Origin of the sequence: Staphylococcus taiwanensis (genome assembly GCA_020544305.1) — a bacterium.
GTDB lineage: Bacteria > Bacillota > Bacilli > Staphylococcales > Staphylococcaceae > Staphylococcus > Staphylococcus taiwanensis.
In genome coordinates this window covers 865,069-980,411 of the sequence record CP058667.1, presented here as the reverse complement: position 1 = coordinate 980,411, position 115,343 = coordinate 865,069, and the positions used below count along the sequence as shown (strand labels likewise).

Annotated in this window: 105 protein-coding genes, 8 tRNA genes, 6 rRNA genes, 3 pseudogenes and 1 riboswitch (2 of these 123 only partly in view); of the genes and pseudogenes, 21 read left to right on the top strand and 101 right to left on the bottom strand. The window is 33.6% G+C overall.

What is annotated here, in order from left to right:
* The 6 genes in view from ilvC to ilvA are tightly spaced (at most 20 nt apart) and all read left to right on the top strand, a layout consistent with a single transcriptional unit that may run on beyond the window.
* Nucleotides 1–807: the 3' portion of a ketol-acid reductoisomerase gene (gene ilvC / locus HYI43_04660; protein UDI77868.1), read on the top strand. 198 nt of this gene lie to the left of the window's left edge; only the last 807 of its 1,005 coding nucleotides appear in the window; the start codon falls outside the window, past its left edge; its stop codon occupies nt 805–807.
* A 20-nt stretch (nt 808–827) separates the two neighbouring features.
* Entirely contained in the window at nt 828–2,363 is a 1,536-nt protein-coding gene (locus HYI43_04655; protein UDI77867.1) for a 2-isopropylmalate synthase, read from the top strand.
* Nucleotides 2,360–3,403: a 3-isopropylmalate dehydrogenase gene (leuB, locus tag HYI43_04650; GenBank protein ID UDI77866.1), complete on the top strand. Its 1,044-nt coding sequence runs from the start codon at nt 2,360–2,362 to the stop codon at nt 3,401–3,403. Before HYI43_04655 ends, leuB begins: the two co-directional genes overlap by 4 nt.
* 15 nt (nt 3,404–3,418) lie before the next feature.
* Complete coding sequence (gene leuC / locus HYI43_04645; protein ID UDI77865.1) at nt 3,419–4,789, top strand: 3-isopropylmalate dehydratase large subunit; 1,371 nt, start codon at nt 3,419–3,421, stop codon at nt 4,787–4,789.
* A 2-nt stretch (nt 4,790–4,791) separates the two neighbouring features.
* On the top strand, nt 4,792–5,367 hold the full coding sequence (leuD, locus tag HYI43_04640) for a 3-isopropylmalate dehydratase small subunit (GenBank protein ID UDI77864.1): 576 nt from the start codon (nt 4,792–4,794) through the stop codon (nt 5,365–5,367).
* Between the two features lie 6 nt (nt 5,368–5,373).
* The gene (ilvA, locus tag HYI43_04635) at nt 5,374–6,642 is read left to right on the top strand and encodes a threonine ammonia-lyase IlvA (protein ID UDI77863.1); all 1,269 of its coding nucleotides are present in this window, start codon (nt 5,374–5,376) and stop codon (nt 6,640–6,642) included.
* 1,010 nt (nt 6,643–7,652) lie between these two features.
* Here ilvA and rrf (HYI43_04630) read toward each other — a convergent pair.
* The 21 genes from rrf (HYI43_04630) to HYI43_04530 all read right to left on the bottom strand — a co-directional run bounded on the left by rrf (HYI43_04630) (nt 7,653) and on the right by HYI43_04530 (nt 28,489).
* Nucleotides 7,653–7,767, bottom strand: a 5S ribosomal RNA gene (gene rrf / locus HYI43_04630).
* A gap of 68 nt (nt 7,768–7,835) precedes the next feature.
* A 23S ribosomal RNA gene (locus tag HYI43_04625) occupies nt 7,836–10,761 on the bottom strand.
* 335 nt (nt 10,762–11,096) lie between these two features.
* Nucleotides 11,097–12,649, bottom strand: a 16S ribosomal RNA gene (locus HYI43_04620).
* Together the 16S, 23S and 5S rRNA genes with 2 tRNA genes alongside form the textbook arrangement of a ribosomal RNA operon.
* A gap of 112 nt (nt 12,650–12,761) precedes the next feature.
* A tRNA-Gly gene (locus HYI43_04615) sits at nt 12,762–12,835 on the bottom strand.
* 21 nt (nt 12,836–12,856) lie between these two features.
* Nucleotides 12,857–12,942 (bottom strand) — tRNA-Leu (locus HYI43_04610).
* Nucleotides 12,943–13,250: 308 nt separating this feature from the next.
* Nucleotides 13,251–13,706, bottom strand: coding sequence for a SprT family protein (locus HYI43_04605; GenBank protein UDI77862.1), 456 nt, complete (start codon nt 13,704–13,706; stop codon nt 13,251–13,253).
* Nucleotides 13,699–15,846 (bottom strand): RNA-binding transcriptional accessory protein, encoded by a 2,148-nt coding sequence (locus HYI43_04600; protein UDI77861.1) that lies wholly within the window; start codon nt 15,844–15,846, stop codon nt 13,699–13,701. The genes HYI43_04605 and HYI43_04600 overlap by 8 nt, the downstream gene beginning before the upstream one ends.
* Before the next feature lie 209 nt (nt 15,847–16,055).
* Nucleotides 16,056–16,826 carry an RNA polymerase sigma factor SigB gene (gene sigB / locus HYI43_04595; GenBank protein UDI77860.1) on the bottom strand — a complete coding sequence of 257 codons (771 nt, stop codon included), beginning with the start codon at nt 16,824–16,826 and terminating at the stop codon, nt 16,056–16,058.
* Nucleotides 16,801–17,274, bottom strand: coding sequence for an anti-sigma B factor RsbW (rsbW, locus tag HYI43_04590; GenBank protein UDI79268.1), 474 nt, complete (start codon nt 17,272–17,274; stop codon nt 16,801–16,803). The genes sigB and rsbW overlap by 26 nt, the downstream gene beginning before the upstream one ends.
* Before the next feature lie 7 nt (nt 17,275–17,281).
* Nucleotides 17,282–17,608, bottom strand: coding sequence for an anti-sigma factor antagonist (locus HYI43_04585; GenBank protein UDI77859.1), 327 nt, complete (start codon nt 17,606–17,608; stop codon nt 17,282–17,284).
* Between the two features lie 93 nt (nt 17,609–17,701).
* On the bottom strand, nt 17,702–18,703 hold the full coding sequence (locus HYI43_04580) for a PP2C family protein-serine/threonine phosphatase (protein ID UDI77858.1): 1,002 nt from the start codon (nt 18,701–18,703) through the stop codon (nt 17,702–17,704).
* 313 nt (nt 18,704–19,016) lie between these two features.
* Nucleotides 19,017–19,382: a type II toxin-antitoxin system PemK/MazF family toxin gene (locus HYI43_04575; protein UDI77857.1), complete on the bottom strand. Its 366-nt coding sequence runs from the start codon at nt 19,380–19,382 to the stop codon at nt 19,017–19,019.
* On the bottom strand, nt 19,379–19,549 hold the full coding sequence (gene mazE / locus HYI43_04570) for a type II toxin-antitoxin system antitoxin MazE (protein UDI77856.1): 171 nt from the start codon (nt 19,547–19,549) through the stop codon (nt 19,379–19,381). The genes HYI43_04575 and mazE overlap by 4 nt, the downstream gene beginning before the upstream one ends.
* 86 nt (nt 19,550–19,635) lie before the next feature.
* Nucleotides 19,636–20,784 carry an alanine racemase gene (gene alr / locus HYI43_04565; GenBank protein ID UDI77855.1) on the bottom strand — a complete coding sequence of 383 codons (1,149 nt, stop codon included), beginning with the start codon at nt 20,782–20,784 and terminating at the stop codon, nt 19,636–19,638.
* A gap of 103 nt (nt 20,785–20,887) precedes the next feature.
* Nucleotides 20,888–21,247 carry a holo-ACP synthase gene (locus HYI43_04560; GenBank protein ID UDI77854.1) on the bottom strand — a complete coding sequence of 120 codons (360 nt, stop codon included), beginning with the start codon at nt 21,245–21,247 and terminating at the stop codon, nt 20,888–20,890.
* Between the two features lie 13 nt (nt 21,248–21,260).
* Nucleotides 21,261–21,788 (bottom strand): PH domain-containing protein, encoded by a 528-nt coding sequence (locus HYI43_04555; GenBank protein ID UDI77853.1) that lies wholly within the window; start codon nt 21,786–21,788, stop codon nt 21,261–21,263.
* Nucleotides 21,781–23,322: a PH domain-containing protein gene (locus HYI43_04550; GenBank protein ID UDI77852.1), complete on the bottom strand. Its 1,542-nt coding sequence runs from the start codon at nt 23,320–23,322 to the stop codon at nt 21,781–21,783. Before HYI43_04550 ends, HYI43_04555 begins: the two co-directional genes overlap by 8 nt.
* A complete protein-coding gene (locus tag HYI43_04545) occupies nt 23,315–23,794 on the bottom strand; it encodes a PH domain-containing protein (protein ID UDI77851.1) in 480 nt (159 codons plus the stop codon). Before HYI43_04545 ends, HYI43_04550 begins: the two co-directional genes overlap by 8 nt.
* A 459-nt stretch (nt 23,795–24,253) precedes the next feature.
* Complete coding sequence (locus HYI43_04540; GenBank protein UDI77850.1) at nt 24,254–25,771, bottom strand: DEAD/DEAH box helicase; 1,518 nt, start codon at nt 25,769–25,771, stop codon at nt 24,254–24,256.
* A 276-nt stretch (nt 25,772–26,047) separates the two neighbouring features.
* On the bottom strand, nt 26,048–27,403 hold the full coding sequence (locus tag HYI43_04535) for a UDP-N-acetylmuramoyl-tripeptide--D-alanyl-D-alanine ligase (GenBank protein ID UDI77849.1): 1,356 nt from the start codon (nt 27,401–27,403) through the stop codon (nt 26,048–26,050).
* Nucleotides 27,404–27,418: 15 nt separating this feature from the next.
* A complete protein-coding gene (locus tag HYI43_04530) occupies nt 27,419–28,489 on the bottom strand; it encodes a D-alanine--D-alanine ligase (GenBank protein UDI77848.1) in 1,071 nt (356 codons plus the stop codon).
* Between the two features lie 354 nt (nt 28,490–28,843).
* Between HYI43_04530 and HYI43_04525 the strand changes: the two genes are divergently transcribed.
* Complete coding sequence (locus HYI43_04525; protein UDI77847.1) at nt 28,844–30,028, top strand: rod shape-determining protein RodA; 1,185 nt, start codon at nt 28,844–28,846, stop codon at nt 30,026–30,028.
* 161 nt (nt 30,029–30,189) lie between these two features.
* Here the strand turns inward: HYI43_04525 and HYI43_04520 are convergent, their stop codons facing one another.
* The 3 genes from HYI43_04520 to csoR all read right to left on the bottom strand — a co-directional run bounded on the left by HYI43_04520 (nt 30,190) and on the right by csoR (nt 30,945).
* Nucleotides 30,190–30,327, bottom strand: a complete 138-nt coding sequence (locus HYI43_04520) for a hypothetical protein (GenBank protein ID UDI77846.1) — start codon at nt 30,325–30,327, stop codon at nt 30,190–30,192.
* A 107-nt stretch (nt 30,328–30,434) separates the two neighbouring features.
* Entirely contained in the window at nt 30,435–30,638 is a 204-nt protein-coding gene (locus HYI43_04515) for a heavy-metal-associated domain-containing protein (protein ID UDI77845.1), read from the bottom strand.
* Nucleotides 30,639–30,651: 13 nt separating this feature from the next.
* Nucleotides 30,652–30,945 (bottom strand): copper-sensing transcriptional repressor CsoR, encoded by a 294-nt coding sequence (csoR, locus tag HYI43_04510; protein ID UDI77844.1) that lies wholly within the window; start codon nt 30,943–30,945, stop codon nt 30,652–30,654.
* 184 nt (nt 30,946–31,129) lie between these two features.
* Between csoR and cls the strand changes: the two genes are divergently transcribed.
* Both cls and HYI43_04500 read left to right on the top strand, forming a co-directional pair.
* A complete protein-coding gene (gene cls / locus HYI43_04505; GenBank protein UDI77843.1) occupies nt 31,130–32,614 on the top strand; it encodes a cardiolipin synthase in 1,485 nt (494 codons plus the stop codon).
* 71 nt (nt 32,615–32,685) lie between these two features.
* Complete coding sequence (locus HYI43_04500) at nt 32,686–33,327, top strand: HD domain-containing protein (GenBank protein UDI77842.1); 642 nt, start codon at nt 32,686–32,688, stop codon at nt 33,325–33,327.
* 65 nt (nt 33,328–33,392) lie between these two features.
* Here HYI43_04500 and yidC read toward each other — a convergent pair whose 3' ends face one another.
* The 7 genes from yidC to HYI43_04465 all read right to left on the bottom strand — a co-directional run bounded on the left by yidC (nt 33,393) and on the right by HYI43_04465 (nt 39,155).
* Nucleotides 33,393–34,268 carry a membrane protein insertase YidC gene (gene yidC / locus HYI43_04495; protein UDI77841.1) on the bottom strand — a complete coding sequence of 292 codons (876 nt, stop codon included), beginning with the start codon at nt 34,266–34,268 and terminating at the stop codon, nt 33,393–33,395.
* An 88-nt stretch (nt 34,269–34,356) separates the two neighbouring features.
* Complete coding sequence (locus HYI43_04490) at nt 34,357–34,995, bottom strand: thiamine phosphate synthase (protein UDI77840.1); 639 nt, start codon at nt 34,993–34,995, stop codon at nt 34,357–34,359.
* A 1-nt stretch (nt 34,996) separates the two neighbouring features.
* Entirely contained in the window at nt 34,997–35,788 is a 792-nt protein-coding gene (gene thiM / locus HYI43_04485) for a hydroxyethylthiazole kinase (GenBank protein UDI77839.1), read from the bottom strand.
* Nucleotides 35,781–36,602: a bifunctional hydroxymethylpyrimidine kinase/phosphomethylpyrimidine kinase gene (gene thiD, locus HYI43_04480; GenBank protein UDI77838.1), complete on the bottom strand. Its 822-nt coding sequence runs from the start codon at nt 36,600–36,602 to the stop codon at nt 35,781–35,783. The genes thiM and thiD overlap by 8 nt, the downstream gene beginning before the upstream one ends.
* Nucleotides 36,602–37,285, bottom strand: coding sequence for a thiaminase II (tenA, locus tag HYI43_04475; protein UDI77837.1), 684 nt, complete (start codon nt 37,283–37,285; stop codon nt 36,602–36,604). Before tenA ends, thiD begins: the two co-directional genes overlap by 1 nt.
* Before the next feature lie 77 nt (nt 37,286–37,362).
* Nucleotides 37,363–37,465: riboswitch (TPP riboswitch) on the bottom strand.
* A gap of 189 nt (nt 37,466–37,654) precedes the next feature.
* The gene (locus tag HYI43_04470) at nt 37,655–38,401 is read right to left on the bottom strand and encodes a transglycosylase family protein (protein UDI77836.1); all 747 of its coding nucleotides are present in this window, start codon (nt 38,399–38,401) and stop codon (nt 37,655–37,657) included.
* 355 nt (nt 38,402–38,756) lie between these two features.
* Nucleotides 38,757–39,155, bottom strand: coding sequence for a single-stranded DNA-binding protein (locus tag HYI43_04465; protein ID UDI77835.1), 399 nt, complete (start codon nt 39,153–39,155; stop codon nt 38,757–38,759).
* Nucleotides 39,156–39,344: 189 nt separating this feature from the next.
* Between HYI43_04465 and HYI43_04460 the strand changes: the two genes are divergently transcribed.
* Nucleotides 39,345–39,788, top strand: coding sequence for a YwpF-like family protein (locus HYI43_04460; GenBank protein UDI77834.1), 444 nt, complete (start codon nt 39,345–39,347; stop codon nt 39,786–39,788).
* Nucleotides 39,789–39,923: 135 nt separating this feature from the next.
* On the opposite strand, the gene fabZ is transcribed toward HYI43_04460, so the two are convergent.
* The 27 genes and pseudogenes from fabZ to HYI43_04325 form a co-directional block, all read right to left on the bottom strand.
* Entirely contained in the window at nt 39,924–40,361 is a 438-nt protein-coding gene (fabZ, locus tag HYI43_04455; protein ID UDI77833.1) for a 3-hydroxyacyl-ACP dehydratase FabZ, read from the bottom strand.
* A 43-nt stretch (nt 40,362–40,404) separates the two neighbouring features.
* Entirely contained in the window at nt 40,405–41,670 is a 1,266-nt protein-coding gene (gene murA, locus HYI43_04450; protein ID UDI77832.1) for a UDP-N-acetylglucosamine 1-carboxyvinyltransferase, read from the bottom strand.
* Between the two features lie 108 nt (nt 41,671–41,778).
* Nucleotides 41,779–42,009 (bottom strand): DUF1146 domain-containing protein, encoded by a 231-nt coding sequence (locus HYI43_04445; protein ID UDI77831.1) that lies wholly within the window; start codon nt 42,007–42,009, stop codon nt 41,779–41,781.
* 127 nt (nt 42,010–42,136) lie between these two features.
* Nucleotides 42,137–42,538: a F0F1 ATP synthase subunit epsilon gene (locus HYI43_04440; GenBank protein ID UDI77830.1), complete on the bottom strand. Its 402-nt coding sequence runs from the start codon at nt 42,536–42,538 to the stop codon at nt 42,137–42,139.
* Nucleotides 42,539–42,559: 21 nt separating this feature from the next.
* The gene (gene atpD, locus HYI43_04435; GenBank protein UDI77829.1) at nt 42,560–43,972 is read right to left on the bottom strand and encodes a F0F1 ATP synthase subunit beta; all 1,413 of its coding nucleotides are present in this window, start codon (nt 43,970–43,972) and stop codon (nt 42,560–42,562) included.
* Between the two features lie 20 nt (nt 43,973–43,992).
* Nucleotides 43,993–44,859, bottom strand: a complete 867-nt coding sequence (locus HYI43_04430; GenBank protein UDI77828.1) for a F0F1 ATP synthase subunit gamma — start codon at nt 44,857–44,859, stop codon at nt 43,993–43,995.
* 31 nt (nt 44,860–44,890) lie between these two features.
* Entirely contained in the window at nt 44,891–46,399 is a 1,509-nt protein-coding gene (locus HYI43_04425) for a F0F1 ATP synthase subunit alpha (protein UDI77827.1), read from the bottom strand.
* A 20-nt stretch (nt 46,400–46,419) separates the two neighbouring features.
* Entirely contained in the window at nt 46,420–46,959 is a 540-nt protein-coding gene (locus HYI43_04420) for a F0F1 ATP synthase subunit delta (protein ID UDI77826.1), read from the bottom strand.
* Complete coding sequence (locus HYI43_04415; GenBank protein ID UDI79267.1) at nt 46,959–47,489, bottom strand: F0F1 ATP synthase subunit B; 531 nt, start codon at nt 47,487–47,489, stop codon at nt 46,959–46,961. The genes HYI43_04420 and HYI43_04415 overlap by 1 nt, the downstream gene beginning before the upstream one ends.
* A gap of 85 nt (nt 47,490–47,574) precedes the next feature.
* Nucleotides 47,575–47,787, bottom strand: a complete 213-nt coding sequence (gene atpE / locus HYI43_04410; protein ID UDI77825.1) for a F0F1 ATP synthase subunit C — start codon at nt 47,785–47,787, stop codon at nt 47,575–47,577.
* 33 nt (nt 47,788–47,820) lie between these two features.
* Nucleotides 47,821–48,324 (bottom strand): annotated as a pseudogene (atpB, locus tag HYI43_04405) (F0F1 ATP synthase subunit A).
* A gap of 55 nt (nt 48,325–48,379) precedes the next feature.
* Entirely contained in the window at nt 48,380–48,730 is a 351-nt protein-coding gene (locus tag HYI43_04400; GenBank protein UDI77824.1) for an ATP synthase subunit I, read from the bottom strand.
* A 156-nt stretch (nt 48,731–48,886) separates the two neighbouring features.
* Nucleotides 48,887–50,020, bottom strand: a complete 1,134-nt coding sequence (wecB, locus tag HYI43_04395) for a UDP-N-acetylglucosamine 2-epimerase (non-hydrolyzing) (GenBank protein UDI77823.1) — start codon at nt 50,018–50,020, stop codon at nt 48,887–48,889.
* A 22-nt stretch (nt 50,021–50,042) separates the two neighbouring features.
* Nucleotides 50,043–50,672 (bottom strand): uracil phosphoribosyltransferase, encoded by a 630-nt coding sequence (gene upp / locus HYI43_04390; protein ID UDI77822.1) that lies wholly within the window; start codon nt 50,670–50,672, stop codon nt 50,043–50,045.
* A 30-nt stretch (nt 50,673–50,702) separates the two neighbouring features.
* Nucleotides 50,703–51,941: a serine hydroxymethyltransferase gene (locus HYI43_04385; GenBank protein UDI77821.1), complete on the bottom strand. Its 1,239-nt coding sequence runs from the start codon at nt 51,939–51,941 to the stop codon at nt 50,703–50,705.
* 26 nt (nt 51,942–51,967) lie between these two features.
* Nucleotides 51,968–52,492 carry a TIGR01440 family protein gene (locus HYI43_04380; protein UDI77820.1) on the bottom strand — a complete coding sequence of 175 codons (525 nt, stop codon included), beginning with the start codon at nt 52,490–52,492 and terminating at the stop codon, nt 51,968–51,970.
* Nucleotides 52,493–52,612: 120 nt separating this feature from the next.
* Complete coding sequence (locus tag HYI43_04375) at nt 52,613–53,020, bottom strand: low molecular weight protein arginine phosphatase (protein ID UDI77819.1); 408 nt, start codon at nt 53,018–53,020, stop codon at nt 52,613–52,615.
* Entirely contained in the window at nt 53,017–54,060 is a 1,044-nt protein-coding gene (locus HYI43_04370; protein UDI77818.1) for a threonylcarbamoyl-AMP synthase, read from the bottom strand. Before HYI43_04370 ends, HYI43_04375 begins: the two co-directional genes overlap by 4 nt.
* Before the next feature lie 81 nt (nt 54,061–54,141).
* Nucleotides 54,142–54,978: a peptide chain release factor N(5)-glutamine methyltransferase gene (gene prmC, locus HYI43_04365; GenBank protein UDI77817.1), complete on the bottom strand. Its 837-nt coding sequence runs from the start codon at nt 54,976–54,978 to the stop codon at nt 54,142–54,144.
* Complete coding sequence (prfA, locus tag HYI43_04360; protein ID UDI77816.1) at nt 54,965–56,041, bottom strand: peptide chain release factor 1; 1,077 nt, start codon at nt 56,039–56,041, stop codon at nt 54,965–54,967. Before prfA ends, prmC begins: the two co-directional genes overlap by 14 nt.
* The gene (locus HYI43_04355; GenBank protein UDI77815.1) at nt 56,041–56,640 is read right to left on the bottom strand and encodes a thymidine kinase; all 600 of its coding nucleotides are present in this window, start codon (nt 56,638–56,640) and stop codon (nt 56,041–56,043) included. The genes prfA and HYI43_04355 overlap by 1 nt, the downstream gene beginning before the upstream one ends.
* 298 nt (nt 56,641–56,938) lie before the next feature.
* Nucleotides 56,939–57,199, bottom strand: a complete 261-nt coding sequence (locus HYI43_04350; GenBank protein UDI77814.1) for a type B 50S ribosomal protein L31 — start codon at nt 57,197–57,199, stop codon at nt 56,939–56,941.
* A gap of 117 nt (nt 57,200–57,316) precedes the next feature.
* Nucleotides 57,317–58,633: a transcription termination factor Rho gene (gene rho / locus HYI43_04345; GenBank protein UDI77813.1), complete on the bottom strand. Its 1,317-nt coding sequence runs from the start codon at nt 58,631–58,633 to the stop codon at nt 57,317–57,319.
* Between the two features lie 270 nt (nt 58,634–58,903).
* Nucleotides 58,904–60,331, bottom strand: coding sequence for an aldehyde dehydrogenase family protein (locus tag HYI43_04340; protein UDI77812.1), 1,428 nt, complete (start codon nt 60,329–60,331; stop codon nt 58,904–58,906).
* A gap of 173 nt (nt 60,332–60,504) precedes the next feature.
* Nucleotides 60,505–60,837 (bottom strand): helix-turn-helix transcriptional regulator, encoded by a 333-nt coding sequence (locus HYI43_04335; GenBank protein ID UDI77811.1) that lies wholly within the window; start codon nt 60,835–60,837, stop codon nt 60,505–60,507.
* 262 nt (nt 60,838–61,099) lie between these two features.
* The gene (locus HYI43_04330; GenBank protein ID UDI77810.1) at nt 61,100–62,371 is read right to left on the bottom strand and encodes a UDP-N-acetylglucosamine 1-carboxyvinyltransferase; all 1,272 of its coding nucleotides are present in this window, start codon (nt 62,369–62,371) and stop codon (nt 61,100–61,102) included.
* A 306-nt stretch (nt 62,372–62,677) separates the two neighbouring features.
* Nucleotides 62,678–63,535, bottom strand: coding sequence for a fructose-bisphosphate aldolase (locus HYI43_04325; protein UDI77809.1), 858 nt, complete (start codon nt 63,533–63,535; stop codon nt 62,678–62,680).
* A gap of 205 nt (nt 63,536–63,740) precedes the next feature.
* On the opposite strand from HYI43_04325, the gene HYI43_04320 reads away from it, so the two are divergent.
* Entirely contained in the window at nt 63,741–64,262 is a 522-nt protein-coding gene (locus HYI43_04320; GenBank protein UDI77808.1) for a DUF2529 domain-containing protein, read from the top strand.
* Nucleotides 64,263–64,347: 85 nt separating this feature from the next.
* Here the strand turns inward: HYI43_04320 and HYI43_04315 are convergent, their stop codons facing one another.
* The 3 genes from HYI43_04315 to HYI43_04305 all read right to left on the bottom strand — a co-directional run bounded on the left by HYI43_04315 (nt 64,348) and on the right by HYI43_04305 (nt 67,665).
* The gene (locus HYI43_04315; protein ID UDI77807.1) at nt 64,348–65,955 is read right to left on the bottom strand and encodes a CTP synthase; all 1,608 of its coding nucleotides are present in this window, start codon (nt 65,953–65,955) and stop codon (nt 64,348–64,350) included.
* A gap of 198 nt (nt 65,956–66,153) precedes the next feature.
* Entirely contained in the window at nt 66,154–66,690 is a 537-nt protein-coding gene (locus tag HYI43_04310; GenBank protein UDI77806.1) for a DNA-directed RNA polymerase subunit delta, read from the bottom strand.
* A gap of 114 nt (nt 66,691–66,804) precedes the next feature.
* Nucleotides 66,805–67,665: a GNAT family N-acetyltransferase gene (locus HYI43_04305; GenBank protein ID UDI77805.1), complete on the bottom strand. Its 861-nt coding sequence runs from the start codon at nt 67,663–67,665 to the stop codon at nt 66,805–66,807.
* 194 nt (nt 67,666–67,859) lie between these two features.
* On the opposite strand from HYI43_04305, the gene coaW reads away from it, so the two are divergent.
* Entirely contained in the window at nt 67,860–68,660 is an 801-nt protein-coding gene (coaW, locus tag HYI43_04300) for a type II pantothenate kinase (protein ID UDI77804.1), read from the top strand.
* Nucleotides 68,661–68,833: 173 nt separating this feature from the next.
* On the opposite strand, the gene HYI43_04295 is transcribed toward coaW, so the two are convergent.
* From HYI43_04295 to HYI43_04285, 3 genes are all read right to left on the bottom strand, one after another.
* Nucleotides 68,834–69,499: a DUF2750 domain-containing protein gene (locus HYI43_04295; protein UDI77803.1), complete on the bottom strand. Its 666-nt coding sequence runs from the start codon at nt 69,497–69,499 to the stop codon at nt 68,834–68,836.
* Between the two features lie 137 nt (nt 69,500–69,636).
* The gene (locus tag HYI43_04290) at nt 69,637–70,827 is read right to left on the bottom strand and encodes an ATP-grasp domain-containing protein (protein UDI77802.1); all 1,191 of its coding nucleotides are present in this window, start codon (nt 70,825–70,827) and stop codon (nt 69,637–69,639) included.
* 5 nt (nt 70,828–70,832) lie between these two features.
* Nucleotides 70,833–72,008 carry a M20 family metallopeptidase gene (locus HYI43_04285; protein ID UDI77801.1) on the bottom strand — a complete coding sequence of 392 codons (1,176 nt, stop codon included), beginning with the start codon at nt 72,006–72,008 and terminating at the stop codon, nt 70,833–70,835.
* A gap of 280 nt (nt 72,009–72,288) precedes the next feature.
* On the opposite strand from HYI43_04285, the gene HYI43_04280 reads away from it, so the two are divergent.
* Nucleotides 72,289–72,759 carry an S-ribosylhomocysteine lyase gene (locus tag HYI43_04280; protein UDI77800.1) on the top strand — a complete coding sequence of 157 codons (471 nt, stop codon included), beginning with the start codon at nt 72,289–72,291 and terminating at the stop codon, nt 72,757–72,759.
* Between the two features lie 82 nt (nt 72,760–72,841).
* Here HYI43_04280 and HYI43_04275 read toward each other — a convergent pair whose 3' ends face one another.
* Genes HYI43_04275 through deoC form a run of 4 tightly spaced genes read right to left on the bottom strand, consistent with a single transcriptional unit; the run spans nt 72,842 to nt 76,415 of the window.
* Nucleotides 72,842–73,192, bottom strand: a complete 351-nt coding sequence (locus HYI43_04275) for a hypothetical protein (GenBank protein ID UDI77799.1) — start codon at nt 73,190–73,192, stop codon at nt 72,842–72,844.
* Nucleotides 73,192–74,379, bottom strand: coding sequence for a phosphopentomutase (deoB, locus tag HYI43_04270; GenBank protein UDI77798.1), 1,188 nt, complete (start codon nt 74,377–74,379; stop codon nt 73,192–73,194). The genes HYI43_04275 and deoB overlap by 1 nt, the downstream gene beginning before the upstream one ends.
* A 12-nt stretch (nt 74,380–74,391) precedes the next feature.
* Entirely contained in the window at nt 74,392–75,693 is a 1,302-nt protein-coding gene (locus HYI43_04265; protein ID UDI77797.1) for a pyrimidine-nucleoside phosphorylase, read from the bottom strand.
* A gap of 59 nt (nt 75,694–75,752) precedes the next feature.
* The gene (gene deoC, locus HYI43_04260; GenBank protein ID UDI77796.1) at nt 75,753–76,415 is read right to left on the bottom strand and encodes a deoxyribose-phosphate aldolase; all 663 of its coding nucleotides are present in this window, start codon (nt 76,413–76,415) and stop codon (nt 75,753–75,755) included.
* A gap of 162 nt (nt 76,416–76,577) precedes the next feature.
* On the opposite strand from deoC, the gene deoD reads away from it, so the two are divergent.
* Nucleotides 76,578–77,288: a purine-nucleoside phosphorylase gene (gene deoD / locus HYI43_04255; protein ID UDI77795.1), complete on the top strand. Its 711-nt coding sequence runs from the start codon at nt 76,578–76,580 to the stop codon at nt 77,286–77,288.
* 238 nt (nt 77,289–77,526) lie between these two features.
* Here deoD and HYI43_04250 read toward each other — a convergent pair whose 3' ends face one another.
* The 6 genes from HYI43_04250 to HYI43_04225 form a co-directional block, all read right to left on the bottom strand.
* Complete coding sequence (locus HYI43_04250) at nt 77,527–77,970, bottom strand: DNA starvation/stationary phase protection protein (GenBank protein ID UDI79266.1); 444 nt, start codon at nt 77,968–77,970, stop codon at nt 77,527–77,529.
* 253 nt (nt 77,971–78,223) lie between these two features.
* Nucleotides 78,224–78,619, bottom strand: coding sequence for a DUF393 domain-containing protein (locus tag HYI43_04245; GenBank protein ID UDI77794.1), 396 nt, complete (start codon nt 78,617–78,619; stop codon nt 78,224–78,226).
* Nucleotides 78,620–78,750: 131 nt separating this feature from the next.
* On the bottom strand, nt 78,751–80,124 hold the full coding sequence (locus HYI43_04240; protein ID UDI77793.1) for an EVE domain-containing protein: 1,374 nt from the start codon (nt 80,122–80,124) through the stop codon (nt 78,751–78,753).
* 261 nt (nt 80,125–80,385) lie between these two features.
* Nucleotides 80,386–80,616 (bottom strand): hypothetical protein, encoded by a 231-nt coding sequence (locus HYI43_04235; protein ID UDI77792.1) that lies wholly within the window; start codon nt 80,614–80,616, stop codon nt 80,386–80,388.
* A gap of 24 nt (nt 80,617–80,640) precedes the next feature.
* Nucleotides 80,641–81,573, bottom strand: a complete 933-nt coding sequence (locus HYI43_04230) for a class I mannose-6-phosphate isomerase (GenBank protein ID UDI77791.1) — start codon at nt 81,571–81,573, stop codon at nt 80,641–80,643.
* Between the two features lie 494 nt (nt 81,574–82,067).
* On the bottom strand, nt 82,068–82,724 hold the full coding sequence (locus HYI43_04225) for an SDR family oxidoreductase (GenBank protein ID UDI77790.1): 657 nt from the start codon (nt 82,722–82,724) through the stop codon (nt 82,068–82,070).
* A 148-nt stretch (nt 82,725–82,872) separates the two neighbouring features.
* Between HYI43_04225 and HYI43_04220 the strand changes: the two genes are divergently transcribed.
* The 3 genes from HYI43_04220 (at nt 82,873) to HYI43_04210 (ending at nt 84,577) form a co-directional block, all read left to right on the top strand.
* Nucleotides 82,873–83,193 (top strand): helix-turn-helix transcriptional regulator, encoded by a 321-nt coding sequence (locus HYI43_04220; protein ID UDI77789.1) that lies wholly within the window; start codon nt 82,873–82,875, stop codon nt 83,191–83,193.
* A gap of 1 nt (nt 83,194) precedes the next feature.
* Nucleotides 83,195–84,142, top strand: a complete 948-nt coding sequence (gene czrB / locus HYI43_04215) for a CDF family zinc efflux transporter CzrB (protein ID UDI77788.1) — start codon at nt 83,195–83,197, stop codon at nt 84,140–84,142.
* A gap of 336 nt (nt 84,143–84,478) precedes the next feature.
* Entirely contained in the window at nt 84,479–84,577 is a 99-nt protein-coding gene (locus tag HYI43_04210) for a hypothetical protein (GenBank protein ID UDI77787.1), read from the top strand.
* Here the strand turns inward: HYI43_04210 and HYI43_04205 are convergent.
* A complete protein-coding gene (locus HYI43_04205; GenBank protein ID UDI77786.1) occupies nt 84,574–85,305 on the bottom strand; it encodes a metallophosphoesterase family protein in 732 nt (243 codons plus the stop codon). The two genes, HYI43_04210 and HYI43_04205, sit on opposite strands and share 4 nt — an antisense overlap.
* A 131-nt stretch (nt 85,306–85,436) precedes the next feature.
* Between HYI43_04205 and HYI43_04200 the strand changes: the two genes are divergently transcribed.
* Nucleotides 85,437–86,561, top strand: coding sequence for a YtxH domain-containing protein (locus HYI43_04200; GenBank protein ID UDI77785.1), 1,125 nt, complete (start codon nt 85,437–85,439; stop codon nt 86,559–86,561).
* A gap of 79 nt (nt 86,562–86,640) precedes the next feature.
* Here the strand turns inward: HYI43_04200 and HYI43_04195 are convergent, their stop codons facing one another.
* The 15 genes from HYI43_04195 to HYI43_04125 form a co-directional block, all read right to left on the bottom strand.
* On the bottom strand, nt 86,641–87,501 hold the full coding sequence (locus tag HYI43_04195; GenBank protein ID UDI77784.1) for an HAD family phosphatase: 861 nt from the start codon (nt 87,499–87,501) through the stop codon (nt 86,641–86,643).
* 66 nt (nt 87,502–87,567) lie between these two features.
* Entirely contained in the window at nt 87,568–88,350 is a 783-nt protein-coding gene (locus HYI43_04190; GenBank protein UDI77783.1) for an ABC transporter ATP-binding protein, read from the bottom strand.
* A 333-nt stretch (nt 88,351–88,683) separates the two neighbouring features.
* Nucleotides 88,684–90,489: a glutamine--fructose-6-phosphate transaminase (isomerizing) gene (gene glmS / locus HYI43_04185; protein UDI77782.1), complete on the bottom strand. Its 1,806-nt coding sequence runs from the start codon at nt 90,487–90,489 to the stop codon at nt 88,684–88,686.
* A gap of 713 nt (nt 90,490–91,202) precedes the next feature.
* Nucleotides 91,203–92,555, bottom strand: coding sequence for a phosphoglucosamine mutase (locus tag HYI43_04180; GenBank protein UDI77781.1), 1,353 nt, complete (start codon nt 92,553–92,555; stop codon nt 91,203–91,205).
* Between the two features lie 28 nt (nt 92,556–92,583).
* Entirely contained in the window at nt 92,584–93,516 is a 933-nt protein-coding gene (locus HYI43_04175; protein ID UDI77780.1) for a YbbR-like domain-containing protein, read from the bottom strand.
* A 1-nt stretch (nt 93,517) separates the two neighbouring features.
* Nucleotides 93,518–94,324 carry a TIGR00159 family protein gene (locus tag HYI43_04170; GenBank protein ID UDI77779.1) on the bottom strand — a complete coding sequence of 269 codons (807 nt, stop codon included), beginning with the start codon at nt 94,322–94,324 and terminating at the stop codon, nt 93,518–93,520.
* A gap of 156 nt (nt 94,325–94,480) precedes the next feature.
* Nucleotides 94,481–94,553: transfer RNA gene (locus HYI43_04165), tRNA-Lys, on the bottom strand.
* 3 nt (nt 94,554–94,556) lie between these two features.
* Nucleotides 94,557–94,631, bottom strand: a tRNA-Gln gene (locus HYI43_04160).
* 6 nt (nt 94,632–94,637) lie between these two features.
* Nucleotides 94,638–94,721, bottom strand: a tRNA-Tyr gene (locus tag HYI43_04155).
* A gap of 10 nt (nt 94,722–94,731) precedes the next feature.
* Nucleotides 94,732–94,807, bottom strand: a tRNA-Val gene (locus tag HYI43_04150).
* Between the two features lie 5 nt (nt 94,808–94,812).
* Nucleotides 94,813–94,887 (bottom strand) — tRNA-Glu (locus HYI43_04145).
* 1 nt (nt 94,888) lies between these two features.
* A tRNA-Asn gene (locus HYI43_04140) sits at nt 94,889–94,963 on the bottom strand.
* A 12-nt stretch (nt 94,964–94,975) separates the two neighbouring features.
* Nucleotides 94,976–95,090, bottom strand: a 5S ribosomal RNA gene (rrf, locus tag HYI43_04135).
* Nucleotides 95,091–95,158: 68 nt separating this feature from the next.
* Nucleotides 95,159–98,084, bottom strand: a 23S ribosomal RNA gene (locus HYI43_04130).
* A gap of 335 nt (nt 98,085–98,419) precedes the next feature.
* Nucleotides 98,420–99,972: ribosomal RNA gene (locus HYI43_04125) — 16S ribosomal RNA — on the bottom strand.
* Between the two features lie 667 nt (nt 99,973–100,639).
* Here HYI43_04125 and HYI43_04120 point away from each other — a divergent pair.
* Entirely contained in the window at nt 100,640–102,388 is a 1,749-nt protein-coding gene (locus HYI43_04120) for an IS1182 family transposase (GenBank protein ID UDI77778.1), read from the top strand.
* Here HYI43_04120 and HYI43_04115 read toward each other — a convergent pair.
* The 7 genes and pseudogenes from HYI43_04115 to HYI43_04085 all read right to left on the bottom strand — a co-directional run bounded on the left by HYI43_04115 (nt 102,329) and on the right by HYI43_04085 (nt 109,784).
* Nucleotides 102,329–103,396: a P-loop NTPase gene (locus HYI43_04115; protein ID UDI77777.1), complete on the bottom strand. Its 1,068-nt coding sequence runs from the start codon at nt 103,394–103,396 to the stop codon at nt 102,329–102,331. The two genes, HYI43_04120 and HYI43_04115, sit on opposite strands and share 60 nt — an antisense overlap.
* Before the next feature lie 146 nt (nt 103,397–103,542).
* Entirely contained in the window at nt 103,543–104,994 is a 1,452-nt protein-coding gene (locus HYI43_04110) for a multidrug efflux MFS transporter (GenBank protein UDI77776.1), read from the bottom strand.
* 74 nt (nt 104,995–105,068) lie between these two features.
* Nucleotides 105,069–105,536: a SepA family multidrug efflux transporter gene (locus tag HYI43_04105; GenBank protein UDI77775.1), complete on the bottom strand. Its 468-nt coding sequence runs from the start codon at nt 105,534–105,536 to the stop codon at nt 105,069–105,071.
* A gap of 304 nt (nt 105,537–105,840) precedes the next feature.
* Nucleotides 105,841–107,178: an MFS transporter gene (locus HYI43_04100; GenBank protein ID UDI77774.1), complete on the bottom strand. Its 1,338-nt coding sequence runs from the start codon at nt 107,176–107,178 to the stop codon at nt 105,841–105,843.
* A gap of 140 nt (nt 107,179–107,318) precedes the next feature.
* Nucleotides 107,319–108,000 (bottom strand): annotated as a pseudogene (locus HYI43_04095) (hemolysin III family protein).
* Between the two features lie 15 nt (nt 108,001–108,015).
* A complete protein-coding gene (locus HYI43_04090) occupies nt 108,016–109,203 on the bottom strand; it encodes a UDPGP type 1 family protein (GenBank protein ID UDI77773.1) in 1,188 nt (395 codons plus the stop codon).
* Nucleotides 109,204–109,265: 62 nt separating this feature from the next.
* A complete protein-coding gene (locus tag HYI43_04085) occupies nt 109,266–109,784 on the bottom strand; it encodes a metal-dependent hydrolase (protein UDI77772.1) in 519 nt (172 codons plus the stop codon).
* Nucleotides 109,785–109,959: 175 nt separating this feature from the next.
* Between HYI43_04085 and HYI43_04080 the strand changes: the two genes are divergently transcribed.
* Together HYI43_04080 and HYI43_04075 are read left to right on the top strand one after the other, a co-directional pair.
* Complete coding sequence (locus tag HYI43_04080) at nt 109,960–110,220, top strand: hypothetical protein (protein ID UDI77771.1); 261 nt, start codon at nt 109,960–109,962, stop codon at nt 110,218–110,220.
* Nucleotides 110,221–110,372: 152 nt separating this feature from the next.
* Nucleotides 110,373–110,687: a heme oxygenase gene (locus HYI43_04075; GenBank protein UDI77770.1), complete on the top strand. Its 315-nt coding sequence runs from the start codon at nt 110,373–110,375 to the stop codon at nt 110,685–110,687.
* 134 nt (nt 110,688–110,821) lie between these two features.
* On the opposite strand, the gene HYI43_04070 is transcribed toward HYI43_04075, so the two are convergent.
* The 4 genes and pseudogenes from HYI43_04070 to HYI43_04055 form a co-directional block, all read right to left on the bottom strand.
* Nucleotides 110,822–112,192 (bottom strand): YjiH family protein, encoded by a 1,371-nt coding sequence (locus HYI43_04070; GenBank protein ID UDI79265.1) that lies wholly within the window; start codon nt 112,190–112,192, stop codon nt 110,822–110,824.
* A 220-nt stretch (nt 112,193–112,412) separates the two neighbouring features.
* Entirely contained in the window at nt 112,413–113,378 is a 966-nt protein-coding gene (locus HYI43_04065) for an iron chelate uptake ABC transporter family permease subunit (protein UDI77769.1), read from the bottom strand.
* Nucleotides 113,375–114,406, bottom strand: coding sequence for an iron ABC transporter permease (locus HYI43_04060; protein ID UDI77768.1), 1,032 nt, complete (start codon nt 114,404–114,406; stop codon nt 113,375–113,377). Before HYI43_04060 ends, HYI43_04065 begins: the two co-directional genes overlap by 4 nt.
* 12 nt (nt 114,407–114,418) lie before the next feature.
* Nucleotides 114,419–115,343: pseudogene (locus HYI43_04055) on the bottom strand (ABC transporter substrate-binding protein); it runs 75 nt beyond the window's last position.

The following is a 115,343-nucleotide window of genomic DNA, read 5'->3' as shown; positions in this document are numbered from 1 at the left end:
GCAGAAGCAGTAAAACAAGCTGATGTTGTAATGGTGTTATTACCTGATGAAATTCAAGGTAACGTTTATAAAAATGAGATTGAACCTAATTTAGAAGCTGGTAATGCACTAGCTTTTGCACATGGTTTTAATATTCACTTTGGAGTCATCCAACCCCCTGCTAATGTTGATGTCTTCCTTGTTGCACCTAAAGGTCCAGGTCACTTAGTTAGACGTACTTTTGTGGAAGGTACAGCTGTTCCAGCATTATTTGGTGTTCAACAAGACGCTACTGGAAATGCGCGCGATATTGCACTTAGCTATGCAAAAGGTATTGGCGCAACTCGTGCAGGTGTTATTGAAACAACATTCAAAGAAGAAACTGAAACAGATTTATTTGGTGAACAAGCAGTGCTTTGTGGTGGTATCCATAAATTAATTCAAAGTGGTTTTGAGACATTAGTTGAAGCTGGTTATCAAAAAGAACTTGCTTACTTTGAAGTGTTACATGAAATGAAATTAATCGTTGACCTTATGTATGAAGGCGGTATGGAAAACGTTCGATATTCAATTTCAAACACTGCAGAATACGGCGATTATGTATCAGGACCAAGAGTAATCACTCCTGATGTTAAGGACAATATGAAAGCAGTTTTAGAAGATATCCAAAATGGCAACTTTGCGAATAGTTTCGTTAAAGATAATGAGAATGGTTTCAAAGAATTTTATAAATTACGTGAACAACAACACGGACATGAAATTGAAGCAGTTGGCCGTGAATTAAGAAAAATGATGCCATTTATTAAATCTAAAAGTATTCAAAAATAAGTCATAAGGAGTTGTTAACAATGCAGAGCCATATTCAAATATTTGATACAACGTTAAGAGATGGCGAACAAACACCTGGTGTTAATTTTTCATTTGATGAACGTTTGAAAATAGCTAAACAACTTGAAAAATGGGGAGTCGATGTACTTGAAGCTGGCTTCCCTGCCTCAAGTATTGGTAGCTTTAAGTCCGTAGAAGCTATTTCTAAAGCTCTATCTAACACAGCTGTATGTGGTTTAGCTCGATGTAAAAAATCAGATATAGATGCAGTCTATGAAGCTACTAAAGAAGCCGCTAAACCAATTATACATGTTTTCATAGCAACATCCCCTATTCATTTGAAACATAAGTTAAAAATGACCCAAGCTCAAGTTTTAGAAGCTATAAAAGAACATGTGAGTTATGCAAAACAGTTTTTTGAGGTTGTTCAATTTTCCCCTGAAGATGCATCAAGAACAGATATAGATTACTTAGTTCAATGTGTTCAAACTGCTGTTGACGCAGGGGCAAGGATTATTAACATTCCTGATACTGTCGGCTATAGCTATCCGAATGAATATGGCCAAATTTTCAAATCCTTATTAGAGAATGTCAAATCCGATGATGAAATCATTTATAGTGCACATTGTCATGATGATTTAGGTATGGCCGTTGCAAACAGTCTTGCAGCTATTGAAAATGGTGCTAAACGAATTGAAGGAACAGTTAATGGCATTGGCGAACGTGCTGGTAACACAGCTTTAGAAGAAATTGCATTAGCGTTATATGTAAGACGTGATCATTATGGTATTGAGACACGCTTAAATCTTACAGAAACCAAAAATACTTCTGATATTATTGCGCGTTTTGCCGGTATCAGAGTCCCTAGAAACAAAGCAATTGTAGGACAAAATGCCTTTAGTCATGAGTCAGGTATACATCAAGATGGTGTTCTTAAAAATCCTGAAACCTATGAAATTATGACACCTCAACTAGTAGGTATCGGTAAAAATGAATTACCTTTAGGAAAACTTTCTGGCAAACATGCCTTTGCAGAGAAATTAAAAGTATTAGGTTATGACATAAAATCAGAAGAACAAGTTGAATTATTCAAGCAATTTAAAGCTATTGCAGATAAGAAAAAGTCAGTAACTGATCGCGATATACATGCACTTATTCAAGGTTCAGAACATGAGCAAAATGCAATTTATCAAGTCGATAAATTACAACTTCAATATGTGTCTAATGGTTTACAGAGTGCTGTTGTTGTTATTAAAGATAATGAAGGACATTATTATCAAGATTCAAGTATTGGCACTGGTTCTATTGTAGCAATCTATAATGCTGTTGATCGCATTTTCAAAAAAGAAAGCGACCTTATCGATTATCGTATTGATTCTGTAACTGAAGGTATTGATGCTCAAGCTGAAGTACATGTAGAACTGATAATTGAAGGACAAACCGTAAATGGTATTGGTATTGATCACGATATACTACAAGCTTCATGCAAAGCTTATGTTGAAGCGCATGCTAAATACGTGAGTAATTCGCATATGAAAGAAGGTATGAAAGCATGACATACAACATTGTAGCATTACCAGGTGATGGCATCGGACCTGAAATACTTAGTGGCAGTCTTGAACTATTGGAGCTTATTAGTAAAAAATTTAACTTCACTTATACTTTATCTACATTTGATTTTGGCGGTGCTGCAATTGATTCAAGAGGTTGTCCGCTTCCAGAAGAAACATTAAATGCTTGTAAGCAATCCGATGCTATCTTATTAGGTGCAGTTGGAGGCCCTAAATGGACTGATCCCAATAATCGTCCTGAACAAGGTTTATTAGCACTACGTAAACATTTAGGATTATTTGCTAATATACGCCCTACTAAAGTGACTGAAGGTACTAGTCATTTCTCTCCTTTAAAAGAAGAACGTGTAGCAGGTACCGATTTAATCATTGTTAGAGAATTAACGAGTGGTATCTATTTTGGTGAACCTAGAAATATCAATGAAAACGCAGCATTGGATTCATTAACTTACACAAAAGATGAAATTAAACGTATAGCCCAAGTCGCTTTTAAATTAGCTTCTGAAAGAAAGAATAAATTAACTTCAGTTGATAAAGAAAATGTACTTGCCTCAAGTAAACTATGGAGACAAACGATTAATGAAGTAAGTAAAGACTATCCAGACGTAGAAGTTGAACATTTACTCGTAGACGCTTGTAGCATGCATTTGATAACGCGTCCATCCGATTTTGATGTCATTGTAACTGAAAATTTATTTGGAGATATTTTAAGTGATGAAGCATCAGTCATTCCAGGATCACTAGGTCTTTCTCCTTCAGCAAGTTTTAGTTTAAGTGGCCCTAGATTATACGAACCAATTCACGGTTCGGCTCCTGACATAGCTAATCAAAATGTTGCTAATCCATTTGGTATGGTTCTATCTGTCGTAATGTGTTTACGCGAAAGTTTACATCAAGACAAAGCAGCTACTGAACTTGAACATGATGTCTATCAATTAATTAAAGAAGGTAAAACCACAATTGATTTAGGTGGTAAGTATAAAACAACTGATATATTCAATTTATTGAAAGCAAAATATCAATAAGGGAGGCGTTAGTATATGGGACAAACATTGTTTGACAAAGTTTGGAATAAGCATGTTTTAGCAGGTAAAGAAGGTGAACCCCAATTATTATATATAGTTTTACACTTGATTCACGAAGTTACTTCACCTCAAGCATTTGAAGGTCTTAGACTTCAAAATCGTAAATTGAGACGCCCTGATTTAACATTCGCCACATTAGACCATAACGTTCCAACCATTGATATTTTTAATATTAAAGATGAAATTGCTAATAAACAAATTACTACACTTCAAAGAAATGCTAAAGATTTTAATGTTCACATTTTTGATATGGGGTCTGATGAACAAGGCATTGTTCACATGGTTGGACCAGAAACAGGGCTTACGCAACCGGGAAAAACAATCGTCTGTGGTGATTCTCATACAGCTACTCATGGTGCCTTCGGTGCAATCGCGTTTGGTATTGGAACTAGTGAGGTAGAACATGTATTTGCTACACAAACATTATGGCAAACTAAACCCAAAAATTTAAAAATTGATATTAATGGTCAATTGCCTACAGGTGTATACGCAAAGGATATTATCTTGTACCTCATTAGTAAATATGGTGTCGACTTTGGAACAGGATATGCTTTGGAATTTACTGGTGAAACCATAAAATCTTTATCCATGGAAGCAAGAATGACGATTTGCAATATGGCTATTGAAGGTGGCGCTAAATATGGATTAATTCAACCTGATGATATTACATTTAACTATGTTAAAGGTAGACCTTATGCTCAAAACTTTAATCGTTCAATTGAAGAATGGCATGAACTTTATTCTGATGATGATGCCTATTTTGATAAAGTAATTGAATTAGATGTTTCTCATTTAGAGCCTCAAGTCACTTGGGGTACAAATCCCGAAATGGGCGTAGGCTTTGATACACCTTTTCCTGAAATAAAAAATATTAATGATGAACGTGCATATAAATATATGGGGCTATCACCCGGTCAAAAAGCAGAAGATATTGATTTAGGTTATGTCTTTTTAGGTTCATGTACTAATGCACGATTATCAGACTTAATTGAAGCAAGTAAAATCGTAAAAGGAAATCACGTTCACCCTAAAATAACAGCAATTGTTGTTCCTGGATCACGAACTGTCAAAAAAGAAGCTGAAGCGATTGGCTTAGATACGATATTCAAAGAAGCGGGATTTGAATGGAGAGAACCAGGTTGCTCAATGTGTTTAGGTATGAATCCTGATCAAGTTCCTGAAGGCGTACATTGTGCTTCTACAAGTAATCGTAACTTTGAAGGTAGACAAGGCAAAGGTGCAAGAACACATCTCGTTTCCCCTGCTATGGCTGCTGCAGCTGCTATTAATGGAAAATTTGTAGACGTCAGAAAGGTGGTTGTATAACAATGGATATTAAACCAATTACGACATACACCGGTAAAATTGTCCCTTTATTCAATGACAATATTGATACTGATCAAATTATTCCTAAGGCACATTTGAAACGTATAACTAAAAGTGGTTTCGGTCCTTTTGCTTTTGATGAATGGCGATATCTACCAGATGGTTCAGATAACCCAGAATTTAATCCAAACAAACCTGAATATGCAGGTGCTTCCATATTAATAACAGGCGATAATTTCGGATGTGGGTCTAGTCGTGAACATGCAGCATGGGCATTAAAAGATTACGGTTTTAATATTATTATTGCTGGCGGATTTAGTGATATCTTCTATATGAATTGTACAAAAAATGGTATGTTACCCATCGTTCTTGATGAAAAAACACGACAATATTTAGCTACACAAGAAGAAATTACAATTGATTTACCGAATCAAAAAGTGATTACTAAAGAACATTCATTTAATTTCAAAATTGATGATACATGGAAAAATAAACTCGTAAATGGATTAGATGATATTGCAATTACACTGCAATATGAAGACTTAATAGAACAATATGAAAAACAATATAAGGGTTGATATTTTATGACAGTTAAGACGACTATAAACGCTAAAGATATAGACGAAGCTTATTTACGGATTAAAGATATTGTTAAAAAAACACCATTACAATATGACCACTATCTTTCTCAAAAATATGACTGTAAAGTTTATTTGAAAAGAGAAGATTTACAATGGGTTCGATCTTTTAAATTACGTGGTGCTTATAATGCCATTTCAATTTTAGATGAGGTAACTAAAGAAAAAGGTATTACATGTGCAAGTGCTGGCAACCATGCTCAAGGAGTAGCTTATACTGCTAAAGCGCTAGATTTAAAAGCAATAATCTTTATGCCGGTAACAACGCCTCAACAAAAAGTCAATCAGGTAAAATTCTTTGGTGGTAATAATGTAGAAATTAAGTTAACTGGAGATACATTTGATGATTGCTTAAAAGAAGCATTATTATTTACTAAAGAAAAAGACATGGCATTTATTGATCCATTTAATAATACTGATACTATTGCTGGTCAAGGAACGCTTGCTAAGGAGATCATAACGCAATCTAAGGAAGATAATATTTCATTTGATTATCTATTTGCAGCTATTGGTGGCGGTGGTCTCATTTCAGGTATCAGCACTTATATGGATGAATATAGCCCGCAAACACAAATTATCGGTGTTGAACCTGCTGGTGCAAGTAGCATGTATGAATCTGTAATTGTTCAAAATAAAGTCGTCACTCTAGACCATATTGACAAGTTTGTTGATGGCGCATCAGTAGCACGTGTAGGTGATATTACTTTTGATATTGCTAAACAACATGTTGATGATTATATTCAAATTGATGAAGGCGCTGTTTGTTCAACCATTTTAGATATGTACTCCAAACAAGCTATTGTCGCTGAGCCTGCTGGCGCGTTAAGTGTTGCTGCTTTAGATTTTTATAGCAATCAAATTAAAGGAAAAACAGTGGTATGTGTCGTTAGTGGTGGCAATAATGATATTAATCGTATGAAAGAAATAGAAGAACGTTCTCTTTTATATGAGGAAATGAAACACTATTTTATCCTTAATTTTCCACAACGACCAGGAGCCTTAAAAGAATTCGTAAACGAAGTACTCGGTCCACAAGATGATATTACTAAATTTGAATACTTAAAGAAAACTTCTCAAAATACAGGTACTGTTATCATAGGTATTCAATTAAAAAATCATAATGATCTAGCTCAATTAAAAAATAATGTTCATGACTTTGACCCATCTAATATCTATATAAATGAAAATAAAATGTTATATTCACTTTTAATTTAAACGTTTCAATGATTTTAAACTCTACTTTCGTTTTTTTGATGAAAGTAGAGTTTAATTTTTAATTATTTAAACGACTATTTAGTAATTTATTATTAACGAAAGAAAACTTAAAATATTTATATTCTTTTTTAGTCTCACTAAACTCGCTTCGTTATTTTCTTAATTCATTAGCTTCAAACGCTTTCTCTTCGCAAAGCCAAATAGACATTTTCAACTATTCTCCGAAGTTTATATTGTTTTTGCTGAATTTGTTGCTTTTCTCGCCTACGGCGCTTATTTTCAGACATAAAAAAAGAGACCTTACGGTCTCAATATCGGCTCATCGCATCCATACGATTTGTTTGCCTGGCAACGTCCTACTCTAGCGGAACGTTAGTCTCCTACCCATCGGCGCTAAGGACCTTCCTTTGCTTTGAGTCAACCGTTCGCATCTTGCTTCATTTTCAAAAATACCTTGCTCATTTAGCCCCACTAAACTCGCTTCGTTATTTTCTTAATTCATTAGCTTCAAACGCTTTCTCTTCGCAAAGCTTAATAGACACTTTCAATTTCTCTTCGAAGATTATATTGTTTTTGCTGAATTTGTTGCTTTTCTCGCCTACGGCGCTTATTTTCAGACATAAAAAAAGAGACCTTACGGTCTCAATATCGGCTCATCGCATCCATACGATTTGTTTGCCTGGCAACGTCCTACTCTAGCGGAACGTTAGTCTCCTACCTTCGGCGCTAAGGACCTTCCTTTGCTTTGAGTCAACCGTTCGCATCTTGCTTCATTTTCAAAAATACCTTGCTCATTTAGCCCCACTAAACTCGCTTCGTTATTTTCTTAATTCATTAGCTTCAAACGCTTTCTCTTCGCAAAGCTTAATAGACACTTTCAATTTCTCTTCGAAGATTATATTGTTTTTGCTGAATTTGTTGCTTTTCTCGCCTACGGCGCTTATTTTCAGACATAAAAAAAGAGACCTTACGGTCTCAATATCGGCTCATCGCATCCATACGATTTGTTTGCCTGGCAACGTCCTACTCTAGCGGAACGTTAGTCCAACTACCATCGGCGCTAAGGAGCTTAACTTCTGTGTTCGGCATGGGAACAGGTGTGACCTCCTTGCCATTGTCACCAGACAAGAGAATGATTATACATTCAAAACTAGATAGTAAGTAAACGATTTTGCTTCGCAAAACGTTGAAATAAATTGATTAAGTCTTCGATCGATTAGTATTCGTCAGCTCCACGTGTCACCACGCTTCCACCTCGAACCTATTAACCTCATCATCTTTGAGGGATCTTATAACCGAAGTTGGGAAATCTCATCTTGAGGGGGGCTTCATGCTTAGATGCTTTCAGCACTTATCCCGTCCATACATAGCTACCCAGCTATGCCGTTGGCACGACAACTGGTACACCAGAGGTATGTCCATCCCGGTCCTCTCGTACTAAGGACAGCTCCTCTCAAATTTCCTACGCCCACGACGGATAGGGACCGAACTGTCTCACGACGTTCTGAACCCAGCTCGCGTACCGCTTTAATGGGCGAACAGCCCAACCCTTGGGACCGACTACAGCCCCAGGATGCGATGAGCCGACATCGAGGTGCCAAACCTCCCCGTCGATGTGAACTCTTGGGGGAGATAAGCCTGTTATCCCCGGGGTAGCTTTTATCCGTTGAGCGATGGCCCTTCCATGCGGAACCACCGGATCACTAAGTCCGTCTTTCGACCCTGCTCGACTTGTAGGTCTCGCAGTCAAGCTCCCTTATGCCTTTACACTCTATGAATGATTTCCAACCATTCTGAGGGAACCTTTGAGCGCCTCCGTTACCTTTTAGGAGGCGACCGCCCCAGTCAAACTGCCCGCCTGACACTGTCTCCCACCACGATAAGTGGTGCGGGTTAGAAAGCCAACACAGCTAGGGTAGTATCCCACCAGCGCCTCCACGTAAGCTAGCGCTCACGTTTCAAAGGCTCCTACCTATCCTGTACAAGCTGTGCCGAATTTCAATATCAGGCTACAGTAAAGCTCCACGGGGTCTTTCCGTCCTGTCGCGGGTAACCTGCATCTTCACAGGTACTATGATTTCACCGAGTCTCTCGTTGAGACAGTGCCCAAATCGTTACGCCTTTCGTGCGGGTCGGAACTTACCCGACAAGGAATTTCGCTACCTTAGGACCGTTATAGTTACGGCCGCCGTTTACTGGGGCTTCGATTCGTAGCTTCGCAGAAGCTAACCACTCCTCTTAACCTTCCAGCACCGGGCAGGCGTCAGCCCCTATACATCACCTTACGGTTTAGCAGAGACCTGTGTTTTTGATAAACAGTCGCTTGGGCCTATTCACTGCGGCTCTTCTGGGCTTGCACCCTAAAGAGCACCCCTTCTCCCGAAGTTACGGGGTCATTTTGCCGAGTTCCTTAACGAGAGTTCGCTCGCTCACCTTAGAATTCTCGTCTTGACTACCTGTGTCGGTTTGCGGTACGGGCACCTATTATCTATCTAGAGGCTTTTCTTGGCAGTGTGAAATCAACGACTCGAGGAAACAATTTCCTCTCCCTATCACAGCTCAATCTTAAGAGTGCCGGATTTGCCTAACACTCAATCTCACTGCTTAGACGTGCACTCCAACAGCACGCTTCGCCTATCCTACTGCGTCCCCCCATCGATTAAAACGATGCTAGGTGGTACAGGAATATCAACCTGTTATCCATCGCCTACGCCTGTCGGCCTCAGCTTAGGACCCGACTAACCCAGAGCGGACGAGCCTTCCTCTGGAAACCTTAGTCAATCGGTGGACGGGATTCTCACCCGTCTTTCGCTACTCACACCGGCATTCTCACTTCTAAGCGCTCCACATGTCCTTGCGATCATGCTTCAACGCCCTTAGAACGCTCTCCTACCATTGTCCTACGGACAATCCACAGCTTCGGTAATATGTTTAGCCCCGGTACATTTTCGGCGCAGTGTCACTCGACTAGTGAGCTATTACGCACTCTTTAAATGATGGCTGCTTCTAAGCCAACATCCTAGTTGTCTGGGCAACGCCACATCCTTTTCCACTTAACATATATTTTGGGACCTTAGCTGGTGGTCTGGGCTGTTTCCCTTTCGAACACGGACCTTATCACCCATGTTCTGACTCCCAAGTTAAATTAATTGGCATTCGGAGTTTGTCTGAATTCGGTAACCCGAGAAGGGCCCCTCGTCCAAACAGTGCTCTACCTCCAATAATCATCACTTGAGGCTAGCCCTAAAGCTATTTCGGAGAGAACCAGCTATCTCCAGGTTCGATTGGAATTTCTCCGCTACCCACAGTTCATCCGCTCACTTTTCAACGTAAGTCGGTTCGGTCCTCCATTCAGTGTTACCTGAACTTCAACCTGACCATGGGTAGATCACCTGGTTTCGGGTCTACGACCAAATACTCAACGCCCTATTCAGACTCGCTTTCGCTACGGCTCCACATTTACTGTTTAACCTTGCATCAGATCGTAACTCGCCGGTTCATTCTACAAAAGGCACGCCATCACCCATTAACGGGCTCTGACTACTTGTAAGCACACGGTTTCAAGTTCTCTTTCACTCCCCTTCCGGGGTACTTTTCACCTTTCCCTCACGGTACTGGTTCACTATCGGTCACTAGAGAGTATTTAGCCTTAGGAGATGGTCCTCCCAGATTCCGACGGAATTTCACGTGCTCCGTCGTACTCAGGATCCACTCAAGAGAGAATATATTTTCAACTACAGGATTATTACCTTCTTTGATTCAACTTTCCAGATGATTCGTCTAACATATTCTTTTGTAACTCCGTATAGAGTGTCCTACAACCCCAATAAGCAAGCTTATTGGTTTGGGCTCTTCCCGTTTCGCTCGCCGCTACTCAGGGAATCGATTTTTCTTTCTCTTCCTCCGGGTACTAAGATGTTTCAGTTCTCCGGGTCTGCCTTCTGACAAGCTATGAATTCACTTGTCGATAACACGACATAACTCGTGCTGGGTTCCCCCATTCGGAAATCTCTGGATCAACGCTTACTTACAGCTACCCAAAGCATATCGTCGTTAGTAACGTCCTTCGTCGGCTTCTAGTGCCAAGGCATCCACCGTGCGCCCTTAATAACTTAATCTATGTTTCCACCATATTAGAACGTAGTTCTAATGTTAAGAAACCTGTTATTAATCTTGTGAGTGTTCTTTCGAACACTAGCGATTATATTTTATGAATTCAAGCTTTTTTAAAACTCTAATTCACTCGGTTTTGCTTGGTAAAATCTATTTTACTTACTTATCTAGTTTTCAATGTACAATCAATAAAATCAAAATCACAATAAGAAATTATATCAAAATACAATGTCTTATGCAATATTCATTTATTAAGTTGAATGCTTAAAATAAACATTCAAAACTGAATACAATATGTCACGTTATTCCTCATCTCTACGAGATGTTCCGAATATATCCTTAGAAAGGAGGTGATCCAGCCGCACCTTCCGATACGGCTACCTTGTTACGACTTCACCCCAATCATTTGTCCCACCTTCGACGGCTAGCTCCAAATGGTTACTCCACCGGCTTCGGGTGTTACAAACTCTCGTGGTGTGACGGGCGGTGTGTACAAGACCCGGGAACGTATTCACCGTAGCATGCTGATCTACGATTACTAGCGATTCCAGCTTCATGTAGTCGAGTTGCAGACTACAATCCGAACTGAGAACAACTTTATGGGATTTGCTTGACCTCGCGGTTTCGCTGCCCTTTGTATTGTCCATTGTAGCACGTGTGTAGCCCAAATCATAAGGGGCATGATGATTTGACGTCATCCCCACCTTCCTCCGGTTTGTCACCGGCAGTCAACTTAGAGTGCCCAACTTAATGATGGCAACTAAGCTTAAGGGTTGCGCTCGTTGCGGGACTTAACCCAACATCTCACGACACGAGCTGACGACAACCATGCACCACCTGTCACTTTGTCCCCCGAAGGGGAAAGCTCTATCTCTAGAGTTGTCAAAGGATGTCAAGATTTGGTAAGGTTCTTCGCGTTGCTTCGAATTAAACCACATGCTCCACCGCTTGTGCGGGTCCCCGTCAATTCCTTTGAGTTTCAACCTTGCGGTCGTACTCCCCAGGCGGAGTGCTTAATGCGTTAGCTGCAGCACTAAGGGGCGGAAACCCCCTAACACTTAGCACTCATCGTTTACGGCGTGGACTACCAGGGTATCTAATCCTGTTTGATCCCCACGCTTTCGCACATCAGCGTCAGTTACAGACCAGAAAGTCGCCTTCGCCACTGGTGTTCCTCCATATCTCTGCGCATTTCACCGCTACACATGGAATTCCACTTTCCTCTTCTGCACTCAAGTTTTCCAGTTTCCAATGACCCTCCACGGTTGAGCCGTGGGCTTTCACATCAGACTTAAAAAACCGCCTACGCGCGCTTTACGCCCAATAATTCCGGATAACGCTTGCCACCTACGTATTACCGCGGCTGCTGGCACGTAGTTAGCCGTGGCTTTCTGATTAGGTACCGTCAAGACGTGCATAGTTACTTACACGTATGTTCTTCCCTAATAACAGAGTTTTACGATCCGAAGACCTTCATCACTCACGCGGCGTTGCTCCGTCAGGCTTTCGCCCATTGCGGAAGATTCCCTACTGCTGCCTCCCGTAGGAGTCTGGACCGTGTCTCAGTTCCAGTGTGGCCGATCACCCTCTCAGGTCGGCTACGTATCGTCGCCTTGGTAAGCCGTTACCTTACCAACTAGCTAATACGGCGCGGGTCCATCTATAAGTGATAGCAAAACCATCTTTCACTATCGAACCATGCGGTTCGAAATATTATCCGGTATTAGCTCCGGTTTCCCGAAGTTATCCCAGTCTTATAGGTAGGTTACCCACGTGTTACTCACCCGTCCGCCGCTAACATCAAAGGAGCAAGCTCCTTATCTGTTCGCTCGACTTGCATGTATTAGGCACGCCGCCAGCGTTCATCCTGAGCCAGGATCAAACTCTCCATAAAAATTTATGATGTTTGATTAGCTCATAATACTAAATAATGTTTGTAACATTTAAGTTACTGTTTGGAATTAACGTTGACATATTGTCATTCAGTTTTCAATGTTCATTTATAATGGAGCGGGTGATGGGAATCGAACCCACAACATCAGCTTGGAAGGCTGAGGTTTTGCCATTAAACTACACCCGCAAATTTTATTAGTAGATGATTTGGTGCGGCCGAGAGGACTTGAACCTCCACGGGATTTCTCCCACTAGGCCCTCAACCTAGCGCGTCTGCCATTCCGCCACGACCGCTGGCAAAACGCAATAATTAATAATTAACTATCGAGAACATTAATAATTGTAAATGTTTTGTAATCAAAAGTCAATAACTTTTTAACATTATTTAAATTTAATTTACTAATTTTTAATGTTTAAGTTCGTTTCTTAACGCAACGATATTTATAATACACGCTTTATTTATTAAAGTCAACAACTTTAATGAAAAAGTGACTAAACTATTCTAAGATAATCTAGTCACTCATATAAGGGTTATCTTTAAAAGATATGTTTCCCTTCATTATTGAAATTTTGTATTGTAATTAATAATCATTAAAATATGGTTATTTTAAATGCTTAATGAGTTTTAATTTCCCACCACATTTACCACATCTCATTTTCTTAGTATCTACTTTTCTAATTCTAATATAATTATGGCCACAGTAAGTGCATCTATATTTATAATTTGCTCTTTGCTCATATGTTTCAATTGCTGAACAAAATCTTGGTGCATTGACTTGTTTACTTAAAGCTTTAAATTCTCTGTCTTTATGTTTATATCCTTTTCCTAGAATATGTAAATGATAATGGCATAATTCATGTTTAATAATGTTTATCAACGCCTCATTACCGTATTGTTCATATTGCTTAGGATTTATTTCGATATTATGTGATTCAAGCATGTAGCGACCACCTGTTGTTCTTAATCTGTTATTGAAGTATGCTTCATGCTTAAAAGCTCTATTAAAATATTGAAGTGATAACTTCTCGACTAATAATTGTAAATCTGATTTATTCATTTGGATTAATCATAGTTAATGAAACTTTGTCCTTATTTTTATCGATATTAAGAATCCATACATCTACTATATCTCCTACACTAACTATTTCCATAGGATTTTTAACAAATTTCTTAGATAATTTTGAAACATGCACTAAGCCATCTTGTTTTACACCAATATCTACAAAAGCTCCAAAATCCACTACATTTCTAACTGTACCACTAAGTTTCATACCTTCACTAAGATCTTCTATCGATAAGACGTCCGATTTTAATATAGGCGTTTCATATTCATCACGAGGATCTCGATTAGGAGCCATTAACGATTTAATGATGTCTTCAAGTGTTGGTACCCCTACATCTAACTTGCTCGCTAAATTCTCAACATTTACTTCAGAAAGAACTTGTTTTAGTTTATAAGTACCTAAATCAGATATTTCAAGACCTAAATTTTCTAGTAATTTATACGTAACTTTATAACTTTCTGGATGAATAGAAGTATTATCTAATGGCTCAGAGCCATCTACTATTCTCAAGAAACCAATACTTTGTTCAAATGTTTTGGCACCTAAACGTTTAATTTTACCGATTTCTTTATTATGTTTAATTGCTCCATTTTCTTGTCGATATTCAATAATATTTTGAGCAATTGTAGATGATAGTCCCGATACATATTGTAATAATGATTTTGAAGCTGTATTAACATCTACACCAACTTGGTTAACCGCTGTTTCAACAACAAACGTTAATGCACTTTCTAATTCCTTTTGATTAACATCATGCTGATATTGACCAACACCAATAGATTTTGGGTCTATTTTTACGAGTTCACTTAAAGGATCTTGAACGCGTCTTCCTATTGAAACAGCGCTGCGCTCTTCAACTTGAAAATCTGGAAATTCTGTTCTAGCTATTTCTGACGCAGAATATACTGATGCACCTGCTTCATTTACTATAATAAATTGTACAGTTAAATTATATTTTTTAATCACATTCGCAATAAATTGTTCAGTTTCACGACTAGCTGTTCCATTGCCTATAGCTATAAGTTCAACGTCATTTTCTTTAATCATTCTAACAATTTCTTTTTCAGAAGCTTCGACTTTAGCTTTAGGTGGATGTGGGTAAATGACGCTTTTAGCTACAAAAGTCCCGAAAGGATTAATCACTGCTAATTTACAGCCTGTTCTAAAGGCTGGGTCTACACCCAAAATTTGTTTACCTTTTAGCGGAGGTTGTAATAATAAATTTTTTAAGTTTTCACTAAAAACTTCAATAGCATGTTGTTCTGCTTTTTCTGTTAAATCATTACGGATTTCACGTTCAATCGATGGTAAAATTAATCGTTTCAAGCTATCTTCTATCACTATTTTTATATAATTACCTAGTGCGTTAGAGTTTTTTATCTCTTGCTTAGCAATGACATTTTCTATCTGTGTTATATCAAATTCAATTTTTACTGAAAGTACTTTTTCTTTTTCTCCACGATTCATCGCTAATACTCTGTGATTTGCTACTCTTTTTATAGGTTCTGAATAATCATAATACATGGCATAAATTTCTTTTTCATCTTCTGCTTTTTTCTTTTTTGATGTGACAATTTGTCCTTGTTGATACACATCATGTAATAATCGACTTCTATATTTAGGATTATCTGAGATTTGTTCAGCTATGATATCTTGTGCACCCTGAAGTGCTTCATCAACAGTTGACACTTCATCAGAAAGATATTTTTTGGCTTCTTGTTGAATATTAGTTGAACTTCCATTCATTATTAATTTAGCCAAGGGTTCTAACCCTTTTCGTTTTGCTTCAGTTGCTCTTGTTTTCTTTTTCTGTTTATAAGGTCTATATAAATCTTCAACACGTTGTAATTTTGTTTGTTTAAGTATACTTTGTCGCAATTCTTCAGTTAATAAACCTTGTTGTTCAATATTATGTATGACTTCTTCTTTTCTTTTTTGTAAGTTAGCAACATATTGATATTCATCTGAGATTTGTTTAATTTGAACCTCATCTAAACCGCCCGTTGCTTCTTTACGATAACGTGCAATGAAAGGAACTGTATTTTTTTCTTCTAATAGATTTAATACTGCTCTCACTTGTTTTTCTGAAAATTGATATTTTGTTGTTATTTCATCAATTAAATTTTTATCCATTTTATGACCACACTTTTTCATATTTTCTTTTTAATTTTAACATAAAAATTTATACTCATTTATTAAGCAAATATTTTAAAATTTTACCTCTTAATAAATCGTTTTATTAGATTCGATTTTGTATTATGTATTAATTTTGCCTATCATAAATTAATATTACAAATAAAAGACTGAGGCATCTCTATACCTCAGTCTTTTAATATTTACATTTATTGCTTAGCAGCTTGTTGTAATTTCTTAATTGCTGTTCTTTGTAACCTAGAAACATGCATCTGACTTAAACCTATGCGTTCTCCTGTTTCCTTCTGACTTAAACCTTCAATAAAAGTACATTGAATAATTTCTCTTTCTCTGTCTGAAAGAATAGGTAGAATACGTTCAAGAATCATGCGTTTTTCAGTTAAATCATAGTTATCATCTTGTTGACCCATTATGTCTAATAAAGTAACTGTTGAACCATCTTTATCTGCTTCAATCGAATGGTCAACGCTAAGAGCATTATAGCTTTGTCCCATTTCCATTGCTTCGAGCACTTCTTCTTCTGTCACTTCTAATCGATCAGCAATTTCTGCAATTGATGGTGAACGTTCTAATTCATTTGTGAGTTCATCACTGACTTTCTTTATTCTTGGACCAATTTCTTTTATTCTTCTAGGAACATGAACACTCCATGTCTTATCTCTTAAATACCTTTTAATTTCACCGATAACGGTTGGTACTAGGAATGCTTCAAATTTGCGATCAAATGACAAATCAAATCTGTTAATAGCACCTATTAAACCAACCATACCAACTTGAACTAAATCTTCATGATGTGATTGTCCTTTTGAATACTTATATGCTAAAGATTCAATTAGTTTACGATAATGCGTAACTAGTCTATCTTGAGCGTCAGTATTAGCATTTTCTTGGTGTTCTTTAATCCATTGGTTAATTTGTTCAGGTGAGACATCATTAACTGATTTCGACTCTTTCGTCATTATTTGGCACCTGCTCTTTTTTTATATACTTAATCATACTGATTGTTACACCAGATTCTTTGAACACTTTCACTTCATCCATTAATGACTCAATTAAGAATAATCCTAATCCGCCTTCACGTAAGAAGTCTATATTTTCATTTTCATCGTACGGTCCTAATTGAGATTTTGTTTTTTCATAATCAAAACTTTCGCCTTGATCAGATATTATAATTTTAATTTTATCATCAAATAACTCAAAACATAAATTAATCATACCATTAGTTTCTTCATGTTTATAAGCATGTTTAACCGCATTAGTTACCGCTTCACTTACTGCTATCTTAGAATCTTCAATATCATCATAAGAAGCACCTGCTCTTGAAAAGACACCAGATAATGTAAGTCGAATCAAACTAACATATTCGGCAGAGGCAGGTAGTTTCATTTCAATATAATCATTTTTGATAGGCAAGTTACTCTACCTCCGTTCCTTCATTTACATGCATTAAATCTTTAAGACCCGTAATATCAAATAATCTACCAATTCTATCTGATACACCTAAAATATATAATTCTTTATTATTTTGATTCAATGCTTTCAATGTTCCAACAAACAATCCTAATCCTGTTGAATCCATATAACTAACATTAGTTACATTAACATGAATATCATGCGTACCTTCTTGGCGCATTGGCATAAGTACCTCTTCTAATTCAGGTACGGTATAAACGTCTAACTCCCCGGCTACGATGACTTCATAATAATCATCATGAGTGATTGTTTCAATATTAAGGTTCATAGTTCTACACTCCTAGTTTAGTCTTTTTCCAAAATATGTATACTTTACTAAGTATACCCATAGTTATATTTCTATAATCAATAAATTTAATATTTAATTTACACGTTTTATGATTAATATAGTCATATCGTCACGTTTATTAGGATTTTGTATTTTTAAAATAGCTTCATATAAAATCTGAACAATGTCTTGAGGATGCATATGCTTATATTTACGAATCAGATTAAGTAACGTATTTTTAGCGATAAATTCACCATCCGTATATCTAGCTTCAGTAACGCCATCAGTAAAGATAATCACTAAATCATCTAAACAAATTTGTATTTCTTGTTGATTATATCTAGTATTTTGACTTACGCCTAATACCCTACCTCTTACATTTATTTCTTCGAATGTTTCAGTTTCAGCTCGATAGATATATCCAGGTTCATGACCTGCTGAACTACAATATAATAAGTGATTCATTTCTTCATATAATCCGTAGAACATCGTTACAAACATATTTTGATTAACGTTCTTCTCCACAACTCGATTAAGTCGTTTTAACCCATCACTAGGTAATTGTGAATGTCCATATGAGTCCATTCCAAACTTAATCATACTCATGGCTAATGCTGCTGGAATTCCTTTCCCAATGACATCAGCCACTGCAAAACTCATCGTACCATCTCGATGATCAATTAAGTTGAAATAGTCACCACTTACTTTTTGTGCAGCAACAGAAATAACACCAATTTGAATACTATCAAACTGAGGAATATCAGTTTTAAGCATTGTTTGTTGAAGCCTAGAAGCTAAATCTATTTCTTTATCGTGGAATTGCATTTTATCTACTAATTTTTGATAATCTCGATAACTATATCCAAATCCTTTAACAACCTCTTGTAAAACATCTAAAGTATCAAATATTTGTTCTTTTTCTAAATTTAAAGAAGTAACATACGATTTATGGATATTCACTATATCTTCTGGCAGAATATCTTTTTTTATTACTTCATCAGTAAAATCATTACACTTTTTTAGAAATTGTTTTTTATTTTTAGTAACTAAGCTTTCATCAATAAGCTTTTTATAATGCTGTTTAAATTCTTCCACGAATCTGCCTCCTCACTTCAATAGTGCATCATGAACTTTAATTTGTATGCAATTTATATTTATTAACAAATTTTATTTGTACTTAAAATATAATATTCGAAAATAAAGTTACTATTTAAAAAAGACTTTAGGTACTCCCTAAAGTCAACAACTAAAGACTAATGCTACATTTCTGTACTTTTCTAAATTTATAAAACATATACATATGTATTAGTACATTTTGTTTTCAATTGTTAGTGTGAACAACTGAAACTATTACAATTTTGTCTTTAATAGTTAGTATAAATTATATTTGGTTAATGCATAAAATAAGTTAAGTGCCTTGTGGCTTTACTTCATCATGTAACCCTAAACTAATATCTAGTGCTTCATCTACTTCAGTCATTTTTTCTTCTGATAGATAAGTTAGTTTTTCTTTTAATCTTTTTTTATCAAGTGTACGAATTTGTTCGAGTAGTATAACTGAATCTTTATCTAGTCTATATTTCTTCTTCTCTATTTCAACATGAGTTGGTATTTTGGCTTTATTAATCCTACCTGTAATCGCTGCTACGATCACGGTAGGACTATATTTATTACCAGTATCATTTTGAATGATAACTACAGGTCTTACTCCCCCTTGTTCTGAGCCCTGTACTGGTGACAAATCAGCTAAATATACATCGCCTCTTCTAATCATTCACTCTTATAATTAGAAAGAATATATGTTTCGTTACAATCACAAGCTTCACATTCTAATGGAAAAGCTTCTGTTGCGAGGGAGAGGTTTAAATCGGCCATTTGTGCATAGCCTTCTTTTAAAGATTGTTCAAGACTGTGGCTTCTATTCTGGTTAAAAGTTAACATACTATGAACCTCCATTTGATAACAAATAAGACATTATAAACTTTAATTTAAATTTATAATAACAAATTTTGCACGAAGTGACTATACTATTTTAATAATTCATTCGTTACCTCATATTCATTATTTATTTCATATATACGCGGAACTCTTCTTCCAATGTTACATAGTACTTCGTAACTAATAGTACCTTGTTTTTTAGCTAATGCCTCTGCTGATTGAGGTGAATCAATATGATTGTCTAACACAATCACTTCATCACCTTCTTGAACATCTTCGGGAACTTTAATAATCATTTGATCCATGCAAACGCGACCTATAACTTCGCATTGATAGCCTTTAACATTTACATTTGCACCCTGCATAGAACGTAAATATCCATCTGCATATCCTAGAGGTAAAATGGCTATTTTAATAGGTTCAGTAGCTGTGTAGGTGCTACCATAACTCACTGAATCTCCAATGTTTAAATTTTTAGTTTGTACTACATGAGTTATTAATTGTGCACTTGGTATTAACTGAGTTGTTACAAGATCTTTGACATATTCTGACGGATAATAACCATATAATGAGATACCTAATCTAATTGCATTGCATAAATCATAATCTCTTAATAAAGAACCTGCAGAGTTTTGACAATGAATATATTTAGGGTGTTCAACTTGATTAACTAACTTTTCGAATAAATGATATTGTTCATCCATTGAGTCTCCAGGTTCATCTGCATTTGCAAAATGGGTATAAACACCTTCGAATACTAATTTATCATGGTTCTGAATTAAACTAACCACTTTTTTATATTCCTCTATCGTTTTAATACCAAGTCTTCCCATACCTGTATCTAATTTCACATGTAACCATAGGTTCTTCTCATTATCATCACTAATTAATGTGATTGCTTGTTGTAACCAAGATTCAGACGGTACAGTAAGTGCAACTCTGTGTTGAATGGCTTTATTAATATCTTGTAAAGGTATAACGCCTAAAATTAATATTTGTGCATTAATACCGTGCATTCTAAGCTCTATGGCTTCATCAAGTGTTGCTACTGCAAAGAAGTTCGCCCCTAATTCCATTAATTGTCGAGCCACTTTCACACTGCCTAATCCATAACTATTTGCTTTAACCACTGGCATAACCGTTTTATTTTCATGTAGTTGTGTAAACGTAATATAGTTATTTGAAATAGCCTTTAAATCAACATTCATAAATGTTGCTCTGTAATATTTGTCTGACATAAGAAGTCCTCCTCAAAACTTGAAAATAGTTCAAGTTTGTTTGAACTATTCATTGTCTCTATTTTTTTAATCAATTACATTAATAGTTATAATTATAGTATTGTTAATCTTTCTTTTCTAATAAAACATGACTCATAGCATAATTATCTGTATGTGTAATGGTTACGTGAACTACAAAGCCTGGGTATTCGATACAAGGTTTACCATTATTATCGTTATAGCAATTTATATCATTGAATGAAACAGTCTTACCCAATCCTGTACCAAGGGCTTTACTAAAAGCTTCTTTAGTTGCGAATCGTCCAGCAAGAAATTCTAATTTTCTTTTTTCACTCTTAAATGAATTAAATTTTTCTTGTTCTTGATTCGTTAATATTCGTTCAACCAATTTAACTTTTTGTTTAGCATAAACTTTTTGTATACGTTCAATTTCTATTAAGTCACTGCCTATACCGAATATCATAATATTTATTACCTCATTTACTATATGTTTCATCACTTTTTTCAATTGTTTCTTGTTGAGTAACAAAATGCGGTTGATCCATTTTCTTAGATTGAATATTTTGTTTTAATTCAAGTGCTTCTACTTTAGATATTAAATGAATTTCAGCATCTCCACCGGCTGTAGATAAATGTAAAGTAGCTAAATTATATTTTCTCATGACAAATCCTTCAACAATATCTAAATTTTGAATTCTGTAGAACGGGATTATCATTGTCTTTATAAATATAATTCCTGTACGAATATATATTTCATTATCTTTAAACGTATATCTAAAATTTTTATATCTTAAGATTGGTATAACAATTGTAAATATTAGAATATATAGGACGAGCATCCCCAATGCAATAAAAATTGTCCATACTGGTTTTAAGACCTTTAAAAAATAAATATCTACAATCGTTGCAGTAGCAAGTATTATAACGATCACTATAAATGTTATTAAAGAAGCGATTTTCATTACTTTTAATCCATTATGATCCATGTATTTGTAATTATTCATTGTAATCACCTCTTAAATAAGCATTAACATAGTAATCCACTTTCTTTTCAGACATATAATATAGATTAATCATTTCAGATACAGAGCCTTTAGCAATTATGAATTGTAAGTTGGCTAATGCACTTCTTTCAAGAAAAGGATTCTGAGTAGTTTCAACGCCAATAATCTTATTAGTTTTAAAAAAGTAAGTATTAAAACCAAACATCCCAACAGAGTGAACCGTAATCTCCTCGTTATTCATAGCTATACCTGAATTTTTAATATATATTAATGCATGTACTGCCATAATAATAATTAGCATTCCGACAATTAGAAAACTCCAAGCACTCCAGAAATATGTTGCAACGCCTGCAATAATAACAAATATTAAACTAGGAATAAGAAAATGACGATGATAACCACGCCAAGGCATCCCTTTATTAACTTCTCCGAAATTCATTTCTGGAACTAGTTTCCCTATAATTTTATAAGCTTCTTTACGTTTGATAAATGGAAGAATCATTATTTTGCCATTATCACTTGCATCTTCTTTTGATTCTACATTCAAATCACTAGTAATAACAAAATGAATAGACGTATAGCCAAATAGTTTTCTTAGAAAAGATTGCTTTTCCAATACAGCTTGTAATCTATTCGTAGGAACAGTAATATTTTTCACATTAAATAAACCATAAGTAATCTTTAATTGGTTATCCTGTTGAATGACCGTGTAATTATAGTATCTAATTAGTGTAATGATTGTACCAATGATATAACTAATTAAGAGCACCGCTATTACTAATATTAAAATAATCATGATGATTGAGTTAACCCAATGCCATAAATTGGAAGTCCATTTATTCCAAGGTATAACCTCTTGAAAAGCACCAATAATAGGTGAAATTGTCGCAATAGCAACACCAATTGCTCCACTTGTCATTGCCATTAATAATAATGTTTTAAAAGACATTTTAAAAATGAGGCGTTGATTATTTTCAGCATTAAACGCATTTAAGTCTTTTGCCTTTTCAACGGGTGTATTAGTCTTTTCTTGTTCGATTTCTGACTTGAATGCATTACTTTCACGAATTGAATCATTATTATTTAACTCTATTTGCTTTAACTTAATCGCCTGTTCTAATAAATCACTTTGCTTTTTAGATATTGTTGCTAGCTCAATACCATCACTCGGAGTCTTTATTTGTAAGCTCACGCCGCCAACAATCTGATTAATTAGACTTTGTGTCGTATCTAATGACTGAATCCTACTAATATTAAGTTCTTTCCTTTTTTTATTAATCCAACCGGATGTGACAATAAATTGATCCGCTTCTAACCAATATCGCGTTACTCTCACTTCTAAAAACTGATTTATAAAAGATATTAGAAATATTATAAAAAAAATCGTTGGCCCAATATAATGTTTAATGTCCGTAAAATCATAATTCCAAATATTGAAACCAATAAATACTATAAATGTAAAAATGTTTTGTTTAATGACTTTAATTAAACCAGTAATATATGAAATAGGATGTAATTTTTGAGGATTATACATCAGAGTCAGCACCTCGCAATTCAATAAATATTTCGTTAGCTAACTTGTCTGCCTCATTTACAGATAATAAAGGTAATCGAACTTCATGACCTGCTGTTACGAATACAACTATATTTAAATGAAGTCTTTTTAATATAGGATTCGTCTTTAATTGAAGATATTGAAGTCTTTCAATTTTTGTGATTTGGTGCTTTTTGAAAATAAAAGTCGACTTCACTTCTATGTTATTTTTTCCTACTCTATAATATTTGTGATTAAAATTAATATAGGGTTGTATGATACATCTTAAAAAAGAAAGCACAAATAAAAATATTAAAATGTAAATTATAAAATGGTACCAATTAAAGTAGTTATATAAGATATAGATAGAAATTAAAATTAGAATTTCTAGAATAAAAAAGAGACCACTTTTTATCCAGTGGTATGAATATGCATTTTTAGGACTTTTATGAAATGAACTTTCTAACTTCATAACAAACTCCTTCACAATTTTTCTTTAGTATATCATAATCACTGTACTTCTAAATATGTCATACATTTCTATTAATGAATATAGCTCTACTTATTTAATTATGACTTACAAAAACTTTTCCCTCCATATTTGCATAGAACCAAAAGAGAGAGTGGGACAGAATTTTTTTAAATTCGTCGTCCACTCCAGCTTGCTTTGCTTGTAGAATTTCTTGATGAAATTCTCTTTGTTGGGGCCCCGCCCGCAATGATGACTAGAACTGAGAAAAGTTTGATTTAAGCGCCTTCTCAGTTCAGTCAGCTACTGCGAATTTGCAAAATAGCATTATTATGTTATTTATGTCCCAGGCTCTACAACTATAAAAAATAGCTGTGAAGAAATCTATCGTCATAGATCTCTTCACAGCTAATCTTAGTATGTTTATATATTTGAAGATGATAAACTTATTTGTATATCATATTATTTTTGTAAGTCGGCAAAAGTACGACCTTTCATTGAAGAACGGCCTCTTTCTTGTCTATCACGACGTTCAGGTTTTTTACCTTTTTTCTTGTTAAAATTGCCACCTTTTGAACGTTTACTTTTATTATCAAATTTATTATTACGTTTACCGCCACCACGACGTGAACCATTACCTTTACCTTGACGATTTTTACGTGCTAAAGGTTTTTCGAATGTTAATTGAACATCAACTTCATCATTCGCTTCTACTAATTCTTGTAATAATGATGCGACTAATTCAGTACTATCATACTCTTTTAATAATTCGCTTGAAATTCGTTGTAAACGATCTTCACTTTCACGTAACATCCAATTTTTCACTTTATCTTTAATGTCATCTTCTCTTGCTTGAAGAACTTCTTTGCGATGAGGCGGTCTTAATGCATTCATTCTTCTTCCATTTGCATCTTCGATTTGACGGATATAATCCATTTCAATAGGGTTAACAAATGTAACTGCGATACCTTCTTTACCAGCACGACCGGTACGACCAATTCTATGTGTATAGCTTTCAGTATCTTGTGGAATATCAAAATTATAAACATGACTTACACCTGAAATATCTAATCCACGTGCCGCAACATCTGTCGCTACTAAGATATCAATTTGGTCGTTTTTGAATTTTTTCAATACTTCTAAACGTTTCGCTTGTGTAATATCACCATGTAAACCTTCTGCTTTATATCCTTTTGATAATAATGCACTTGTTAATTCATCAACACGACGTTTCGTTCTACCAAATACAATAGCTAATTCAGGCTGATGTACATCTAAGAAGTTAGTGAACGTATCGAATTTTTCAAGTTCTTTCACAATTGTATAATATTCGTCGATTTGAGGATCTGACAATTCGTTATTCATTGTTTTAACAATTTGTGGAGATTTCATGAATTGTTGTACTAAAGTTTGTATGGCTTTAGGCATTGTTGCTGAGAATAACATTGTTTGTCTTTGTTCAGCAGGGATTTTATCCATAATAAATCTCATATCATCGATGAATCCCATGTTCATCATTTCATCCGCTTCATCTAAGATTAACGTATGGATGTCGTTAGTTTTTAATGTACGACGATTCAAGTGATCGATTACACGTCCAGGTGTTCCAACCACGATTTGAGGTCCACGTTTTAATGCTTTAATTTGTCGATCGATTGGCATACCGCCAAAAACTGTTACCACTTGAACATTTTGTCCATGGCTAAATTCGCGTAACTGTTCAGCCACTTGCATAGCTAATTCTCTAGTCGGTGCTAGAATTAAAGCTTGAACGCCTTTTTGGCCAACAACTTTTTCAATTAAAGGAATTCCGAAAGCTCCTGTTTTACCTGTACCAGTTTGAGCTTGTCCAAGGATGTCTCTTCCTTCTAATGTATAAGGGATACTTTCTTTTTGGATAGGTGTGGGTTCCTTAAAGCCCATTGCTTCAAGGGTTTCAACTGTTTTATCCGAAATCCCTAGTTCTTTAAAATTTTGCAATATAATTCTCCTTTAAACTTTCTTAATTTATCAATATACGTTTGTGTATATAAGGTCTTCTTATTACGTCAACTTCTATATAGTACCACCTAAAAATATATATCGCAATAAAGCAATTCCTGACTTCAACTATATATTTAGCAGTTTTATAAATAATAGCGTTTTCATTTTATGTACTTTTTCTTTAGAAAATAAGTAAAAAAACAAGCTATTCACGGGTTTAACTTCCCTTTGAATAACTTGTATAATTTAAAAAGTTTAAATTTTAAAAATTATTTAAATAAGTTCATTTACAACTTCTTCTAGTTTATTTCCTCGTGAGCCTTTAACTAAAACTTTATCATGTGGTTCTAAATAAGTTTTTAAATATTTCGTTAGCTCATTTTTATCTGAAAAGTAAGCTGCTTCATCAACAAATTGCTCACCTACATCACTGATGAATTTAGCATCAGATCCATAAGTTAATAAGGTATGAATACCTTTCCCTTCAAGATGTGCACCAACGTCTTCGTGCATTTGACGGCTATTATCTCCAAGTTCTAATGAATCTGCAAGTACAATAATTCTGCGTCCTTTCATATTACTTAAAGTGTCAATAGCTGCTTTCATACTTGTAGGGCTTGCATTATAAGCATCATTAATAATAGTAATATCGTCATTAGTTACGTGACGTTCCATACGCATACCTGTTAATTGTACATGATTAATATTATGTTGAATTGTTTCATAATTCAGTCCTAATTCATGTCCAATTGCAATAGCAATTGCTGCATTTTTCATATTATGAATTCCTAAAATTGGCAATTCGTAATGCTCTGTATTATTTACTGTAAAAGCAATTCCGTCATTTTTACTATCTTCAACTTTACAAACTAACTTGTTATTTGAATCTAATCCTACACTTACGAGTTTAGCATTTTGTACTTTTTCAACATGTGGTTTAAGTAAAGGTTCATCACCATCGTAAATGAAAGTTCCACCTGGTTTAAGTCCGATAGTAATTTCAGATTTTGCTTTAGCAATACCTTCGCGAGATCCTAAATCTTGCATATGTGATTCACCAATATTTGTAATAACAGCGATATCTGGTTCTGCAATAGTCGATAGTAGTTCTATTTCATGAAAGCCTGACATTCCCATTTCTAATATTGAAATCTCAGTATCCGCATCAAGTTCTAGTATGGTTAAAGGCAAACCAATTTCATTATTATAATTTCCTTGTGTTTTTTTTACTTTAAAATGCGTGTGTAAGACACTTTCAATCATATCTTTAGTTGTCGTTTTGCCGTTCGAACCAGTTACACCAATAACTTTAGGATTCACATATTTTAGATATGCTTTAGCAAGTTGTTGTAACGCTACAAGTGTATCTTCAACCCAAATAATAGGTCCGTTTATATTTTCATCAATATCGTGCCCTTTTTCATAAAAAGAAGCACCTGCACCTGTATTTAATGCTTGAGAAACAAAACGGTGTCCGTCAACGTTCTCACCTTTAAAAGGAATAAATAGCATATCCTCATTAACGGAACGTGAATCAATAGTTACACCTTTTATTGTTCTTCCTAAATATTGCGATTCAATTTCACAAGGTATCCAATCTTGAATTTGTTTTAATGATACTTCAATCATAGTTGAATTCCTCTCTTAATCGATTGTATATTTATTTTTCTTTTTATCTTCGTGACGCTCTTTAGCCAACTCAATTAATTTAGTAATTAGTTCAGAGTATGAAAGTCCCATGTTTTCCCAAAGGCTAGGATACATACTAAATGCAGTAAAACCAGGCATGGCATTTGTTTCATTAATATAAATTTGATTGTCTTCAGTTACAAAGAAGTCAGCTCTTACTAAACCAGAACAGTCAGTCGCTTTAAAAGCTTCTAATGCCATATTACGTAAAGTCATTTGAATTTCTTCATCTAATTCAGCTGGAATTTGAAGACTAATCTTACCGTCTTTATATTTAGATTTATAATCATAAAAATCTACATCTTTGATAACTTCACCTGGCCATGTTGTTTCTGGATAATCATTTCCTAAAACAGCTACCTCGACTTCGCGAGCATTAACACCTTGTTCAATCACAAGTTTACGGTCGAATTGGAAAGCTTCTTCAATACCTGCTTTAAGTTCTTCTTCATTACTACATTTACTAATACCAACGCTTGAACCTAAATTAGCTGGTTTTACAAAAACAGGATATGTAAGTTTATCTTTAACAAGTTTAATAATATTATTTTCATATTTCTCATATTCACTTCTTAAGAAACTAATGTATGGAAGTTGCGGTAATCCTCTATGTTCAAATAACTGCTTCATTACTAATTTATCCATTGAACTTGACGCAGCTAGCACACCATTCCCTACGTATGGAATATCTAGAACTTCAAATAAACCTTGAATTGTACCATCTTCACCATTAGGGCCATGAAGTAATGGGAATACAGCTTCATATGGTCTTCCCGCACTACTTTCTTTTAGTAGTATCGTAATTTCTCCTGCTTCAACGTTATCTAAACTAAGTTCATCAACTGATTCAATATTTTTTGTGATGTTGTCTTGTTTTTTCCATTGTCCATCATTTGTAATATATATAATGTCTACAAGATATTTATCTTTATCAATCGCGTTTAATACATTTTGTGCAGTTAATTTTGATACATCATGTTCAGCACTTTTCCCACCGTATACGATACATATATTTTCTTTTGCCATATTTAGTTTCCTCCATTGAGAAAGATTGTGCTATTGCACGTTAGTTTCATTGAACTTTTTATTAAGTAAATACAATAGTCTCTTTCAACTTAATTTTAATTATAAATCAATTTACTCAGCAAGTTTTAGCTAAGTTTTATAAAATTTAAAGTATACTTTCTAAAAATCAATATTATCACAGTATCTGGATACTTTGCATTTATCTCGGTAATTCAAATCGAATTTTTGATAATTTATAATTAATTTTTAACATTGCACTGTGCTTTTAGTTATTTTCTAGCAAATTCAAATAAAGTCATGTAAAATCTATATATAATATTTATCGATTCATTATTGAATTTAAGGAGTTTTCTCATGAAATATTCATCCCGTCAACAACCTACCAAACATTGGTTACGTAAAATCGACTGGATACTCATTGCATTACTAATAGTATTAGCAATTATTAGTGTAACGACAATTAGTTCAGCTATGGGCGGTGGCCAATATAGCGCCAATTTTAGTATTCGTCAAATCATCTATTATATTTTAGGAGCTATCATTGCACTTATTATTATGTTCATTTCTCCTAAGAAAATCAGAAATAATACATACATATTATATATATTCTTTTGTGTTTTACTGATTGGCTTACTTATTATTCCAGAAACGCCAATTACACCAATTATAAACGGTGCAAAAAGTTGGTATACGTTTGGCCCTATAAGTATTCAACCCTCTGAATTTATGAAAGTAATCCTAATACTAGCTCTAGCGAAGACCGTCGCTAACCATAATCGATTTACTTTTCATAAATCTTTTCAAACGGATTTAACACTATTCTTTAAAATTATTGGTGTTTCAATTATACCGATGGCATTAATATTACTTCAGAATGACTTGGGTACAACACTTGTAATTTGTGCAATTATAGTAGGCATTATGTTAGTGAGTGGCATTACTTGGCGTATACTTGCACCTATTTTTATTGCAGCTGTCGTTATAGGTGGCAGTATTATTTTAGCAATCATTTATAAACCATCACTGATAGAAAGTATTCTTGGTGTTAAAATGTATCAAATGGGCCGAATCAGCTCTTGGTTAGATCCATACTCTTATAGTGCTGGTGATGGTTATCATTTAACTGAATCTTTAAAAGCTATCGGCTCGGGACAATTATTCGGCAAAGGGTTTAATCATGGTGAAGTTTATATACCTGAAAATCATACAGATTTTATATTCTCAGTCGTAGGTGAAGAAATGGGATTTTTAGGAGCGGTTATTTTATTATTAATCTTTTTAGCACTCATTTTCCATTTAATTCGATTAGCTACTAGAGTCGAATCACCTTTCAGTAAAATTTTTATTATTGGATATATTTCATTGCTTGTATTCCATATCTTGCAAAACATTGGCATGACGATTCAACTATTACCTATAACAGGTATACCGTTGCCATTTATTAGTTATGGTGGTAGTTCTTTATGGAGTTTAATGGTGGGCATCGGCGTTGTTCTATCTATCCACTACCATCAACGTAAATCTACGTTTAAAGAATAATTTTTTAAAAATAGAATTCTTGGCTCTACGTCAAATCGGACCGATGCGTCCTAATATAGAGATTAAGCAACCTTAGGTTGTTTAATCTCTTTTTTGGTTTATATCAAAAAACGACTGATACACACAAATGGTATCAGTCGTTTTTATTGTTAGTTTGCAAATTATTTGAGTTCTTGTCTTGCCGGCGTTGTTGCAGGTAAAGTATTAATTATGTCTAAACGAGATTTTGTTTTTTTAATATTTACACCAAGTGACGATAATAATTTGACTACATTTTGTAATTTATCTGTTTTACTCATGGATTTCACCTCGTTTTTTGACTTCAAGGATATACTACCCCAATTAAAACAGTTTTACTACACAATTTGAAAATAATTCTAAATTTTTTATTTAAAAACGTTCTATATTAATTTAAAACTTTATAACCATCATCATAAATTTCTTTTTCAATACTATTTAAATTTGTTGGGGTATCAAAAGTCACACTCACTTTTTGCATATTAATATCAACATCAACTTTTTCAACACCAATCATTTGTAAAATGCGTTTTTGCAATGCTTGCGCTTGCTCAGAAGTTTGTAATCCACTAATTTCAATGACACTATTCATTTACAAATTCCCTCTAATCCTTCATTAATTTTTGAAATGTAACTAGTAATTCTTCCATTGCTTCTTCTTGTGCACCACTATTTACTTTATCCATAATACAACTTTTCATATGATGATCTAATAATTTAGTAGCAACACTGTTAAGCGCTGATCTCGTCGCTCTAATTTGAGTTAAGACGTCGTCACAATATACATCTTCCTCAATCATTCTGTTGATGGCTCTGACTTGTCCTTCAATACGATTTAATCTCGATTTTAAATTTAATTTAATTTGTTCGGAATGATGTGCATTATCTTGATTTTCCAAGGTAGTCACCCTTTCTTTTAGTACTATAATATCGTATAATTTACCTTAATTTTCGTCAAACACGATAACTTATTCTTCTCAAAAGCAGTCATGCTATTTCCGTTTTACCATGATACAATTATAAACAAGAGATACTAAATCATTGTTATATTGCAAGAATTTATTAATTAACAGGAGGTTCGATATGATAGAAATTTTTCCAATGACATTTGTTCATTCTTCTTTGATTATTAATATCATATTAATTACAGCCTTTCTATTAAACTTGATTTTTGCATTTGTCATCATCTTCCTAGAACGACGTAGTGCAGGTTCTATTTGGGCTTGGCTACTTGTCTTAGTATTCTTACCAATTATAGGTTTCATATTATATTTATTATTAGGACGACAAATTCAACGTAATCAAATATTTAAATTGAAAAAGGAAGACCGTAAAGGGCTTGCTATGATTGTAGATGAACAGATTGAAGCGTTAGAAAGTGATGATTTTTCTAAAGGCAATCATCAAATAGTTAAGTTTAAAGAAATGGTTCGTATGTTGCTCTTTAATAACGCAGCATTTTTGACTACAGATAATAGCATCAAAATATATACCGATGGTCATGAAAAATTTGATGCATTAATTAATGACATTAAAAATGCTCAAGATTACATACATATTCAGTACTACATTTTCAAAAGTGATCATTTAGGACTTAGCGTACTAAGTGCTTTAGAAGAAAAACTTGATCAAGGTATTGAAGTAAAGATGTTATATGATGATATGGGTTCTAGATTATTACGTAAAAGAGACTTAAAACAGTTCCGCGCTAAAGGTGGACATGTTGAGTCTTTCTTCCCTTCAAAACTCCCCTTAATTAACTTACGTATGAACAATCGTAATCATAGAAAGATTGTTATTATTGATGGCAAAATTGGCTATGTAGGTGGATTTAATGTAGGAGATGAATATTTAGGCAAGGACAAAAAATTTGGGTACTGGAGAGATACACATCTTCGACTTGAAGGAGACTCTGTCAATGCACTCGAACTAAGATTTATTTTAGATTGGAATTCACAATCTACACGTGATTACATTGAATATCAAGAACGTTACTTTCCTGATGTGAACTCTGGAGGTACAATCGGTGTCCAAATTGCTTCAAGTGGACCTGATGAAGATTGGGAACAAATAAAATATGGATATTTAAAAATGATTTCTTCTGCTAAACATTCAATTTATATCCAATCCCCTTACTTTATACCGGACCAAGCATTTTTAGATGCCATTAAAATCGCTGCTTTAGGTGGTGTAGAGGTTAACATCATGATTCCATGTATGCCCGACCATCCATTTGTATATTGGGCAACATTAAAGAACGCTGCTTCACTTTTAGATGCCGGTGTAAAAATTTATCAATATGATAATGGTTTTTTACATTCAAAAATGTTAATTATTGATGATGAAATTGCTACTGTTGGTACTGCTAATATGGATAATCGTAGTTTCACACTCAATTTTGAAATAAATGCCTTTATATACGATGAAGAAATCGCTAGCAATCTTAAAGAAGCATTTATACAAGATATGAAAGTATCGTATCGCTTAACAAAAGAATTATATAACAAACGCAGTTTATGGATTAAATTTAAAGAAGGCATTTCTCAATTGCTTTCACCTATTTTATAAAGAAGATGAGACAACAAAGGTTATCGCTTTTGTTGACCCATCTTTATTTTATTTTGGAAAAGGAGAAAATAATGGAATTAAACCAACAAATTAACCTTGCCAACGACTACATGCGTCACTTCCACGACAATGATTATTCTGGTCATGATATCGCACATATAGAACGTGTAACTTCACTTGCACAAAGAATTGCACATTCAGAACAACAAGGCGATATCACAATCATCACTTTATCAGCATTACTACACGATGTCATAGATGATAAATTAACGGATAAATCTTTAGCTATCAAAGAACTCAAAACATTTTTCACTGAAATTGAATTGAACGAAGCTTCACAACAACATATTTTGCATATTATTCAAAATTTAAGTTATCGAAATGGCCAAAATAATAACGTTCGTTTATCGATTGAAGGTCAAATAGTGCGCGATGCTGATCGTCTCGATGCAATAGGTGCGATTGGTATCGCTCGAACGTTTCAATTTGCAGGTCATTTTGATGAACCAATGTGGACTGAAGCCACTCATAAAGAACAGCCCAAACCAAATACAATTTCTTCTTTACCGCCTTCTGCTATACGCCATTTTTATGATAAATTGCTTAAATTAACTGAATTAATGCATACTGAAACCGGTCGGAAATTGGCTAGAGAACGACATGAATTTATGGAACAGTTTTTAGATCAATTTTATAAAGAATGGCATATATAATAAAAGGTCGATACCCTACGCAAGGATATCGACCTTTTATACTCTATAGTTTCAATTTAACTAATTTATTTTTTCTTTTTATTATTCTTAGAAACAACTTGAGTGTTTTTACCTTTTTTATTTGAGTTACCATTGTTTTCATCAAATTTTTCTATCATTGGTGCAACTTCTCTTTTAGCTACTTTCTCATAATACATATTAGCGAAATAAGTTTGAACAATTAGGAATGCCGCACTGACAGACCAATATAAACCTAATGCTGAAGCTGAACTTAATGAAATCCATATGATCATAATTGGAGATACTATCATCATCATATATGTCATTTGACGTTGTTCTTGAGGCATTTGTTTACTAGATACCCAAGCCTGGATAAAGTAAAGCACACCAGCAATAATTGTAATCCAAATATCTGGATGTACTAAGTTAAACCATAAGAAGTGAGGATGTTCGGCAATTCCGCCACCAATACGATATCGTAAAGTAAAGTATAATCCCATAACGATAGGCATTTGGATTAATACTGGTAAACAACCTAATGCACTTTTCATTGGGTTAATATCATATTTTTTATAAACTTCCATCATTTCTTGGTTTGCAGCCATTTTTTCCTCTTGAGTACGTGCGCGTTTAACTTTCTCTTGCACACCATCAACTTCTGGTTTAGCTACTTTCATTTTTTCACGCATCATATGACTATTTTTATAGTTTGAAAGCATGAATGGTAATAAAATAATACGAATCACTAATACTAATACGATAATTGCAATACCGTAGTCATCATTAAAAACTGTATGGCCTAACCAATGTAAGACTTTAGACATTGGTTCAACGAATGTGTTGTAGAAAAATCCATCTCTATTACTAGATTTAGAATAATCACATCCGGCTAAAAAGACCATTACCCCTAATAACAAAGGTAGTAACGCTTTCTTCTTCATTTTTCCACCTCTATTGATATATTCACATAGGGATTATTTTATCATAATCGTAGTGTACTAGAAAACAAAAAAAGAAAAAAATTATTATTTATTTGAAATAACTTTGGAATTTGGTAACAGTCTTGTCAATATTATGACTACGTGCAATAGCTGAGATTACAGAAATACCATTAGCTCCGGCTTGAACAATTGGTTCTACATTATCTACAGTTATTCCACCAATAGCCACCATAGGTAATGATGGGTTTAACGCTTTTAATGTTGTAATCATTTCTGGACCTACTGGTGCACTTGCATCGTCTTTCGAACCCGTTGCATATATAGGTCCTACACCAATATAATCGACATTCGTTAAGTCTGATTTTTGATACTCTTGTTCATTACCGACACTCAAGCCAATAATTTTATGTTGAAATCGTTGAGCAAAAGTAGCTACTTGTTCATCATCTTGACCAACATGTATGCCATCTGCATCAATCTTTTCCGCTAATTTAACATCATCATTCACTATAAAAGGTATTTGATAACTACGACACATGTCTTGTAACTCAATTGCCAATTGTTCCTTTTCAATACCAGTTAAAGCTGTTGGACCTTTTTCGCGAAATTGAAATAATGTTATCCCTGCTTCTAAAGCTTGCGCTAATACTGTTTTAATATCTTGATTATCCGGAATATCTTGGCTCCCACATATAAAGTAAACATTTAAATCACTTGGTTTAAACATATTACGCTACCTCTTGTCGTTTGACTTGTAACTTATATGTTTCATAATCAATTAAGTACATTTGATCTAGTAAGTTTGGTAAGAAAGAACCAGGTCCTTTAACTTGTTTATCTTTTTCAGCAATTTCAGCAGCAATATTATAATAACTTACAGCTTCTTCTAAAACTTGAAGCGTAGGGTGTGTTTCTCTAAACAGAAAGCTTGCAACAATTCCGCCTAGTAAACATCCTGCACCAGTAATCTTAGCCAGTAATGGTGAGCCATTTGATAATTTCACAGCTTTACCATCTTGTACAATAACGTCATCTTTACCAGTAAGTACGATTGCCGTATTAAGTTTAGCATAGGCATTTTTAGCTATAGTTATAGGATCTAAACTAGTATCTCCATCTGTACCTTTCATCGTAGTCGTTGTGTCTACCAACGTTAGTATTTCTGAAGCATTCCCTTTAATAACTGATACATCTACTTCTGATAAAAATTTCTGACAAAATTGTTTACGATAATTTGAGGCACCCACTGCGACAGGATCAAACACAATTGGCGTTCCTTGTTGATTTGCAATTTTACCAATTTCAATGATATCCGCTTCATTGGCTTTAGTTAAAGTTCCTATATTAATTAATAATGCACCTGCTACTTGATAAAATTCTTCTGCTTCTTCAGGCGCTTCACTCATTGCAGGGCTCGCACCAATACTTAATAGACCATTTGCAGTAAAGTTTTTTACTACATCATTGGTATAGCATACAACTAAAGGATTCTCGTGGCGTAATTTTTCTAGATTATTCATCATCTAAACCTACTTTCTTCATATATGCAAAATGGTTTACAGGACCTCTACCTTGACCAATTTCAGGTGTGTATTCGATACTTAACGAAATAAATTTCTTCGCTTTTTTTACTGCTTCATAAATTGATTTCCCTTTAGCAAGTTCTGCTGTTATTACTGCTGAAAATGTACAACCAGTACCATGTGTATGTGGTGTATCAAATCGTTTGTTTTCAAATGTATAAACATCGTCTTTAGTAAATAAAAAGTCTTTAGCGTTATTTAAATCTGCTGAATGGCCACCTTTAATAACTACACCTTTACTTCCAATTTCATTAATGAAGATATGACCTGCTTTACGAATGTTTTCTTCAGTATCAATGGTTAAACCTGTAATTTCCTCAGCTTCAGGAATATTAGGTGTTACGACATCAGCTAATGGTAATAATGTGCTTTGTAAATGTTTTTTTGTAGCATCGTCCATCAAAGAGTCACCACTTTTAGCTAACATAACAGGATCAATAACATATGGAATATCAGAATGTTGTTTTAAATAGTCTTGGACAAGTTCCATAGTCTCATGTGTAGCAATCATGCCTGTTTTGATGGCTTGAGGTAATTCATCATCAAACACACTATCTAACTGTTCTTTAACCCAACTTGTTTCTAAATTATGAATATGTTGAACTCCTTTAGTGTTTTGAGCCACAATGCTAGTGATAGTAGCCATGCCATATACACCACAAGCATGAAACGATTTTAAGTCTGCCATGACCCCTGCGCCGCCTGAAGGGTCAGTTCCAGCAATGGTTAATGCAATTTTAGGTTTTTTCATTATTTATTGCCTCCATAATTCCACTGTTCATCAATATATGCCATATTAAAGAATTGACGTTCATGAATTGTACTTTGTAAGAAACTTTCTTTAATGTCTTCTTTCTCTTGATTTGAGCAATTTTGAGTAAGTTCATCTAACAATCTATCAAATACTTCAATTAAAGCACGCATTTCCGTACTATAAAAATCAAACCATTTTGCAGTAATAGCATCTCTATTAAGTTTTGGATCTTCAAGTGCTTTTTTAGCAATAACTTCATATACGTATGGACAAGGCGCCATAGCAGCTATTGTATATGCAGCATTTTCATGTGCATATGCATGATAGTACATGTGTTTAATATAATGGTCACCACTTGGCGGCCACACTTTTTCTTTAACGATTTCTTCATAAGGCTCATTAATATAATTAGCTAGAATTTCATGTGCTTCTACTTCCCCATCTAACATAAATTCAATTTGTTCAACTATGAATTTAACATCTTTCATAGTTGGCATTTTAGGAATAATTAATGCATATAAATTAGTAAATTCTTTTAAATAAGACGCATCCGCTCTTAAATATTGACGTACTGCTTGTGCTGATAATTCCCCTTTAAGCAAATCTTGAATAAATCCATCGTTATAGATATCTTCAATAATGGATTGTGAAGCTACTTTTAATTCTGATGAAAAAGTCATTTCATTTCCTCCTTAAAAAATAAAAAAGCTACATTTCAACGTAGAAATGCAGGTTTCATTCATAAAAGTTGAATGAAATAATCACATAACTACTTTCCTACGTTGGTCCTAACCAAATCAGGTTGTAAGGGTCTGAATCATTCATCTCAGCCAAATAATTTGGCTCCCCTAGTAGCCTTTATCTTATTAATTTAACATTATCAAATCCATTTATATTTATCAAACTATACGTTATACGACTTTAACGCTTAGATAATATTAAAGCGTTATTAAAATTAGTGTTCACTTATTCAAGCCAACTTTTTTACAATAAAAAAGATTGAGACATTAATTACATGTCCCAATCTAATATATAAAATGAATTTAGTTTTATGCAGTTACCCATTGAGATGCGCCAGCAGTGTTATATAATTTTACAGCTGCAGCGTCTTGCACATCTTCAGGTGCTTGTGCTGGAGATTTACCTTTATATTCATCAGGAGCTACTGAATCCCAAGTTGATTGTAAGAATTGATATTTACCAGCTGCGCCTGAGCTTGAATTGATAGCATGAATATCGCCACCTGATTCACGTTGTGCAATTTGTTGTAAATGACTGTTCACATTTACTGATGAACCACTTGAAGCATTGTTATCTGAAGAATTTGATGAACTATTAGAAGTTGTTGCTTCAGTTTGTGGTTGTTGTGTTTGCTCAGTTTGTGGTGCTTGTTGTATTTGTGTTGGTTGTTCTTGGCTAGATTGTTGTTGTGAAGCTACTTCGCCTGCTGAAGTTTGATTATTTGAAGCTGAAGCTTGTTCACTAACATCTTGTTGTTGAGTTTGAGTTGGTTGAGTTGCTTGATCAGTTTGTCCTGATTGACCTGATTGAGTGTAATCCCAACTCCAGTTATTACCATCTGATTCAAAGTGGTAAGTGTAACCTTCATAATCAAATGTTACGTTATATGCACCTTGTTGAATAGGGCTATCATTTAATGATTGATCATTTGATTGAGCTAATTGAGCTAATTCAGCTTTATTTACTTGAGGTTCACTCGCATCAGCGTGTCCTGCATTGCCAGCTACTACTCCTAAACCTACTGCTAACGATGAAGCAATAATTGTCTTTTTCATAATTTATATGTCCTCCTAAGTTTTGTTCTTTATTAATTTACAAGTAATACTGTAACATCCATAAAATCATAGCAGGTTACAGTGAAATAAAAAAAGAAGCTCTTTTTTTACATAGAAATTACAGGCCTTGATATGTTTTTTTACTTCTTTTATGTTCTCAAAAACTTCCATGACAGTTTTGAGACTTCATACAATTAATTAACGTTTGTAATATTTTCGAAATCTTTCAGAAAATTATCCCTATAAAATAAAAAAACCTCTCCATATAAACACGTTATATTAGAGAGGTTCTGAGTATAATTGAAAGATGTTATATATTAAATTGGGATTGGAGTTTAAAAGGGTTATTAGAAAGTTAATTGATATTAATGATTTCGAGATTTTCTAAGGAATAAGTGTCTTCATCAATTGAGGAATTAGAAAGTATTTCATTGTTCTTGGATTTGGGGGACATAAATTTGATTGTTTCTACATACAATTCAGTAACGAAGTGTGTTTGATTATCTTTTTCATATTTACGAGAACGCATTTGACCAGTAATACCTACAAGTGAACCTTGACTGGTATAACGTTGAATGTTTAAAGCTGTTTTACCAAATGCTTTACAAAAAATATAGTCACAAGCTATCTCATTATTTTCATCTTTATAATTGCGTTCAGTAGCAACACTGAATGTAGCTATTTTCACCTCCTCATTATTATAGATTTGTGCGTCTTTAGTCATACGACCAACTATTACTATTTTATTGAGCATGTGTCACCTCCTTGTATAATCTATATTATTCACTACTGGAATAAACGTCAAAAAACTATTTATGATAAATATTCTCCTATTAATACTCAAAATTTGATATATTTAAAGAAAATAGTTAACAATTTAATAACTTACTTTACATTATTTGATTTATTGCACATTTTAAAATTTTTTTGGGGACGTGATGGTTTGAAGACATTTAAAGCAGTAAGGTTTCAAATAGTAAATGAGCACGGTGGCATTACAGAATATGAACTAGAAGATGGGGTCATAATTAATAAAGAGAATAGCGGTACTGGCTGGTTATTAGAAGTAGTCATTTCAAATGACCATTTTGAAACTATGAAAACGTATTATGACAATCAAACATTATTAGATATTCGTGTTGTCATAACTAGACCGTCAAACGATCCAGCTTTATTTGATGCTACTGTTAAAAATATTACAAATTTTGATACAACTATGTCAGTGGTTTTAGAATGCCATATTTATACACTTCGCCAAGTTTATGCAGAAAGCTTATTGGAACAATTAATAGATGAGGGGCTTTCTGGAGAAGAATTAAAAGTGACATTTAATCGTATGATGCAGTCTAAACCAAAACTAAAGGAAGAAAAATTTGAAAGAGAATGATACGAATGAATTTAGACTCATAATATTCATTTGTAATAGTTACAACTATATTTATCAAAAAAGCACAAGGATGATTTAAAATTAAAAAATCATTCTTGTGCTTTTATATAAGAATTTATTTCACAATTTTTTTAATTAAGCATCTTGAATTGCAAATGTAAGTTCACAACTACATGCTAATTGACCATCAACAGTGGCTTTAGCAGTCCCTTTACCAATTGGTCCTTTAATTTTAGTGATTTCAACTTCTAACATCAGTGTATCACCAGGTGTAACTTGTTTTTTAAATCTACATTTATCAATACCAGCAAATAATGCAATTTTTCCTTTGTTTTCTTCACTATTTAGCATAGCTACAGCACCAGTTTGTGCTAATGCTTCTGTAATAAGTACGCCAGGCATTACTGCATAATCAGGAAAATGACCTTGGAAGAAAGGTTCGTTACCAGATACTTGTTTCAATCCTACACAACGTTTACCTTCTTCATATTCAACAACGCGATCTATTAATAAAAAAGGTTGTCTATGCGGTATAATTTGTTTAATTTGATTGTAATCAAAAATTGTTTCCATAGTTAAAATACCTCCAGAAGTGTTTTATGATTAAACTTAATGATTAATCATTTACTCTTTGGATGTCAGCACCAAGAGATTTTAATTTTTCATGGAAATTCACATAACCACGATCTAAGTGTTTTAATTCAGTAACTTGAGTAGTTCCTTCTGCAACTAATCCTGCTAAAATTAAAGCTGCTGCTGCTCTTAAGTCTGTAGCTTTAACTTGAGCGCCTTGCAATTGACTTTTACCTTGAATTTTTGCACTTCTACCTTCTACTGTAATATTAGCATTCATACGTCTGAATTCTGCAACATGCATAAATCTATTTTCAAATACAGTTTCAGTAATGACTTTATGACCTTCAGCAGTTAGTAACAATGCCATCATTTGTGACTGCATATCTGTTGGGAACCCAGGGTGTGGTAAAGTTTTAACATCAACTGGTTTTAATTCATCTTCAACAGTTACATGCACACCATCTTCAGTAAAATCTAAATTAACGCCCATTTCTTCTAATTTATAAATTAAACTCGTCATATGCTCTTTAACTGCATCACGTACAAATACATCACCACGTGTAATAGCTGCAGCAATAATTAATGTACCAGCTTCAATTCTATCTGGAATAATAGAATGTTCCACGCCAGTTAACTTTTCAACACCATGAATTGTAATGGTATCAGTACCGGCACCAGTAACTTTACCGCCCATTTCATTAATATAATTAGCTAAGTCTACTATTTCAGGTTCTTTTGCAACATTTTCAATTACAGTTTTACCTTTAGCTAAAGAAGCAGCCATTATAATATTTTGAGTAGCACCTACACTTGGAAAATCCAAATGGATGTCTGTACCTTTTAAGCCATCCTTAGTACTAGCATAAATATTACCATTTTCTAAATGAATTTCAGCACCAAGGGCTTCAAAACCTTTAATATGTTGTTCTATAGGGCGTGCGCCGATAGCACATCCTCCAGGTAAAGCAACAATCGCATGTCCTAATCTTGCTAGTAAAGGACCCATAACTAATATACTTGCTCTCATCTTACTAACATATTCATAAGGTGCTTCTTCTTTAAGCGTAGTTGAAGCATCGACCGTGACAGCACCCTCTTCTTTATTGTACTCCACTTTAGCATTTAAAGTTGATAATACATTATTTATAGTTACAACGTCACTTAAATCCGGAACATTTACAAGCTTACTTTGTCCTTCAGATGCTAATAACGATGCTGTAAGAACAGGTAATACTGCATTCTTAGCTCCTTCAACTTTTACTTCTCCTGTAAGGCGATTGCCTCCATTTATCACTATTTTATCCATTTCAATCCTCCACTTTAAACTCCTATTACTTTCATCATTTCCCTTTTTTTAAACAGTTATTTATTAATTATATCTATTTTTCAAAAGAAATTACAGTTATGTTTATTACTAAAATAAATATTTAACTTGAGTAGAAAACTGTAATAAATCAACTAAAAAATTGCTTACTGCTGTTCCTAATAAGATTGCTAAAAAAATCAAGCAAACTTGAACTTGCATTGCATAACCTTTCCTAAAAAGATTATCTAATTTAAGAGAGTTTAATGCCCAATAAGCAATACAAATACATATAACATGTAATATTAAATGTATTACGGCAAATTGACCCATATAGTCCATGTCAATCTCTCCTTAAAGATTACTGTATTATATTGTACATTAAAAATATATAGAATGATACTATTGATGACTATTATGTAAACAAAAAAGGTTCAGAAACTAAGTTAAGTTTCTGAACCTTTTTTAATTATTTTAATTCAGCTACGCGCAAGCGATTTTCAGCTCTTGCTAACGCTCGTTTAGCTCTATTAATATCACTATTATCCTGATCATCTAAATGAGATTGTGCACGTTGACGAGCCAATTTAGCTCGTTGAACATCAATTTCACTAGCTGTTTCTGCTGTTTGAACAATAACTGATACTTTATGTTGTCTAATTTCAACAAAGCCACCACTAACAGCTATATATTCAGTACCATTTCTAAAATTTACTTTTACATGGCCTGTTTTTAATGCGGCAACTGTAGGAATATGTCCACTCATGACACCCATATCACCAGCTGTAGTTTGAAAGACAACTAGTTCAACGTCATCTTTTTCGTAGACTGAACCATTAGGAGTGACAATATCAAGATTAACTGTACTCATTATCTATACCTCCTAATTTATTTAGACTTCAACACCCATATCTTTTGCTTTAGCAATTACGTCTTCCATGCTACCAACTAAACGGAAAGCATCTTCAGGGATATGGTCATATTTACCATCTAAGATATCTTTAAAATCAGCTACAGTTGTTTTAACTGGAACATATGAACCTTTTTGACCAGTAAATTGTTCTGCAACGTGGAAGTTTTGTGATAAGAAGAATTGGATTCTACGTGCACGTTCAACTGTAAGTTTATCTTCTTCTGATAATTCATCCATACCTAAAATAGCGATAATATCTTGTAATTCTCTATATTTTTGAAGCGTTGATTGAACATCACGTGCCACTTCATAATGCTCTTGACCCACGATTGATGGTTCTAAAGCTCTTGAAGTAGATGCTAATGGATCAACCGCAGGATAGATACCCATTTCAGTTAATTTACGTTCCAAGTTTGTAGTTGCATCTAAATGCGCGAATGCTGTTGCTGGCGCAGGGTCAGTATAGTCATCGGCTGGAACGAACACAGCTTGGATAGATGTTACTGAACCTTTGTTTGTAGATGTGATACGTTCTTGTAATTGACCCATTTCAGTAGCTAAAGTTGGTTGATAACCTACTGCTGATGGCATACGTCCTAATAATGCTGATACTTCTGAACCAGCTTGAGTAAATCTGAAAATATTATCAATGAATAATAATACGTCTTGACCTTGTTCATCACGGAAATATTCTGCCATAGTTAAAGCAGATAAAGCGACACGCATACGCGCACCAGGTGGCTCATTCATTTGACCAAATACCATTGCTGTCTTTTTAATTACGCCACTATCTCTCATTTCATAATATAAGTCATTTCCTTCACGTGTACGTTCACCAACACCAGCAAATACTGAAATACCACCATGTTCTTGAGCAATATTATTAATAAGCTCTTGAATTAAAACGGTTTTACCTACTCCTGCTCCACCGAATAGACCGATCTTACCACCTTTGATATAAGGTGCTAATAAGTCTACAACTTTAATTCCTGTTTCAAGAATTTCAACTTCAGTTGATAATTCATCAAAATTTGGAGATTGACGATGAATTGGATCTCTTCTAACACTATCATCTAATTTATCTTCCAAATCAATTGTATCGCCTAGTACATTAAATACACGTCCTAATGTTTCTTCACCAACTGGAACGCTAATGTCTTTTCCAGTATTTTTAACTTCCATACCACGTTGAACACCATCACTTGAATCCATCGCGATTGTACGTACGACATCATCACCTAATTGTAATGCAACTTCAAGTGTTAATTCAAAAGTGCCATCTTCTCTAGGGACTTCAATGATTAAGGCGTTATTAATTTCAGGTACTTCATTATGTTCAAAACGAACGTCAATGACAGGACCCATAACCTGAGTTACACGGCCATTACCCATGTTGTTTCCTCCTTTAAAATTTATTCAAGTGCTGCAGACCCACCAACAATTTCAGTAATTTGTTGTGTGATTTCAGCCTGTCTAGCTCTGTTATATTGTAATGATAAATCATCAATAAGTTCTGTTGCATTATCAGAAGCATTTTTCATAGCAGTCATACGTGCTGCATGTTCACTAGCTTTGGCATCTAAAATCGTTCCGTAGATTAAACTTTCAACATATTGAGGAAGAATAACACTTAGGATAGATTCTTTATCAGGTTCAAATTCATATGAAGACATTTGACCTTGACCTTGGCTAGAATCTTCTTGAGATAATGGTAAAACTTGTTTGGTTGCTGGTTTATTTTCAAGAACACTAACATAATGACTATAATAAATCTTCAACTCGTCTATATGTTCTTCACTGAATAAGTCAATAGCATGTTTAGCGATAGCTTGGATTGATTTAAATGAAGGTTGATCCGGTACATCAACAAGTGAATCTTCAATTTCATAACCTCTATTTTTAAGGAAATCAACACCAGATTGGCCTAGAACCATAATGCTATACTCATCACTGCTTGAGTGTTTTTCTTTAATATCATTAATCAGTCGTTTGAGCACATTTGAACTATATGCACCTGCTAAGCCTTTATCACTAGTAATGACAAGGTAACCACTACGTTGTACGTGTCTAGGTCTTAACATTGGATGGCTTGAATGTTTACTTGCCCCTGCAATTGCTGTAATTGCATCTTGCATTTTTTCCATATACGGCTCAAATTGTTTTGTATTCTTTTCTGCTCGACGTAATTTAGAACTTGATACCATGTTCATTGCTTTGGTAATTTGTTTCATTTTTTTCGTCGATTTTATACGAACATCTATTTCTTTTAGAGAAGCCATTATCTCACCACCTTTTTGAATTAAAGTTTAATTATTCAGATTTGCTAAAGCTTTTCTTGAATTCATTAATAGTTGCTTCAAATTTATCATCAGATGGTAATCCACCTGTTTCTCTAATTTCTTTTAATAAATCTGAACCATTTGATTTAGCCCAACTATTTAACTCTTCTTCAAATCGAGTGATGTCTTCTACAGGAATATCATCTAAATAACCTTTAGTTAATGCGTAGATGATTAATACTTGGTTTTCAACTGGTAACGGTTTGTTTTGATCTTGTTTTAAAACTTCAACTGTACGTTTACCACGTTCTAATTTTCTAGCAGTAAATTCATCTAAATCTGAACCAAATTGTGCAAATGATTCTAGTTCTCTATATGAAGCTAAATCTAAACGTAGCGTACCCGCTACTTTCTTCATTGCTTTAATTTGTGCAGAACCACCAACACGTGATACAGATTGACCAGCGTTAATAGCAGGTCTTACACCTGAGAAGAATAAGTCAGATTGTAGGAAAATTTGTCCATCAGTAATAGAGATTACATTGGTAGGGACGTAAGCAGAAATGTCGCCTGCTTGTGTTTCAATGATAGGTAATGCAGTAATTGAACCGCCACCTAAATCATCATTTAATTTAGCCGCTCTTTCTAATAATCTACTATGTAAGTAGAATACGTCACCAGGGTAAGCTTCACGGCCTGGAGGTCTACGTAATAATAATGAAAGTTCACGATAAGCAGCTGCTTGTTTAGTAAGGTCATCATATACGATAAGTACATGTTTACCATTAAACATGAACTCTTCACCCATAGTTACACCAGAGTATGGTGCGATATATAATACTGGTGCTGGTTCAGATGCTGATGCAGATACAACGATTGTATAATCAAGCGCACCAGCTTGACGTAATTTTTCAACATTAGCACGCACTGTTGAATCTTTTTGCCCAATAGCAACATAGATACAAATTGTGTCTAAACCTTTTTGGTTTAAAATCGTATCAATACCGATTGTTGTCTTACCAGTTTGTCTATCTCCAATAATTAACTCACGTTGCCCGCGTCCAATAGGAACTAAAGCGTCAATCGCTTTAATACCAGTTTGTAATGGTTCATCAACGGATTTACGCGCCATTACACCTGTTGCTTTTTGTTCAACAGGACGTGTTTTAGTAGTGTTGATTGGACCTTGTCCATCAATAGGTTGACCAAGTGGGTTAACTACGCGTCCGATAAGTTCTTCACCAACTGGAACTTCCATGATACGTCCAGTACGTCTAACTTCGTCGCCTTCAGTAATTTCACTGTATGGTCCTAAAATAACTACACCCACATTTGATTCTTCAAGGTTCTGTGCTAAACCGAGAACACCATTTGAGAACTCTACAAGCTCACCAGCCATACAATCATTTAATCCGTGAATTAATGCGATACCATCACCAATTTGAAGTACAGTACCAACATCATCTACAGACATTTCTGACTCATAGTTTTCAATTTGTGAGCGAAGTAATGCACTGATTTCTTCAGCTTTTATGGCCATCTATGTCACTCCTCTTTATATTAGTTAACTCTTTTAAATTTACGTTCAATTTGTTCTAAATCTTTTTTAACACTGCCATCTAGCACAGTTGTCCCGACTTTCACTCTGAATCCACCAATTAAATTAGGATTAATTCTAGTCGTGATATGTACATGTGATAACTTAGTTTGTTTAATAATTAAATGTCTTACTTTTTCAAGTTCATCATCACTTAGTTGATAGACAGACTCAACAATTGCTGAATCTTGATTGTAATGTTCATTATATAAGATTTTAAACTCTTTAAAAATTGAATTAATAAGTACTAAATGTCGATTATTAGCTAATATCATTAACATATTTTTTAAATAATAATTAGCATTACCGAATACAATTCCTACAAACTTGCGACGTTCAGAAGCAGGTTGGTTTGGATTAGTATCAATAGCTCTTAAATCATCATTATACTCAGTCGTAGCATTACTTACTACTTCTAATTCTTCATACATTAAATCAAGTCTATCTTGATCAAGTGCTACGTCAAATAATGCTTTAGCGTACTTTTTTGCTACATCTGCCATTATTTATCGCCTGCCTCTTTAAGATACTTATCAACTAATGCTTTTTGATCTTGTTCAGAAATTTCTTTTTGAAGAACTTTAGAAGCAATCAATACTGACAGTTCTGAAACTTGATTATTAATATCAGCTAAAGCACGTTCTTTTTCACTATTAATTTCACTTTGTGCAGTTTCAATCATGCCATTTGCACGAATATTAGCTTCATGAATAATTTCTTCATGCTGTTTACGTGCTTGAACTCTGGCATCTTCTAATATACGTTGAACTTCATCTTGAGTTTCTTTAAGTGTCTTTTTATTTTCTTCTTCAAGCTTTTGTGCATTCAATTTAGCTTCTTCAGCTTCATCGATATCTCTATTAATATCGCGTTCACGTTTGTCCATTACTTCTTTCAATGGACCCCAAGCAAATTTTTTCAATAGTGCTAGAAGAACTAAGAAAGTAATTAAAGTTACGAGAACTGTTCCCCACTCAACACCATGATTTGCTGCACCTAAAGCGAATGAATTAGTTAATGCATTCACGGTAATATGACACTCCTTTCATAATTAATCATCACTTGTCATTAAATAAAACGAACGGCGAAGGTCAAAGAGACTTCGCCATGAAATTTTCTTATTGGAAAAGAGTCATGAATGCGATTACTACACCGATGATTGGTAAAGCCTCAACTAAACCAATACCAATGAACATGATACTCATTAATTGACCACGTGCTTCTGGTTGACGTGCGACACCTTCAACTGTTCTAGATACGATAAGACCGTTACCAATACCTGCGCCTAGTGCTGATAATCCGATTGCAATTGCTGCTGCGATTAAACCCATATTAATAATTCCTCCTAATTTTGTTTGTTTATATTAATGTGTGTCCGCTACTTTGTGGGACATGTAAACCATTGAAAGCATAATAAAGATATATGCTTGGATAGAACCAACAAAGATTGAGAATCCTTGCCATACGATTAGACCTGGAATACTAATTATCCAGCCCCATCCGCTGTTGAAAAACAAGCCGGCTAATAGTGATAAAAGTAATTCACCGGCAAAGATATTACCATAAAGACGTAGACCAAGTGTTAATGTAGAAGAGAATTCTTCAAATACATTAATAATTGCCAAAGGCCAGAAAGGTTTAAAGTAATTACCTACATAAGCCTTAGTACCACGCATTTTCAAACCGTAATAATGAGTTAGTATAATCATCATTGTTGATAACGTAAGTGTTACTGTGGCATCAGCAGTTGGTGATTTCCACCATAAATAGTGGTCTTTTGTCACGATTGCGAAAGGCAAGCCTAACATATTGGCAACAAAGATAAACAGAATCAATGTTACTGCTAAAAAGTGAAATTGACCACCTTCCAACTTACGAGTGGGGATTTGTGATCCATGTGCTCACCTCTTTCTTTATAAAATTTTACTCCCTTTGCAGTAGAGGGCGTATGATGATTAGTACATAAGAAATCATGAGACCTATCATTATTCCAATAATATTCACATATTCTTTAAAGAAAAACCAAATTAGACACGCTATAATAGCGACTAAATACCTCCAAATATTGCCCGTAGAAATATGTATGTTATCTGGTTGTTTAGCCCGAGATAAATATAATTCAAAGATATATGTATTTATTAAAGAACCAAATGTTCCTATTATTAATCCTAAAATAAAGGAATTGGAAATAATAATATACAAAACACTCAAAAATATTAAAAAATAAATATAATATTGAATGTATTGTTTAAATAAGATGTTGAAACGTCTCATTTTTTCCTCCAAATTAACTTATGACAACCATGTAAACCGTTCCACTCATACAAATTTAATAATAATATAGGGCAAATAGTGTGTCAATTCTATTCAAATTGTTGTAATAATTTACTCCTAATTTGTCACAAAATATTCACAAATACAGATAATGATTTAACTACCAAATTGATTAGGTGGTTCTTTAGTGATATTCAAATAATATTTAATACTATCGCAAATTCTTATAGCAGCTTTACCATCACCATAAGGATTTTGCGTCATTGCCATATGATCGTATATCATTTCATCATCTAGTAATGCTTTTGTTTCATTGTAAACATCTTCCAATTCAGTGCCTATTACTTTCAAAGTACCTGCTGCTACACCTTCTGGTCTTTCTGTCACATCTCTAAGCACTAATACTGGTTTATTCAATGAAGGCGCTTCTTCTTGAATACCACCTGAGTCAGTTAAAATAAGATACGATTTACTAGCAAAGTTATGAAAATCAATGACATCTAAAGGTTCAATTAATTCAATTCGCGGATGCTCTCCAAGATACCTTTTAGCTAATTCTCTAACTTTAGGATTTAGATGCAATGGCGAAATCACTACAACATCTTCATATTCCTCGACGATTCTTCTAATCGCTTCAAAAATGTTTTTCATGGGTTGACCCATGTTTTCTCTTCGATGTGTAGTTAACAAGATTAAACGTTTATTATTATGCCTTTTCATAATTTCAGAAGTATAATCCTCAGTTACTGTAATATTTAAGGTATCAATAGCAGTATTACCTGTAATAATAATACTGTCTTTATTTTTTTGTTCGTCTAATAAATTTTGTGCAGCATTAGCAGTTGGAGCAAAATGTAAGTCTGCAATATCACCGACCATTTGGCGATTAATTTCTTCAGGGAAAGGTGCATATTTTTGTCTTGTTCTAAGACCCGCTTCCACATGTCCAACTGGTACTTGATTATAAAATGCTGCTAATGCACCTGAAAATGTAGTCGTTGTATCGCCATGTACTAAAACCATGTCAGGTTTTTCACTTTTTATAATCTGTTCAAGTTCTATCATTGCTCTTGATGTAATTTCCGACAATGTTTGACCTGATTTCATGATATTCAAATCATAATGCGGTTTTATATTAAAGGTATGCAATACAGAATCTAACATTTCTCGATGCTGAGCAGTTACAACAATCAATGGTTCTAACTCAGCCTCATTTTCAAGTGCTTTGACTAATGGTGCCATTTTTATTGCTTCTGGTCTTGTACCAAAGACTGTCATAATCTTTCTCATATCTTAATAACTCCTAAAAATACTATTTTGTACCAAACAATCTATCTCCAGCGTCTCCTAATCCTGGTGTGATATATGCTTTTTCATTAAGTTTTTCGTCTAAAGCTGCGATATAGATATCGACGTCACTATGTGCTTCTTTCATTTTTTCTACACCCTCTGGAGCTGCAATTAGACACATAAATCTAATGTTTTTAGCACCACGTTTTTTAAGAGAATTAATCGCTTCAATAGCAGATGCACCCGTCGCTAACATAGGGTCAACCACAATAATTTGTCTTTCGTCAATATCTTGTGGAAGTTTAACAAAATACTCAACTGCTTTTAATGTCTCAGGATCGCGGTATAAACCTATATGACCTACACGTGCTGCTGGTACTAAGCTTAATACACCATCTGTCATCCCTAACCCTGCTCTAAGAATAGGTACTACTGCTAATTTTTTACCAGCTAATCGTTTAGCTGTCATTGTAGTAACTGGTGTATTAATTTCAACGTCTTGAAGTTCTAGATCTCTTGTTACTTCGTATGCCATTAACATACCTACTTCATCAACAAGTTCTCTAAATTCTTTAGTTCCTGTGTTTAAATCACGGATATAGCTTAATTTATGTTGAATTAATGGATGATCAAATACATGTACTTTACTCATTTCTATTTCCTCCAGTTTATATATAACAAATTATTCATATAGCGGATATTTTGCTGTTAATTTACTTACTCTCTCGCTTGCTTCTTTTAATTTCGAATCGTCTTTAGGATTTTTCAATGCTAAACTTATAATTTGACCCACTTCTTTAAATGCGTCTTCATCAAAGCCGCGCGTCGTCGCTGCAGGTGTCCCTAATCTAATGCCACTCGTTACGAATGGTTTTTCTTGATCAAAAGGAATTGTGTTCTTATTACAAGTAATGCCAATTTCATCTAATGTCGCTTCTGCTTCTTTACCAGTTACATTCACAGAGTTTTTGACATCTACTGATAATAAATGGTTGTCTGTACCCCCTGAAACGATTCTAAACCCTTCTGCTTGTAATGTTTCAGCTAATACTTTGGCGTTTTTAACCACTTGTTCTTGATAAGCTTTAAAATCTTGTTCCAATGCTTCACCAAATGCAACTGCTTTCGCTGCAATTACATGTTCTAAAGGTCCACCTTGAATACCAGGGAAAATTGTTTTGTCTATATCCTTTTTATACTTTTCTTTGCAAAGAATTAAGCCGCCACGTGGCCCTCTAAGTGTTTTATGTGTCGTTGTTGTGACGAAATCAGCATATTCTACAGGGTTTGGATGTAAACCTGTAGCTACTAAGCCGGCGATATGTGCCATATCTACCATTAACTTTGCACCAACTTCATCAGCAATTTCTCTGAACTTTTTAAAATCAAGTTGTCTAGAATAAGCCGATGTTCCAGCAACGATTAGTTTAGGCTTGTGTTTAAGCGCCAATTCACGAACTTCATCATAATTAATCTTCTCAGTGTCTTTATCAACACCATAATCAACGAAATTATAAAACTTACCACTGAAATTAACAGGAGAACCATGTGTTAAATGGCCGCCATGGCTTAAATTCATACCTAAAACTGTATCGCCCATCTCAAGTGCAACTAAATACACGGCCATATTAGCTTGAGATCCTGAATGTGGTTGTACATTAACATGCTCTGCACCAAATAATGCCTTAGCACGTTCTATAGCAATCGTTTCAGTAACATCTACATATTCGCATCCACCATAATAACGACGGCCAGGATACCCTTCGGCATATTTATTCGTCATTACAGAACCTTGTGCTTCCATTACAGCCTCAGAAACAAAATTCTCAGATGCAATTAATTCAATGTTATTATTCTGTCTATTGTATTCGTTTTGAATCGCTTCATAGACAACTTTATCTTGCTTTTGGATATATGACATAAAAATCCCCCTCTTCACTTTACAACTTATTCGTATTTAGCTCGTTCGCCACCGATTTTTTTAGGTCTAGAAGTGGCTATCGTAACGACCGCTTCTCCGACTTTTTTAACACTAGTTCTAACCGGTACGCAAACATGCTTAATATGCATTCCAATAAGTGTTTGACCTATATCAATACCTTTAGGAACAGATATATGTTCAACCACTACGGGATCATTCATATGTTGATAGGCATAAGTAGCAAGACTACCACCCGCATGAACGTCAGGTACAACTGTCACTTCTTCCATCGTTAGCGGATTAAAATCTTCACGTTCAATCGTAATTGCTCTGTTGATATGTTCACAACCTTGAAATGCAAATGAAACGCCAGTTTCTTGTTGAACCTTCATCAAGGAAGTGAAAATAGCTTCTGCAACCTCCATTGAACCAACAGATCCTATTTTTTGACCAATGACTTCAGAAGTAGAACATCCAATAATACAGATCTCGCCTTTATTGAAAAATGATTGTTCCTTCAATTCTTCAAGTAAAATTGTAAGTTCTTGCATTGAAATCTCCACCTTAAATACATATTTAAAAAGAAGCATAGCAAACTAGCTATACTTCTTCATTATAACTTATTTAGCGCGTAACACATACTAATTGTATAACATTTCGCTTTATGAAACCTATTTCATTTTTTCAATTAAATAGTAAAGTTGGTTAAAGGTTTGACGGTAAGTATCTATACTACCTCCAAAAGGATCATCGATATCCCCCTCGATACCAACATATTCTCCTAATTGATAGATGTGTGCATGATTTCCATATTGTTGTTGTATTTGTAGTTTATGATTGTCTGTCATAGTTAAAATTAAATCGCTATGTAAATCTTCTTCGTTAAATTGTTGAGCTGAAGTTGGTTCAGGCAAATTATTTTCTAAAATGACTTCTAATGACTCTGGCGTTATTGCTTGACCATTAGTTGCAAATAGTCCTCTAGAGTTAATGTCATCATTAGGTAATAATTGTCTTGCAATACTCTCTGCTATAGGACTACGGCATGTGTTTCCAGTACATACAAAAGTTATTTTCACAAGTCTTCACCTCTAACGATTTGATTGCCAGTTGCTTTTGATATACGATTCATGATTGCTTCTGAGGATTCTATATTCTCGAAAGCATAAATATACGCTTGTTGTATAGACTGATTCTCATCAATATCATGTAAAATGCGATATAGATTATGGTTAGCTTCTTTAATTGCGTACTCATCATTACATAATGAAATAAACTGTGCGCTACTAGGCACAAATTTTTTAAAACTTTCTGGTAAAATAAATGCTACTTTTTCCCAATTTTTATCCTCGGTAATAGGTTTTTTAATACCATTAATCATTGATATCGGTGTATCTGGAGAATAATGTTTGTATTTCATTCCTGGTGCTATAGGTCTATCTGTTGAATTATAATTATATTGAATCACACTATTAGGAACTATATCATTTAACATCGCTTGTGTAATAGCACCTGGTCGAGCAATTTTAAATGGATATTGTGTACAATCAAGGACTGTACTTTCAAGGCCCTCTTCACTTTGATCGCCATTAATAATACCGTCAACTTTGCCATTTAAATCATTATATACGTGATGAAACGTAGTTGGAGATGGACGACCACTAACGTTTGCACTAGGTGCCGCAATAGGTATATCAACATATTGTAGAATCGCACGACCAATTGGATGACTTGGCATTCTTGCGGCTATTGAATTTAATCCGCCAGTCACTTTTTTACAAAGGTACCCCTCTTTTAAAGGAAGTATAAATGAGATTGGTCCCGGCCAAAATGCATCCATCAATTTTTGTGCTTCCGCAGGTACATCCGACACAAAGTTCGATAATTGTGCATAACTATGAATATGTACAATTAATGGATTATCTGAAGGTCGTCCTTTAGCTTGATAGATTTTTGTTACTGCTTGTTCATTACGTGCATCAGCACCAAGTCCGTATACAGTCTCCGTGGGAAGTGCAATTAGACCACCATTTTGGTATATAGCTTTTATTTCTTTTAAATCAGGAAATGTTAATGGTGAATGTATATAATCACGCATATCCCATAAATGTGTTTCCATCAAACTCGCTCCTTTCGTTTTTCTTTTTAATATAGGAAGAAGTTACTCATCTAAATTTTATCAGATCAGTAACTTCTCAGTTCACCATTTAAACGAAACAATTCTATCGTTTCCGTTAATATCTTGAACCACTTTTACGTCAAGATTAGGATATTTATTTAAAATGATTTCTTTTAATCTATCGCCTTGGTTATAACCAATTTCAAATGTGACATACGCATTATCATTTAAAACTTGAGGTAAATCATCGAGTATCATTTCATATATAGCATAACCTTTATCTTTAGCAAATAGTGCAACATGCGGCTCATATTTAACTACTGTATCATCCATATTACTTACTTCGTCATAATCAATATACGGTGGATTAGAAATTAAACCATCTACTTTAACGTTATTGTTGATTAAAGGTTTTAAGCCACTACCCAATAAAAATTCTACATTAGCATTAAGTTGATGTGCATTATCATTCGCTAAATCTAAGGTTTCTTGAACAATGTCAGTTGCATATACACGGAAAGAGGAATTTAACTTTTTTAATGTTACTGCTAATACCCCACTGCCAGTACCTATGTCTACTATTGTTCCATCTTTTTTAGCATATTCAAGAAAATGAAGCATTACTTCCTCAGTTTCTGGTCGTGGAATTAAGCAATGTTCGTTGACTTGAAATTGATAACCATAAAACGATTGAAACCCTACAATATATTGAATGGGTTCACCTAATAACATACGTTCCATCGCAAGTGAAAATTTAGCTTCCTCTGCTTGTGACATTTCATCATACATATGGATAAGGTAATCAGTTCTAGACCAATTGAACAAGTCTAACATTAACCACTCAGCACGTGATTGTTCGTACCCTTTTTCAGTTGTTAAAGTTATCGCCTGACTTAACTTGTCTTTAAAGTTCACCATTATTAAGTTCTTTCAGTTTCTCAGTTTGTTCAGATAAAGTTAATGCATCAATAATTTCATCTAATTTACCTTCCATAATTTGATCTAACTTCTGTAAAGTTAAACCAATACGATGATCTGTTACACGACTTTGTGGATAATTATATGTTCTTACACGTTCTGAACGATCACCTGTACCTACAGCTGATTTACGTTGTGCAGCATATTTCTGTTGTTCTTCTTGTAATTTCATATCATATAAACGTGTTTTTAATAATTTTAATGCTTTTTCACGGTTCTGAATTTGAGATTTTTCTGAAGATGTAGCAATAATACCTGTTGGCAAGTGTGTAATACGTACAGCTGAATCCGTTGTATTGACGTGCTGACCACCTGCACCACTAGAACGATACGTATCAATTTTCAAATCTTCGTTACGAACTTCTATCTCGACATCTTCTACTTCTGGTAATACCGCAACAGTAGCTGTAGAGGTATGAATACGTCCACCTGATTCTGTTTCAGGTACACGTTGAACACGATGTGCACCATTTTCAAATTTCAATTTACTATACGCACCATTTCCAGATACTGAAAAACTAATTTCTTTGTATCCACCATGATCACTTTCAGCCGCTTCTACTATTTCTGTTTTAAATTTTTGTGATTCTGCATACTTTGTATACATTCTTAATAAGTCACCTGCGAAAATTGCTGCTTCATCGCCACCTGCTGCCGCTCTAATTTCGACGATAACGTCTTTATCATCATTAGGGTCTTTAGGGATTAATAAGAATTTAAGTTGTTCTTCTAATTCAGGAATAGCATTTTTCAATGAATTGCCTTCCTCTTTTAACATTTCAACTTCTTCTTTATCATCCGTTTCACTTAACATTTCTTCAATTTCTTCTAGTTCTTCTTTTTTACTTTTATAATCTCTATAAACATCTACAGTTTTTTGTAAATCAGCTTGTTCTTTTGAATATTTACGTAATTTATCTGAATCGTTAACGACCTCTGGGTCACTTAACATCTCATTTAATTGTTCATATCTTTCTTCAACGATATCTAATTGATCAAACACTACATTTCCTCCTTGTCGTTCGTACTTGGCGCTACGATGTGATGCGCTCGACATCTTGGCTCATAACTTTCATTTGCTCCAACTAAAATAATAGGATCATCTATTTTCGCAGGTTGTCCATTAATTAAACGTTGCGTTCTGCTTGAAGATGAGCCACAAACTGCACAAACAGCCTGTAGTTTAGTTACATGTTCACTTACCGCCATAAGTTGTGGCATGGGTTCGAATGGTTCACCTCTAAAGTCCATATCAAGACCTGCTACAACAACTCGATGACCATTTTCCGCAAGTTTCTCTACTATATTTACAATTTCTTTATCGAAAAATTGAATCTCATCGATTCCTATGACATCAACTTTAGATAAATCATTAATTAATATATCTTTAGCAGTTGATATATTAATTGCTTCTAGTTCATTGCCATTATGAGATACTACCTTCTCCTTATGATAACGATCATCGATAGCCGGTTTAAACACTACTACTTTCTGTTTAGCATAAATACCTCTACGTAATCGACGTATAAGTTCTTCAGATTTACCGCTAAACATACTCCCAGTAATGCATTCAATCCAACCTGAATGGTAAGTTTCATACATTTTAAGTTCCACCTTTTTCAAAACATAATCGCTTAATTATATCATATTTCTAATGATTATAAATTACTATATATATGATAAAGGAACTGAAATTGCGAAAAACAAAGATGATAATCATCGTTTTAATTCTCACTAATTAAGCATCATAGAGCGATAGAAACCGACCTATCAATGACAATTCCTTAAGTTACACTTAGCAAGCTTAAAATTCATTTCTTATTAAACTAACATAAAAATCAAAAAAACTGTCTACTTAACTCTATATAAAATAGATTAGGCAGACAGTTTAAACTTACAATTAGTTGTTGTTGTTTGATTTGAGACCAAACTTTTTGTTGAAACGTTCCACACGACCATCCGCCGCAGCGAATTTTTGACGTCCAGTGTAGAATGGATGTGAATCAGAAGAAATATCTAAACGAATAACTGGGTATTCGTTACCATCTTCCCATTCCATAGTTTCTGAAGATGTTTTTGTTGAACCACTTAAGAATTTAAAGTCAGTTGTTGTATCTAAAAAGATAACTTTGTGGTAATCAGGATGGATTCCTTGTCTCATTATTTTCAGCTCCTTTGCCCTGAACCATCTGGAACAGAGTTATTTGTGAGTTTTTACCCAATACTTGATAATTATAATAGCTATTACTTCAAAACGCAACCCTCAAAGTAACATTCGTTAAATTATAGGTTTACCAGTTTTTGTGCTTTCTTCAGCTGCTTTTTGTAACTGTTGGAAAAATTCTTTATTATTCTGTGAGCGTTTTAATTTTCTAATAAATCTTTCAGTAAAATCAGTTGAGTCTGTAAACATATTTCTAAGTTGCCATAAAGATTCGAGTTCTGATTTACTAATTAGCAATTCTTCTTTACGTGTTGAACTTCTACCGATATCAATCGCAGGGAAAATACGACGTTCAGATAACTTACGATCTAGATGAAGTTCCATATTGCCAGTACCTTTAAATTCTTCGTAAATCATATCATCCATTCTAGAGCCAGTTTCAACTAAAGCAGTCGCTAATATTGTTAAACTTCCTCCTGCCTCAATATTACGTGCAGCACCAAAGAATGCTTTAGGTTTATGTAATGATGCTGGATCTAAACCACCTGATAATGTTCTACCGCTTGGAGGAATAACAAGGTTATATGCACGTGCTAAACGCGTAATAGAGTCCATTAGAATAATAACATCTTGTCCAATTTCAACTAGACGCTTAGCTCTTTCAAGTAATAATTCAGCTACTTTAACATGGTGTTGAGGGGGCTCATCAAATGTTGAATGTACTACTTCAGCAGATTCAACTGATCGCTCAATATCAGTTACCTCTTCCGGACGTTCACCTACTAATAATATAAACAATTTAGCATCAGGTTTATTAGTACTAATCGCATTCGCAATTTCTTTAAGTAGTGAAGTTTTACCGGCTTTTGGAGGAGCAACAATTAATCCACGTTGGCCTAAACCAATAGGAGTAACTAAATCCATAATACGTGTTGAATAATTTTGGGGATCCGTTTCTAAAATAATTCTTTCCTCAGGATAAAGAGGTGTTAAAGCTTGGAAGTGAGGTCGTTTTTTAACTACTTCAGCATTCTCATCATTTACAAAATCTACTTGTAGTAAACCATAATATTTTTCATTATCTTTAGGTTTACGGACTTTACCAGTAACTTTGTCACCACGTTTAATTTCAAAACGTCGTATTTGACTTGCTGAAATATAAATATCTTTTTCACCTTTTGAATAATTGACTGTTCTCAAGAATCCATAACCATCAGGTTGAATATCATCTAAGACGCCTTCCATATAGTAATTGCCATCTTTTTCCATTTGAGCTTCCATGATGGCTAAAACTAGTTCGCTTTTATTCAATTTACTGTAATTTGTTAACTTTAATGATTTTGCTTTTTGTGTTAATTCCTTTGTTGTGTAGTTCTTATATAACTCATGAAACGATTCATATTGTGGAGATGTACGTTCTTTTTCAGGCATAAACTGCACCCATTTCTTATATTTTTATAAAGACTTAATTCTAATTGTAAAATATGATATTTAAGCATGTTTTCAATATTAAAAATGCCAAACGCCATAATAAACTTCTCAATTTTTCGAATATCTTAAGTCATAAATACTAGAATTAATATAGCAAATTTTCATTTTAAATACAAAATGATTTTATTAAATTCCGTAAAATAAAACAGCACATGGAACTAATAAAGTTTCATGTACTGTTATTAATGCTGTAATATATTAATTTATTATTTAAAGAAAATAGCCTGCGATAGATTTAACTTCTAAGAATTCTTCAATTCCGTAATCGCCCCATTCACGACCAATACCAGATTGTTTATAACCACCAAATGGTAAATCAGGTTTATTACCTGCTTCATTAATTTCAATTCGACCAGCTTCAATTGAACGCGCTACTTTTTGAAGTGTTTCTTTATCTTTACCAATCACATAACCAGCTAAGCCATATTTAGTGTCATTCGCAATTTGAATCGCTTCATCTAAATCATTATATGTGATTACTGATGCAACTGGTCCGAAAATCTCTTCTTGTGCGATAGTCATATCATTATCGACATTAATAAAGATGGTTGGTCTTGCGAAATAGCCAGTGTCTAAACCTTCTGGCTTACCAGGGCCACCGTAGAATAATTCAGCACCTTCTTCGATACCTTTATCAATATATGATTGAACAGTATCAAATTGTTTTTTACTAATAATTGGTCCCACTTGTGTACCTTCTTCACGTGGATCACCAACTTTAACGTTGCTAAATTCTTCTTTTAAAGCAGTTAAAAATTCTTCTTTTTTACTTTCTGGAATTAAAATACGTGTACCAGCCGTACAAACTTGACCAGTATTATTAACTACCTTACCAGTAGTAGCTTTAGCTGCTTCTTTAACATCCACGTCATCTAACACGATGTATGGTGATTTACCACCTAATTCTAGTGATACTTTTTTAAAGTCTTTTGATGCTTTTTCCATAATCTTAGAACCAGTGCGTCCAGAACCAGTAAATGACATCATTCTTACTTTAGGGTGTTCACTTAATGGATTACCTACACCTTCACCATCACCATTAACTAAATTGAATACACCTTTAGGTACACCAACTTTGTCAAAAATTTCTGCAAGAATAACTGCAGCAAATGGTGTTTCTTCAGATGGTTTAAGTACCACTGGGCTACCTGCTGCAAATGCAGCTGCAAGTTTAAGTGATGTTTGGTTAGTTGGGAAGTTCCATGGTGTAACTAAACCAGCGACACCAATTGCTTCTTTAGTAACTAAAGCATCTCCACGACGTTCATCGAATTCAAATGTATCAAGTGCTCTACTTGCTTCTTGGAAATGATTTAGGCCCATTTGATAATGAACATTTTCAGAAATTGTTAGTGGGGCACCTAATTCATCTGTAATTGCTTCAACAATATCTTGTTTTCTATTTTTATATTCTTCTACGATTTTATCTAACAATTCTTTTCTTTCTTTAACTGAGCTATGGCGAAATTCTAAATATACGTCATTAGCAGCTTCTACCGCTTTGTCTACATCTTTTTCGTTACCTTTGGCTACTTTACCGATAACTTCTTCAGTTGCAGGATTGATTACATCAATTGTTTCATTACTTTCACTATCAATCCATTCGCCATTTATATATTGTTGAGTATAATTTCTCATCAATGCTTCACTCCTTAAGAATCATTATGTCATATATTTACCTTTTTGTTTCGAGGATTAAACATATCATGTTACGTCAACAAAACAAAAGAGTTTTGCACTTATTTGCTTGTAATCAATATTGCAAATAGCAATTTAATATACATAATAAGCACAAAACTCTTTTTATATCATTAAGATTTAACTTCTTCTTCAAGTGTTACGTAACTTCTAGCCCATTCTTCTATAGGTTTTAAAGCTTCTGCCAATGCTTTACCTTTATCAGTTAATTCATAAATGATTGAAACTGGGCTTGTTGAAACCACTTTTTTCTCAACTAAACCCCATTCGCCTAGATCAGTTAGTTTAATACTTAATGCACGTGGGGTAATTGTCTTCAAATCCCTTTTCATATCGGAAAAGTGCGCAGTATAATCAGTGCATCGAGATAGATAATTTATGATTAAACCGTTCCAACTTCTACCAACAATTTTAAAGGTTTCTTCAAGATATGGACATATTTCCATTGTCTTCACCTCTATTCAAAACTTCTTAAACATTGTAGGTACTATTAATTGCACACTTATAAGTGATGCAAACTAGTAGATTTAACTTTATTCACAAGTCAAATACTAATTTTAGTATCTAATATAATTAGTATACCAGATATGAGTGACTCAAGACAAACACTTTAAATCAAGGGTCTGATATAAATCTAACTATCCTTAAAAATAGTTGAACTAAGAAACTATTTCGTCAAAATTTCCACATAAATAAGCCATCAATAGATTAGATTTGATCTGTCCAAATATCTGCACCTAATTCTTTCAAATGCTTAACAATATCAGTATATCCTCTATAAATATGTTTTACATTATAAATCGTTGTAACACCCTCAGCGAGTAAGCCAGCGATGATTAAACATGCTCCAGCACGTAAATCACTTGCATAAACTTCTGCACCAGCTAAAGTGGAAGGTTTTATCGTAGCTGTACCAGTTGTCATGTCCGCTTCGATATCGGCACCCATATTTTTCAATTCGTCAACATGTCTAAATCGTGCAGGATATATCGTTTCAGTAACGAAAGATGGACCATCAGCCATAAATAATAAAGGTGTGATGGGTTGTTGTAAATCAGTCGCAAACCCTGGATAGACTAATGTTTTAATGTCTACGTTTTTATATGATGGTTTACGTTTGATTATAGCTCTCTCAGCATCCGCATCTATATTAATATCCACACCCAATTCTTTTAGCTTCACAGTAAGTGCTTCAACATGTTTAGGTACAATATTATTAATAGTTATTTCTTCACCCACTGCTGCTGCGATACACATATACGTTCCCGCTTCAATACGATCGGGTATAATTTGATACTCAGAACCATGAAGGTGATCAACACCATTTATTTTTAGTGTACTTGTTCCTGCACCTTTAACATCTGCACCAAGGCTATTCAAGAAATTTGCAACGTCTACAACTTCTGGTTCTTTGGCTGCATTTTCAATAATAGTTTGACCAGTTGCATGAACTGCAGCTAACATAATATTAATTGTAGCGCCAACACTGACCATATCTAGGAAGATATTTGCACCGTGTAATTCTTTTGCTTCAATCTTCATTGATGTATCACTAGACTCATCAATTTCAGCGCCTAAAGCTTTAAATCCTTTAATATGTTGATCAATTGGACGTGGTCCTAACGGGCAACCACCAGGTAATCCGATAACACATTTTTTGAAACGACCTAGCATAGCCCCCATCATATAATAAGAGGCACGTAGAGATTCCACTTTATTATTTGGAAGTGGTGCGTTTTGTATATCTGTAGTATCTACCTCTAATTGTTTACCATTCAAATTTGTCTTAATGTTTAAATCTTGTAATAAACTAACAAGCGTTTCAACGTCAGAAATTTGTGGTAATCCGTCTAACTTTACTTGCCCTTCAGCTAATAAAGTTGCTGGGATAATAGCTACAGCACTATTTTTAGCACCACTAATCGTGACTTCGCCGTTTAAAGATTGACCTCCACGGATTTTAATTACCTCTTGAGTCATAAGCTTTTCTCCTTTGTTTCTCATTTTTTAAAATTATACATTAGTAGCATTATAATTTATTTAATCTTTATTTGTAAAACGTTAATAATCTATCGTTAAAGATAAACTTAATTTTCTAAATTCAGTTAATTATTACTATAAAAACTAAAAAAGTTTTATGTATATACGTATTATAAAACATTTTTGTAAAATTATTAATTAAAGAATTCTTGGGAGATAAAACTGGCAAAAAAGAAAAAAAGAGTTGAGATCATATATCATCATCTCAACTCTAAAATAGAAAGCATTCTACTTTTTAAAATTAAATTATTTAGCGCGGTTAGAAGTACCGAACTCTCTAATTTTACCTTTAACTGTTTCTTTAATTGCTTCACGAGCAGGTCCTAAGTATTTACGTGGATCATAAACATCTTGATCATTGTTTAATACTTCTCTTACTGCTTTAGCAGAAGCAATTTGATTTTCAGTATTTACGTTAATTTTAGCAGTACCATAAGGAATTGCTTTTTGAATGTCTTTAGTAGGGATACCAGTACCACCGTGTAGAACTAATGGTAAACCAGTTGATGCACCAATTTCTTCCATTTCTTTAAATCCTAATTTAGGTTCACCTTTGTATGGTCCGTGAACTGAACCTAATGCTGGAGCTAAAGTATCAATACCAGTTCTTTCAACTAATTCTTGACATTCCTTAGGATCAGCGTAGATGATGCCACCAACAACGTCATCTTCTTGGCCACCAACAGTACCTAATTCAGCTTCAACTGATACACCATGTTGATGTGCATATTCTACTACTTTAGAAGTGATTTCAATATTTTCTTCAAATGGACTATGAGAAGCATCGATCATTACTGAAGTGAAACCAGCATCAATCGCTTCTTTACATTTGTCAAAACTTGAACCATGGTCTAAGTGAATTGCTACTGGTACAGTGATATTTAAATCATGCATTAAACCTTCAACCATTTTAACAACTGTATAGAAACCGCTCATATAACGTGCAGCACCTTCTGATACACCTAAGATAACTGGAGCGTTCTCTTCTTGAGAAGCTTCTAAAATTGCTTGTGTAAATTCTAAGTTATTTAAGTTGTATTGACCAACCGCATAACCATTTTCTTTCGCATCGATTAACATTTCTTTCATTGAAACTAATGGCATGAAAGTTCCTCCTTGTGTGCAAGAGCACAATTTTTAAAATCATTATATCAGAAAATATTTTTAAATGCATGTTAATACATGCTCAATTAATGTAAAACTTTAAATATAATAAAATTTCTTGATAAACTGTACTTTATTACTGTGCGTGAGTGAATTGCATTAAATGGATGGTTTCATTACAATACTTATGGAATGGAGGATCAACATGTCTAAAATATTACATACACAATTAACTGGTATATTTAATCGATTAGAAGATCAAGCTTTGGATATTCAAATGGCAGCTCAGTGTTTAATACAAGCCATTGGCGGCGAAGGTTATGTATTTATTCAAGGTTATGATGATTTAAAATTTTTTGAATCATTCATTATTGAAAGTAAAGAAAGTCTAAAATCAAGTAAATTATTATCATCTCTAGATTCTTTTGATGAAATTGATTCAACAGACCGCGTTTTATTATTCTCACCATTTTATACAGAAGATGTTGCTAATGATGTCGAACATTTAATTGAGAATGATATTGATTTTGTTTTAATTTGTAATCATCCTAAAACAGAAGATTTCCCAGAACAATTTATGCATTTCATTAATCTTTCTACGCCAAGACCAATTGTTTATACAGAAGATTATGATAAAATCGTACAACCTCACACAATAGCATTTAATTACATCTATTATGAAATCTATACGCAAATGATTGAAATGACTAGAGACTTAGAATTATAACCTTAATATTTTAATTCTATTTTATAAATAATTAACCCTTTGATACTTTTATTTAGTAATCAAAGGGTTAATTTGTATTGATAGATTATTTATTTTGATGTTTATATGCTGCTTCAACAAAAGCTCTAAAAATAGGTTGAGGTCTATTTGGTCTTGATAAGAATTCTGGATGGAATTGACAAGCTACGTAGAAATCATTTTCAGGAATTTCTACCATTTCAACCAAACGTCCGTCTGGACTAGTTCCAGAGAACACCATTCCGCTAGCTTCTAATTGTTCTCTAAACGCATTATTAAATTCATAACGATGGCGATGTCTTTCTTCAATATCTGAAGTGTCATAAATACGATGTGCCAATGTACCCTCTTTGATTGTGCAAGGATATAGTCCTAAACGTAATGTACCACCTAAGTCTTCAATATCTTTTTGTTCAGGAAGTAGGTCAATGACTGGATAAGGCGTGTTAGGATCAAGTTCCGCAGAATGTGCACCTTCTAAACCTAATACGTTACGTGCATATTCTACTGTAGCCAATTGCATACCTAAACAGATACCAAAGTACGGCACATTATTTTCACGTGCATATTTGATTGCTGCAATTTTACCTTCACTTGCTCTGAAACCAAAGCCACCAGGTACTAATACACCATCAACATCTTTCAAATAGTCTGCAACGTTTTCATTTGTAACTTCACCAGAATCAATCCATTTAACTACAACATCTTTTTTAAGAGGATAGCCGGCATGTTTTAAAGATTCCACTACAGATAAATAAGCATCTTGTAAGCTTACATATTTACCTACTAAACCGATTGTAATAGTTCCATCTAAAGAATTAACTGTATCTAATAAATATTGCCATTCATCTAATTGCGTATCATATTTGGCATCTAAGTCTAGACGTTTAATAACAATATCATCCATGTCTTGAGCGCTTAATTGTAAAGGAATTTCATATAATGATGATGCATCTCTACACTCGATAACACTCTCTTTATTGATATCGCAGAATAATGCAATTTTATCTTTTAAGTCTTGTGTCATCTCATACTCAGTACGTACTACAATTAAATCTGGTTGAATACCTAAACCACGTAATTCTTTAACACTATGTTGTGTTGGTTTAGTTTTCATTTCTCCTGCCGCTTTTATGTATGGCAATAATGTACAATGTACATACATTACATTTTCACGACCTAAATCACTTCTGATTTGACGGATAGCTTCAATGAATGGAAGTGATTCAATATCTCCTGTTGTACCACCAATTTCAGTAATCACAACATCTGCATTGGTACTTTCGCCTGCTAATAATAAGCGTTCTTTAATTTCATTTGTGATATGGGGAATGACTTGAACTGTTCCGCCTAAATAATCACCACGACGTTCTTTCTTTAATACGTGTGAATATACTTTACCAGCAGTAACATTAGAATATTTATTTAAATTAATGTCGATGAAGCGTTCATAGTGTCCTAAGTCTAAGTCAGTTTCAGCACCATCATCTGTAACAAACACTTCTCCGTGTTGATATGGACTCATTGTTCCTGGATCAACGTTTAAATATGGATCGAATTTTTGAATTGTTACTTTTAGACCTCTATCTTTTAACAATCTTCCTAGAGAAGCGGCTGTGATACCTTTACCTAAAGATGAAACTACGCCACCTGTTACAAAAATAAATTTTGTCATTTCCTGACCTCCTAATTTATAAAGGGATGCTTCCTTATTTCATATTTATTTTAAATAATAAAGTTTACAAAAATAAAAAAATCGCTCCCTCTCACAAATATGTAAGGGGAGCGTATAAGATTTATACACGTGTCCTATTTAAAGGAGCCCGAATAAAATTCTATCATCTTTTTACTAAAAGTCAATCAAAACTAAAATTTAATCGTTGAAATCTTCTTCGTCTTCAAACTCTTCTTCCTCTTCTTCAGCGAGGTCATCATCTTCATCTTCTTCGATAACTAAGTCTGAACCATTAATTTCATCTTCAACTTGTTCATCTTCAGGATCATCCAAAGTTTCTTGATCATCGGTTTGAGCTGGGATGTCATCATCGTCATCCATTTCATCGTCACCTAATAATTTAAGATTTTTATCTTCTTCGTCTTCGTCATCAAGAATATCGAATTTTTGAATTGTAGGTGCAATTTTTTCTTCAATATCATCAACTGAATACCAGTCTCTTAATCCCCATTGGTTCTCTCCAACATTTAAAAAACGACCGTCAGTATTTAAATCAGTGTAGAATTGGACAACACGATTTTCGATTTCTTCAAATTCATAATCACCTAGGCTTCTGAACTCATCAATAATATCGTATAAATTCATTGTAGTACCTTTATCGTGTAATAAAGTGTATGCCATATCGATAAATGATTTTTCATCAACCATTTCTTTAGTATAATCTTGGATTTTCATTATAGCTAAACTTCCTTTCAAAGGATTTTATTAATTTATCGTTAGATTTTATTAATTAATAGTAACAAAACTAAATTATAAATGACAATACATGATTTCGCAATTCCTATTCTTCTAGTAATTGACATATTTTTCAAAAATCACGACTTCATCAGATTGTGCTATTTCGACAAATCCGCTATTCACACATAAAGGTTTTAATTCATTATTCTCTCCAAACAACGTAATCGCTAAAGTCTTTGCTTGTTTAAAATGTTTACGTACATATGTAGGAATTTGTCTTAATGCGCTCTCAGCAATACCTTCTTGTCGTCTATCTTTATTTACTTCAATAGCAACAATATTTATACGTTCTTTTTTTTGTTCAAGGGCTATAAAGCCAACTTTTTCACTATCTTTTAATAGATCTACAATATCGTATGATGAAATACTAGATGCTTCATTTTCAACTAAACGGAGTGAAGAAACATGTTTAGAATCTAAATCTAAATAATATAATCTTTCTTTACCAATGAGTCCCTCTTCTTTAGTAGCTGTATGCATAAATCCAGCACGCTCATAAACATTCCAAGCCCCTTGATTCTCAGCATCTACTACTAGATACAAATGGTTAAAATCTGGGAAAAGATCTTGAACATATTGAGGTAAATACATCATCATTGTTGTTCCATAACCATTACCTTGAAATTTTTCGTTAATAGATAGCGATCTCACATAAACGACGTTTTCTGGCGTATCATAACCTTCATGCTGATAATATTGATGTAATACAAAAAATCCTACAACATCGCCTTCTTCATTAATCGCGATATTAGCAATTCGATTGTCATCTTGTAATGCATCTTCAATAACTGATTTTGGTAATGATGAATAAATTTGCTGACGTTCACTTAATTCAAAGTTTAATATGTCTTGTCGATACTGTTCTTCAAATTCTTGAATTGTAATATTTTCAAATTTCCTTTTTAAAGTCATAAACGATATCCCCTATGCTCATTTTAATTATTTATCTCATATTATAATTGTTTTTTTACACTTATCAAAATATAATCCATCTTTAAACATCTTTTCACACAATAATTTTCTTATTTTTTTAAAATTATGCTATTGTAATTCAATGAATTTCCTTTACTATTAGTATGACATATCAAATCACGAGGTGAACGAGAATGAAAGTCGGTATTGATGCCGGGGGAACTTTAATAAAGATAGTACAAGAATCAGGTAACAAGCGTACTTATCATACTGAATTAACCACAGAAATCGCTAAAGTCATTTCATGGTTAAATGAGAATTCATTTGAATCAATTAGTTTGACTGGAGGAAATGCAGGTGTAATTGCTGAAAATCTTAATACTACAGCACAAATTTATGTAGAATTTGATGCTTCATCTAAAGGTTTAGGCATTCTTTTGAAAGAACAAGGTCATGACATTGATGAGTATATTTTTGCTAATGTAGGTACTGGCACATCATTACATTACTTTGACGGTAAACAACAACACCGCGTAGGTGGTATCGGTACTGGTGGTGGGATGATTCAAGGACTTGGTTTCTTGTTAACACAAGTTTCCAATTACGAAGAATTAACTAATTTAGCTCAAACTGGAGACAGAGATACCATCGACCTCAAGGTCAAGCATATATATAAAGATACCGAACCTCCTATTCCAGGAGAATTAACTGCTGCAAACTTCGGCAATGTACTTCATAATTTAAATGTTGACTTTTCAGCTGCTAACAAATTAGCTTCAGTTGTAGGTATCGTTGGTGAAGTTATTACTACTATGGCTATCACTGTTGCTCGTGAAAATAAAACAGACAATGTGGTTTACATCGGCTCTTCATTTAACAATAATAAATTATTGCGAGAAGTTATCGAAGATTATACTGTTTTAAGAGGTTTTAAACCCTATTATATTGAAAATGGTGCCTTTTCTGGTGCATTAGGCGCAATTTATTTAAATTAAAAAACCCCATAATAAAATCCTTCGTATATAATCTAAGTAGATTTACGAAGGACTTTTTCATAATTATAAATAATCAATTATCAAAAAATATCATTACTTTAATTTAAGTTATATGTCGTATATTTAATAACAAATTAAGACAGTAAAACATAATAATTAATTAAATAACTTAATTAAAGTGTTAACTCATCTGATAATTTTTGTGCTGAAATCACTGTACCGACAACACCTGGTTTTAAATCAATAGCAACTGCTTGATCATTGTCTCTTAATTTATCTAACCAATCGCTAAATACGCTACTTTCAATTTCAATTAATTTACATTCTTCAAAATCTTGATCACGCACTTTTGTTGCTCTTTTTTTCAAACTCCAAACTGGCATAATATTTGGTTTCTGGCGTTCATCATCACTTATTAAAATAAAATTATCTTCATTTTCATGGGATAAGCCAAAAACTTGATTCTCACTCGTAACGTCTTTAACAAATTCTTTAATGCGTATCTTATCAAGCTGAGACATTAATTCATCAGTCATTGCTACAACATTAACAATTTGCCCTGGATTCTCTGTACTTTGATTAATCATCACTTGATCATCTTCATCAAATAAATCATCCAACTCATAAGTTACAAAAGAATCGATATCAATCTTCAAAACTTTATCATAGCTGATTGAAGCATTCTTTAAATAATCTTCAGCTTGTCCATTTTGCGTCCATACACCCACCAAAGATCTACCTTCTGAATCTAGTCTAACTAGTTTTTTATTTTTATTAGCTACATAAAAGACTTCATTAATCAAAACGTCTTTGAAGTACGATTCCTCTTTATATGGCATAATGAGCCTCCATTCTACTTAAATTTACGTGTAAAATATTAAATGAATAAATCATAGTAGTCAAACACATCTCAATAAAAAAACGTACTAAGATATCGACATATTTCACCTTAGTACGTATATATTTAATTTTACTTTTAAGCGTCAAGCTCAGCGATAAATGCTTTTTCAAATTGTTCTACTTCTTCTTTTGAGTTAGCGTGCCAAATGCATCCAAATCGAGATTTTACTTCATTTTTACCATACCAATCACCATTATAATAAGATAAAGGATATAACACTCCTTTTTTAATATATTTAACGATTGTATTAAAGAAGTGCTCGTTATCACCATTAGAAAAATAACTATAAAATTTTTGATAATTTGAATTCAATTCATTTTGTAGTAACAACATACTTGTAGAACCATTTTGTCTAAAGTTTAAATCTATTGCGAAAACATCACCATGTTTATCTAAAAGTAAATCAAAGCCTGCTACACCAATGAAACCTAGTTTAACGCCTTGTTCCATAATTTCTTTTCCGGCATCAATAACATTTTGTGGAACATCATGAACGTTCTCATTACCTGCATAAAATCCATATTTATCTGTAATTTGATGCGCTGTACCTAAATAAGTAATCCCAATATCTTTAGAATAAGCATACTGCACACAGTAATTTTTAACCGCTTCAATTTTTTGTTCAATAATTAAATTATCAGTTGCATCACTTGCTTCAAGTATGCGTTTCGTGGCTTTTTCTAAATCTTCTTCGTTATAACAAATCATAACGCCATACCCGCCCGCTGTTGGTAAATCATCGCCAGGCTTAATAACAAACGGAAAAGACCATTCTTGAATACGTGCTTTAAAATCATTGATGGAAACAATTTCACGATCTGGTAAGTATTTATGATTCGTCCATTCCGGTATACGTGCTTTATTATTTAAAGCAACGAAAACGTCTTTATTAACCGCATAACAATCATCAGTTATTACGTCTTCACTGTGAATATATTGAAAGTAAATTTGTTTTCCTTCTTCATGTACAATATGATTTAAAACCTGTTCATATGTTTCTTGATTGTGAAATTTATAAATATTAGTTGGTATCTTTTTACCTACAAAATCAAATAACTGTTGTAATTTTTCTGTTACACTTGCTTCATGCACAATCATAGGCATTTTATTAGAAATAATCATTTCACGTCCAGTTAAGAAATTGGACTGATGTTCTTCTGGCTTTAACCAAGGGTTAGACACATATGATGGTCTTGAATTATAAACTACGTTTTCATTATACAAGTCACTTAAAGTTAGCATTGGACCTTTATTACTTCCAGTCATTTTGACTACCCCTTTACTTGAGAGTGCTGCTGAGTAATTTCATCAAACAATCCCTTATTTTCAATTAATTCTAATCCCATTAATGCAATAATCTTTGCACCGCGAATCAATGCTTGATCACCATGCACACTAGCAGCCGCTTCTCTAAAACGATGCGTATGACCAACTAAATTTCTTGATCCAATCTTCACATGGGGATGTATAGTAGGAACTATATGACTGACATTCCCCGTATCTGTTGAACCGAAACCAAAATCATCATGACTGACTTCTTCTCCCATTTCAACCGCGTACTTTTCAAATAATTCATCTAACTTAGGCGTTTTAATAAATTCATTCACGCCATTTTGAATGGGACCGAACTCATAATCACAACCTGTTTGTATTGCAGCACCTTTCGCAATTTGGCTAACTTTCTCAGTTAGAACATCTAACTCTTTACGTGTCGTAGCACGTGTATAAAATCTCGCATGTGTATAATCTGGAATAATATTTGCTGCTTTACCTCCATCAAGAATAACACCATGTACACGTTGACTTTTTTTAATATGTTGTCGAAGTTGAGCTACACCATTGAAATATGAAATCATAGCATCTAGCGCATTCAATGCTTCGTCAGCATTTTCAGAGGCATGAGCACTCTTACCGTAAAATTTAATATCTAATACATCCACTGCCAATGTATCAATGGTTGGATAAGTTTCATTACCAGGATGAATCATCAACGCAATATCAATATCATCAATGACACCTGCTTTAACATATGATGCTTTAGCACTACCATTCTCCCCGCCCTCTTCAGCTGGACAGCCTAAAACAACAACTTTGCCTCCAGCGTTATCTGCAACTTGTTTTAATGCGGAACCTGCTAAAACACTAGACGTACCTATAATGTTATGACCGCATGCATGACCTAATCCTGGTAAGGCATCATATTCTGCTAAATATCCAATAGTTGGTCCTTCTTTACCTGAGTCATAAGTAGCAATAAAACCTGTAGCATGACCTGCAATATCAGTCTCAATTTCAAAGTCATTTTCTTTTAATTTATCTATTAAAATTCGAGATGCAAAAATTTCTTCGTTGCCTAATTCAGGGCGTTCATGTATTCGATGACTAATTTCAACATAATCATATTTTCTATTTTCTATATAATCTAAAATTTCTTGTTTATTACTCATAAAATCATAACTCCCTTATGTGCTTGAATTTGTCTATTTTAAGCCAAATATTAATAATATACTCGCTACTCTTCAAATTAATTATTACCTATTTTATCGGATTTAATTACTATTGTCATCAAATTAAGTTATATTTACAAAATTTTCTCACAATAATAATGAGTTACAATTTACGTTAGCTTTTCACGTTTTATTTTCAAAAAATTGTAAACGAGTAATACTATTGTTACAATCAAACTATTAACATAGCAATGAACAATAGCTTATAGGAGGAATTGCAATGACTAAAATGAACGTTGAAAGTTTCAATTTAGATCACACTAAAGTTGTCGCACCATTCGTGCGTTTAGCAGGTACTATGGAAGGATTAAACGGCGATGTAATCAAAAAATATGATATTCGATTTAAACAACCGAATAAAGAACATATGGAAATGCCTGGCTTACATTCATTAGAACATTTAATGGCTGAAAATATTAGAAATCATACTGATAAAGTCGTTGATTTAAGTCCTATGGGTTGTCAAACTGGCTTTTATGTATCATTTATTAATCATGATGATTATGAGGACGTTTTAGACATTATTGAAAAAACTTTAAACGATGTCTTAGATGCTACTGAAGTACCAGCTTGTAACGAAGTACAATGTGGTTGGGCGGCAAGTCACTCTCTTGAAGGTGCAAAAGAAATTGCTCAAGCATTCTTAGACAAACGTAACCAATGGAATGATGTCTTTGGCGAAGGTAAATAATTTCGCTAAAATAATTGGGATATATAACATAAATAACCACCTTTTCTTATTTACTTAAGAAGCGGTGGTTTTGTTATTGCTATTATAATTTTTTAATCATACCGATTAGTACAAATTGCATTGGTAATCTTAAATATAGAGCCCATTTAGGTACTTGTTTATCACCTAATGGCAGCTCTTTACGTGCCATATAAACATTAGCTGGTAAAACAGCTAGTAAAAAGAGATTCATACCTTTTTTCAACCATTCAGCAGGTCTTTTTACTAGTAGCATAATGCCAAAGAATATTTCAAAGACACCTGTAACTAATACAGCTGTTTTTCTTAAAGGCAAGTATTCTGGAACAATATTTCTAAATTGGCGTTCATTTGTAAAATGAAGTACACCTGCTGTGCCAAATCCTAAACCTAATAAATAACGAAATACTTTCATTAATGCTCAACTCCCATTTCTTTTAAATAACTCTTACCGAATTCAGGTAATTCAACGTTAAAGTTATCTGCAATTGTAGCACCAATTGAACTAAATGTCGTATCACCTGATAGTTCATGATAGTCAGTCACCTTCGGACTAAACATTAACACTGGAATATATTCACGTGTGTGATCAGTACCATCAGCAATTGGATCATTACCGTGGTCCGCTGTAATAATAACTAAATCGTCTTCATGAAGATTCTCAAATAATTCAGGTAATCTTTCATCAAAGTCTTTAATTGCTTGGGCATAACCAGCTTTATCACGACGATGACCATACAATGCATCAAAGTCCACTAAATTTAAGAAACTCAATCCAGTGAAGTCTTTTTTCACAACATTAATTAATTGGTCCATACCATCCATATTATTCTTAGTACGAATGGCTTCAGTAACACCCTCGCCATCATAAATATCATTTATTTTTCCAATTGCAATAACATCATAACCATTGTCTTTTAAAGTATTCATAACCGTTTTACCAAATGGTTTTAAAGCATAGTCATGGCGATTAGATGTACGTGTAAAGTTTCCTGGTTCACCAACATATGGACGTGCGATGACACGACCGATTAAATATTTTGGATCTTTCGTTAATTCACGAACCTTCTCACAAATGTCATATAACTCTTCTAAAGGAATGATATCTTCATGAGCTGCAATTTGTAAAACTGGATCCGCACTTGTATATACAATTAAATCGCCAGTTTGCATTTGATGTTCGCCTAATTCATCGATAATTGCAGTACCTGATGCAGGTTTATTTGCGACAACTTTTCGGCCAGTCATTTCTTCAATTTGTTGAATTAAATCATCTGGAAAGCCATTGGGATATACTTTGAATGGTTGCATAATATTTAAACCCATAATTTCCCAATGTCCCGTCATCGTATCTTTTCCAACTGAAGCTTCGCTTAATTTTGTATAAAAAGCACCAGGTTGTTCAACATGATTAACAACTGGCAAATCCTCAATATTTCCCAGACCAAGTTTTTCTAAATTAGGTAATTTTTGTTGAAATCCTTCTAATGTATGTTTTAGAGTATGTGATCCTTCATCGTTAAAAGCTGCTGCATCAGGTCCTTCTCCAATACCTACTGAGTCCATTACAATTAAATGTACTCTTTTAAATGGTGTAGTCATACTAATACACTCCTACTCTGTAATAATTTTATGAATTAATGTTGGTGTTTCTGCTTGTTGTTTAATAGAAATACTTTCATCAAGTTTCTTAATAACATCTTCCACATCTTCGCGATTACTATGAATTGTTAATAAAGATTCGCCCTCTTCAACAGAATCACCAACTTTTTTATTTAAGACAAGTCCAACGCTCAAATCAATTTTATCTTCTTTAGTTTGACGACCTGCGCCTAACATCATTGATGCTACGCCTATTTCATTAGCAATTAATTCTGCTACAACACCACTTGATTTAGCTTTATAATCAATTTGATATTGTGCAGTTGGTAAATTTTCAGGATGATCAACTACTGATGCATCGCCACCTTGATTCTGTAAAAATGTCTTAAACTTCGCGATGGCCGAACCATCACTGATAGCATTTAATAATCGTTCACGTGCTTCATCTAATGATGTTGCTTTGTTAGCCAATACTACCATTTGCGAACCTAGCGTTAAAACGAGTTCAGTTAAATCTTCTGGCCCTTCTCCATTTAATGTATCAATCGCTTCTTTTAATTCTAGAGCATTACCGATCGCACGACCAAGCGGTTGACTCATATCAGAAATAATAGCCATAGTATTTCTTCCTACATTATTTCCAATACTTACCATTGCGTGTGCTAAACTTTCCGCGTCTTCTAAAGTCTTCATAAATGCACCATTACCAGTTTTAACATCTAATACAATTGCATCCGCACCTGCTGCAATCTTTTTACTCATTATAGAAGAAGCAATTAATGGTATAGAGTTAACTGTGCCGGTAACATCTCTCAATGCATATAATTTTTTATCAGCTGGTGTTAAATTGCCTGATTGGCCTATAACCGCTACTTGATTCTTATTAACTAATTTCACAAAATCCGCTTCAGAAATCTCAACATGAAATCCTTTAATTGATTCTAATTTATCAATTGTTCCGCCAGTATGTCCTAAGCCACGACCGCTCATTTTAGCTACTGGCACACCGACGGCTGCAACTAAAGGTGCCAACACTAATGTCGTAGTATCACCTACACCTCCAGTTGAATGTTTGTCTACTTTGATACCATTAATTTGTGACAAATCAATAACGTCACCTGAATTAACCATTGCCATTGTTAAAGCCGCACGTTCTTCTTCATTCATATCTTGGAAGAAAATAGCCATTGCTAAACTTGATGCCTGGTAATCAGGTATATCCCCATTTGTATAACCATTGATAAAGAATTCAATTTCCTTCGTCGTTAATGCTTTGCCATCACGTTTCTTTTCAATAATATCTACCATTCTCATAATTCTGAACCCCCTTTCAAATAAGCTGTTATATCTTTAAGTTGTTATTGTCCTATTAATTAATAATCAGAATTCGATTCTAAACCTTGAATAATTTGCACTCCAGCACTTGCACCAATTCGAGTTGCACCTGCATCAATCATCTTATTGAAGTCTTCAAGATTGCGTACGCTCCCAGATGCTTTAACTTCTAAATCATCCCCAACCGTTTCTTTCATCAATTTAACATCTTCTGGAGTCGCTCCTCCACCAGCAAAACCTGTAGACGTTTTAACGAAATTAGCACCAGCTACTTTAGCTAATTCACTCGCTTTTACTTTTTCGTCATCAGTTAATAATACAGTTTCAATAATTACTTTAACTGTTTTACCATTTGCTGCACCTACAACACCTTCGATATCTTTTTGCACATCTTCAAATCTGCCATCTTTGAGGGCACCGATATTAATGACCATATCGATTTCTGATGCCCCATTTTTAATGGCATCTTCTGTTTCAAAAATTTTAGACGCTGTCGTAGTTGCTCCTAGAGGAAAACCTATTACTGTACAAACTAATACATCCGAATCTTTTAATTTATCAGCAGCATATTTCACATGTGTTGGACTAACACAGATAGATTTAAAGTTATATTCTTTAGCCTCTTGGATAATTTGATCAATTTGTTGACGTGTTGATTCAGGTTTTAATAATGTATGATCAATGTATTTCGCATAATTCATATGAGTTACCTCCATTAAGTTGTTGTAAAATTTCATTCTATTATTTTGTATGAATTAAATTGATTAATACTATAGTCCTTCATTTATATAGTACAAAAATTCGCAAAAAAGTTAAACAAATGTTATCTTAATCTTAATAATCATGTTAAGGAGAAGATATTAATGACAAATGGCACACCTCACATTCAACCTAATGGAACAAAAATTGCAAAAACAGTTTTAATGCCTGGCGACCCTTTACGTGCAAAATATATTGCTGATAATTTTTTAGAAAATGTTGAACAATTTAACGAAGTACGTAATATGTTTGGTTATACTGGTACATATAAAGGCAAAGAAATTTCAGTAATGGGCTCTGGTATGGGAATTCCAAGTATTGGTATTTATTCATATGAGCTTTATAATTTCTTTGATGTAGACACAATTATCCGTGTTGGTTCATGTGGTGCATTACAAGAGAATGTTAACTTGTATGATGTTATTATTGCTCAAGCAGCATCTACTAACTCTAATTATGTAGACCAATTTAATATTCCTGGCCACTTTGCCCCAATCGCTGACTTTGAACTCATTACTAAAGCTAAAAATATTGCTGATAAAATTGGAGCAGTAAGTCATGTAGGTAACGTATTATCTTCAGATACATTCTATAATGCTGATGCAACGTTCAATGACAATTGGAAAAAAATGGGAATTTTAGGTATTGAAATGGAATCAGCAGGTTTATACTTAAATGCTATTAATGCTGGCAAAAAAGCATTGGGCATTTTCACTGTTAGTGACCATATTTTAAGAGACGAAGCTACAACAGCAGAAGAACGTCAAAACTCATTCACTCAAATGATGGAAATTGCCTTAGAAATTGCTGAATAATCTCTTTTGACTCAAAATAAGTAAAACAATTTACTGTATTTATAAAATTAATAAGCTAGGATGTATCTAAACTCAAATACATCCTAGCTTTTCAACTTTTAAAGTTACTTATGTTTTAGTCTTTTAATAGTAAAAAATGATTTTCTAATAAAAGCAACTAATAAAAATGACGATTTCTATCTACTTAATAGAAACCGTCACCTTATTAAAATTAAACATGATTTTAAATGAAACTATCTTATACTAAATAAGATTTAAACATCCAATTGTGTTTATCAATTGAATTTTTCATTCCAATAAACATATCTTCTGATACATCGTCTCCAGCTTCTCCAGCTACTTCAATTGCTTTAGCTAATTGTTCTGAAATGTTAGTTAAGTCTTTAGAGAAAGCTTCAACCATTTGTTCAGCTGTATAATTTTTACCCGCTTCATCTACAATAGAGATGTCTAAACTTTCTTTCAATGTACCTACAGGATTACCACCGATAGCTAAAATACGTTCTGCTAAATCATCTACATATTGGCTAGCTTCATTATACAATTCTTCAAATTTCTCATGTAAAGAGAAGAAGTTAGGTCCTTTAACATACCAATGGAAATTGTGTAATTTTGTGAATGCTACTGTCCAGTTTGCAACTTGTTGGTTTAATTCTTTTACTACGTCTTGTTGACTCATTATATTCTCTCCTTTTATTTTCAAAAGTGTTTTCTCTCTATTACATACATCATTATATTATAATAATTATAATCTGTAAAGAGAGAAGCGAGTTTTTATTTGTAATTATTACAATTAATGAGATACCCTTTTAACCTTTAAAAATGCTTTTATTTTGCTTAAAAATACTTTTTACGCCCATTAATTTTATCAATAAATCATCATAATTATCAATTATAAAACATACAATTATCAATTAATCGATTAATTTTATCAATTACCCTCGTTTATCATTAATAAAAAATGATTTTTCATATGCATTGGGTTGGTGCCAATGTGTTTTCCACATTCTATTACGATTATTAGCAAATAAGTTATATCCTAAATCTCTAATTGGTCGAGGTATACATTTAAGTAGTAAACCTAACCATTTATAATTACTTGTTGTCATAATTAAAGTTGCAATAGCATTAGATTTATACTCTAAATGATGACCTTGTTGCAAAATCACACTATTTCTATTTTTAGCTTCTGGATGTTGTTCAAATAAATGTTTACCAGTATCACTTTTTAATGTTGCAAACTCATAATTTTTAGGTAATCCATGTTGAATAAGCCATATACAATAGTTATAGCAATAAACGCAATTACCATCATAATAAATTATTGGCATAATACTTCACCTTCCTTGTGGTCATATATATAGTATTCCTTAGTATTTTCTTTTCTAAACAAAAAAGCGGAAGTAGGACAATAATTCATTGTCCTACTCCCGCAAGGATATCAATATTGATTGCGCTTTGCTTAATCGTGTTTCACTTTAACAATTCTTGTATATTTTAAAAATTGTTCTGAGTATTTAGTTTTGATATTTTCGAGGCGATCATAAGTGACACCAATGATATGCCAATTAGGATTAAAATGATAAAATGAATCTTTATCACGAGACCATTTCACCATGTTTCCTTCTTTATTATATCGAGGTAACGTCACTTCATACCCTTCTAAAACGTTAATGTAAGTTTGGAAAATATCTGGATCTATTTTATTAAAATTATCAATGACTAAATAACTTTTATCATTTTTTGGCATTAATTGCGTAATAAAGCCTTCACGATAATACAGTGCGCCAGCTTCATTAGGTAAATATTTACCATATAACATATCTTCACTAAAATCTGGATGTCCACCAGTGATTACAGGATTTGCATTCGTTTTTTGTAATAGATTATTTGCCGCTTTTAAACCTTCTTCTTTTTTATCAACGACTAATAATATAAAAGGTTTTAATGTATTTTCATTTTCAACTGATTCTAATTCAGGCTTTTTGATTGTTTCAAATGGTGTTTTGATGCCATCATTCATACTCATATCAATAATGGCATCATATTGAGTTTGATTCATGCTAGCAATCGCTTGTTTCGCATTTTCTTGTAAAAAATACAAATTCTTTAACTTAGGATGCTTATTTAATGCTCCTAAGGTCACAGGTGTAATATCCTTCTCATAGTAAATTTCAATTGCTGTGCTATTAGTACGACCTGGTATTGGTGGCTTTTCATGAATATGTCTCGAAACTTCTCCAATACCCACAACAGATTGTTCTTTATTTTTATTATAGAATATCAGATTATCGCCAACTTCTAATTGATTATAAAAATGATAGCCGTTACGTTTAATACCATTATAAGTATGCGTATAAATCGTATAATGTTCTCCTGCTTCAAAATCTTCTGTCTCAGATAAGAAAAAGTAGCGTGGTAATTTCTCTTCACCTTTACCTAGAGCAACAATTAATTCAAACTCTTCTTGAGTAAGTTGATTTATCAATGTTTCACGCATATTGTTCATACGAAAATCTAAAGTTTCACTACGTTTTAAATAGTCTGTTGTTAAAGGTTTTAACACTTCATTAAATTGAAACTCTACTCGAATTTTACTTTGTGCTCCAGTTTGGACGCTAATAATTTCACCAATTCCTAATAAACCAGTGTCAGTTTGAACTTGATAAAAAATAACTTGATCCCCAGTCTTAGCTTTTTTAAAAGCTCTAAAACCTTGCGTGGGATTAAACTGTGCGCCAGATTCAAATAAAGTTGTTTGTCCTACTAATGGTTCGTTATGATTCCATCTTGTAAAACCACAATTTAACCAAAAGTAATTTACTTCTTCTGTCATAGTGTATCTCCTTTAATATAAGTCTCATTTACTTAATATATGTATATATGCTAGAATTTTTATTCTCTTTCACACTAAAGTTATGCCATAAATAGTAACATACTATAATTGAATTATCTTTTGTTTTTTTACTATTTTATCATAATTTACCATAGCTTTTTGCTCAAATTTTATTTTCGATAGTTGTATTTTGTCCGAAAAAAACAACTATTTGTAAAAAGTCTTAATACACTTTCATTACAAATAGTTGCCCTAATTATATTATTTTGAAATGAGTAAACTACCTAATAAGGGCATTATATTAATCATCATTCCGCCTAATTTCAGTAATCCACTAATTTCTTTATCTTTAATTGTAATTACTGTACTAATAATACCTATGATAGATACTAATCTAGGTAGTATAAGCGAAGGATAATGAGGAAAATCAAAGAAAATACCTGCGCCTGCTACAACACCACAAACTAAAGAAATATATAAGAATTGTTTCAAATGACACACGCCTTTAGAAAAATATTATATGTAACTTATTATTAAGTTAAACTCACCTTCAAATACACTATCTAAATCTTCAGAAGTCAAAATAAAATTTGAACCTTTTTGAATTTTAAATATTTCACCATCAATAATAATTTGTCCATCTCCATCAATAACAGAAACAAGACAAAACTCTCTAGGTTTCATATAATTTAATGTACCATTGATTTCCCATTTGACCATTGTAAAAAAGTCATTAGAAACAATATGGCTACATTTATGATTTTCGATAATTTCATTTTCAGGAACTATATTCGGCAATTCGGCAGTAAATTGTGTAACGTCGAGTGCTTTTTCAATATCAAGTGATTGAGCATCAGTACGTTGACGATTATAATCAAAAAGTCTATATGAAATATCTGATGATTGCATCGTTTCATAAACCATTACACCTTCACCTATTGAATGAATTGTTCCTGCAGGAATAAAGTAAAATTCTCCAGATTGAACTTTAACTGTCTTTAATGTTTCAAGTATATTTCCTTGTTCAATTTCTTTTCTTAATTCTTCTTTAGAGTCAGCAGTTGTGCCAACGATAATTTCAGCATCTTCTTTAGCACTAATAATATACCAACATTCTGATTTACCATATTGACCATTTTCGAATTCATAAGCATACGAATCGTCAGGATGAACATGGACTGATGGTGATTCCTTTGCATCTACGATTTTACATAATAATGGAAAATCTTTACTGGGAAAGTCTCCAAAAAGTTCTCTATGCTCTGCCCACACTTGATTTAATGTTAGGCCATTATAAGGACCATTCAAAATGATACTTTGACCGTTTGGATGTGCTGAAATTCCCCAACATTCTCCTATATGTTCACTTGGGAGGTCATAATTAAATTCAGTTAATTGCTTACCGCCCCATATTTTTTCATGGAAAATAGGCTTTAAAAATAATGGCATAGTTACACCCCCTTAAAACCAATTGTGGCTTTATTATCTATCTTTAAAGTTCACACTAATATTTAAACTTTATTATGTATAGCATTATGACCCATATTATTTAAAAATAATCGTCTAATCACCTATGAAGTTTGTACTAGGCTTTGCGTATTCATACTTTTAATAGCATACATCAATAGAAAGTTATTATTGATTACGCTCATGTTCATATTATATCAATTTTGTTACTTATTTAATAGAATGGATTTGCATAATATAGGAGTGGGACGAAATTCATCTTGAATTCATTGTCCCACTCCAACTTGCTTTGCTTGTAAAATCTCTTTTAAAGATTTTCTACGTTGGCCCGCCTGTACAAGGGTGACTAAAGTTGAGTAAAGCTTAATATAAGTACTTTCTCAATTCAGTCAGCTACTGTGAATTTGCAGTGTAACCTCATAATATTATTTATGCCTCATACTCATTTAATACTCTATATAAAATGTTAAACCAACTTATTCATATGAAGAAAGTGCTTCTTGAATAGTTTTATCACCAGTTATGATTTGAAATTCTTTATTTAAAAATTTATTATCTGAAGTTACTATTTCTCTTAAAACTGACGCAACATCTTCTCTCGGAATGGTACCTCTACCATCAAAGTAAAGATCAGCTTCAATTTTGCCTGTACCAGTTTTATCCTCTAATCCACCAGGATGTACAATGGTATAAGTTAAACCTGATGCTCTTAAATGATTATCGGCATAGTGTTTCGCAATTGTATATGGTTTTAAGTCACCGCTTCTATCAAACGCTTCACGTCTTGAATCATAAGTAGAGACCATTACATAATGTTTCACATCAGCATTTTTACTAGCTTCCATAGTTTTAACCGCACCGTCTAAGTCTACGATAATTGTTTTATCCGCACCAGTACTGCCTCCTGAGCCTACAGAGAATACTACTTTATCAAATGCTTTAAATTTATCAGTTAAGTCCTCAATACTGTCTTTTTCTATATCTATTAGAATTGCGTTTACATTTTGTTCTTTTAAAGCATTGACTTGTTCCTCTTTTCTAACTCCTGCAGTAAAATCTACGTTATCATTTTTTAATTGGCTAACTAGCTTGGCACCTACGCCACCGTTAGCTCCTATAACCAAAATACTCATAACTTGTCGTCCTCCTTTATAAGTTATCCTTTAAATATCATACCACTTGCATATTGTGGTCAAACTTGTATGCATTTTGACATTAAGTTGCAATCAGTGTATATTAATGTATGAAAATATATTCATATATTAATATGAGGTGTTCTTTATGACCGATTCAAATCAACATGATACACAAGACTTTACTCTAGAGTATGCAACCGAAATTTTTAAAGCGCTTAGTGATTATAATCGTCTTCGCATTTTATTGTTACTTGAAAATGGTGAAGCAAGTGTAGGCCACATTACGCATACTTTAAATTTAAGTCAATCAAATGTTTCTCACCAACTTAAAATTTTAAAACAAACACAACTCGTTAAAGCATCTAGACATGGTCAATCTATGATTTACTCAATAGGTGACCAACATGTTTCAACCCTATTAAAACAAGCAATTTATCATGCTACACATCTCAGAGGTGAAAAGTAAAATGACAAATCATGCACATACACATGTCCATACAAACAATAAAAAAATTTTAGCAATTTCTTTTACGATTATTGGATTATTTATGATTATAGAAATCATTGGTGGGTTTATTGCTAATAGTTTGGCTTTATTATCCGATGGCCTCCATATGTTTAGTGATACAATCTCCTTAGGCGTTGCACTCGTTGCATTTATATATGCTGAAAAAAATGCAACTTCTACTAAAACATTTGGATACAAACGTTTTGAGGTTCTAGCTGCTCTATTTAATGGCGTAACTTTATTTATTATAAGTGTGCTTATTATTATTGAAGCGATAAAAAGATTCTTTACACCTTCAGATGTTCAATCTAAAGAAATGTTTATTATTAGTGTAATTGGCTTATTTGTTAACATTATAGTTGCAATTATTATGTTTAGAGGTGGCGATACATCTCATAATTTAAATATGCGTGGTGCATTCATACACGTTATAGGTGATTTATTAGGATCTATCGGTGCAATTATAGCAGCTATATTAATTTGGTTGTTTAACTTTACAATTGCCGACCCCATAGCGAGTACCCTAGTTTCACTTTTAATTTTGAAAAGTGCTTACGGAATTACGAAATCATCATTAAATATTTTAATGGAAGGTACACCTACTGATGTAGATATAGAAAAAGTTATTCATACAATCATGAACAATCAAGATATTCAAAATGTACATGATTATCACGTATGGACAATTTCAAATGATATGAATGCACTTAGTTGTCATGCCGTAGTAGACGCTTCACTTACTATTGAAAAATGTGAACATCTAATTGAAACAATTGAGAACGATTTGGAACATCTCAATATTCAACATATGACAATACAATTTGAAACACCTAAACATAAACATGACGATTCTATTTTATGCTCCGGCATAACACACTCACATTCGGAACATACTCACAAGCATTAACATTAACTCATTCAAAACCATACTAGGACATAAATCTTAAAATAATAGCACTAAGGTGATTATTAAAATAACTCATCTTAGTGCTTTCTTTATACTCAATAATTCATATTATATGGTTACGCTTTCCGAGGATACAGTCTCAGCCAGAAATACTACACAGATAAATCTGTGAGTACTTCTAAAGTCTTCAACTAGTACTGTACCCTCAGGAGTCTTGTCATAAATACTACGAATTCGTATACAATTTTATATTAAATTACCCTGAAGAAATAAGGCCCTTTCGTATAAATTAATAAACATCATCGTGGAGCGACTTCTCATTACCCTATAATGATGTTGAAAGTCATTTTATATACCTATACACAATCTATATTTTTTAATCGTAAAATAGAAAAACTACTTAATGACATTAAACGAGTGATGTGGTTTATTTAAATAAATTTGTCGAATATAAGTTGTTTTGCTGGAACTTGTTTTTCATCAAAGCCTTGTAAAAATTCTTCATTATCATATGGGAGTTTAATTCTCTCAACTGAAAATTCATTTTCAGAAATAGTAACAATACCATAAACCGCATTAGATCCATTATTTAATCCCACTGATCCAGGATTAAAATAAATTGTTTTATTATCATCATATAAATGCATTTGATGATTATGCCCAAAAGCTATAAAATCTGCCTCTTTATCTTTAAATAATTCTATTATCGCTTCTTTACTATTTTCAGTTATAGGACTAAATGGTTGATCCTCAATGCCAGCTTCAAGCTTTTCTTCTTTAATATCATAATGAATAAATAATAATTTTTTACCACAGATATTCTTTTCAATATATCTAGGTAACAAATTAATTCGATCATAATAATCTTCGTCCATATGACTTTCTATCCATTGATGATGTTCATAAAACTTGTCTTTCAAATCTTCGGGGTAAGGAGTATTATTGACTAACGACATAATCGCCTCATCATGATTACCGGCAATGATCTGCATATCATTACGATCGAATATTGTATCTAAAACTTTATTTGTTTCATGTCCAATTCCAATATTGTCTCCTAAATTATAGATTTCATCAATATCGTCTCTATTATCAATATCATCTAACACAGTTTCTAAAGCATCATAATTACCGTGCACATCAGTTATAATCGCAAATTTCATGATGATAACTCCTTTCAAAAAATAATCATTAGCATATTTTAACACTTAATTGCCGAATATGTTAGATATTATTTTAAAAAAAGTACAATCTTTGATATTGTATTTATATTAAGAAAAAGGAGTGCTTATATTTGTTCAAATATCACAGTTTGGCATTAAAAAATGCTAAATCGCAAATTCTTAAAACTATATTATTCAGTATAATAAGTTTTCTAGTAGTATTTGTGATTTTTGGCGTTGCTAGAACATTCTTTATGCAATACTTCATGCAAATGCAGATAGCAGCCCAATTACAACAGTCATCAGGACCAATTTTATTTTTAATGATTTTAATTCTACTTTTAGGATTAATATTTTTCATATTTGCAGGCTACCAATTGCTTGCAGGTGCTTTAAATGTAATTGCTAAAGCAATTAAGAAAGACTATGTGCGTTTTACTGACTTATTTGTAGCTTTTAAAAAAGGTAAATATGGTAAAAGTTTAATTTTAGCTCTAATCACTTTAGGTCTTATAGTGATTATGTACTTAATTATCATGGGATTAAATTATCTATTTAATCTTGCACTAACACCATTATTTACGTCGTTACAGTCATCACTTAGTACATCAGATAACGCAACAGCTATTTTATTAACGATTCAAATTATTTTAATCGTTATTATAGGTCTAGTAACTTCATTTGTATCATGGTTCTTCTTCATTTTAATGATTAATTACTCTGTATCTTTAACTCAAGAATCAGACCTTAAAGCAATGGGTCATTTTAAAGACGGATTTAAAGGTATTAAAAATGGTCATAAAACATGGTTCAAATTCTTTATAGCTGTAATCCTTATCAATCTACTTATAATTATTATTACACAACCACTTGGAACATTAATTTCAATTGGAACAGGTAATATGTCTCAGAAAGTAGCATCAATTATTTTAAATACAGCTCAAGTAATTATTGTTATTTTACGTTTTGTTTTATACTTCATTATCATCATGGGTGTCGTCCATTACTTCTTAAAACGCGGCGAGAAACTTGATAAAACGCCAAAAGATAAAAACAAAAAACGTAAAAATAAAAAAGATAATACTTTAAATAAACATGACTTAAATAACAATACTGATAACAATCAAGTATCAAATACAAGTTCTGAAGTTAAAGATAAAGCTAAAGAACATTCAGATAATGTGTCTAATAAAGTTAATCATCATTCTACTGATTTAAAAAATGATGCGAAAGATACATTAAATAAAGACAAATAAAACTAAGAGACGCTCATATTATATTTGAGCGTCTCTTCTTATTTTTAAATTACAGCTTGATGTGTTACTTTTATATCATTTATTTTAAAAATGTTTCTTCTAAGTATAGGGCTGCACCATCTTCTTCATTAGTAAATGCAGTTACTTCGTCCGTAATTTCTTTAATTTCTGGACGTGCATTTTTCATAGCAACACTATATCCCCCGAAGGCAAACATTGCTCTGTCATTGTCACTATCCCCTATGACAAGCGTTTCATCTTGTTTAATACCAAAATGTTCAATCATTTCCTTTATTCCAGTACCTTTATCAGTATTATAAGCCATCGTTTCCGCATTATATCTTGATGAATTAGAAACACTTATATTTAGTAATACTTTATTTTGAATTAACTCATCTCTAAATCTAGTAATTTTATCTAAATTTGGGGTAAATAAATATATTTTTGCATAGTCATCATCAGGAATATTGTTTGACCAATTAATTTTACCTGCCATAGCATCTAATCGAGAAGTCCATTCACTTTCACTAACATGATTTGGTGGCGTATTCCCTTGAATCATTTCATCCATCCATGATTGATCTTCATCTAAAGCGAGTCTTTGTTTATCAAATGGAAAGACTTCATAATAAATTTTTTGCTGTTGAGCCAATGTAACTATTTTTTTTACGTTCTCAGTTGATAAGCTATGCATAAATAAATTACTATTATTAATTTCACCACTAGTCCCATTTGAACTTATAATTCCATCAACTTCAAATCCTTTTGGGACAAGATTGTTAATTTCTGAATAAGAACGTCCTGTAGCTAAAAATACTTTGTATCCTTTTTCTCTCAAATGATCAATGACTTCTTTAGTTTTATTTGATGCTTTATTATCTTCATGTAAGATGGTTCCATCCATATCGAGAAAAATTGCTTTAATATTTTCTAGTGCCATATTAGTTAGCTCCTTTACTTATCTTTGCTTAAATTGTGTCATTATTTATTTAAAAGTGCAATGACCTTAATCTTTTAGATATAGTGCGTACCGTTGCTTTCGATTAATCACTTCAATTTGTCGTTCAAATAACCTAGACATCATATCATTAGTTAATATATTTGGGATTAACCCTTTACCAAAGCATTTTCCATCTTTCAATAAAAATATTTTATTGAATATTGGAATTATTTCTTCAACAAAATGAGTGACATATATTATTGAAAGTTCAGGTCGTTTAATACTTAAATCTTCAATAACCTTAAATAAATTTTCGCGAGCTAAAAAATCCAAACCAGAAGCTGGTTCATCCAAAATAATTAACTTCGGGTTACTCATTAAGGCTCGGGCGATCATAACGCTTTGTTGTTGACCTGTAGATAAATAGCCTAAATATTGCTGTTCATATTTGTTCATACCAACTATCTCTAATAGTTCTTGAGCTTGCTTTATATGTAAATCACTGACTTCTTTATAAACACCAATCGATTTGAAAGCACCGCTTATTACTATATCAATGACTTTTTCACCTTCTGGAAATTTATTTAATAAACTTCCAGAAACATATCCAATTTGTGCTCTTACTTTATCTGCCGAAAACCCAATTTTACCTGGTTCCATACCAAATAATTGTATTTGCCCGTTTGTTATTGGTTCATATGCATTAAAAATATTTAAGAGCGTTGTTTTACCTGCGCCGTTCATACCATATAAAATCCATTTATCTCCTTCTCGTATCTGCCAATTGATATTATTAATAATACATCTACCTTGTTTTTTTCTACTGATATTATTCAATGTAATTAACATGAAATCACCTCACGTGTCACTATTATTGTAAGATAATTCAGATAATTGTACAAAGCGCATGATTTAATAGGACAAAAACGAAGTTAATTAGTTACTCATTTCTAATTTTTCCACTCATAATCACATTAGTTACATTTAAATTTAATATTCTATTAAGCAAAAAGGACTGAGATAGAATTCTTATCGAATTCGTCATCTCAGTCCCGTAAGGAATGTCTAGAACTGAGAAAAGCTTGATTAAGCCCTTCTAAGTTCAGTCAGCTACTGCGAATTTGCAATGTAGCTCTATATTATTATTTATAACTTAGACATTTCCACTATATATAGAAAGTATTATTCTACTGTAACAGATTTAGCTAAGTTACGTGGTTTATCTACATCTAAATCTCTGTGTAGCGCTGCATAATAGGCAATTAGTTGAAGTGTAACAACAGAAACTAATGGTGTTAATAACTCATGTACGTGAGGGATAACATAAGTATCGCCTTCTTTTTCTAATCCTTCCATAGAAATAATACATGGGTTAGCACCACGAGCTACAACTTCTTTGACGTTACCACGAATTGATAAGTTAACTTTCTCTTGAGTAGCTAATGCAATAACAGGTGTACCATCTTCAATAAGTGCGATTGTACCATGTTTTAATTCCCCACCAGCGAAACCTTCTGCTTGAATATAAGAGATTTCTTTTAATTTTAATGAACCTTCAAGACTTACATTATAGTCCATTGTACGGCCAATAAAGAATGCATTACGTGTTGTTTCTAAGAAATCTTTAGCAATTTGTTCCATTTTAGGTGTATCATCTACGATAGTTTCAATAGCTGTCGTTACTTTAGCTAATTCTCTTAATAAATCAATATTATTATCACGGCCATGTACTTTACCAACTACTTGAGAAAGTATAGATAATACAGCAATTTGTGCAGTATAAGCTTTAGTAGAAGCTACTGCGATTTCTGGACCCGCATGTAATAATAATGTATGATCCGCTTCACGTGATAATGTTGATCCAGCAACATTCGTTACTGTAAGTGATTTATGACCTAATTTATTTGTTTCAACCAATACAGCACGACTATCTGCAGTTTCACCAGATTGAGAAATATAAATGAATAGTGGTTTTTCAGATAATAATGGCATATTATATACAAACTCAGAAGCAACATGTACTTCAGTAGGTACACCAGCCCATTTTTCAAGATATTCTTTTCCTACTAATCCAGCGTGGTAACTTGTTCCAGCTGCAATAATATAAATACGATCTGCTGCAGCTACGTCTTTAACGATTTCTGGATCAATTTTTAAATCACCGTTTTCATCTTCATACTCTTGAATAATACGACGCATTACTGCAGGTTGCTCATTAATTTCTTTAAGCATGTAATGTTCATAAATGCCTTTTTCAGCATCTGAAGCATCAATTTGTGCAGTATATGCATCACGCTCTTGAATATTGCCATCTTGGTCTTTAATAACAACATTATCTTTTTTAACGATTACAATTTCATGGTCATGAATTTCTTTATATTTATTTGTAACTTTAATCATTGCTAGTGCATCTGAAGCAATTACATTAAAGCCATCACCAATACCCACTAATAAAGGAGATTTGTTTTTAGCAACATAGATTGTATCTTCTTCTTCGTTATCTAATAAACCTAATGCATATGAACCATGTAGTAAAGATACAACTTTAGTAAATGCCTCTTCAGTAGTTAAGCCTTTATTAGAAAAGTATTCAACTAATTGAACAATAACTTCTGTATCAGTTTCAGAATGGAATGTAACATCCGCTAAGTATTCATTTTTTAACTCTTCATAGTTTTCAATTACGCCGTTATGAACTAATGTAAAGCGTTCATTATTAGATTGATGTGGGTGTGAGTTCATAGTACTTGGTACACCATGAGTAGCCCAACGAGTGTGACCGATACCAACATGTCCATCAATATCGTTATCATCAGCAACTTTTCTTAACTCAGCTATACGTCCTTTTTCTTTGAATACAGTAGTTCCGTTTTCATTGGCTACTGCAATACCTGCAGAGTCATACCCTCTGTATTCTAACTTTTCTAAACCTGATAATAATAGTTCCTTGGCATTATCATAACCAATATATCCAACAATTCCGCACATAAAATATTCCTCCGTAATTAATGGCTCTTTAATTCTCATCTGTTATATGAAATTAATTAAAATGACTAAGATTTAAGATTAAGAATTTAATCATATTTATATATTTATAACTTAATTTATCAAGATAGTTAATATTCAAATTAACTATTAATTATATTCTAATCTCTATCTTTCTTACCCATTTTAGCCATACTTTATTTGTATGTTTTTTAAAATTATTTGGCATTCTTATTATTTTTGTGCATTTAGTTACCTAAATGTTTTAATTAATAAGCTAACGAATGTGCCTCATCCGGAATAGCATCCGCCGATTATCTCGATGACTATTCTCCTCGTCTGCAAATTAATAAGATACTCTATAAGAATTAGCATATTTAATTCTTAATTATCAATGTATATATCAATTGCCCTGGCGCTTCAATTATAATTAGTTATTTCCTCCTTCCAATATCATTTATTTTACACTTTTCAGATAAATGAATGCAAACAATTTCCGACCTTTTTAGTAAATTTTTAAAATAAATATGTTTTATATTTTTCTACTTCTCATAATAATTACGTTTTATTATTATATGAATGATAAACAATATAGTAGCCAATTTAATGAAAGCGCTTTTATTTTTTATGTACCTACTCATAAAAAATCCCTATAAAGTGACTTTTAAAGAGTCTACCTCATAGGGATGATATCTTCCTAATATATACTTTTAATTTTACTCTAAGCCCATTTTTGATTGTACTTCATCAGCAATTCGTTGCGCAAATCGTTGCGCGTCTTCATCTGTTGCTGCTTCTACCATTACGCGAACTAAAGGTTCAGTTCCTGAAGGTCTAACTAATATTCTACCTTCACCATTCATTTCAGTTTCTACTTCATCCATTACTTTTTTAACGTCTGCATTTTCTTCAACATGATGTTTATCCGTTACTTTAACATTAATTAATGATTGTGGATATTTTTTCATTTGAGATGCTAATTCGCTTAATGATTTACCACTCATTTTAATTACAGCTGCAAGTTGAACGCCTGTTAGCAATCCATCACCAGTCGTATTATAATCCATCATAACAATATGACCAGATTGTTCGCCACCAAGATTGTAGTTGCCTCGACGCATTTCTTCAACTACATATCTATCTCCAACCTTAGTTTTGTTAGATTTGATACCTTCGTTTTCTAAAGCTTTATAAAATCCTAAGTTACTCATCACAGTAGAAACAATCATATCGTTATTTAATTCTTGATTTTTATGCATTTCTTGACCAATAATAAACATAATTTGGTCGCCATCAATAATATGACCTTTCTCATCAACTGCGATTAAACGGTCTCCATCGCCATCAAAAGCTAAACCAAAGTCACTTTCTGTTTCAAGTACTTTTTCGGCTAATAATTCAGGATGTGTTGATCCACAATTATCATTAATATTATAGCCATCTGGGCTACATCCAATTGTTTCTGTATCAGCCTCTAAATCTCCAAATAAAAATGGGGCTAAAGCTGAAGTCGAACCATTTGCACCATCCAATGTTATTTTTAAACCTTCTAAATTAACATCTATTGTTGATTTTAAATAACTTAGATATTTTTGTGCACCTTCATAATAGTCAGAGAAATGAACAATTTTTGTACCTACTGGTCTAGGTAAATCTGGGTTTTCTTGGTCAAGTAATGCTTCAATTTCATTTTCTTGATTATCTGATAATTTAAATCCGTCTGCACCGAAAAATTTAATACCATTATCAGCAACAGGATTATGTGACGCTGAAATCATTACACCTAATTCTGCTTCCATCTCTCTCGTTAAATAAGCAACTCCAGGTGTTGAAATAACACCTAAACGCATAACTTCTGCACCAATTGAAGCTAATCCAGCTATCAATGCTGATTCTAACATTTCTCCAGACACACGCGTATCTCTACCTACTAATACTTTTGGTCTTTCTGCACCTTCATTATGTGCTAATACATAGCCACCATAACGGCCTAATTTAAAGGCTAATTCAGGTGTTAATTCCTTATTTGCTACTCCTCTAACGCCATCAGTACCAAAATATCTTCCCATTATTAATACTCCTTTTTTAATCGTTTATTTATTTCAAATTAATATGTGCTGTTACTTCACTAGGTTCAGCTTTTTTCACATTATCCGGTAATTTCAATTCGACGTTTTTATCTGTTGATTCAGTGATATCATCTAAATTAATTGTTCCCTCTAATTCATCAACGTTTTGCAAATCATCTCTATTACCATAAATTTCGACTTCTTTATCATCAAGCGAAATATCATCTAAGCTTTTTCCATCTGGTAGACTACCAGTAGTACGCATTTTAACTTTAACTTTTTTACTATATTGTTCTAACTTCACATTTAGCTTTACTTCACTAGGTTGAATATTAACGTCTAGTTTATTTAATGACTTATCAAAAGCTGTAACATCCGCTACATCAGATGTATCTTTATTTAACTTATTAACATCTTTATATGTAGCTTTTAAATAAGCAATTTTATTTAATTGTTCCCTACCACCTGTTACTTTAACCGAATTAGGTTCTATTGAACTTTCTTTCACTTTGTAATTGGGATCAATATCATCTTTTCCTATATCAGGTTGAACATGCATTGTTTTAGAATCTTTATTTTCTAACGTGACATAGGCTTGTTTAGGTTTTACATTGTAATTAATATCATTGCTAAGCCCTTTTACAATATAGTCCTCTTTATAGTCGCCCGCTTTTGCATTTGATAAATCAACAGCAACTTTGATATCATCCGAATTTTCAATTTTCAATAGTTTTGATTGTGGTCCAGATATAGTGACATTCACTGTATCCGGTGCTTTAGTAACATGCAATTGTTTAGAATTATAGATTATTTCTACAGGTACATCTTCAATAGTTTTTGAAGAATTTTGTGATAAATTATCGTTACTAAAAATATTTCCAAAAACATTATTCACAGACAAGTAAAAAAATACAGCTAATATCAGAGCAATAAATCTTAAACCCCATTTACTTTCTAGCATATTACTTCACACCTTTCTTTTGAAAGTGTGAGCCGAACCAATGTTCAGCTAATAATTCTTCAAATACTTCTGTGGAAATATCTCTTCTCAATTTACCATCAAAGGTTACTGATATAGAGCCTGTTTCTTCTGAAACGATTATTGTAAAAGCATCTGATACTTCTGATATACCTACTGCTGCTCTGTGTCTAGTACCTAAACTTTTAGAAATTTTAGCACTATCAGAAAGCGGTAGATAACTTGCTGCACTAGCAATTTTTGAATTTTGAATGATCATTGCACCATCATGTAATGGTGTATTAGGAATAAATACGTTAATTAATAACTCCTGAGATATTTCTGAATTCATTGGTATTCCCGTTTCAATATAATCTTGTAAACCTGTTTCCTTTTCAAAAACAATTAATGCACCAATACGTCTCTTAGCCATATACTGCACAGCTTTTGACACCGACTGAATCAACTTTTCTTCATCATGACTGTAAGTATTAGTATAACGTTTAAATAAACTTCCACGACCTAACTGTTCAAGTGCACGTCGTATTTCAGGTTGGAAAATCACTATAAGTGCTAGTACCCCCCATTGAATAACGATATCAAACAGTTTTGATGTTGCGGTCAAATTAAGAATTTTACTTACTTGTTGACCAATAACTATAAATAAAATACCTTTAAGTAACTGTATAGCCTTGGTTCCCTTAAATACAGTAATGAGAAGATAAAGGACATACCATACAATAAGTAAATCTAGTACACTTGTAACTATTTTCAATGTACTAAGATTATCAAAAAAGTTGGAAAAATCCATAACATCTCCTCCGATTATATTTTTCCATAGTCATAATTATACCAATGATAATCATAACTGTCATACGAACAAATAAATTGTATAAAAATTTTTATAGCAAATAAAGGTATTTACATTAAAATAAAAAAAACCACTCCGCAATGGAGTGGTTCAAAGTGAGCCATAGAGGATTCGAACCTCTGACCCTCTGATTAAAAGTCAGATGCTCTACCAACTGAGCTAATGGCTCTAATGGCTGGGCTAGCTGGATTCGAACCAGCGCGTGACGGAGTCAAAGTCCGTTGCCTTACCGCTTGGCTATAGCCCAATAAGATGGTGGAGGGGGGCAGATTCGAACTGCCGAACCCGAAGGAGCGGATTTACAGTCCGCCGCGTTTAGCCACTTCGCTACCCCTCCGACTTATAAATGGTGGAGAATGACGGGTTCGAACCGCCGACCCTCTGCTTGTAAGGCAGATGCTCTCCCAGCTGAGCTAATTCTCCTATAATGGTGACTCCTACGGGACTCGAACCCGTGTTACCGCCGTGAAAGGGCGGTGTCTTAACCGCTTGACCAAGGAGCCATGGCTCCGCAGGTAGGATTCGAACCTACGACCGATCGGTTAACAGCCGATAGCTCTACCACTGAGCTACTGCGGAATAATATAATTTGCCTGGCAACGTCCTACTCTAGCGGAACGTTAGTCCAACTACCATCGGCGCTAAGGAGCTTAACTTCTGTGTTCGGCATGAGAACAGGTGTGACCTCCTTGCCATTATCACCAGACAAGAGAATGATTATACATTCAAAACTAGATAGTAAGTAAATGATTTTGCTTCGCAAAACGTTGAAATAAATTGATTAAGTCTTCGATCGATTAGTATTCGTCAGCTCCACGTGTCACCATGCTTCCACCTCGAACCTATTAACCTCATCATCTTTGAGGGATCTTATAACCGAAGTTGGGAAATCTCATCTTGAGGGGGGCTTCATGCTTAGATGCTTTCAGCACTTATCCCGTCCATACATAGCTACCCAGCTATGCCGTTGGCACGACAACTGGTACACCAGAGGTATGTCCATCCCGGTCCTCTCGTACTAAGGACAGCTCCTCTCAAATTTCCTACGCCCACGACGGATAGGGACCGAACTGTCTCACGACGTTCTGAACCCAGCTCGCGTACCGCTTTAATGGGCGAACAGCCCAACCCTTGAGACCGACTACAGCCCCAGGATGCGATGAGCCGACATCGAGGTGCCAAACCTCCCCGTCGATGTGAACTCTTGGGGGAGATAAGCCTGTTATCCCCGGGGTAGCTTTTATCCGTTGAGCGATGGACCTTCCATGCGGAACCACCGGATCACTAAGTCCGTCTTTCGACCCTGCTCGACTTGTAGGTCTCGCAGTCAAGCTCCCTTATGCCTTTACACTCTATGAATGATTTCCAACCATTCTGAGGGAACCTTTGAGCGCCTCCGTTACCTTTTAGGAGGCGACCGCCCCAGTCAAACTGCCCGCCTGACACTGTCTCCCACCACGATAAGTGGTGCGGGTTAGAAAGCCAACACAGCTAGGGTAGTATCCCACCAGCGCCTCCACGTAAGCTAGCGCTCACGTTTCAAAGGCTCCTACCTATCCTGTACAAGCTGTGCCGAATTTCAATATCAGGCTACAGTAAAGCTCCACGGGGTCTTTCCGTCCTGTCGCGGGTAACCTGCATCTTCACAGGTACTATGATTTCACCGAGTCTCTCGTTGAGACAGTGCCCAAATCGTTACGCCTTTCGTGCGGGTCGGAACTTACCCGACAAGGAATTTCGCTACCTTAGGACCGTTATAGTTACGGCCGCCGTTTACTGGGGCTTCGATTCGTAGCTTCGCAGAAGCTAACCACTCCTCTTAACCTTCCAGCACCGGGCAGGCGTCAGCCCCTATACATCACCTTACGGTTTAGCAGAGACCTGTGTTTTTGATAAACAGTCGCTTGGGCCTATTCACTGCGGCTCTTCTGGGCTTGCACCCTAAAGAGCACCCCTTCTCCCGAAGTTACGGGGTCATTTTGCCGAGTTCCTTAACGAGAGTTCGCTCGCTCACCTTAGAATTCTCATCTTGACTACCTGTGTCGGTTTGCGGTACGGGCACCTATTATCTATCTAGAGGCTTTTCTTGGCAGTGTGAAATCAACGACTCGAGGAAACAATTTCCTCTCCCTATCACAGCTCAATCTTAAGAGTGCCGGATTTGCCTAACACTCAATCTCACTGCTTAGACGTGCACTCCAACAGCACGCTTCGCCTATCCTACTGCGTCCCCCCATCGATTAAAACGATGCTAGGTGGTACAGGAATATCAACCTGTTATCCATCGCCTACGCCTGTCGGCCTCAGCTTAGGACCCGACTAACCCAGAGCGGACGAGCCTTCCTCTGGAAACCTTAGTCAATCGGTGGACGGGATTCTCACCCGTCTTTCGCTACTCACACCGGCATTCTCACTTCTAAGCGCTCCACATGTCCTTGCGATCATGCTTCAACGCCCTTAGAACGCTCTCCTACCATTGTCCTACGGACAATCCACAGCTTCGGTAATATGTTTAGCCCCGGTACATTTTCGGCGCAGTGTCACTCGACTAGTGAGCTATTACGCACTCTTTAAATGATGGCTGCTTCTAAGCCAACATCCTAGTTGTCTGGGCAACGCCACATCCTTTTCCACTTAACATATATTTTGGGACCTTAGCTGGTGGTCTGGGCTGTTTCCCTTTCGAACACGGACCTTATCACCCATGTTCTAACTCCCAAGTTAAATTAATTGGCATTCGGAGTTTGTCTGAATTCGGTAACCCGAGAAGGGCCCCTCGTCCAAACAGTGCTCTACCTCCAATAATCATCACTTGAGGCTAGCCCTAAAGCTATTTCGGAGAGAACCAGCTATCTCCAGGTTCGATTGGAATTTCTCCGCTACCCACAGTTCATCCGCTCACTTTTCAACGTAAGTCGGTTCGGTCCTCCATTCAGTGTTACCTGAACTTCAACCTGACCATGGGTAGATCACCTGGTTTCGGGTCTACGACCAAATACTCAACGCCCTATTCAGACTCGCTTTCGCTACGGCTCCACATTTACTGCTTAACCTTGCATCAGATCGTAACTCGCCGGTTCATTCTACAAAAGGCACGCCATCACCCATTAACGGGCTCTGACTACTTGTAAGCACACGGTTTCAAGTTCTCTTTCACTCCCCTTCCGGGGTACTTTTCACCTTTCCCTCACGGTACTGGTTCACTATCGGTCACTAGAGAGTATTTAGCCTTAGGAGATGGTCCTCCCAGATTCCGACGGAATTTCACGTGCTCCGTCGTACTCAGGATCCACTCAAGAGAGAATATATTTTCAACTACAGGATTATTACCTTCTTTGATTCAACTTTCCAGATGATTCGTCTAATATATTCTTTTGTAACTCCGTATAGAGTGTCCTACAACCCCAATAAGCAAGCTTATTGGTTTGGGCTCTTCCCGTTTCGCTCGCCGCTACTCAGGGAATCGATTTTTCTTTCTCTTCCTCCGGGTACTAAGATGTTTCAGTTCTCCGGGTCTGCCTTCTGACAAGCTATGAATTCACTTGTCGATAACACGACATAACTCGTGCTGGGTTCCCCCATTCGGAAATCTCTGGATCAACGCTTACTTACAGCTACCCAAAGCATATCGTCGTTAGTAACGTCCTTCGTCGGCTTCTAGTGCCAAGGCATCCACCGTGCGCCCTTAATAACTTAATCTATGTTTCCACCATATTAGAACGTAGTTCTAATGTTAAGAAACCTGTTATTAATCTTGTGAGTGTTCTTTCGAACACTAGCGATTATATTTTATGAATTCAAGCTTTTTTAAAACTCTAATTCACTCGGTTTTGCTTGGTAAAATCTATTTTACTTACTTATCTAGTTTTCAATGTACAATCAATAAAATCAAAATCACAATAAGAAATTATATCAAAATACAATGTCTTATGCAATATTCATTTATTAAGTTGAATGTCTAAAATAAACATTCAAAACTGAATACAATATGTCACGTTATCCCTCATCTCTACGAGATGTTCCGAATATATCCTTAGAAAGGAGGTGATCCAGCCGCACCTTCCGATACGGCTACCTTGTTACGACTTCACCCCAATCATTTGTCCCACCTTCGACGGCTAGCTCCAAATGGTTACTCCACCGGCTTCGGGTGTTACAAACTCTCGTGGTGTGACGGGCGGTGTGTACAAGACCCGGGAACGTATTCACCGTAGCATGCTGATCTACGATTACTAGCGATTCCAGCTTCATGTAGTCGAGTTGCAGACTACAATCCGAACTGAGAACAACTTTATGGGATTTGCTTGACCTCGCGGTTTCGCTGCCCTTTGTATTGTCCATTGTAGCACGTGTGTAGCCCAAATCATAAGGGGCATGATGATTTGACGTCATCCCCACCTTCCTCCGGTTTGTCACCGGCAGTCAACTTAGAGTGCCCAACTTAATGATGGCAACTAAGCTTAAGGGTTGCGCTCGTTGCGGGACTTAACCCAACATCTCACGACACGAGCTGACGACAACCATGCACCACCTGTCACTTTGTCCCCCGAAGGGGAAAGCTCTATCTCTAGAGTTGTCAAAGGATGTCAAGATTTGGTAAGGTTCTTCGCGTTGCTTCGAATTAAACCACATGCTCCACCGCTTGTGCGGGTCCCCGTCAATTCCTTTGAGTTTCAACCTTGCGGTCGTACTCCCCAGGCGGAGTGCTTAATGCGTTAGCTGCAGCACTAAGGGGCGGAAACCCCCTAACACTTAGCACTCATCGTTTACGGCGTGGACTACCAGGGTATCTAATCCTGTTTGATCCCCACGCTTTCGCACATCAGCGTCAGTTACAGACCAGAAAGTCGCCTTCGCCACTGGTGTTCCTCCATATCTCTGCGCATTTCACCGCTACACATGGAATTCCACTTTCCTCTTCTGCACTCAAGTTTTCCAGTTTCCAATGACCCTCCACGGTTGAGCCGTGGGCTTTCACATCAGACTTAAAAAACCGCCTACGCGCGCTTTACGCCCAATAATTCCGGATAACGCTTGCCACCTACGTATTACCGCGGCTGCTGGCACGTAGTTAGCCGTGGCTTTCTGATTAGGTACCGTCAAGACGTGCATAGTTACTTACACGTATGTTCTTCCCTAATAACAGAGTTTTACGATCCGAAGACCTTCATCACTCACGCGGCGTTGCTCCGTCAGGCTTTCGCCCATTGCGGAAGATTCCCTACTGCTGCCTCCCGTAGGAGTCTGGACCGTGTCTCAGTTCCAGTGTGGCCGATCACCCTCTCAGGTCGGCTACGTATCGTCGCCTTGGTAAGCCGTTACCTTACCAACTAGCTAATACGGCGCGGGTCCATCTATAAGTGATAGCAAAACCATCTTTCACTATCGAACCATGCGGTTCGAAATATTATCCGGTATTAGCTCCGGTTTCCCGAAGTTATCCCAGTCTTATAGGTAGGTTACCCACGTGTTACTCACCCGTCCGCCGCTAACGTCAAAGGAGCAAGCTCCTTATCTGTTCGCTCGACTTGCATGTATTAGGCACGCCGCCAGCGTTCATCCTGAGCCAGGATCAAACTCTCCATAAAAATTTATGATGTTTGATTAGCTCATAATACTAAATAATGTTTGTAACATTTAAGTTACTATTTGGAATTAACGTTGACATATTGTCATTCAGTTTTCAATGTTCATCAATAAATTCAATCTCTTTAATTGTATTACTTTCAAACTTGAAAGTCAACAACAATTTCGATTACTTTATATATTTTATATCATCAATTTTTGTTTTGCAATGGTAACTTTTACACCATTTTAACAAAGTTTTAAAAGAATTAATATTCTTTTTTGACGACTTTTATATAGTACCAAGATTAACTACTTAAGTCAACAATTATTTTGAAATATTTTTATTTCTTTATTTTATATTTCTCAATTGCTCACAAGAAATTATTCTATCAGATTCAAGATAATTTGCAATAGAAAGAGTCTGGGACATAATTCCTAGAGAAATAGCCAGTAAATGAGTTTTAACAAATTCATTTACTGGCTTCTTTATTTACAATACTCCGTATTGTTGGCTCGCTTTCTTAGGGGACAGCTTCAGCCTGTAGTCTTCAGCTTGTCCTGTTCCCTCAAGAGTCTCGCCAAAATACTTTGTATTTATATGTAATTTTACATTGTAATACTTTAAAAAAATAAAGCACTTTCGTATAATTTAATAAACATCACTAAACTAAATTAACGAGGTGCCTTATGTATAAAAATTATAACATGACTCAACTTACTCTACCAATGGAAACTTCAGTTCTTATCCCCACAAATGATATTTCACGACATGTAAATGATATTGTTGAAACAATTCCTGACAATGAATTCGACGAATTCAGACATCACCGTGGTGCAACTTCGTACCATCCTAAAATGATGTTAAAAGTGATTCTATATGCCTACACACAATCTGTATTCTCAGGTCGTAAAATAGAAAAAATGCTTAATGATAGCATCCGAATGATGTGGCTATCACAAAATCAAAAACCTTCTTATAAAACAATTAATCGATTTAGAGTAAATCCAAAAGTAGATGCTTTATTAGAATCTTTATTTATTCAATTTTACAGTCAGTGTATAAAACAAAATCTTATAGATGATAAAGCTATTTTTATTGATGGTACAAAAATTGAAGCAAATTCCAATCGATATACATTTGTATGGAAAAAGAGTATTCAAAACCATGAATCAAAGATGAATGAGGATTCTAAAGCCCTCTACCATGAATTGGTAACCAATAAAATCATACCGGAAATCAAAGAAGATCATGATAATGAATTAACAAAAGAAGAAATAGATTTGATTGGTAGTCATTTAGATAAAGAAATCGAAGATTTAAACCAACATATCAACAATGAAAAATGTACTAAAACAAGAAAACAAATACGTCTCAAAAGAACTAAAATCAAAAAATACAAAAAGCAAATCAATGATTATTCTGAGCGAAAGTATCGATACGAATTTCAAAAATCTATTTTAAAGGATAGAAATAGTTATTCTAAGACAGATCATGATGCGACATTTATGAGAATGAAAGAAGATCACATGAAAAATGGACAACTTAAGCCAGGGTATAATTTACAAATAGCGACAAATTCCCAATTTGTTTTATCTTATAATGTGTATCAAAATCCAACGGATACTAGAACGATGATTCCATTTTTAAATTCAATTCAAGAGACCTACGGTCATTTACCTGAATATATTGTAGCTGATGCAGGTTATGGTAGTGAATCAAATTATATGGCAATTATAGATGACTTTAATCGAACGCCACTCATAACATATGGAATGTTTATAAAAGATAAAACTAAAAAATATAAAAGTGACATCTTTAATACTCAAAATTGGGACTATGACGAAATTAATGACGAATTCATTTGTCCGAATAATAAACGGCTAGGTTTTAAAAGATATGCCTATCGTCATGATAAGTATGGTTACAAGCGAGACTTCAAATTATATGAATGTGACGATTGTTCAGAATGTCCTCTGAAAAATCAATGTATGAACTTCAATTCAAAAACAAACAAAAAAATAATGAAGAATTATAACTGGGAATATTTTAAATCCCAAATTAACAAAAAGCTTTCAGAACCAAAAACAAAAAATATCTACAGTCAAAGAAAAATTGATGTGGAACCTGTTTTTGGATTTATGAAGGCTATTTTGGGTTTCACTCGGATGTCTGTCCGAGGACTCAATAAAGTCAAAAGAGAACTTGGTTTTGTATTAATGGCACTTAATATAAGAAAAGTAGTAGCTCAACGAGCTGAAAATAATCAAAAAATTTATAAAAAAGACAATTTCTATATTATTTCAATAGAAATTGTCTTTTATTCACTTATCCAAGAACTTTATGTCCCGGACTCTGATTTTACACTTAAATATTCTTTATTTTTTTATAGTGGATGCTATCACTTTTTGGGCTATAGATGTATATATTTTACCTAAACGATCATCTGCTTGATAAATAGATGGTGAAAAATCTTTGGGGTTCCATGTTGGTTGTTCTAATGGCAACTCCCCAAGCAATTGTGTATTCAATTCATCAGCTAATTTACGTCCGCCACCTTTACCAAAGACATATTCTTTATTTCCTGTTTCTTTACTTTCGAAATAACTCATATTTTCGATAACACCAAGAATAGAATGCTCAGTGTGCTTAGCCATTGCACCCGCTCTTGCAGCTACAAATGCAGCAGTCGGATGAGGTGTTGTAACTATTATTTCCTTACTGCTAGGCAACATTGTATGCACATCTAACGCTACATCACCTGTTCCAGGAGGTAAATCTAAAAGTAAGTAGTCTAATTCACCCCACTTGACCTCAACAAAGAAGTTCGTCAACATTTTACCAAGCATAGGACCGCGCCAAATTACTGGTGCATTTTCCTCTACAAAGAATGCCATTGAAATAACTTTCACGCCGTGACGTTCTACTGGGATGATTGTTTTTCCTTCAACACCAGGTTTTTCATCAATACCCATCATATCTGGAACACTAAATCCATATATATCTGCGTCAATTAAACCTACTCTTTTACCTTCACGTGCTAGGGCAACTGCTAAATTGACTGCAACTGTTGATTTTCCAACGCCACCTTTACCAGAAGCTATAGCAATAAACTCAACTGGATTATCTTTTGATAATAATCCTTCAATAGTTTTAGGTTGTTCTTTTTGCTTTCCAGTATATTGTTCTACTTTTTCAGCCGGTAATTCTTCAAAGCGAATGCCAACAGTATTTGCCCCATTTTCTTTCAACGCTTTAACAATTGCCATTTGTAAATCTAATTGTGGTTGTCCACCTAACTGAGCCATTGCCACTTTAACACTGACATGTTCAATTTCTTCTTTAGTTGTTACTTCGATGATGCCATCTGTTTCTTTTAGAGGCACATCGATAATTGGATCTTTTAATTCTCCAACTATTTCTTTTACCTGATCTACCGTTAACAATGTAAATCCCCCTCAGTTTTGCTATTTCTCTATTTCAACAAGCAAAGATATACTTGTAGCTTTATAAATTAGTATATAATTTTTAATTTTATAAAAAAAGAAGTTAGCTCAATAAAATATTAGCTAACTTCCTACTTAAGTTCAATCTAAATATCACGTGTGTTCTTATACTGTTTGGTATTCTTTCTATCTTCTCTAATAAAGAAAGAGAAGATGAATCCTATAATTACAAATAATGTAACAACAGCAAATGATAAGTCAACGCCTGTTGCCACGCTCTGCTTTTGCATTATTTCTTTACTAGAACTTGTAGCTGAATTTGTAGTTAATAATTTTGCTCCTATACTCATAAAAGTAACCATCATTGCTGTTCCTAATGATCCAGCCATGACACGACCGAAATTCATAATTGCAGTACCATGTGAAATATCGTCATTTTTCAATGCATTAATACCCGTAGTGTTAATAGGCATCATCAATAATGAAACGGAGAACATTCTAATAGCATAGATAACTATTAAATATATATATGAAGTATCGTATTTCAAGAAGCATAAACAGATTGTAGTTATAATTAGTATTGTAAATCCAGTTAAAATCAATAATCGTGGTCCATATTTATCATATATTTTACCAGTATACACAGACATAATACCGTTTAATATCGCACCAGGCATAATGACCATTCCTGACATAAATGCAGATAAGCCTTGACCATTTTGTACAAATAATGGAATTAATAGCGCCGGTCCAACCATTGACATCATTAATATCATAGAAGTAATCGTACTAAACATGAAAGTTCTATTGCTAAATACTTTTAAATTCAATAAAGGATTAGCAATATTTAATTGTCTATAAATAAATATACCTACAATAATTATTCCGATTATAAACGATATGATTACAATAGGATCTGCAAATCCTAAATTTCCGGCACTGCTAAATGCATATAAGATAAGTCCAAATCCTAAAGTAGATAAAACGACAGATTGTTTATCTAATTTTGTTTTTTTCGTTTTGTTGTAACTTGATAATGAAATGGCACCAAAGATATATCCCACTAGGGCAATCCCTACTACAATTATAAATGGTACTCTCCAACTTGTATTATCAATAATTAATCCTGTAAACGTAGGTCCGATTGCCGGCGCAAATTGAATGACCAAACCAGCTAATCCCATTGCAAAGCCACGCTTTTCTTTTGAAAATAAAGTAAACAATGTGAATTGCATTAAGGGCATAATGATACCTGCTCCAATTGCTTGAATAACTCGAGCAAGCATTAAAACACCAAAATTTGGAGCAATGGCAGCAACGATTGATCCTAATAAAAAGATACCCATTGATATTAAATATAATGGCTTAGTTTTTATCCGATCCATTAAATATGCAGTTAATGGAATCATTGTTCCATTTACTAACATAAACCCTGTAACTAACCATTGTGCCGTATTCTCTGAAGTATTCAATTCTTTCATTATATGGGGTAATGCAGTATTCAATAACGTTTGATTTAAAATAGCAGTGAACGCACTTATTAGCATCACAGCGACAATTAAGTTACGTTTTCTCGTGGATACTTCTATATTCGACATATAAAAACTCCTTTTTAATAATAAGCATGTTCTATTCAACCAAATCAAAGTTAGCTTAGCAAACTAAATGCTTATTATTTTTGATCATTAAGATTTTCGCTATCAGGATAAAAAATGATTTTAAAAATATATAATAAACCGATTATGACTGCAATTACCCAAAAATCTATTTTTATATAGACATAATGGACATGGATAATAAAATAAAATAACATCGTAGTGACTATATATGATATTAAATGATAAATTGTTCCATTAAAATATGGATTGTTTGGTAATTGTTTTCTAAAATAATCCATTAAATGTTCTATGGCGAATAAGATGAAGTAACCAAATACAATATAACTACCATAATAAATCAAATTATCAATTAAATTCTTATTATAAGTAAAGTACCCTAGCTTTAAAAAAATAAGGATTCGACTTAAACCAAATAAACCAAATCCAAGAAACATTAAAAATATACATCCAGAAATTATAAATATTGTGAGGACAAGCAAAGTAGAGAAAATGTTTTTATAATTGTTTTTTAAAAACTTCATTCTAATGCCCTCCCATTTTATATTACACGCATATTTTATCATTTACGTAACACAATATAAAATTTAAAAGCGATATTAAGTTATTAAAATGAAAGAAGTGGGACAAGATTCATTGTCCCACTTCAGAAAGTTGTACGATTAAATTTCATTTTAAGCACTTCTTGATAAGCCTCTTCGGCAAATATATTTCGAACCGAGAACCGTTTGATTTAAAACGCTTCTTAATTTAGTCAGCTAATTCATTTTTGACATATCGTCTTATCGTTTTTTCATCTTAAACTTCTTCACTCTAAATTTCTAAGTATTATATTGATTTAACTTCTTCTTTATAAAGCGTAGACCACAGAATAATTAATAGGATAGTAACGATCGAGACAGTAGCTAATATATTATAGAAATTACCAGTTAAAAATCCTGAAGATAATGCATATAGATATCCCATGATTGTTGAACCAATTGATGAACCTAAATTTTTTGTAAGTGCATAGAATGACATCATTTTCTTCATATATATAGGATTCGTTTCTTCTTGAACAATGACACTATCTTTAGTATATACAAATCCGAAGCTTAAACCTGCTAAAATTACAGTTGCCGCAATTAATAAAGGTACTTTTAAACCAAACATTAAAATAATGCAACTTAATAATAAGAATGTAAAATCACCAATATATAATGCTTTACGTGATAATTTAGCTTCCACTTTGGCTAAATTAAAGTTTAAAACAAGCCAAGCTACAGAGAGTGGGAATATGACTAATCCACTTTGAAGCGGAGAAAGTTTTAAATGATCTTGTAAATATATAGGAATATATAAATTAAATCCCATCAATGACATAGCGATCAATAAATCCGTGATAAATACTAATGAGACAGAGCGATTAAATTCTGATACAGGTAAAAACGGTTGCTTTGCGTTATTCTCAAATTTGAATAAAATAATTGCAACAATGACCGCTAAAATAAAAGCAATCATATTAAGCATCAACATTGATTTATTAAGTAAGCTAAACATTAGTAAGCCGATAAAAATATAAAATAAAGATAAACCTTTTACATCAAAACGCGTAGCTTTGACTTCTGTTTCGTCTGAAAAGCGAAATGTAAAAAATGCTAAAACAATGGCAATGATAGCAATTGGAATATTTATAAAGAATAACCAATGCCACGAAGCAAATTCTAAGATTGCGCCTCCTAGTAAAGGACCAATTATACTTGAAATGCCCCATACACTACCAACTACACCCATTATTTTATATCTAAAGGGAATTTCAAAAGCTAATTTAGGCACAATTTGTGATAGTGACATCATAACGCCCGCGCCAACGCCTTGAATTAATCTTGAGATGATTAACATGGTAAAAGTATCGCTCATCCCTGACATTAAACTACCAATACCAAATAGAAATAAACCTGCCATAGCAATATATATAATTTTATATCTTGTTAGTAATTCTCCAACAATTGGATTAGCTACAACTAATGCTATAAAGTAAGCAGTAAATACTAATGAGATAGATGTCCCAGCATTTAAATCAGATCGAATAGCTGGCATTGCTAAAGAAATAATTGAACTTTCAATTGCTGCCATAAACATCGATAACACTAAAGTAATTACAATTCCAACGGACTTTAAATTCATATCGTTATGACCTCCTTTATATATTTAATTTTTTAAAATTCATTTACTAGAATACGATTCTTTATCACTTAAAAGCAATACTAACAAGCTAAAAAACAAAAAATAAGACCGATGGCCTATACTGAGACCATCAATCTTACTTACATAAAATATAATATTCCAACAAGATGTAGAAATGATGCAATAACGATAAAGATATGCCAAATCATATGAAAGTATGGGCGATTTTTTTGAGCATAAAACCAAGCGCCTATTGTATAAGATAGTCCACCAAGTACTATAAAAAGGATAAAAAGCCATGAAGTTCTCATAATAATGATAGGTAAAAATATAATACCTACCCACCCCATAACTAGATAGACAATTAAACTTAACTTTTGGTTAACATGTACAGATATGGATTTATACAAAATTCCCCATATCGTAGTACCCCATAATAATAAACACAAACCATCCAATCCATCCACCGACTACTGTTAATAGGACTGGCGTATATGTACCAGCAATCGCTACATATATCATACTATGATCAACTATCCTCAATATATATTTATGTGCTGTATCATTTTTCATTGAATGATATATTGTTGAGGATATAAACATCATAAAAATACTTATTACGAAAATAGAAACACTAATTGAGCTCAATGTGCCACTTTGATTATAGCTGTGTACTGCTGAATATGGAAGTATAAATAAAGTAAGCAATGCCGCAAAACCATGTGATGAAGCATTACCAACTTCTTCACCAAAAGATAGTGGAATAATGTCTTTAAAGGATTCGACTACAGTTTCTCTAGAATGTTTAGATGTTTTAGACATCTACTTCCCCACCTTTTATATTAAGTTCAATCTTTTTAAATCAGCCGTTGCAGTTTCAACGCTATCTTTGCCTTCTTTATTTTTAAGTGGTGAAAATTCTTCATCTCTAGGTACTTGAAGTGTTACAAAACTATTTGCATATCTAAAGATATCAAAGTAAAATAGTTCAAATTTTAGCGTTGGCTTTTCAACTACACCAAAATCGTCATCTAATTGTTTAAGTTTTTTAACTGCTAAATGATAAGGTAAGTCATAATTCACAACTTGTTGTATAAATGCAAGTTTAAAAGCGTGAATACCAATATTGGCATTATCAAATGTATTTGCTACTTCTTCTTCAAGCTCTGAATATTCAAGTACAGTATCTTTACTATCCTTATTTACTAGACGTCCCACACTTTCACCATTATGTGGCTGAATAGATTTAGATGTTACATCACAATCATTTACTACAGTGTATCCAGCAAATAAAGGATTCAATACTTTAACAAGTACATTATCAATATTATTTAAGAATATGTATTTTACACCATCAGACTTCATTTTATTTAAATAACCGTTCTTCTCGAGTGATTTAAATACACCACCATTACCATTAGGTGTTTCAAGTACATAACCACTTTCATTAAGTACGAGACGTCCCTCTTCACTTAAAGCAACGATATTATCTTGCTTGAAGAAATGGACATTATCCGGGTTATAACCAAAATAATTATGTTGTTCAAAATATGAAAGCGTTGCTTCATGATTAATATCACTAGTCATTATATACCAATTAATTAAATGCCCAGTTTCTTTTTTTAAATTTAGTAATTGTTTTGCTTGTAATTCGAATAAACTGATACCTTCAATTTCAAATGAGCCTTTAGGTCCTTTATAACCTAATCTAGTACCTTGTCCACCTGCCATAAGCAGTACAGCAAACTCTCCATTTCTAATTGCTTCAATACCTTTTTGTTCATACTTGTCTTTTTCTTGCTTTGATAATTCTTCTTCACGAACATATTTAACTTCAGAAACTGATGATACGTCAGAAATTGTTTGACGGTTAACATATAAATCTTGATAAAGATTTTGTATTTCTTCTAAATCTAAGTCGTTAACTTTTGCGTCTAACTTTTCTTTTTCATTATTACTCATAAGTTTTTCATATTCACTCAAATGTTCTTGATTATATTTCTTTAATTTACTCTGATCTAACATCTTAACTCTCCTTGTATTTGAATCGAAAATTTATTTGTCCCTGTTTTACTTACGATTTACTATTACCCTAATATTGAATGACTAAAATATTTCAATATGTCATTAATAAACGTTTGGAAAAATATGTATAGTGCTCCAAATGTTAATGCAGTAGCTAAAGATGCATCAACTAATCCCCCAGTCTTAAATGTAAAAGGAAATTTAATAGTAAGAGGAATAGGATAAAATAGTTTTACTCCTCTAGGTGTTAACATATCTAGTATAACATGGGATATCATTGCAACGATAATCGAAACCATATAGTAAATAGGTGTTTGAATTAAATTGAGTAAAAATATTACAATTCCGATAAATAACAACGAGTGCGTAAAGGTCCGATGACCAAATAAAAGACTAATTAGCAAGCTCAAAATTTTAAGTTGTTTACCAACTTTACTTCTTGTATGACAAATGTCTGGAAGTAAACTAGATACTATTGCTAAACAGACAACAGTTACAGTTGAGAACAAATCAGTTTGAAAGTGTTCGGTTGTTAATGCACCCACTAATAACCCAGCGGATACGTGTGTTTTACCTGTCATTGACCTTCTCCTTTATAGAGAACATTCTAACATAAATCTAAGTGAAATACGAACATATTTTCGGTAGGTCAATTAGTGTATCATAATTATTTAAAAAGTATCACATAAATCCTTGAAAACGATTACAATATCATATATGATGTAGATATAAATTAAACAAAGGATGTGTTCTTTAATGGCAATGTCTGTTAAGAAAGATAAAAATGAAGTTAGAATTCAATGGAGAGTAGCGGATATTAAAATTCCTACAAATGAAATCAAAAATATTTCTCAAGATCAAGAAATCCATGCTGTTCCTGAATTGGATGAAAAAAACATTTCACGTATTGGTTCTACATTTGGCAAAACTAACAGAGTTATCATCGATACAGATGATCATGAATACATTATTTATACACATAACGACCAAAAGGTCTATGACGAATTAACAAAATAAATATTAAAAACTATCCTCTCGCAAAGTTATTTTATATTAAACTGTCAGCTATTTACGCTTAGCTGATAGTTTTTTTATTTAAAATCATATTTCTTTTTATTTCTGTTCAAAGCAATTATTATAAACATTAATAAGCTAAGGAGGTTATGACTATGTTTGTAGTTACAAATCGAATTACGGTAAAAAAAGGATTTGCTGAAAAAATGGCACCACGTTTTACTAAAGGTGGTAAAATCGAGTCTTTAGATGGTTTTCATAAAATTGAAGTGTGGTTAGTTGAAAGAGATGATGAAAGTGAAGATATGTATGTAAATACATGGTGGGCTTCTGAAGAAAACTTTAAAGCATGGACTCAAAGTGATGCGTTTAAAGAAGCGCATAAAAATACTGGTAAATCCTCATCTGAAGATTCACCAGTACTTCATAGTGAAATTGTAAAAGCTAATGTTCTATCTACATTAGGATAATTCACCTTGTATTATAAGTTTGAGCTATAACCATTTATCATTAATTTTTCATAATATTCACAGAGGACTAGGAAAATATGCATTTTAATCCTAGTCCTCTTGTTCATATGATACGAAAAATTTAATTCGTTATATTACAATAGTAAATGCGCCATCAACGCAATAATAGGTAACGTAATAGCCGTTCTTATTAAGAAGATCATAAATAATTTACCTAAACTGATAGGTATTTTTGAACCTAGAATGACGCCACCAACTTCTGACAAGTATATTAATTGAGAAATGCTTAAAGCTCCAATTACGAAACGTGTAATTTCACTGTGTGCATTAGCAATTAAAATTGATGGAAGGAACATGTCAGCAAAGCCAATTAATAAAGTTTCAGATGCTTTAGCCGCTTCTGGCACTTGCAATAATTCAAGAATAGGAATAAATGGCTTTCCAACTATCTCAAATACTGGTGTATAATGTGCTATCATTGTGGCTAATGTACCAATACTCATTACGACTGGTAATATTACAAACCACATATCAATGACTGTTTTAAATCCTGTTTGAAAGAATTCTTTAAATCCAGGTGCTTTTAAGCCCACTATAGTTGCTTCTTCAAAGCCATATCCTAATGCTGATTTACCTTCAGGCAACTTTTCTAATCGTGTATTTTCAGAAACTTCTTTAGTAAACTCATCTGGTATTTGATTTAAAGGCCATATTCGAGGCATAATCATCGCAGCTACAAAACATGACACAATTACAGTTAGATAAAAAGCGAAAAATTTATGCTGTAAACCAACTGTTTCTGCAATAACAATAGCAAAGGTAATTGAAACTACACTAAATGTAGTTGAAATAACGATTGATTCACGTCTTGAATAGATACCTCTCTCATATTGACGACTTGTAATTAACACACCAACTGTTCCATCACCTATAAATGAAGCTAAATTGTCAACGGTTGAACGTCCTGGTAATGTAAATAATGGTCTCATTATTGGTCTGAAAAGTGGTCCCAAAAACTCTAACAATCCATATTCCATTAAAAATGGTAAAAATAGCGCGGCAAATAAAAATACAGCAACTAAAGTAGGTAATAAATCATTAAATACTAATCCCCCTGTATTTTCCGAATAAATCACCTTAGAACCCAATTTAAAATAAGTCATCCAGGCAAATACGACTGCTAATAATCGTAATGTTAACCAAACTGGGCCTACTTTAAAAGCACTTTCTAACAAACCACCTGGCTTTACTTTATTTCTTAATATTGTTGATACCAAAATGGTCAATATAGCAGATACAGTAATTATAAAAATGATGATAATTGGCATAGCATCACCAAGTATTCCTTTTAACCAATTTGCTAAAAACGCAACTGGGAGTGTTGTTTGTTTTTTACCATCTTGTTCGATTGGTACAGGAATTAAGAATAAAATGATACCAATTATGGACATCGTTATAAATTTAGCTCTGCCTTTGACAATCTGTTGTCTTGAATATCCATCCACCATTTAACCCTTCTTTCTTTCTACTTTTAAATGTTTATATATTCATTAATTGAGCTACAAAACTCATAAAAACAACTTATTTTTATATAAATATAACTTAATATGCATTTTTATAAACAATATGTTTAATACTATATCTCATTTTCAAAAGGTATGCAATATACAAAAAGCTAATTTCTCACCAAAGTATAATGAAAAATTAGCTCCTTCAAACTATCTATTAAATTCTTCTTAATAAAAATAAGAAATACGGTACACCTATGATGGCGATAATGACGCCTACTGGTATATCTAACGGTGGATGAATTCCCCTAGCTAGTCCATCACTTACTAAAATAAGGATTGCCCCAATCAAACCAGACATCATCACAACATGAAAATATCGTTGACCCACAATGGAACGCGCAATATGAGGTGCTATTAAACCTAGGAAACTAATTCCCCCTACAACTGAAATAGATGCACCTGCTAACATCACTGATAATATTAATAGAATCATTTTAAGTCTTTGTACTCTCGCGCCAAGCGCTGTAGCAATATGGTCACCTAAATTTAAAATATCTAATTGATAACTAAAGCCTAACACTAAAGGTAATGTAATGATAAACCAAGGTATAATTGAATAAAAATTTTCTATTGTATGGCCATATAAACTTCCTGTTAACCATACTAATGCATTATTAGCATCCATTGGATTTCGTATTAATAAGAACTGTACTACTGCTGTACATATTGCGCCAATAGCCAAACCAATTAGCGCTAGTGTGGAACCTTTTATGTTAAATTTAGAAATTAAAAATGACAAAATTAAGCTAATTGCTAATGCCCCTATAAATGAGCCAATAGGTAAAACGAGTAAAGGGGCTGACGGGAATACCATAATTACAATGATAGCTGCTAAACTTGCACCTTTCGTAATACCAATGACATCTGGTGAAGCGAGTGGGTTTCTAACGACACCTTGAATTACTGCTCCTGATATCGCTAAACTACTGCCTACTACTAGCCCTAATAGCGTTCTCGGAATGCGATATTCATTAAGTATAAAATCATCAAGCGTAAAAATACCTTTGAGTGCTTTTAAAGGTGAATACATTGTAGATCCAATACATAGACTTATAAAAATACTGATACATAAACAAAGTATAACTATGGCGTAACGAATAGATAATTTACGTTTAGTCATATTCGTTTCACCCCTTTAAGTGTAATTAATAAGAAATAAATGGCCCCAACGAATGATGTAACGATACCAACTGGTGACTCGTATGGGAATGTAATTAATCGACTTAACATATCTGATAATAATAATAAGTCAGCACCGACTAAAAACGTTAAAGGCACCATTATAAAATAATCTTTACTAACATAGCGCTTAACGATATGAGGCACAATTAAACCTATGAACCCAATCGGACCTGCAATAGAAACAGAGGCCCCTGCCAATACGATGACGAGTAGACCGATAATGATTCGAATAAATTGAGTTTTTTGACCTAATCCTTTAGCTATGTCATCTCCTAATTCCATAATTGTTAATTGACGTCCCATTAGCATAGTGATGAATAATGCGATTAATAACCAAGGCATTATAGATAATACTGCTGTCCATTTTAATCCATTTAATGAACCAACAAGCCAGAACATGACAGTCGTATTTGAATCTTCATTTAATATGATTATACCTTGCGTTAAACTACTGAAAAACAAGTGAATCGCCATACCAGCTAATGCTAACTTTATTGGTGTAATCTTCTTCGTTGAACCGGATAACATATAAACGGTTAATCCTCCAATAAATGACCCTAGAAATGCTAAATAAGTGGCATAGTTTCCTAATGAAGGAATTAAAATTGTTACCAACACAATGACAAATGATGCACCAGAATTAACCCCAAAAATTTGAGGAGAAGCTAATGGATTACGTGTAATTGCTTGCATTAATAAACCAGCTAATGCTAGTGCGCCACCAATGATTAATCCACCTATCATTCTAGGCATTCTTACATTATGAATAAGAAACGTTTGCTTATCATCAACTGAAGTAAAAAAATAGTCATAAATATCTTTTGCATGAATTTCTGAAGAACCAATCGCTAAATTAAAGTAAGCAAAAATAAAAAGAAAGCACACACTCACGATAAACGTGAGTGTAGTGCGTCTCTTTGTTGCTTTTTCAATAGCAGATTGACTATCAGTTGTTCTCATAGTCATCATCTAGCCACCTTACTTTTCTTTATCTTGTTTAGAAATTTTAACTAGCTCTTTCGACATTTCCTCTGAAGATATTAAACCACGTGCACGTGCCCAAGTATCACGGTTTACGATGCTCACACGATGATGTTTAACAGCATCTAATGTATCCCAAACCGGATCTTTTTTCATTTCTTGATAAGATGATTCTTTTGGACTTGCACCATCAGTCATAATAAACATACGTTGAGGATTAACATCTTTTAAAGTCTCAGCATTTAATTGCAAGTAAGGTCCTTGTAAATATTTACTTAGGCCTTTCGTTACATCTTTAGTTAAAGCTTCTTTAAATCCTAGTTGTGTTAAGAACTGTCCTACATATGATTCACTTGGGTGAGCAAGTAATCCTGATTTAGACGCAACGGCTGGTAATACTTTTTCATTTTTATCAAATTGAATTTCATCTTTATATTTAGCTAATTTTTTCTTATGTTCGTCTAAGCGTTTTTTACCTGCATCTTCTTTATTTAAAGCTTTAGCGACTGTTTTGAATGCTTCAATATTATCATTGTAATTTCCATCGAAACTTTTTAGCTCAATTGTTGGAGCGATTTTACTTAACTCTTTGTAAATACCTTTATGTCTATTACTATCGGCAATAATTAAATCAGGTTTTAATTTACTAATTTCTTCTAAGTTAGGTTGTTTTCTTGCACCCACTGATTTATAGTTGCCAATTTTATCTTTAAGCGGTTTGATGATACGATCTGGTTTATTATCATCAGCTACCCCTACTGGTTTTACATTTAATGCAGCTAATGCATCTACGAATGAGAATTCCAATGCAACTACACGTTTTGCATCTTTAGGCACTTTAGTAGTTCCTAATTCATGTTTGATTTCAATCGTGTCTTTCGATGACGATTTGCTATCTGAAATCTTTTGAACCATTATTACT

Excerpts from the sequence above, each read along its gene's own strand:
- HYI43_04190 (UDI77783.1), bottom strand. The coding sequence starts at position 88,350 with ATGTTAATTACATTGAATAATATCAGTAGAAAAAAACAAGGTAGATGT.
- fabZ (UDI77833.1), bottom strand. The coding sequence starts at position 40,361 with ATGGAAACAATTTTTGATTACAATCAAATTAAACAAATTATACCGCAT.
- HYI43_04090 (UDI77773.1), bottom strand. The coding sequence starts at position 109,203 with ATGTTAGATCAGAGTAAATTAAAGAAATATAATCAAGAACATTTGAGT.
- HYI43_04320 (UDI77808.1), top strand. The coding sequence starts at position 63,741 with ATGTCTAAAATATTACATACACAATTAACTGGTATATTTAATCGATTA.
- HYI43_04370 (UDI77818.1), bottom strand. The coding sequence starts at position 54,060 with ATGGAAACACATTTATGGGATATGCGTGATTATATACATTCACCATTA.
- HYI43_04195 (UDI77784.1), bottom strand. The coding sequence starts at position 87,501 with ATGGCACTAGAAAATATTAAAGCAATTTTTCTCGATATGGATGGAACC.
- HYI43_04180 (UDI77781.1), bottom strand. The coding sequence starts at position 92,555 with ATGGGAAGATATTTTGGTACTGATGGCGTTAGAGGAGTAGCAAATAAG.
- HYI43_04550 (UDI77852.1), bottom strand. The coding sequence starts at position 23,322 with ATGTATAATCCTCAAAAATTACATCCTATTTCATATATTACTGGTTTA.
- HYI43_04245 (UDI77794.1), bottom strand. The coding sequence starts at position 78,619 with ATGCCAATAATTTATTATGATGGTAATTGCGTTTATTGCTATAACTAT.
- HYI43_04285 (UDI77801.1), bottom strand. The coding sequence starts at position 72,008 with ATGAGTAATAAACAAGAAATTTTAGATTATATAGAAAATAGAAAATAT.
- deoB (UDI77798.1), bottom strand. The coding sequence starts at position 74,379 with ATGACTACACCATTTAAAAGAGTACATTTAATTGTAATGGACTCAGTA.
- deoD (UDI77795.1), top strand. The coding sequence starts at position 76,578 with ATGACAAATGGCACACCTCACATTCAACCTAATGGAACAAAAATTGCA.
- yidC (UDI77841.1), bottom strand. The coding sequence starts at position 34,268 with ATGAAGAAGAAAGCGTTACTACCTTTGTTATTAGGGGTAATGGTCTTT.
- wecB (UDI77823.1), bottom strand. The coding sequence starts at position 50,020 with ATGAGAAAGATTATGACAGTCTTTGGTACAAGACCAGAAGCAATAAAA.
- tenA (UDI77837.1), bottom strand. The coding sequence starts at position 37,285 with ATGACTTTTTCATCAGAATTAAAAGTAGCTTCACAATCCATTATTGAA.
- HYI43_04335 (UDI77811.1), bottom strand. The coding sequence starts at position 60,837 with ATGGAAATATGTCCATATCTTGAAGAAACCTTTAAAATTGTTGGTAGA.
- HYI43_04305 (UDI77805.1), bottom strand. The coding sequence starts at position 67,665 with ATGACTTTAAAAAGGAAATTTGAAAATATTACAATTCAAGAATTTGAA.
- HYI43_04060 (UDI77768.1), bottom strand. The coding sequence starts at position 114,406 with ATGACTATGAGAACAACTGATAGTCAATCTGCTATTGAAAAAGCAACA.
- HYI43_04275 (UDI77799.1), bottom strand. The coding sequence starts at position 73,192 with ATGAAAGTATTTCGTTATTTATTAGGTTTAGGATTTGGCACAGCAGGT.
- HYI43_04100 (UDI77774.1), bottom strand. The coding sequence starts at position 107,178 with ATGAATTTAAAGTCCGTTGGAATTGTAATTACTTTAGTGTTATCGATG.
- HYI43_04430 (UDI77828.1), bottom strand. The coding sequence starts at position 44,859 with ATGGCTTCTCTAAAAGAAATAGATGTTCGTATAAAATCGACGAAAAAA.
- HYI43_04265 (UDI77797.1), bottom strand. The coding sequence starts at position 75,693 with ATGAGAATGGTAGATATTATTGAAAAGAAACGTGATGGCAAAGCATTA.
- HYI43_04385 (UDI77821.1), bottom strand. The coding sequence starts at position 51,941 with ATGTCATATATCCAAAAGCAAGATAAAGTTGTCTATGAAGCGATTCAA.
- glmS (UDI77782.1), bottom strand. The coding sequence starts at position 90,489 with ATGTGCGGAATTGTTGGATATATTGGTTATGATAATGCCAAGGAACTA.
- HYI43_04555 (UDI77853.1), bottom strand. The coding sequence starts at position 21,788 with ATGAATAATTACAAATACATGGATCATAATGGATTAAAAGTAATGAAA.
- HYI43_04280 (UDI77800.1), top strand. The coding sequence starts at position 72,289 with ATGACTAAAATGAACGTTGAAAGTTTCAATTTAGATCACACTAAAGTT.
- HYI43_04170 (UDI77779.1), bottom strand. The coding sequence starts at position 94,324 with ATGGATTTTTCCAACTTTTTTGATAATCTTAGTACATTGAAAATAGTT.
- rho (UDI77813.1), bottom strand. The coding sequence starts at position 58,633 with ATGCCTGAAAAAGAACGTACATCTCCACAATATGAATCGTTTCATGAG.
- HYI43_04535 (UDI77849.1), bottom strand. The coding sequence starts at position 27,403 with ATGATTGAAGTATCATTAAAACAAATTCAAGATTGGATACCTTGTGAA.
- coaW (UDI77804.1), top strand. The coding sequence starts at position 67,860 with ATGAAAGTCGGTATTGATGCCGGGGGAACTTTAATAAAGATAGTACAA.
- czrB (UDI77788.1), top strand. The coding sequence starts at position 83,195 with ATGACAAATCATGCACATACACATGTCCATACAAACAATAAAAAAATT.
- HYI43_04295 (UDI77803.1), bottom strand. The coding sequence starts at position 69,499 with ATGCCATATAAAGAGGAATCGTACTTCAAAGACGTTTTGATTAATGAA.
- leuC (UDI77865.1), top strand. The coding sequence starts at position 3,419 with ATGGGACAAACATTGTTTGACAAAGTTTGGAATAAGCATGTTTTAGCA.
- deoC (UDI77796.1), bottom strand. The coding sequence starts at position 76,415 with ATGAATTATGCGAAATACATTGATCATACATTATTAAAACCTGAATCA.
- HYI43_04585 (UDI77859.1), bottom strand. The coding sequence starts at position 17,608 with ATGAACCTTAATATTGAAACAATCACTCATGATGATTATTATGAAGTC.
- thiM (UDI77839.1), bottom strand. The coding sequence starts at position 35,788 with ATGAATAATCTAGAAAAATTACGCCACGAGAATCCTTTAGTTGTATGC.
- HYI43_04465 (UDI77835.1), bottom strand. The coding sequence starts at position 39,155 with ATGCTCAATAAAATAGTAATAGTTGGTCGTATGACTAAAGACGCACAA.
- HYI43_04105 (UDI77775.1), bottom strand. The coding sequence starts at position 105,536 with ATGAAGTTTTTAAAAAACAATTATAAAAACATTTTCTCTACTTTGCTT.
- mazE (UDI77856.1), bottom strand. The coding sequence starts at position 19,549 with ATGTTAACTTTTAACCAGAATAGAAGCCACAGTCTTGAACAATCTTTA.
- HYI43_04445 (UDI77831.1), bottom strand. The coding sequence starts at position 42,009 with ATGGACTATATGGGTCAATTTGCCGTAATACATTTAATATTACATGTT.
- HYI43_04230 (UDI77791.1), bottom strand. The coding sequence starts at position 81,573 with ATGCCATTATTTTTAAAGCCTATTTTCCATGAAAAAATATGGGGCGGT.
- HYI43_04655 (UDI77867.1), top strand. The coding sequence starts at position 828 with ATGCAGAGCCATATTCAAATATTTGATACAACGTTAAGAGATGGCGAA.
- HYI43_04490 (UDI77840.1), bottom strand. The coding sequence starts at position 34,995 with ATGTTTAAACCAAGTGATTTAAATGTTTACTTTATATGTGGGAGCCAA.
- HYI43_04575 (UDI77857.1), bottom strand. The coding sequence starts at position 19,382 with ATGATTAGAAGAGGCGATGTATATTTAGCTGATTTGTCACCAGTACAG.
- ilvA (UDI77863.1), top strand. The coding sequence starts at position 5,374 with ATGACAGTTAAGACGACTATAAACGCTAAAGATATAGACGAAGCTTAT.
- atpE (UDI77825.1), bottom strand. The coding sequence starts at position 47,787 with ATGGGTTTAATCGCAGCAGCAATTGCAATCGGATTATCAGCACTAGGC.
- sigB (UDI77860.1), bottom strand. The coding sequence starts at position 16,826 with ATGACGAAAGAGTCGAAATCAGTTAATGATGTCTCACCTGAACAAATT.
- HYI43_04310 (UDI77806.1), bottom strand. The coding sequence starts at position 66,690 with ATGAAAATCCAAGATTATACTAAAGAAATGGTTGATGAAAAATCATTT.
- HYI43_04500 (UDI77842.1), top strand. The coding sequence starts at position 32,686 with ATGGAATTAAACCAACAAATTAACCTTGCCAACGACTACATGCGTCAC.
- HYI43_04600 (UDI77861.1), bottom strand. The coding sequence starts at position 15,846 with ATGGATAAAAATTTAATTGATGAAATAACAACAAAATATCAATTTTCA.
- HYI43_04425 (UDI77827.1), bottom strand. The coding sequence starts at position 46,399 with ATGGCCATAAAAGCTGAAGAAATCAGTGCATTACTTCGCTCACAAATT.
- HYI43_04440 (UDI77830.1), bottom strand. The coding sequence starts at position 42,538 with ATGAGTACAGTTAATCTTGATATTGTCACTCCTAATGGTTCAGTCTAC.
- HYI43_04085 (UDI77772.1), bottom strand. The coding sequence starts at position 109,784 with ATGACAGGTAAAACACACGTATCCGCTGGGTTATTAGTGGGTGCATTA.
- HYI43_04325 (UDI77809.1), bottom strand. The coding sequence starts at position 63,535 with ATGCCATTAGTTTCAATGAAAGAAATGTTAATCGATGCGAAAGAAAAT.
- murA (UDI77832.1), bottom strand. The coding sequence starts at position 41,670 with ATGGATAAAATAGTGATAAATGGAGGCAATCGCCTTACAGGAGAAGTA.
- leuB (UDI77866.1), top strand. The coding sequence starts at position 2,360 with ATGACATACAACATTGTAGCATTACCAGGTGATGGCATCGGACCTGAA.
- HYI43_04525 (UDI77847.1), top strand. The coding sequence starts at position 28,844 with ATGAAATATTCATCCCGTCAACAACCTACCAAACATTGGTTACGTAAA.
- HYI43_04290 (UDI77802.1), bottom strand. The coding sequence starts at position 70,827 with ATGACTGGAAGTAATAAAGGTCCAATGCTAACTTTAAGTGACTTGTAT.
- HYI43_04340 (UDI77812.1), bottom strand. The coding sequence starts at position 60,331 with ATGAGAAATTATACTCAACAATATATAAATGGCGAATGGATTGATAGT.
- HYI43_04175 (UDI77780.1), bottom strand. The coding sequence starts at position 93,516 with ATGCTAGAAAGTAAATGGGGTTTAAGATTTATTGCTCTGATATTAGCT.
- HYI43_04065 (UDI77769.1), bottom strand. The coding sequence starts at position 113,378 with ATGACTAAACGTAAATTATCTATTCGTTACGCCATAGTTATACTTTGT.
- HYI43_04330 (UDI77810.1), bottom strand. The coding sequence starts at position 62,371 with ATGACTCAAGAGGTAATTAAAATCCGTGGAGGTCAATCTTTAAACGGC.
- HYI43_04120 (UDI77778.1), top strand. The coding sequence starts at position 100,640 with ATGTATAAAAATTATAACATGACTCAACTTACTCTACCAATGGAAACT.
- HYI43_04240 (UDI77793.1), bottom strand. The coding sequence starts at position 80,124 with ATGACAGAAGAAGTAAATTACTTTTGGTTAAATTGTGGTTTTACAAGA.
- HYI43_04110 (UDI77776.1), bottom strand. The coding sequence starts at position 104,994 with ATGTCGAATATAGAAGTATCCACGAGAAAACGTAACTTAATTGTCGCT.
- HYI43_04400 (UDI77824.1), bottom strand. The coding sequence starts at position 48,730 with ATGAGACGTTTCAACATCTTATTTAAACAATACATTCAATATTATATT.
- HYI43_04560 (UDI77854.1), bottom strand. The coding sequence starts at position 21,247 with ATGATATTCGGTATAGGCAGTGACTTAATAGAAATTGAACGTATACAA.
- prmC (UDI77817.1), bottom strand. The coding sequence starts at position 54,978 with ATGGTGAACTTTAAAGACAAGTTAAGTCAGGCGATAACTTTAACAACT.
- alr (UDI77855.1), bottom strand. The coding sequence starts at position 20,784 with ATGTCAGACAAATATTACAGAGCAACATTTATGAATGTTGATTTAAAG.
- HYI43_04520 (UDI77846.1), bottom strand. The coding sequence starts at position 30,327 with ATGAGTAAAACAGATAAATTACAAAATGTAGTCAAATTATTATCGTCA.
- HYI43_04205 (UDI77786.1), bottom strand. The coding sequence starts at position 85,305 with ATGAAATTTGCGATTATAACTGATGTGCACGGTAATTATGATGCTTTA.
- upp (UDI77822.1), bottom strand. The coding sequence starts at position 50,672 with ATGAGTAAAGTACATGTATTTGATCATCCATTAATTCAACATAAATTA.
- atpD (UDI77829.1), bottom strand. The coding sequence starts at position 43,972 with ATGGGTAATGGCCGTGTAACTCAGGTTATGGGTCCTGTCATTGACGTT.
- HYI43_04420 (UDI77826.1), bottom strand. The coding sequence starts at position 46,959 with ATGGCAGATGTAGCAAAAAAGTACGCTAAAGCATTATTTGACGTAGCA.
- HYI43_04515 (UDI77845.1), bottom strand. The coding sequence starts at position 30,638 with ATGAATAGTGTCATTGAAATTAGTGGATTACAAACTTCTGAGCAAGCG.
- HYI43_04350 (UDI77814.1), bottom strand. The coding sequence starts at position 57,199 with ATGAGACAAGGAATCCATCCTGATTACCACAAAGTTATCTTTTTAGAT.
- HYI43_04380 (UDI77820.1), bottom strand. The coding sequence starts at position 52,492 with ATGCAAGAACTTACAATTTTACTTGAAGAATTGAAGGAACAATCATTT.
- HYI43_04225 (UDI77790.1), bottom strand. The coding sequence starts at position 82,724 with ATGAGTATTTTGGTTATAGGAGCTAACGGTGGCGTAGGTGCCAAGCTA.
- HYI43_04545 (UDI77851.1), bottom strand. The coding sequence starts at position 23,794 with ATGAAGTTAGAAAGTTCATTTCATAAAAGTCCTAAAAATGCATATTCA.
- HYI43_04355 (UDI77815.1), bottom strand. The coding sequence starts at position 56,640 with ATGTATGAAACTTACCATTCAGGTTGGATTGAATGCATTACTGGGAGT.
- leuD (UDI77864.1), top strand. The coding sequence starts at position 4,792 with ATGGATATTAAACCAATTACGACATACACCGGTAAAATTGTCCCTTTA.
- HYI43_04470 (UDI77836.1), bottom strand. The coding sequence starts at position 38,401 with ATGAAAAAGACAATTATTGCTTCATCGTTAGCAGTAGGTTTAGGAGTA.
- cls (UDI77843.1), top strand. The coding sequence starts at position 31,130 with ATGATAGAAATTTTTCCAATGACATTTGTTCATTCTTCTTTGATTATT.
- HYI43_04315 (UDI77807.1), bottom strand. The coding sequence starts at position 65,955 with ATGACAAAATTTATTTTTGTAACAGGTGGCGTAGTTTCATCTTTAGGT.
- HYI43_04075 (UDI77770.1), top strand. The coding sequence starts at position 110,373 with ATGTTTGTAGTTACAAATCGAATTACGGTAAAAAAAGGATTTGCTGAA.
- thiD (UDI77838.1), bottom strand. The coding sequence starts at position 36,602 with ATGAAAAAACCTAAAATTGCATTAACCATTGCTGGAACTGACCCTTCA.
- HYI43_04080 (UDI77771.1), top strand. The coding sequence starts at position 109,960 with ATGGCAATGTCTGTTAAGAAAGATAAAAATGAAGTTAGAATTCAATGG.
- HYI43_04220 (UDI77789.1), top strand. The coding sequence starts at position 82,873 with ATGACCGATTCAAATCAACATGATACACAAGACTTTACTCTAGAGTAT.
- HYI43_04605 (UDI77862.1), bottom strand. The coding sequence starts at position 13,706 with ATGAATAAATCAGATTTACAATTATTAGTCGAGAAGTTATCACTTCAA.
- HYI43_04530 (UDI77848.1), bottom strand. The coding sequence starts at position 28,489 with ATGGCAAAAGAAAATATATGTATCGTATACGGTGGGAAAAGTGCTGAA.